The sequence below is a fragment of the Geodermatophilus africanus genome, from assembly GCF_900107105.1.
Classification (GTDB): Bacteria; Actinomycetota; Actinomycetes; order Mycobacteriales; family Geodermatophilaceae; genus Geodermatophilus; species Geodermatophilus africanus.
Genome location: NZ_FNOT01000004.1, coordinates 56,034 through 170,132, shown reverse-complemented (window position 1 = coordinate 170,132; position 114,099 = coordinate 56,034). Strand labels below are relative to the sequence as shown.

Genomic DNA, 114,099 nt, shown 5'->3' with positions numbered 1-114,099 from the left:
TGGCCCGGCTCGTTGGAACAACGCACGGACATGGCCGCGGCGGGTTCCCGCACAACGCCGCGACCCTTCTCGACATGACCAACGACGGCCTACCCGCCGATGCCAAAGAAATGTTTAACGAGGGCGAGTGGGAGCAGCTTGTGGAGGACACCGACGAGCAGCACGGCGTGTGGGCTATGGCCTATCTCGAGGCACTCCTTCGGGCGGCTGACGGCCGAGTCAGCGCGGCCGGCTCGTGACCGCCGAAGCGCAGACGGAACTTGCCCCGACCAAACATGACGTGCTGTTCACCCACGCGGTCCTGTGGGGCGCGGCTTCCATCGCGGCCACAGTCCACAAGGGAGTCCGGCTCGGATGGACCCGCGGACTATCGCCTACCGCCATTGTCTACGGCATTGCTCCGAATGAGCTTGCCGCAGCGGTTCGCCAACGGGCCTTGCGTTCGATCGAGCCGAGTCACTGGATCCAGACCGCACAGCCGCACGACCGGACCAGGGCCTTGTTCAGCCCGCGGATCAAGGCACTACCGGACGCCGCGGCGTGGACGGCGATGCGGCTGGTCCGTGAGGAGCAAGTCGACCGGCTGGCCGGGCAGCGGGCCACACTGGACCTGCGGCTACTTTCCGCGCTCGGGGAGCCGTCGTGGTGGCATCACAATCGCGGAAAGCCCCGACAGGACGATAGCGCCAGCCGTTTGGAGATGCAGCCCCGCAATCAGGGCAGCGAGTTCGTCGGCACCCTGCTGCGCAAACTCGCCGCTGCTGTTGCTGCCCGGTCCGAAGCAGAGGTGGCCGCTGGTTTGACCGGTGTGACGCGGACCGATGAGGCGGGCAAGGATGAGCCTGGCAGTCGTAGCGCCGGCAACCTACGGCCACCCGGCCCCACCGACAACGCGCTGGCTTGGGTGGCGATGTGGGGTCTAGCAAGCGTCCCTGTGGCCCACCAGATCCACACGCCGAGCCATACCGCGGCGTACCTAGCCTCATCAAGGAATACGCAGGTGCATGAGGATAGGAAGGCCGACCATGTCGTCGTCCCACTGTGGACCGATCGTTGGACGGTGGGCCGGCTCAGAGGTGTACTGGCCAGCCGGGCCCTGACCGGCAGGGGGCATGCAGCCCTGTTCGACAACGTTGGCTGCGCCAAGGCGCAGCATGATGAGGTGTGGCTGCTTCAACAGGGCGTCCGTGCGCTCGTTCTGTTGCCGGTCGGCACCTTCGGCTCTGGAAGCGCACCGGAACGGCGGGTCCTACCGGGCCGCGTCGCAAGGCTTGGGGTGACCCTGGGCCCGCCGTCGTCGTAGGTCCGCACAGGTAGTAGCGTGATGTACCTGCAGCTCCTTCTAAGGGACTGCCCTTCATTGAGGGCCGGGGTCGCCGGGGCGTTAGGTCGTGTTGATCCGACTATGGCCCTTGATTGGGCTGCCCTTGATCGAGGGATGGTGCAGCGCCTTAATGGCAATCTGGCGGGTCGACCCGCAGCCCTTCCGGGGGTCGCGCTTGATTGAGGCGGGTCGGCAATATCTCGCACCGTCATACCCGAGTCGGCACCGGCGGCTCGCTTCGAGCCGCCCTTCATTGAGGCTTGATGCGGTCTAGGAAATACGGATGATTGCGGAATCTGTAGACTTCCGCCGACCCGGCTCGGCCAAGGCTGTTCTTGGACGCAAGCTTCCTGCAACCCCGTCTGAGTCACCTTTGATTGAGGGCCGTAAACTGCCGAGTCGACGCCTCTGCGGGCAACTCTTGTAGCCCTTGTAGGGCTGCCCTTCATTGAGGACCGGTGACTAGAATGCAGCACCCACCGACGACCATGCTGTCTGCGTTCTACTCAGGCCGCTTTCATTAAGGAAGTTTAGCCCCTGTGCCAAATGTGCCTAGGAGTCGCTCCGTCAGGCCCTTCTCGGCCTCCTTCATTGAGGAAGTGTCTCGGATGGGGCTCATCAGCCTCCATCTGCGCATTCCCCGGAGGAACCATCACGGCGACGGCGGGGAAGTTACGTCGATTAGGTCCTGCAGTCCTCCAAGGCTGCTCTTCACGCGGGCATAACCGCATGCCGGAAAAGGGGCACTCGCTTCCGCGCAGTAGTCGCGATACGGCCCTTCATCGAGGTATGGGGATCCGATTGATCCAAACAACGCGGGTCACCCTGCGACCCCTCTCGGGATGCCCTTCGTTGAGTTTGGATGCGATCGAGGACATGTGGTTGACTGTGGGCGCCCGCAGTCCATGTGCCACCCTTCGTCGAGCTCCCTCCTAGGCTTCCGCAATGATTGATGCTTATTGAGGGATCACAGGGTTGGTGGAGTCGAAGGACATGATCGGCATTGCAGTCTCTTGGTCGCCCGTCACCCTGGGCTACCCTTCATTCAGGTATGAGATGGGCGATCGTGGCGATCGGATACATGAGCCCGCGGTGCTTACGGTACTGCCCTTCATTCAGGTCACGTGAAGTGAACAGTGTCGCCTGGGATTGCGACACTGCTCCTGTTCTCGTCGGAGTGCTTTATTGGGGAGATGTCGAACTTTAGTGAGATGTCCCCGTTGTCGACCTGTAGTCCATGACAACTGCCGTCTGCCTGTTAAGTAGTGACTGCAGTGCAGTGCGCCGAGGCGATTGCGGGCCTCCTGGAGCTTGCTGTTGTGGCCCGCCCTTCATTGAGGTCGCTCGATTGAATCTCGCTTCCCTCGCAGAAGTGGTGCTGCAGGCCCCTCGTGGGTCTACCCTTTATCAAGGATTGAACGCCGATCTACCCCAATATGGAGGCCCTTTCCCACGGCCTCCGATCCGGGGCCCACGTGGCCATCTCGAGGCACCGCAGGCACTCGCTGGCTGTCTGCATTGAGGAGTGTCGACCGCTGGCCCGCTACGCGACTCGACACGGACCGCTGCAGTTCACCTTGCGAGCTGCACTTCATTAAAGTCGCCTTGCCCGAGGTCCTGGTGGGGGGCGGCCGAACAGGCGCAAGCAGCGCCTGCAACAAATTGGCAAGAAAATGCGGCCTTATGTGGGCCCCGGCTCGGTGTGGTGTTGCAGAAATGGCACTGAGGCCTCCCGGCCTGTCTCGGCTCCTGGTGTTCGGCCTGCCTTCCGGGGTCGCCAGACTGTATTGCAGTGATGGGTGAATGGCGCCTCAAAAGTGCTCCTGGACAGGCGAGATCTACAGGATCTTGGCTGCCTCCGCCGCCTTGCGCTCGACCCGGCGGACGGCTGCGTGGTCGACTTCGGTGTCCGTGAGGATCAGTCATGGCACACCGTCGGGAAGGGGGACCCCTGCCGCACGATGCGCCCTTGTCTCTGTTCCAGCGCTGCGTGGTTGTCGGGCAGACCCAGGGACACGAGGATGCGGCAGAATTGAAGGTTCAGCCCTTGTTCCAGCACCGTGGACCCGATCAGCACACGTGTGTCGTGGCCGTCGCGGAACGCTGCGATGCTTTCCCCGCGTCCGCCTTGCTCGCTGGAACCGGTGATCTTCACGGTGGAGATCCCCATGTCGCCCAGGTACTGCTCCAGTGCGGCCAGCTCGTACAACGCCTCGCCGATGACGAGCACCTTGACCGTCGAGTCGTCCCGCAACCAGCCCCAGATGCGCCGAGCGGCCTCCTTTGCACCGGCCGAGTAGTGGACGTCGCCGCGGGCGATCTTCTCCTGCGCCTGGTGGCGGGCGATCGGGTCTTGGATGTGTTCGGTCGACTTCATCGCCCGCTGCCGCAGGGGCGACAGTGGCACGAAGGTGTACTCGACGAAGCACTGCGGCAGGTCGAGGTCGGCGAGGGCGTCCTCCCGGCGGAAGTAGTGCTGGCCCATGAACTCACTGAATTTCCCGACGGCCTCGGACCAGCCGTCCGCCTTGCGGGTCGTCCCGTACGTCCGGAACCGCACGTACCGGTCCTCGAAGGCCTGCCGGTCGGGGAGTCCGGGCAGGTGCAGGCAGGACACGATCAGGAACGTCTCGATCGGGTCGTTGGTGTACGGGGTCGCCGTGAACGCGTGCACTCGCGGGACGCCGGCGGCCAGTGCGTGGACGGTCCGCCAGGTGGCACCTCCACCCTTGAGGGCGGTCGCCTCATCCAGCACGAGGGCAAACCACGGGCGAGTCAGGTACTGACCGCGGCTGCGGACCTGGGCGTACGTCGTGACGAAGATGTGCGCCTCGGTGTCCGCCGCCGCCCGCCGGCGCTCGTCCGACTGTCCGGTCATCCGGGAGTCATTGGCAAGGTTGTGCACGATCAGCCCGGGAGGTAGCGGGCCAGATCAGCGGCGGTCTGCGCGGCCAGGTGGCGGCCCCGCGTGACGACCAAGGCCGGCCGGTCCCGCGGCAGGTTCCGCCAGTCGGCCAGGACGGCGAGGACGCCGCCTGCCTGCACCGTCTTCCCCGCGCCGGTCGGATCAGCACACAAGGTCTTCGGAGTGGTCGCCATGATGGCGATCCCCTCGGCCTGATGTGGCTTGAACCTTCCCCCGGCCAAGGTCCCGTAGTCGAAGGAGCGCAGGTTGTGGACGTCGAATTCTTGCACTGATGATTCCTTTGCTGGCGCGCCTTGTAGGGCGCGACTGATGAGGGCCGCCACGAGGCGGTCCCTGGCCGAAGGGAAGATTGCGACGGGCCCGAACCCGTCGGCTGCACGATGGATGTGCCCTGGCGAGCGCCGTCAGCGGGAGCCTGGGCCGAATGCGAAGTGGGGGCACGCCCTTGCGTGCCTCGCGATGGGTGGCCTGGGCTCCGTTGCCCGGGCCGACCAATGTCCTGGGCGGCTCTGTCGGCCGCCTGTGTTTCCATGTCTTCCCTGGTCTAAGCATGGTTGCCTTGGCCAGGGGTGACGTGTGTAGCCCCGCCCGGAAAGGGCGGGCTACTGGGGTGGATGGTTGGTAGTTAGTGGTTGGGTTGTTAAGGGGGTTCCAACCACCACCACCCCGGTTGGATCAGGCCCTCTCACCCAGGGTGAGCTTCCCATCCCTCCAGACAAGGCTTCCAGTGTTCTCCATGAACTTCGCCAGCTCCAATCCTTCCCCCGGCGTGGTGATTCGATGAACCTTTCCGATCAAGAACTTCCCTATGCCCCTTCGGGAATTGCCCTCCTGGGGCAAGGATCGAAGCGCGGCGAGCGCTTCCCGCTCCTGGGCGGCCCGGTCGGCACGTTTTTGATGTGGCTGCTTGGGCTTCTTCTCCTTCGGGGTCGAGACGATGGCCTCGCCGATCCCGACGACGCGCCCGTCCTGTCGCCAGACCGGATACACGGTCTTGGGCACGGTGTTGCCGTGGACGGTCATGGAATCCGCGGTCAGGGCGATGGCATGTCGGGCCTTGGCCAGGATCGAGTGGGCGCCGGCCGGGGTCTTTCCACCGTTCTTGGGCGTGTGGTGCACGAGCAGTACGGCGATGCCCCGGTCGATGAGGTGGTCCAGGCGGGAGAGGGCCACGCCGATCTCGGCGTTCTTGTTGACGTCCTTGCCGGGGGCGTAGGAGTACAGGTTGTCGAGGACGACCAGTCGCACACCCGAGCCCTCGCAGCGAGCGGCGAGATCCGCCCACTGTGCAGCGTCGTCCGGTCCCGGCGGGCGGGTGACGCCTACGGATTCGGTGTCCGTGTCGCCGAAGCGGCGGGCGTACTCCAAGACGTCTCCGGGGTCGGAGGCCAGGATCAACGCCCTGCCCGGGCCACCGTTGGTCCGGTGCCCCATCCAGTCTCGCCCCTGGGCCACCGCCGTGGTCAGGGAGACGACCAGGTAGCTCTTGCCAATCTCGCTCTCGCCGTACAACAGGGTCAGGCCGGAGTGCAGGATCCCGTCGATCAGGAACGGGTCGCGGTCGCCTTCCTCGGCCAGCACCTCGGCGGGCGTGCGGACGCCGTAGGCGGCCAGCGATGCCCAGGGCCGGTCGGCTGCTGCGGGCAGGGGGAGAATTGAGGTCACCACCGCGCCGCCTCCTGTGCCTGCGTCTCGAGCCAGGCATCCACGTCGGTCCGCCGATGGCGCAGGTGCTTGCCCACCCTGTAGCGCCTGGGGCCGAGTCCGCGAGTGGACCACGCATACAACGTCGCCTTGGGAACTCCGAGGTATTCCGCCACGTCGTTGACGGTGAGCATCTTGTCGTTCATCAATGCCATTCCAGAGTGGTGTTCATCTCGCCTTCGACTGGCCACGAATGGGACCGTACGGCACCGGAACGGCTACGGCCAGTGACCTCCCATGACTCTGACCGAGGGGCTCGTCGAGTTGCTGGGTATGCGGGCGGCGGGCTGTCGCTCGTGCTCAGAACGTGCGGAACGCGCTGCTCGCAAGGGGTATGAGGTGGCGATGAGGGCCGTCCGGGGCCGTGGATCGGCGGGCTGCGGAGACTGCACGGTAATTACCAAGAGTCGCCTGGTGGGCCTCCGATAGTCAGGGGCCCGGGAGGGGGTGTCAGGCCGCTCAGCAAATTTGGGTGCGGGTGGAATGGTGCCTCTCGGTCGCTATTGACGCAGACCAGCAAGGCGCTCAAGATTTCTTGTGACTTCGGTCATGGCTGGCTGCTTGCAGCATTCTCTGGAGTCAGCGAAGATCCGGTCCTGGCACGCGGCTGCCCCAGTCCGGGCGACGGGGCTCAGGTCCACCCCTCGCTCGACGCCACCAGATGCCTGGGCGCGGCACGGCGGTTCCGCTGTCCTGCATCCCGGCGGTGGGCTGCGTCTGGCGCCGCCCAATCTCTGTGGGCGGCTCGATGGGACCGGTGGCGCTGGGGGGAATCGCTTCGCAGAGGAGATGAGGGAGATGGCAAAGGTCTATCGGCGCGTCCGAGCTCGCGAGGGGAAGCCTGACCTGGTCACCTACGAGGCTCGGTGGCGTGAGCCCGACGGGCGTCAGCGGAAGAGGTCCTTCAAGAAGAAGTCCGACGCGGATCGGTACCTCACGTCCATCGAGTCGAGCCTGCTGACCGGCGGCTACGTCGACCCGTCCCGGTCGCGCGTCACGGTCGGCAGCTACTCAGAGCAGTGGATGGCCGGGCGGACCCGGCTCAAGCCGAAGACGTTGGTGTCCTACCGCTCGCTGCTTGACAACCGGGTGCTGCCGCGGTGGGCCGACGTCCGCCTCGACCGCATCACCTACGAGGACGTCGCGGCATGGGTGTCCGACATGGCCTCCACGGCCTCCCCGTCGACCACGCGGCAGGCGTACCACCTGCTCACGTCGATGCTGGACGAAGCGGTCAAGGGCCGGCGTCTGCCGTCCAACCCCGCGTCGGGGGTCGAGCTGCCTCGGCTGCCGCGGGTGCACAAGCGGTACCTGTCGCACGAGCAGGTCGGCCGCCTGACCGAGGAGTGCGGCGACGAGGGCGTCGTGGTCCTAATGCTGGCCTACACGGGAATCCGTTGGGGCGAGTTGGCCGCCATCCGGGTGGACCGGGTGGCGCCCGGTGCCCGGCGCGTACACATCGCCGAGGCCATGTCCGAGGTCAACGGCCGGGCCGTTTTCGGCCCGCCCAAGACGCACGCCGACCGCTGGGTCGCCGTCCCCCGGTTCCTGCAGGAGCGCATCGGAGCCCTGATGGCCAGCAAGAGCCCGAACGACCTGTTGTTCACCTCACCCCGCGGCGAGGTGCTGCGGGTGCACGGGTTCCGGCGGCGCAGCTTCGACCGCGCAGCTACAGCGGTGGGGCTCTCGGGGCTGGTGCCGCACGAGCTGCGGCACACCGCCGCCAGCCTGGCCATCGCCTCGGGTGCGAACGTCAAGGCCGTGCAGTCGATGCTCGGGCACGCCAGCGCAGCGATGACTCTCGACCGCTACTCGCACCTCTTCGACGACGCGCTGGACGCCGTTGCTGACCGCCTGGACGAGGCCCGTCAGCGGACAGTTGTGCCCCCCTCGTGCCCCCAGGACGTCGTGGTGCCCCTGGCTCGATGAGCCGCAGCCGTTTGACCTGCGGTCTCCTCGTGCCCCCGGCAGGATTCGAACCTGCGACACACGGTTTAGGAAACCGATGCTCTATCCCCTGAGCTACGGGGGCTCGTCGGCGCTCGGCCGACCGGGGCGTACCGGACGAGGTTAGCTGGCCGGTGCCGGGTGCCTGCCCACGGCGCCCTCGGGGAACTACCGTCACTCCATGGTGGTCCTGCTGGCCGAGCTGGTGGTCCTGCTGCTGCTCGCCGGCCTGCTGCTGTACGGACTGGGCGTCTGGTCGACCCGTCCGGCCGTCCCGCCGGGCGCCGCGCGGCGGGAGCTGGCCGGCCCGCACCAGGCCCGGCTCGCGCACGCGGTCGCCCGCGCCCGCTGGGCACCGGCGCACGACGAAGTGGACGGCGTGACGCGGGTGCTGCTGCGGCGCTCCTACGCCGGGCCCGACGGGCTCCCGGTCGTCCTCGAGGACCGCGTCTACACGACCTTCTCGTCGGCCGACCCGGCCTGGGAGGCGCGCTTCACCGAGGCGATGTCCGGCGCCCGGTTCCGCTGCTCGTACCTGAACGCGGAGGACTCCGCCGGTTGACCGGCGCGGCGGGCGGTGTCCTCGACCAGTCGCACGATCGTCCGCGGCCGATCCGACTGGGGCGCGTGCCCGGCCCACAGCAGCGGCTGGAACCGGGAGTGCGGCACCAGCGGCAGGTAGCGCACGGTCTGCCCGGAGGCGACCCAGTCGGCCACGCCCTGGACCAGGGTCACCGGGCAGTCGATGCGGTCCAGACCGCGCGGGACGTCGAGCAGCAGCCCCCACAGCAGGGTGCGCCAGAAGTCGCGGGAGTCGGCGAAGCCCTCGCGCGCCCCGATGGCCTCCTCGGGGGAGGTCGACCACGCGCGGGCCTTGAGCGGCGCGAGCAGCGTCGTCCGGCCCACCGCCGAGCGGGAGAGCGGCTCGATCAGCGGTGCCGCCGTCCGCAGAACGACCCGGGCCAGGCCCATGCCGGCGCCCTGGAACACCCGCTCCCGGGGCAGGTTGAGCCCCGACGGCGCGATGGCCACCACCGACCGGGCGCGGCCGCGGACGGCGAGCTCCAGCGCGACGCGAGCGCCGAGGGAGTTACCGAGCACGTGCACCTGTCCGACGCCGGCCGCGTCGAGGGTCGCCTCGACCGCGTCCGTGAGGACGGCGACCGTGGGTCGCGGCGCCAGCGCCGGGGACCGCCCCACGCCCGGCAGGTCGACGTCGAGGACGTCGAAGCGCTCGGCGAGCAGGTCCGCCATGGCGGTGAAGTCGCGCCGGGAGCTGCCCATGCCGTGCAGCAGGAGGAGCGGCTCGCCGGAGCCGGTGCGGGTGAGGGACAGCGACGGGGTCACTCATCCGTGGTACCCCGTGCGCGGACGCGGTGGCCGTGAGTTGCGCCACGCCCATCCTGGTCGAGGAGCGGCGGCCGGGTCCCCTCGCGACGTCCCTGTTGGGGCGACGGCAGGATGGGGGCCATGGGTCAGGTCGTCGCCACTGCCAAACGGGTCGTCCGGGCGCCGGTGGACCGCGTGCGGTCCGCTCTCGCCGACTACGAGGGCGTGCGCCCCCGCGTGCTGCCCGAGCAGTTCAGCGGCTACCGGGTCGAATCCGGCGGCCAGGGCGCGGGCACCCGCGTCGCCTGGCGCTTCGCGGCCACCTCCAAGCGGGTGCGCGACCAGCTGGTCGAGGTCGGCCAGCCCGACGCCGACACCCTCGTCGAGACCGACACCCGCTCGTCGATGGTGACCACGTGGACGCTGCACCCCGCCGACGCCGGGCTGACCACCGTCCGGGTGCGCACCACCTGGAACGGCGCCGGTGGCGTCGGCGGCTTCTTCGAGCGCACCTTCGCGCCCAAGGGTCTGCGCCGGGTGTACGAGGAGCTGCTGGGGCGGCTCGACCGCGAGGTCGCTCCCTCCTGAGGTCGCGGCACGGGTTGCCGGCGAGGGGGACCATGGCGGCGTGACCGCCGTCCCCACCGCCGTCGACCCGGCAGCCGCAGCCCCCGGCACCCTCGAGGACCTGGCCGCGCTCGTGGCGGACGGCGACGTCGTCGTGCTCTCGGGAGCCGGTCTGTCCACCGACTCTGGCATCCCCGACTACCGCGGGGCGACGGGGTCGCTGCGCCGGCACACGCCGATGACCTACCAGACCTTCCTGCGCGACCCGCGGGGCCGGCACCGCTACTGGGCGCGCAGCTTCGTCGGCTGGACGCAGATCCGCGAAGCCCGCCCCAACGCCGGGCACGCCGCGGTCGCCGACCTGCAGCGGGCCGGGCTCGTGGCCGGTGTCATCACGCAGAACGTCGACGGGCTGCACCAGGCGGCCGGTGCCCGGGACGTCGTCGAGCTGCACGGCGGGCTGGACCGCACCATCTGCCTGGCTTGCGGGGACGTCGCCGACCGCGGCGAGCTCCACGGGCGGCTGCGGGCGGCCAACCCGCATTTCGGGCCGCACGTCGACGAGGTCAACCCCGACGGCGACGCCGAGTTGCCCGACGAGCTGCTCGACGGGTTCGTCATGGTCGACTGCACGGCCTGCGGGCGCGGTCCGCTCAAGCCCGACGTCGTCTTCTTCGGGGAGTCGGTGCCGCGCGACCGGGTGGACACCTGCTTCGCGGTGGTCGAGCAGGCCGGCGCGCTGCTGATCCTGGGCTCCTCGCTCACGGTCATGAGCGGCTACCGGTTCGTGCTGCGCGCGGAGAAGCTCGGCATCCCCGTCGGGCTGGTCAACCTCGGCCCGACCCGGGGGGACGCGAAGGTCGACGTCCGGGTGGACGCCCCGCTCGGGACGGTGCTGCCCGACCTCGTCCGCACCGTCGCGGGGTGAGCCGCGAGAGCAAGGACCACCCTGCCCCCCAGCGCTCGCGAGCTCGCGCCGGCCCCCTGCAGGGAGGCCGCCCGGCGGGCAGCGACGACGGCCGCTGGCTGGTCGTCGACGGGCGGCGCTGGCGGGCGGCCGACCCCGCGCTGCCCGACGACGTCCGCGCCCGGCTGCTGCACCACCTGGGGGCGGCGCGCTCGGGGGTCCGCACCGCCGGGGACGACGCCGCGCGAGCCGCCGCCCGCGCGCGGGTGCAGCTGGCCAAGACCGGGCTGGGGGAGCGTGGCCTGGCCTGGTGGGACCAGGACGACGCCGCGCGCCGGGCCCGCTGGGAGTCCGCCCTCGCCGCCCTCGAGGACCCGGGCGGTTGACGCCGCGCCGGGACGGGCAGGAAGGCCGTCGATGCAGACCTTCCTGCCGGTGGCCGACTTCGAGGAGAGCGCCCGCCTCCTGGACTCGCCCCGCCTGGGCAAGCAGCGGGTCGAGACGCTGCAGGTGCTGCGCGCCCTGGAGCTCCCCGACTACGGCTGGACCTCGCACCCGGTGGTCCGCATGTGGCGCGGCCGCACCCCGGCGCTGGTCGCCTACGGGCTGGCCACGGTGCGGATCTGGCGGGAGCGCGGGTTCGCCGACACCACGCACACCCTGATCGCGGAGTTCGCCCCCGACGTGGTCGGCGTGCCGCAGGAGGAGCTCGTCCGCGCCGGGATGCTGCCCACCTGGGTCGGCGACGAGGCGGTGCACCTGTCGCACCGGTCGAATTTGCTGGCCAAGGAGCCGGACTTCTACCGGCCGCTGTTCCGGCCGCGCTTCGGCGCCGAGCCCGAGGACCTGCCCTACGTCTGGCCCGAGCCCGACGACGTCCCGCCGGCGCCGCCGCCCGAGGGGACGCGGGTCTGGGTGGTCCGCCCCCGCGCGCACAACGAGCTCGGCGCCTGCCTGGCCGCCGGCGTGGTGGGGCTGGGCACCCAGTCCGGCATCGACGTCGACGCCACCGGGCTGTCGCCAGTCGAGCTGCGCGCGCTGTCCAAGGAGATCTCCGGCCGCCGCCCCGCCAAGGACCTGCGCCAGCTCTCGGCCTTCCTCGACGAGATCCGCCCCGGCGACCCGGTCGCTCTGCCCATCGAGCACGGCGCCGGGCTGTTGGTCGGGGAGGTGCTCGGCGACTACCTGTTCGAGGGGCGCGAGCTGCTGCCGCACCGCCGTCCCGCCCGCTGGGACCGCGTGGTCCCCCGCGCGGCGGCCCGCCCGCCGGCCACGCTGCAGGACCCGCGCGCCTTGTTCTCCGTCGTCATCGGCCCCGATGTGCTGCCGCCGGCCCTCGCCGGCACGACCTACCGCGAGCCGGCCCTACCGCTCGCGTGAACCGCGCCCAGCGCGGCCGCCATCCGTTCGTCCGCGGCCGGCCGCAGCTCCGGGTGCCCGGCGGCGGCGGCCAGCGTCCACGCGGCGGCGTGCAGCCGGCGCAGCTCCAGCCACGGCGCCAGCTCGGCGTCGGAGGGGCCGCCGATCGCGTCCAGCGCGGCCCGACCGTCGAGCCGGGAGGTGCTGCGCAGGCAGGCGAGGTCCCAGGCACGCGGGCCGGCGCAGGTGTCCTCGAGGTCGGTCCACCGCCAGCCGTCGGGGGTGGCGAGCAGGTTGCCCGGGTGTGCGTCGCCGTGCAGCTGCACCACCTCACCGGACAGCCGCGGCCGCAGCTCCGCCAGCCGCCCCCCGAGACGGTCCAGCAGCGCCGGGGGAGCGCCCCACGCGCGGCCCAGCGCGGCGAAGCGGGCCAGGTCGTCGAGCGGGGTGTCCAGCGGCGCGCCGTCCACCGGCAGGCCGGCGAGGGAGCCGTGCAGCTCGACCAGCGCTCCGGCCGCCTCACCCGGCGACGGCACCGAGGGCAGCACCTCGACGTGCCGCCAGAAGGAGAGCTCGAGCCCGGCGTACCGGTGCGGCCCCGGCGGCAGCAGGTCGCTCGGCGGGACGACCGGCGCGCCCACCGCCGCCAGAGCACCCGCGACGGCGACCTCGCGGGCGAACGAGCGCAGCGGCGCGGGCCGCAGCAGGGGAGTCAACGTCGCCACCCGCGCGACGACCGGCGCCGGCGCGAGGTGGACGACGACGTTCACGCCGTCCTGCAGCACCCGCGGCTCCGCCGACCGGACCCCGTGCCCGGCCGCCACCGCCCGGGCCGCGAGCAGTGCCCGCGCCACCCGGCCGGGGGCCGTCACGCCCCGGGTCGGCGCACGTTCTGCAGCCGCACCTGACCGCGGGCGACGAGCTTGCCGTCGTCGGCGCGGGTGAGCAGGACCTGCCAGAGCTGCTGGGTGCGGCCCTGCTGCACCGGCTCGGCGACGACGTCGAGCCGCCCCTCGGTCATCGAGCGGATGAAGTCGGTGTTGTTGTTGACCCCGACGGCGAACTGCCCGCCCTCGGCCACCGCCACGCTGGCGCCGATGCTGGCGGCCGACTCGATGACGGCGCAGTAGAGCCCGCCGTGGACGACGCCCCACGGAGTGTGCTGCTCGGGTCCGACCTGGACCGTCCCGGTCACGCGGGTGCCGCTGACCTCGCCGACGTCGAACGCGGTGGCGGCGACGAACCGGCTGGCCGACGCGAGGTCGACCGCGGGCAGGTCGGCGCTCACGCGGCATCCCACACGAGGCAGAACGGGTGACCGGCCGGGTCGGCGTAGACGCGGAAGTCGCCGCCGCCGCCGGGCAGCTTCCGGGCGCCGAGCGCGAGCACCTCCGGCTCGGCCGCGTCGACGTCGGCCACCCGGACGTCGAGGTGGAACTGCTGGGGGCGCTCCGGGTCGGGCCAGTCCGGCGGCCGCAGGTCCGGTGCCTGCTGGAAGGCGAGCCGGTACCCCTGGCCGGTGACGACGACCCAGTCGTCGCCCGGCGAGCCCTTGCTGACCTCCATCCCGAGCAGGTCGGCGTAGAACCGGGCGAGGGCGTACGCGTCCGGCGCGTCGATGACGACGGAGTGCAACTGGCCGATCATGGGCCCATCCTGCGGGCCGGGCGGGCACCGGACCAGCGGGGATCCGGCCGCCCGCCGCGGTGATCCGGCCGCCACGGCAGGATCGTCGGCGTGGACGCCTCGACCGCCCCCCGGCTCGGCTCGCTGACCTGGACCCCCGCCACCGAGCGGCCCGAGCTGCTCGCCGCCCCGGTGGCCGCGGCGCTGGGCGTGCTGGCCGCGCCCGCCTGGGTGGCCGAGATCGACCCCGACCTCGCCGACACCGCCGCCTTCACCGAGGCCTACGGGGTGCCCCTGGAGGTCTCGGCCAACTGCGTGGTGGTCGCCGCCCGTCGTGCCGGGCAGACCGAGCTGGCCGCGTGCCTGGTCCCGGCGACCGCCCGCGCGGACGTCAACGGCCTGGTGCGCCGCCACCTCGGCGCGCGCAAGGTCTCCTTCGCGCCCCAGGACGTCGCCGTCGCCGAGAGCGGCATGGCGTACGGGGGCATCACGCCGCTCGGGCTGCCGCCGTCCTGGCCGGTGCTGGTGGACCCCGCCGTCGCGGCCGCCGAGCTGGTCGTCGTCGGGTCGGGCACCCGGGGGAGCAAGCTGGCCGTGCCGGGCGCCGCGCTGGCCGCGCTGCCGGCCGCGCAGGTCCTCGACGGGCTCGGGCAGCCGCAGGCGGAGCCGCCGCGACCCACGCCGGCCGCGCCCGCCGAGCGGGCCCCCGACGACCGGGACGTCGGCTGGGGCGAGCGCCCCGAGGAGCTGTCGGCCGCCGATCGGCGCCACCTCGAGGACCGGCCGCCGCACTGGGGCAGCGACTGAACGAGGACCCTCCTACCCCCACCGCTCGACGAGCGCCTTCATCGGCAGCACGACGAGGGAGTAGATGACGGCCGCGGTCATGACGAAGGTGACCAGCTGGCTGACGAACGCGCCCCAGGTGGACGCCTGCCCATCGACATCGACGGCGCCGCCGAGCCGGCCCCCGTCCGCCGACGACGTTGACCAGCGGGGTCAGGAACGACTCGGCGAACTGGTCGACGACGGCGGTGAACGCGGCACCGATGACGACGGCGACGGCGAGCTCGACGACGTTGCCGCTCAGCAGGAAGTCTTCGATGCCCTTGGGCGTCATCCACCCACACCGGTCGCCGCCGGTCCGGCACCGCCCGCCGAGCGTGGCGGGAGGCTGAGCGTCAGCGTCGCGGTGGTGGCCGCGGCGGCCAGCCGGGCCGCGGTGTCGGCGTCGACGGCGACCAGCAGCAGTCCGTCGTCCTCCCGCCCGGGGGCGGCCAGGACCGGGGCCCCGGCGGCGACCACCTCGGCCCGGGCGGCACCCGGCGGCGTGGCCAGGACGTCGACCCGGTCGCCGGGCCGCACCAGCGAGGTGACCGCGAGGTCGGAGGGCCGCACCGGCGCGGCGACCTGCCCGGCGCCGAGCCGGTCGGTCAGGCCGGCCCCGACCAGTCCGGCGTCGGTCAGCGGTACGCCCGGCCGGAGGCCGCCGGCGAGGACCCGGCCCACGACCGCGGCCGGGTCCTCGACCGTGCCGGCCGGGCGCAGCTCGGGAGGGTAGTGCGCGACGGCGACGTCCCCGGTGGTGAGGACGGCCCCCGGAGCGAGGTCGGCCGCGGCGACGACGACCGGCACGGTGGCCGGCACGGGGGAGGGTTCCGGCGCCGGGCGGAGAGCCAGGACGAGGGCGGTGGCGGCGAGCAGCGCGGCCAGGACCTGCCGGGCGGTGTGCAGCGGCCGGCGCGGCCGGCGGAGGCGGACCATGCCGACACGCTGGCCGCCCTCGGCCGCCGGCGGGGCGGCGGACGCCGGGTTGTGGAGCCGGCGGCCGCCTGTGGATCGCGGGTCAGCTGGCGGCGGCGCTGCTCGAGGTGGAGCCGGAGCCGCCCGACGAGGAGGAGCCCGAGGACGACGAGCTGCTGGCGGCGGGCGCGGCGTCCTTCTTGCCGTCGGACTTCTTGCCGTCGGACTTCTTGCCGTCGGACGTGGTGCCGTCGGACGACGAGCCCGACCCGTTCGACGACGCCGTGGAGCGGCTGTCGGTGCGGTAGAAGCCCGAGCCCTTGAAGACCACGCCGACCGACCCGTAGACCTTGCGCACCGTGCTGCCGCACTCGGGGCACTCGCTCACCGGGGCGTCGGTGAAGCTCTGCACCACTTCGAACTGGTGCTTCCCGTCGGGGTTGGTGCAGGCGTACTGGTACGTGGGCACGGTGGTGGTACTCCTCGTCGGACGGGCCGGGCTGGCACTCTCACCCGGCGACTGCCAATGATGCGCGCCGCGACGGCGCCCGTCCACGTGCGGGCGGGGAGTGTCCCGCTCCGCGGGGGATGGCTCGTCGCACGGACACGGGTCCGCCGGGGCCCGGCGTTGCACGGTGAGCGGGGGCCGTTCGCCGCCACACCGACCGTCGGGAGTCCACGCCCGTGAGGGTGCCCGAGGCCGACCCGGCAGGCGGTCGACGTCGGTGCTGCCGCGGCGTGGCGGGGTCGGCCCCGGAGGCTGACCGGACGACGGGTGACCCGTCGCCGGGCGGGGCAGGATCCGGCGGTCCCCGCACCCGAGGAGGCGGTCCCCGCACCCGAGGAGGAGAGCGCCGCCGTGACCGAGCCCCGTCCACCGTTGCCGCCGTTCGACCACGACAGCGCGCTCACCAAGGTGCAGGCCGCCGAGGACGCCTGGAACACCCGCGACCCGCACCGCGTGAGCCTCGCCTACACCGAGGACTCGGTCTGGCGGAACCGCGACGAGTTCCTCACCGGCCGGGCGGAGATCGTCGACTTCCTGGAACGCAAGTGGGCGCGCGAGCTCGACTACGTGCTCCGCAAGAGCCTGTGGGGCTTCACCGACGACCGCATCGCCGTCCGCTTCCAGTACGAGTGGCACGACGCCGAGGGCCGGTGGTTCCACAGCTACGGCAACGAGCTGTGGGAGTTCGACGAGCACGGGCTCATGCGCCGGCGCGAGGCCAGCATCAACGACGTCCCCATCGCCGAGGCCGACCGGCGGTGGCACGGTCCGCGGGAGGACGACGAGCGCGGCCCGGGGCACGACATCCCGCTGCGCTGAGCCTTCGCGACATCGACGCCGGCACCAGCGCGCTCGCCGCCACACTCGGTGGGCTGCAGGGCCTGCCGGCCGACGCGATCCTCGACCGCGTGCTGGACCCGGTGCGCTGCGACCGCGAGGACGACATCGCCGTCCTGGCGATCCGCGTCGAGGGATGACCTCCAGATGGGCCCGGCGTGTCGCGCGGACGTACCGTTCCGGGCGTGGCGCAGCGGTGGCTCGACGAGGAGCAGCAGCGGATCTGGCGGACGTGGCTGAGTGTCACCGAGCTGCTCCCGCGGGTGCTCGACGCCCAGCTCCAGCGTGACGCCGGCCTGAGCCACGCCGCCTACGTCGTGCTGGCCATGCTGTCGGAGGCGCCCGGGCGCAGCCGGCGGATGAGCGACCTGGCCCGCCGCGCCAACCAGTCGCAGAGCCGGCTCTCGCACACCGTCGCGCGGCTGGAGGAGCGCGGCTGGGTCCGCCGCGAGCGCTCCGCCGAGGACGGCCGGGGGAACCTCGCCGTCCTCACCGACGCCGGGTGGGAGGTCGTCCGGTCGGTCGCCCCCGGTCACGTCGAGGCGGTCCGCGCCGCGCTGTTCGACCCGCTCACCGACGAGCAGACCCGCGCCCTCGGCGAGGCGCTGCAGGCGGTGCTCGACCGGCTCGACCCCGACCACCGCCTCCGCCTCCAGGAGGGGGCCGAGCTGTCGCCGGCCGGTGACGACGCGGGCGTCGCGGCGGGCACCGCCCGACGGGCCGGCCGTGCGGCGCCGGCCGGGGTGTGACCGCCGGCTGACCGGGAGCCCTTCTCCCGCGCACGGCGTCACTGGCTCGCGACGGTCCGGGCCGCGGGTGTCCGGCAGCCGGCCGGCGTCCTGGCTTCCCACCGCGGGTCCTGGCTCGGCACCGGTGGCGAGCCAGGACCGGCGCGATCAGCTCACCTGCCCGTGAGGGGAGGGCCCCTCAGCGGCCGAGGTGGCGGTAGCGGTGCAGCCGCGTGCGGAACCGCTCGCCGTCGTCCCGCCCGAGCAGGTTGGCCAGCTCCTCGCCGAGCACGCGCCCCAGCCGCCGGCAGAACTCCACCGGCTCGTCCCCGGCGTCCGGCCGCTCGGGGACGACGCGGTCGACGATGCCGGCCCGCCACAGGTCGGTCGCCCGCACGCCCTGGTGCGCGGCCATCTCGTCGGCCCGGTCGACGGTGCGGTGCACGATCGCCGAGGCGCCCTCGGGCGGCAGCGGGCCCAGCCAGCCGTTGGCCGCGGCCAGCACCCGGTCGGCCGGCGCGAGCGCGAGCGCCCCGCCGCCGGTGCCCTGGCCGAGCAGCACCGCGAGCGTGGGGGCTCGCAGCACGACCATGTCCTCGAGGCAGCGGGCGATCTCCGCGGCCAGCCCGCCCTCCTCGGCCTCCTTGGACAGCGCCGCGCCGGGGGTGTCGATGAGGGTGACCAGCGGCAGCCGCAGCTCGCCGGCCAGCCGCATGCCGCGCCGGGCCTCGCGCAGCGCGGCCGGCCCGAGCGGCGCCGACAGGGACTGCCCGCGCCGGTCCTGACCCAGGACGACGCACGGCGCCCCGCCGAAGCGCGCCAGGGCGAGCAGCAGCCCGGGGTCCTTCTCCCCGGCGCCGGTGCCGGACAGGCCGACGACGTCGGTGGCCGCGGTGCGCAGCAGCCGCCGCACGCCGGGCCGGTCCGCGCGCCGGGAGGCGGTGACGACGTCCCAGGCGCTGCGGCCGTCCTCGGGATCGTCGGTGTCGGTGCCGTCCTCCGGCGTCGGCCGCTCGGCGTCGGCGACGTCCCGGTGCCAGGTCTGCCGGGCGGCGAGCACCCGCAGCGCCCGGTCGGCGACCTCGGCGATCTCCTCGTGCGGGACGACGGCGTCGATGAGCCCGTGCTCGGCGAGGTGCTCGGCGGTCTGCACGCCCTCGGGGAAGGGCTCGCCGTAGAGCGCCTGGTAGACCCGCGGGCCGAGGAAGCCGATCGAGGCGCCGGGCTCGGCGATCGTCACGTGCCCCAACGACCCCCACGAGGCCAGGACGCCGCCGAACGTGGGGTCCCGCAGGTAGACCAGGTACGGCAGCCCGGCCTCCTTGTGCCGCGCGATGGCCGCGGTGATCCCGATCATCTGCAGGAAGGCGACGGTGCCCTCCTGCATCCGGGTGCCGCCGGACACCGGCGCGGCCAGCAGCGGCAGTCCCTCCTCGGTGGCCCGCTCGACCGCGCTGATGAGCCGGTCGGCCGCGGCCACGCCGATCGAGCCGGCGAGGAAGCCGAACTCGCCGGCGATCACCGCGACCCGCCGTCCGCGCAGCTGCCCCTCGCCGGTGGTGACCGACTCGTCCTGCCGCGTCCGCTCGGCCGCCCGGGCCAGCTCGGCGGCGTAGGGCTCCGGGAGGTCCCCGACGGTGATGGGGGAGTCCCAGCTCTTGTAGGAGCCGGGGTCGAGGACCAGGTCCCGAAGTGCCCGGGCGTCCAGCGACGTCACGCACCCTCCTCGCCGGCGCTCCTCGGACGCGTGCCGTGCCGTGCTCTGCTCATCGCGAGCCCGCTCACCGGCTCAGCCAGGCGCGGATCGCCTCGTTCGACGAGCCCAGCACCGGTGGCGCAGCGTGGTCGCGACGGGTGGTCTCGGTCTCGCCGTCGGGACCGGGCGCGAAGAAGCGCAGCGGCGGCCCGGGCAGCTGCAGCCGGCCGAGCGTCTCGTGGTCGACGTCGACCAGCAGGCCCTGCGACAGCGTCTGGTCCCAGCCGTAGACCTCGTCGAGGGTGCGCACCTTGCCTGCCGGGACGCCGGCGCCCGCGAGGCGGGCGAGCAGTTCCTCGGGGGAGATGTCGGCGAAGGTCTGCTCCAGCAGCTCGATCACCCGGTCGCGATGGTCGACGCGCTCGCCGTTGGTGGCCAGGCCCGGGGCGTCGGCGTCCAGGCCGAACTCGGTGCACAGCCTCCGCCACAGCCCCTCCGACCCGCAGGAGAGTTGCACGCTGCCGTCCTTGCAGTGGAACAGGCCGTAGGGCGCGATCGAGGGGTGGTGGTTGCCCTGCGCGCGGCCGACCTCGCCGGCGACGGTCCACCGGGTGCCCTGGAAGGCGTGCACGCCGATGATCGCCGCGAGCAGCGAGGTGCGCACCACCTGGCCGCGGCCGGTGCGCTGCCGCTCCATGAGCGCGGCGAGCACCCCGTAGGCGCCGTACATGCCGGCCAGCAGGTCGGCGATCGGGACGCCGACCCGCTGCGGGTCGTCCGGGCCGGAGCCGGTCAGCGACATCAGTCCGCCCTCGCCCTGGGCGATCTGGTCGTAGCCGGCCCGCCCACCCTCGGGCCCGTCGTGGCCGAAGCCGCTGATCGAGAGGGTGACCAGCCGCGGGTTGAGCTGCTCCAGCACGTCGGTGCCGAAGCCGAGGCGCTCCAGCGTGCCGGGGCGGAAGTTCTCCAGCAGTACGTCGGCACGGCGGACCAGCTCGCGCAGCAGCTCCTTGTCGCCGTCGTCCTTGAGGTCGAGGGTGACCGACTCCTTGTTGCGGTTGGTCGACAGGAAGTACGTCGACTCCCGCTCGGCGCCCTCCGGGTGGAGGAAGGGCGGGCCCCAGCCGCGGGTGTCGTCCCCGCTGCCGGGGTTCTCCACCTTGATGACGCGGGCGCCGAGGTCGCCGAGCATCATCCCGGCGTGCGGCCCGGCGAGGGCGCGGGTCAGGTCGACGACGAGGACGCCGTCCAGCGGTCCGGACACGGGTGCCTCCCTCTCGGGTCTACAGCCAGCCGGGGACGACGAACACCAGCCAGGCCACCAGCGGCCCGACGGCGACGACGATCGCGGCGTAGCCGAGGATCTGCTTGTAGAAGCGGTCGCGGTCGACGTCCTGGGCGTTGGCCAGCACCAGCGCACCGTTCGTCGAGAACGGGCTCACGTCCACGATGGTGGAGGCGACCGACAGTGCCACCACCACGCCCACCGCGCTGATCGCCCCCGATTCCAGGAACGGCACCGCGAGCAGGATGGCGACGCCGATGATCGCCGTCGACGAGGCGAAGGCCGACACCACCCCGCCGATGTAGGCCAGCAGCAGCGCGATAAGCAGCGGCACCCCCAGCCCGATCACCGCGTCGCCGACGTAGTCGATGGTGCCGGCCTCCTCGAGCACGAACACGAAGGTCAGTACGCCGGCGATGAGCAGGATGGTCGACCAGCTGATCTGGGCCACGGCGCCCTTGTGCTGCTGGGCGGAGAACAGCGCGAGGACGACGGCGACGGTGATGGCGACGAAGCCGATGTCGAGGTCGAAGACGAGCGCCAGGACGGCGACCACGAGCAGCCCGACGAGGGTGAGGACCTGGTCCAGGGTGACCGGCTGCGGCCGGTCGGGGTGGACGTGCTCGTCGTCGTCGCCGCCCACGGCTGGCCCGGGAGCCGCACCGTGGCCGCGGACGAGGGTGCCGTGCGCGTGCTCGGCGTGCGGCACGCCCGCCGCGGCGACCTTGCGCCCGATGAGTTTTCGGCCGCCGAGGACGAAGAAGAGGACCAGCGCGATGGCGATGTTGAAGACCAGCGCTCCCAGGAAGACCGCCAGCGGGCTGCTCGGCAGGCCCGCGTCCTCGACGATCGTGTTGACCGTGACGCCGTAGACGCTGATGGGGGAGAAGCCGCCGCCCTGCGCGCCGTGGATGACCATCATGCCCATGAGCAGCGGGCTGATCCCGTGCCGCGCGGCGAAGGTGAGCGCGATCGGGGCGATGATCGCGACGGCGGCGGGGGAGAGCGCGCCGATCGCCGTGAGCACCGCGGTGACGAAGAACATGATCCAGGGGATGGCGGCGACGTGGCCGCCGACGAGCTTCACGGCGCCGCGGACCAGCAGGTCGACGGTTCCGTTGTTCTGGGCGATGGCGAACAGGTAGGTGACGCCGATCAGCGTGAGCACCAGCCCGGCGGGGAAGCCGCCCAGGATGTCGTCGGTGGTCAACCCGACCGACAGGGTGCCGACGACGAAGGCGGCCACGAAGGCCAGCGCTCCCATGTTGATGGGCAGGAACGTCGCGATCGCGAAGATCGCGACGAGCGCCAGGATCGTGATGATCTCCGGTGACACGAGGAGCTCCTACGGCGTCGGAGGACTGGTACACCCGGTGCAGTGGCTCAGTGGCTCGGCCACTGATCTTCATGCGCCGCGCCGACAGCATGCCGGGACGTGATCGATCCCGCCCCCCATGAGCCCCGCGGTGCCTCCCGATGGCCTTCACCCGCTCCGCCGGTCTCCGCGGCTGTGCGAGCAGGTCCGTCCAGCAGCTGGTGTCCTGGGCCGCCGACGGCCTCCGTCCGGGCCGTCGCTCGGCCGGTTGATCATTGAGATCGCCGGCCTGGTGCGGGAGAGCCGGATCGAGTCGCTGTCCCAGGGGGCCGGCCCCCGCGCAGCCTGGCCGGTCACCGCGCGATCGCCGAGGCGATCCGGGCGGGGGACGCGCCGGCGGCCGCGGCCGCCGTGACCGCGCACATCGACCTGGTGTCCGACGTCCCGCTGCTCGCCGACGAGGACCGAGCCCGGCTCAGGTCAGGTCGAGCCAGCCGCCCGAGGGGGTGACCACCGCGGTGACGCGCCGGTCGTGCGGCTCGACCGGCAGCGCGTCGACCAGCTCGTCGTCGAAGACCAGGGCCACCAGCCGCGCGCCGGGACGCACGTGCCGCAGTGCGCGGTCGTAGTAGCCGCCGCCGCGGCCCAGACGCACCCCGGTCCGGTCCACCGCGACCGCGGGGACGACGACGACCTCGGCGGCGCCGATCGCGGTCGGCCCCAGCCGCGGCCCGACCGGCTCGAGCAGCCCGAAGCGCCCCGGGGCCAGCCGGCCGGTGTCCACCGCCCAGGACAGCTCGCGGCCGTCGGGCGGGACCACCGGGAGCAGCACCCGCGAGCGCAGCTGGGTGAACGCCGCCGGCAGCCGGCCCGCACCGGGCTCGGTGGGGTCGGGGGCGAAGGCGGCCAGCGTCCGGGTGCCGGCCAGGCCGCGGAGCAGGGCGGTGGTCACCGCGGCACCGGCCACGGCGCGCTCCTCCGCGGAACGGGCCTCGCGGCGGGCCAGGAAGCGAGCGCGGAGCGCGACCTTGGCCTCGGTCACGTCGTCCGCGGAGGTCACCGCCGCAGGCTAGCCAGCGACGCTCGGAGCGCCCGCGCGACCGGCTGTCGCGCGGTAGCTGGGCGGCGTGTCGGCGCGTGTCGCCGACGACGGCCGCTCCGCCGGCCGGTGACGTTCCGCTCGCCGGGGCCGACCGCCGCCTGACAGCACCGCTCGGGGCGCGCCCGGGCCGGGTCACTAGGCTCCCGCGCATGCCGACTCCGAGCGCCCGCCCGACGCGGAAGGCCGTCATCCCCGTCGCCGGGATGGGGACCCGTTTCCTGCCGGCCACCAAGGCGGTGCCCAAGGAGCTCCTGCCGGTGGTCGACCGCCCGGCGCTGCAGTACATCGTGGAGGAGGCCGCCCGCGCGGGTCTCGGCGAGGTGCTCATGGTGACCGGCCGCAACAAGGCCGCGATCGAGGACTTCTTCGACCGGCACCCCGAGCTGGAGACCGCTCTCGAGAAGAAGGGCGACGCCGCCCGGCTGGCGGCGGTGCACGAGTCCACCGAGGTCGCCCAGGTGCACTTCGTCCGGCAGGGCGAGGCGCGCGGGCTGGGCCATGCGGTGCTGCAGGCCGCGGCCTTCGTCGGCGACGAGCCGTTCGCGGTGCTGCTCGGCGACGACATCATCGACGCCCGCGACCACCTGCTCGAGCAGATGCTGCAGGTCCAGGCCGAGCACGGCGGCTCCGTCGTGGCGCTGCTGGACGTCGGCCGGGAGAACATCGACAAGTACGGCGCGGTCGCCGTCGAGCCCGGCGGTACCGACGTCGTGTCGATCACCGGCCTGGTCGAGAAGCCGCCGGTCGACGAGGCGCCGAGCAGCCTGGCGATCATCGGCCGCTACGTGCTGGCCCCCGAGGTCTTCGACGCGCTGCGTGGGACCTCGCCCGGCCGCGGCGGGGAGATCCAGCTGACCGACGCCCTGGCCACCCTCGTCGAGCGCGGCGAGCCGGTGCACGGGGTCGTCTTCTCCGGCCGCCGGTACGACACCGGCGACCGGCTGGACTACCTCAAGGCCGTCGTCCAGCTGGCCAGCGAGCGCGACGACCTGGGGCCGGGCTTCCGTGCCTGGCTGGCCGAGTTCGTGGCCGACCTGCCCACCGCGGGCGCGTCGGAGGCCTGAGCGGAGGCCGTCAGGGGGCAGCATCGACTCCTGTGGTGAGCATGACCGAGGACGGCAGGGACGGGACGGTCCCGGGGTACCGGGACACCACGGCGCTGGACCTGCGCTCCGGCACCCCGGTGTGGGACGTGCCGGCGCCCTCGCCCGCCGCCGACGGCGCCGTCGGGACGCCCGTGCACGAGACGACGGCGATCGACCGCGGCGCCGTCCCGCCGCCGCCCGCGGCGGCCGAGCCGGCGCCCCCGCGCGGCGTCGAGCAGCACCTCGACGAGATCCTCTCCGCGGTGCCGCAACCCGACCCGATCGAGCTGGCCGTCCTCGACGCACAGGGGCTGCTCTGCGCCGAGGAGGTCGTCAGCCAGCGTGCGCTGCCCGCCTTCGACCAGGCCGCGCTCGACGGCTACGCCGCCCGCGCCCTGGACGTCGAGGGTGCCACCCCCGCGGAGCCGGCCCGCCTGTCGGTGGTGGGGGAGACCGTCGCCGGCCCCAGCGGCCCGGCGTCGATCGGCCCCGGGATGGCGCAGAAGGTGGCCGCCGGCGCGATGCTGCCGGCCGGCGCGGACGTCGTCGTCCCGGTGGTGTGGACCGACGGCGGCATGGCCACCGTCGCCGTGCACGCCGGCCCGCTCGCCGGCACCTACGTGCGCCGTGCGGGGGACGACGTCGCACCGGGCACCACCGCGGTGCAGGTCGGCACCCCGATCGGGCCCGCGCAGATCAGCCTGCTCGCCGCGGTGGGCCGCGACCGGGTGCAGGTGCGACCCCGGCCGCGGGTCGCCGTCCTCTCCGCGGGCGGCGAGCTCGTCGACATCAGCACGACCCCCGCGCCCGGCCAGGTCGTCGACGTCAACAGCTACGCGTTGGCCGCCGCGGCGCGCGACGCCGGCGCCGAGGCCTACCGGTGGGGCATCCTCCCGGCCGAGCCGCGCCGGCTCTCCGAGGTCCTCGAGAGCCAGCTGCTGCGCAGCGACCTGGTGCTCGTCGCGGGAACCCTCGCCAGCGAGGGCGACCCGGTGCAGGAGGCGCTCGCCGCGCTCGGCCCCATGCACTTCTCGCAGGTGACGATGCACCCCGGGCCCGTGCAGGCCTTCGGCCGGCTGGGCCGCGACGCCGTCCCCGTCATCTGCGTGCCCGGGGAGCCGGTCGCCGCGCTGGTCGCCTTCGAGGTGTTCGTGCGCCCGGCGATCCGCATGATGCTCGGCAAGCGCCAGCTGTTCCGCCGCACCGTGCAGGCGATCGCCGCCGAGCGGCTGCTCTCGCCGCTGGGCTACCGGCAGTACCTGCACGGCCAGGTCATGCGGCACCCCGACGGCGGCTACGTCGTCGAGCCCCTGGGGGACGGCGACGAGGCGATGCTCGCGCGGATGGCCCGGGCTAACTGCCTGATCGTCGTCGACGAGGACGTCACCGAGGTCGCCGCCGGCGGCCTGGTGACGGTCATGCCGCTGCTGCTCGGCGGCTGAGCGGCGCCGTGGTCGACCCCTCCCTGCGGCCCGGCTGGCCGGCCTCCCTGAGCTGGGGTCCGGTCGAGCTGCACCCGCCGCGCCGGCGGGACGCGGAGGAGTGGAGCCGGGTCCGGCTGGCCAACGAGGCCTGGCTGGCGCCGTGGGAGCCGACCGCGGTGGGGCCGTGGGCTGCGCGGCACACCCCCGGGGCCTACCGGGCGATGCGGCGGGCCGTGCTGCGCCGCGCCGCGATGGGGCTGTCGCTGCCGTTCGTCGTCCGGGTCGAGGGCCGGTTCGCCGGGCAGGTGACCATCGACAACGTCGTCCGGGGCGCGCTGCGCTCGGGCAACCTCGGCTACTGGATGGACCGTGCCGTCGCCGGGCGGGGGCTGGGCTCGCTGGCCGTGGCGCTGGTCTGCGACCACGCCTTCGGGCCCGCGCGGCTGCACCGCCTGCAGGCCGACATCCGCCCCGAGAACGCGCCGAGCCGCGGGCTGGTGCGCCGGCTAGGGTTCCGTCACGAGGGCCTGCTGCGCCGGTACCTCGACATCGACGGCGACTGGCGCGACCACGACACCTTCGCGCTGCTGGCCGAGGACGCGCCCGGCGGCGTGGTCGCCCGGTGGCGGTCCCGCGTACCACGCTGACCGCCGGGACGGCGGGTGTCGCCGTGTCGACACGCCGCGCCGGGTGCGGCGATGGGCACTCCCGTCACACGACACCCACGGACACGCCGCGCGCCTCCCTCGAACGGAGGAGTCCAGGCCGTAACTTCGCCCGGCAGGTGACGCATGTGACGGGTGGTGTTCAGGATGGGTTCGGGTGTGCTGCTGGCCGCTCTGGTCGTGCTGTGGTTCGTCGTGCTGGTGCCCATGGTGGTGACCCGCGGTGACTCCTCGGCGGACCGCTCCACGGGGGCCGACGCCGGCCGCACGCTGCAGCGGCGCCGGGCGGTCGACCCCGCGGTCTTCGCCGAGACCGAGCGGGTCTCGATCGACCGGACCGCCCTGGTGACCTCCGGCGAGCTGCGGGTCGACGTCCACGCCATCCGTCGCCGCACGCTGGCCGGCCTGGTCGCCCTGACGCTGCTCGCCCTGGTCGGCGCCCTGGTCTGGAGCCCGTGGCTGTGGATCGCCCAGGGTGTGCTCGACCTCGCGGTCGTCGCCTACCTCATGGTGCTGCGGGCCGCCGCGCGCCGGGAGCGGCTGGCCGCCCGCCGCGCCGCCCGGGCCGCTGCCCGCGCCACCCGTCGGCCGGCCGCCCGGCCCGCCGCGCGCCCGGTGCCGGCGCCCCGCCCGGCACCCGTCGAGGAGGAGCCGGCCGCGGCGGTGCACTCCACCGTCGGCCTCCCGCACCCGAGCCTGCCGCTGGCGCCGGTGCACCCGCTGCGCCCGGGTCGGGTCGTGGCCGCCCGCAGCGCCGCTCCGGCCGGGTGGCAGAACAGCGCCGTCGTGGGCCTGGACGACGACGACATCGGGTTCGCCGACATCGACGTGTACCAGCCGCGCCGGGTCGCCAACGGTTAAAGGACCCCTCTACCCCCCACCACTCGCAGGCTCGTGGCGGGGCCCTGCAGAGGGGGCCGTTCCAGCACCTCGCGGTTAGCCGCCCCCGGTCGCGGTGCCGGCGGGGGCGGGCGGTAAGCTCGTCCCCAGTCAGGGGCTGTAGCGCAGTCCGGTAGCGCACCTCGTTCGCATCGAGGGGGTCAGGGGTTCGAATCCCCTCAGCTCCACCCCGACACCCACAGAGCCCCGCCCGGTCCGTCCGGTGCGGGGCTCTCTGGCACCCGGGTGCGGGTCAGCTCCGCGCTCGGGCCACGGCGGCCACCGCGGCCCGCGAGGCCAGCGCACCCAGGTGGCGCAGCTCCTCGGCGCCGAGCACCGCGCGGTGCCGCGCCGACTCGGCCGCGGCGAGGACGAGCGGCGCGGCCGTGCGCCCGAGGTGCCGGAGCTCCTCCGCGGACCGCACCGCCCGGTGCCGGGTGGACTCGGCCGCGGCGAGGACGAGCGGCGCGGCCGTGCGCCCGAGGTGCCGGGTGCCCCGGGCCGTCCGTGCGGACAGGGCGCGGACCTGCCCGGCCACCACCTCGGCGCGGGAGGGCGGGCGGGGCGCCCACGGACGACGGGCCCACAGCCGCCGGGGCCACGGCTGTCGGACCGCTGCGTGCCGGGCCCGGGCCCGCACCACGCCCAGCCCCGCCACCGCGGCAAGGGCGCCCGCGGCGAGCACCGCGCCGCGACCGGTCGACCCCGAGGCGACCGCCGGGGCGGTGTCCGCCGGCGAGGTGGCCTCGTCCGGGGCGCCGGTTCCTGCGGCAGCGCCGGTCCCGGCCGCGGCAGCGCCGGTCCCGGCCGCGGCAGCCGGCAGCAGGGTCTCCGAGGCCGCGCTCGACACCTGGATGCCGTAGTGGCGGTAGAGGTCGGCCTCCTGCTCCGTGGACAGCTCCCGGCCGCCGCCCACCGACGGCGCGGCCGTCACCTGCGCCCGGGTCACCGCGACCGTCACCCGGCCACCCGAGCCGTCGGCGTCCAGGGCCGGGACGACGGCGCTCGCGCCCTCGACCTCGACGTACACCCACTCCGGCCGGCCGGTGGACTGGTCGGCGAGGACGGCGGCGACCGCGCCCAGCTCTGCTCCTTCGCGGTCGACACAGGTCCAGCCGACCCACTCCCTGGCCTCGTCGCGTGCTGGCAGGCCCATGGCCGCCTCCTCGTGCCGTAGTCGATCGTCCCAGTGGTGGCGACTCCGCCGGTCAGGCTCCCCGCAGCCTGGCCGCCCGCGAGATCCGTCCGCAACCCGGCCCGGCGCGCCGTGGAGCCGGTGCCCTCGGCCGACGGCAGTGCGCGATCGAGTGTCCCCACCCGATCGGGTGACCTGTCCCGCCGGGCTCCTCAGGGCTCGGACCGCGGTGTCGATGCCCTGGTGTCGAGGAACGCAGGTCGCTGCGTCCCGCCGCTGCCGAAGGAGTTGCCGTGCACCAGCGCGCCTCTCGAGCCCGTCGCACCGTGCTCCCCGTCGCGGTGCCCGTCGGCCTGGTGCTGAGCCTCGCCCTGACCTGGGGCTCGACCCACGCCGCTTTCTCGGCCAGCACCGGCAACGCCGGCAACTCCTGGCAGACCGGCAGCGTCGTCCTCGGCGACAGCGACAGCGGGGCGGCCCTCTTCACCACCGCCAGCGACGGCGCCCTCAAGCCCGGCTCGAGCCGGTCGCGCTGCATCCGGATCGACTACACCGGCGACCTGCCCGCGGACATCCGCATGCATGCAGCGACGCCACCCACCGGCGCCACCTCCCTCGACCCCTACCTCGTGATGAGCGTGGAGCGGGGCGCCGACGTCGCGGCGAACACCGCGGTGGCGGCCGACTGCACCGGCTTCACCCCCACGTCCACGCCGACGTTCCTGTACAACACCGCGCAGGCCAACGGCCCGGCCGACCAGACGCGGACCCTGACCCACCTCAAGGCCACCCACCGGGACTTCGGCAGCGGTCTGCTCGTCAGCGCCGGTACCACGCAGAACACGCACCTGACGCTGCGGATCACCTACGCCGTCAAGGACGACAACGGGGCGCAGAACACCCAGTCCAGCGCCACGTTCACCTGGGAAGCGCAGAACACCCCGTGACCGCGCCTCTCCTCGTCGGCGGCGCACCGCGGAACCGCGTGCCCGCGTCCCCCGGGCGGAGCCTCCGTCCGGCCGTCGTGCTCCGCGTGGTCGTCGCGGCCGTGCTGGTGGCGCTGGCCGGCCTGGTGGTCCTCGCCCTCGCGCCGCGACTGGCGGGCTTCCAGGGCCACGTGGTCGTCTCCGGCTCGATGGAGCCGCGGCTCTCGGCCGGCGACGTCGTGCTGACGCGTCCGGTGCCGCCGCAGGACCTGCAGCCGGGACAGGTGCTGCTGTTCCCGGACCCCGAGGGAGCCGACCGGCTGGTGCTGCACCGCCTCGTCGCCTTCGACGCGCGCGGGGATCTGGTCACGCGCGGCGACGCCAACCAGAGCGACGACACCACCCACGTGCCGGCCTCGAGCGTCATCGGCGAGGCGCAGCTGCGCGTCCCCTACGTCGGGCTCCCCGCGTACTGGCGGTTCGCCGGGCAGTGGGGTTCCCTGGCCGCGCTCGCCGCCCTGCTCGCGGCCGCGACCGTCGTCGTCACCGGCCGGCCCGCGGGCCCCCGCGGCCGCACCAGCGCCGACCGGCTCGCCGACTCCCCGGCTGCCGACCGCCTCGTCCGCCGCGCCGGGCTGCCGCCCGTGCCCCCCGCGGGCCAGCGCCCGGCCGGCGTGCGCGGCGGGACGCCGCAGGTGGCCGGTCCCGCCGGCGCGTGACCGCTGCCCTCCTGCTCAACATCCGCCGCGCCCGGCCGAAGACATGAGCGAGCGAGACCGGTCCCGACGGCCGGACGCGACCTCGACGAGGGAGGGGAGAGGTGTGCGTCCACCAGTCGCGCCCGCGTCCCCGCGCCTGCCGAGGAGCAGCCGGGGCGCCGCCTGGCTCGTCGGCGCCGCCCTGCTCGCCCACCTGGGCGCCGGGTGGGTCCCGCACCCGGTCGAGCCGGCCGCCGCGAGCACCAGTGCAGTCAGCCTGGTCGACGACCGCGGTGGCGCGGCGCTGTTCACCTCCACCGGCCTGCGCCCGGGGCACACCGAGACCGCGTGCGTGGCGCTGGCGGTGACCGGGTCGGCCCAGTCGTTCAGCGAGGTGACGCTGAGCGCCGACGTCGCCGAGGACGACCTCGCGCCCTACCTGTCCCTGGCCGTCGAGCGGGGCACGCTCGGCGACCCGAGCCGGTGTGCGTCCTTCACCGGCGTGCCCGCCTGGAGCGGGACGCTGGACCAGCTGCCCCGGACCGCCGCCGCGGGGATCCCGACCGGCTGGCGGCCCGGGAGCGTGCCGTCGACGGTCTACCGGGTCACCGTGACGGTCCTCGACGACCCCCGGGCGCAGGGCCTGCGGGCCGCGGCCACCTTCGTCTGGGCGCTCGACGTCGAGCCCGTCCTCGAGCCGACGCCCGAGCCGGCCCCGGTCCCGGTGCCCGCACCGGAGGCCCCGGCGCCGGCTCCCGAGCCCACGCCCGCACCCGTCGCGACGCCGAGCGCCGTCCCGACCCCGACCCCGACCCCGAGCGCCGTGCCGACGTCCACGCCGAGCGCCGTCCCGACGCCCGAGCCCACGCCGGTCCCCTCCGAGACCCCGGGCGCCACCCCGGTGCCGCCGGTGACCGATCCCGGCGGGGACCCGCCACGGGGCACCGGCGACGTCGTCCAGGCGCCGCCGCTGGAGGCGTCCCCCACGACGGTCGCGGAGGTGGCCGCCGCGGTGGGGGAGACGGCGCTCGCGGTCGTGGAGGACGGCCAGTTCCCGCTCGCGCTGGTCGCCCTCGTGGCGGGGTTCCTCGCCGTGCAGGGCCGGCTCGACCGGCGGGACCCGAAGCTGGCGCTGGCCCGCGTCCACCAGGAACTGAACGACTTCCGAGACTTCCCCGAGCTGCCGAGGACGGCACCCACATGAGCCAGACACCTGCGTCCCCACAGGGCTCCCTGGACAACCTGCCCCTGGCCGACCGCCTCCGGTGGCTGCTCGCCGTCCGCATCGGCGTGGTCGTCGTCCTGCCGGTCGTGGCGTGGGTGGCCACGCGGACGGCGGAGACACCCCCGGTGGAGACCCTCGCCGTCCCCGGGGCCGTCCTGCTGGCCGTCGGACTCGTGCTGCAGAAGCTGTCGGCGCTCGGCCGCCGTTGGGCGGTGGCGGCGATCACGGTGCCGGTCATCCTCGACGCGGTCCACCTGGGGTGGGCGCTCTACGTCGCCGGGGGCATCTCCGGGCCGGTGGTGTACGTGATCGTCCTGCACGTCATCTGCGTCACGCTGCTCGGCTCGTTCCGCACCGGACTGAAGCTCGCGCTGTGGCACTCCCTCGTGGTCATGTCTGTCCTCAAGGCGGTCGACACGGCCCTGCTGCCCGCACACGGCACCGTCCAGGGCTTCGACTCCCTGCCCTACGGAGTGTTCCTCGTCGCCGTCTGGGTGACCGCGGTGATGACCTCGGGCCTCGGCGCGGTGAACGAGCGCGAGCTGCGTCGCCGGCGCTACGACGAGGAGGCGCTGCGCCGGCTGGCGGGCGCCCTGCACGAGGCGGACACCGGCGCCAAGGTCGCCGAGGCGCTGCTCGACTTCACCGTCGACGCCGCCGACTCGCCCCTGGCCGCGGTGCACTGCCACGTACCCGAGGGCAGCGCGGTGCCGGCGGTCGACCTGGCCGTCCGCAAGCACCGGGACCGGGACGCCGAGCCCCTGCGGCCGGTCGGCGTTCCGCTCCCGGGGTCGCTGCTCGCCGCAGCGGTCGACCGGGGCAGCACGGTCCTGGCGGCCATGAAGGGCCCCGACCCGTGGGTCGACGAGGTGCTCGAGGGCGCGCGGCGGGTGGTCGCCGTCCCGTTCGGGCTGGACGGCTCCGGCAGCGGTGTCCTGACCTTCCAGGACGACGCGCGCAGCGGCTCGCGCATCGAGCGACGCCGGGTCGGTGTCGCCGAGCAGGCGGTGGCGCACGCCGCGACGGCGTTCGCCCGCGTCGCGTTGCTGGAGCACCTGCAGGCCAGCGCGCTCACCGACGGCCTCACCGGGGTGGCCAACCGCCGGGCCTTCGACGCCGCGTTCGATCGGGAGCTGGCGGTCGCCGCCCGCAGCGGTGCGCCGGTGTCGGTCCTGATCATCGACCTCGACCACTTCAAGAAGCTCAACGACACCTACGGGCACCAGGCCGGCGACGACGTCCTGCGGGGGGTCGGCGCAGCGCTGCGGGCCTGCGTGCGGCCCGGCGACGTCGCCGCGCGCTACGGCGGTGAGGAGTTCGCGCTGGTCCTGCCCGGCGCCACGGCGGACGACGCCGTCGCGGTCGCCCGCCGGTTGCGCACGGTGCTCCGCGAGGTGGAGGCGCCGCGGCCGATCACGGCGAGCCTGGGCATCGCCTGCCAGCACGGCGCCGGCCTCTCCGCCGCGGAACTCCTCGCCACGGCCGACACGGCGCTGTACGCCGCCAAGGCCGGCGGGCGGGACCAGGCCCGCATGGCGGGTGCGGAGGGCCCGGTCAGCGGCGTCGCCGTCGACGAGGCGACCGTCACGCGGATCCCCCTCCCGCCGGTGCCCACCCCTCGGGCGCACGCGGCCCTCTGATCGGGGGGCGTGGCGCTCCTCCCTCCTCCGGAGTGGGGTGCGGTGGCCGGCCGTGGAGAGCTCAAGCCCCGGCGGACCGGTGCCGATGCCTGGACCGAGGATCCAGGCGCGCGAGACCGGACGGGAGGGGGTGACGATGGACAGGCCGCACCGGCGTGCCCGCCGGGCTCCCGGAGCCCGCCTGGCCGGTCTGGTCGCTGCGCTCGCGCTGCTCGTCGCCGCGCTGGCGCTCCCGTCGGTGCACGCGGCGTTCTCGGCCACGACGGGTACCCCGACCAACTCCCTGGCCGCCGACCGGCTCCAGCCGCCGTCCGGCCTGGTCGCCTCGCGGAACTGCACGTACGCACCCATCGTCCTGCGGGGGGCCCTCGCCTCGACGGAGCTCTCGCCGCTCACGCTCATCCCCCCGCCCGGGACCGCGGCGGGCGACGTGCTGGTCGCGCAGGTGGCCTACTACGGCACCTCGCCGCTCACGGCACCCGGCGACTGGACCCGGATCACCCTGCCGGACACGAGCGGGGGCGTCATGACCTCCGCCGTCTACTGGAAGGTCGCCGCGGGGACCGAGCCGGCTGCGGACTTCGCCCGCCCCGCCTCGGAGACCGGCGACATGGTGGGGGGGATCGTGGCCTACCGGGGGGTCAGCGGGAGCGCCCCCGTCGCCGTCGCCGGTGGGTCCACGGGCTCCGGCGAGACCGCGACCACGCCGGCGCTGACGACGACGGCGACGGGTGCGGTGGTCGTCCACCTCCTGACCAGGAGCGGTGGGCAACCCCCCACCCCGACGGGCACCAACGCGCTCTGGACGCACAGCTCGGACAGCGAGACCGTCACCGCGGCCGACGAGGCGTTCGCGGGGCCGGGCGCCGTCCCGCAGCGCACCTCGACGACGTCCGGCTCCACGACCGCGTGGATCGCCCAGACGGTCGTCCTGCGTCCTGCCCTCCAGCAGGTCGGCGCGTCCCTGTCCTGGACGGCGACCCCCAGCGCCTGGGCCGACGGCTACCGGGGCGAGCGCGTCGTGGGGGGGACGGTCCAGGCGACGAGCAGCGCGCCGATGGGGACGACGACCGTCACCGACACGGGCCTGGTGAACGGCACGACCTACACCTACCGCGTCTGGGCCAACCGCGGCACGTGGGCGTCGTCCGTCGTGACCACCACGCTGACCCCGAACTGCTGACCGGCGTCGCGGAGCGCTCAGCAGTCGCGGAGCGTTCAGCGGGCGGCGCGGAAGTCCGGCCGGCGCTTCTCGACGAAGGCCCGCACACCCTCCCGGCCCTCCGGGTCGGCGGCCGACTCGGCGATCAGCCGCGCCTCGTCGTCCAGCTGCTCGTCGAGCGTGCGGACGGCGGCGCCGCGGACCAGCGCACGGGTGCGCACCATCGCCCGCACCGGCCCGGCGGCGAGCGCGTGGGCGAGCTCGGTGGCGGCCGTGCGCAGCTCGTCGTCGGGCACCAGCCGGGCGACCAGGCCGCACGCGTGGGCCGCCGCCGCGTCCAGCGTGCCGTCGGTCAGCGTGAGGTCCAGGGCGCGCGCCGGGCCGAGGGCGTGCGCGAGGGTCCAGGACGTGCCGCCGTCCGGGGACAAGCCGATCGCGCCGTAGGCGGGCCGGATCCGCGTCGAGCGGGCGCAGACGACGACGTCGCAGGCGCCGAGCAGCCCGACCCCCGCTCCGGCGACCGCGCCGTGCACCCCGGCGACCACCGGCACCGGGCTGGCCAGCAGTGCCCGCACCACCTCGTGCCAGTCGGCGGCCAACCGGCCCACCTCGGTGCCCGGGTCGTCGGCGGCCGCGAAGCCGCGCACGTCGCCGCCGACGCAGAAGCGCTCGCCCTCGGCCAGCAGCAGCACCGCCCGGGTCTCCGGCGGCCGGGTGCGCAGCGCCTCGCCGAGCGCCGCGGCCATCGCCGGGTCGACGGCGTTGCCGGTCCCCGGCGAGTCCAGCGTCACCCGCCAGACGTCGCCGTCCACCTCCGTGCGCACCGGCTGGTCGGTCATCGTCGGCCTCCCTCGGTCAGAACCACGACGGGAACCACATCCGGTCCAGCCACTCCGCCCGCGACAGCGGCTCGCCGGTGAGCACGGGCAGGAAGTACACGAAGGTCGCCGCCACCACGCCGACGTAGAGCGCGACGACGCCCAGGCCGACCTGCCGGCGCAGCCGCGGGGCGCCGGGCCGGCCCAGCACGTCCTGCAGCACCAGGACGACGGCCAGCACGAAGAACGGCAGGACCGGGGCGGTGTAGAACGCGAACATCGTGCGCTCGGGGTTGAGGAACCAGGTGCCCCAGCCGGCGGCGACCGCGACGGCGACCACGATCGCGGCCGGGTCCCGCCGCGCGACCAGCCGCCAGGCCAGCCAGACCAGCGCCGGCGCGAAGGCCAACCAGAGGGTCGGCGTCCCCAGCATGAGGATGTAGCGGATCACCGGCTCGCCGGCCGCGTCGGTGAGCCCCTGCGGGTTCCACAGCAGGATCGGCCGGCCGTTGACCAGCCAGCTCCACGGCCCGGACTCCCACGGGTGCGGCGTGGACAGGCCGTTGTGGAAGGTCAGCCACTCGGCGTGCTGGTGCCACAGCGACCGCAGCGCGTCGGGGACCCACGGGAACGCCGTCTCCGGGTGCTGCTGCGCCCACGCCTTGCCCTGCGAGGTCTCCCCGAGGAACCACCCCGTGAAGCTGGCGAGGTAGCTCAGCACCGGGACGGCGGCCAGCGCCCACAGCGCACCGGGCAGGCCGCGGCGCGCGGCGGTGACCGTCGGCCGCGGAACGCCGGCCTCGCGCCAGGCGGCGCGGTCCCAGAACAGGCTCAGCACGGCGAAGGCGGCCAGGAAGTAGATCCCGCTCCACTTCACCGCGCAGGCACAGCCGAACAGGGACCCGGCCGCCAGCCGCCAGCCGCGGGGGCCCAGCGCGAAACCGGTCGCCGTCGCCGTCGCCGTCCCTGCCCGGATCCGGGCCCGGACCCGGTCGCGGTCGACGACCAGGCAGGCCACCGCCGAGACCACGAAGACCTGCAGGAAGACGTCGAGCAGGCCGATCCGCGACAGGGTGAAGGCGAGGCCGTCCAGCGCGAGCAGCAGGCCGGCGACCAGGCCGAGCAGCGTCGAGCCGGTCAGCCGGCGGGTCAGCCGGGCAAGCACGACGACGGCGATGCTGCCGGCGACCGCCGACGGGAACCGCCAGCCGAAGGAGTCGTAGCCGAACAGCCCGATGCCGCCGGCGATCAGCCACTTGCCCAGCGGCGGGTGCACGGTGAACGTGTAGCCGCGGTTGTACTCGTGGCCCCACTCGAGCAGCTCCTGGGCCTGCGGCGGGTAGTAGGCCTCGTCGAAGAGCAGGTCGCCCGGGTAGCCGATCTCCCACAGCCGGATCGCGAGGGCGCCCAGCCCGAGCAGCGCGGTCAGCACCCAGGCGAGGACCCGGTCCGACGGCAGCGGCGGGGTGGTATCGCGGCGCGGCCGGGGCAGCCGACCGCGGCGCGACCGGGCCGGGCGGAGCTCCCCGGGCTCCCGGTCCGTGCGATCCGGAGCCAGCACCGCCATGCGGCCAGGGTAGTGAAAGGACCCGCCTGCCCCCCGGAGCTCGTGAAACACCCCCTGCCCCCCGCCACTCGCAAGCTCGCGGCGGGACCCTGCAGGGGGCGACCCCTGCAGGCGGGCCTACGGCCGTCGTCGTGACAGGCTCGGCGCATGGTCGGACGGCTGGTGCTCGGTGGCGCTCCGCTCGGGCAGCCCGGCGACGTCGGCCCACGGCTGCGCTCGGCCATGGCGACCGCGGACGTGCTCGCCGTCGAGGACACCCGGCGCCTGCACCGCCTGGCCGCCGACCTCGAGGTGCAGCTGTCGGGCCGGGTGGTGACCTTCCACGAGTCGGTCGAGCGCTCCCGGCTGCCCGGGTTGCTGGCCGCGCTGGCCGAGGGCCGCACCGTCCTGCTGCTCACCGACGCCGGGATGCCCTCGGTCTCCGACCCCGGGTACACGCTCGTGCGCGCCGCGATCGACGCCGGCGTCGAGGTCACCTCGGTGCCCGGGCCGTCGGCGGTGACGACGGCACTCGCGGTGTCGGGCCTGCCGGTCGACCGGTTCTGCTTCGAGGGTTTCCTGCCGCGCAAGGCGGGGGAGCGGCGGTCGCGGCTGGCCGGGCTGGCCGACGAGCGCCGCACGATGGTCTTCTTCGAGTCGCCGCACCGGCTGGTCGACGCGCTCACCGACGCCGCGGCCGCGTTCGGGGACTCCCGCCCGGCCGCCGTCTGCCGGGAGCTGACCAAGACCCACGAGGAGGTCCGCCGGGGGGCCCTCGCCGAGCTGGCCGTGTGGGCTGCCGACGGCGTGCGCGGCGAGATCACGCTGGTCGTGGGCGGCGCGCCCGCGGCGCCGGCGTCGCTGTCGCCGTCCGAGGTCGCCGCGGAGGTCGCCGCGGAGGAGGCCGCGGGCGCCACCCGCAAGGACGCCATCCGCGCCGTCGTCGTCCGCACCGGGCTGCCCCGCCGCACCGTGTACGACGCCGTCGTGGCCGCCAAGTCCGACTAGCTCGGTCTCGGTGTGCACGTCCCGTGGTCTCGCGCCAGCCGGAGACGACCATCGGTGCACAACGGCGCGGCTGTGGACGACGGCCGGGGACCCTGCCGCCCGGTCCGGCACGGTGCGCCGGTGCCCGTGCCGCCCTCCGTACCCGACGTCCTCCGCAGCCGGGTCTTTCGGGCCTCGGTGGTGATCTCGAGGGGCCTGCTCACGCGCAACCAGCTGCGGGGCCCGACCTGGCGGCGGGTCTGGCCGGGCCTCTACGCGCACCGCGACGTCGAGGTCACCCACGCGCTCCGGGCCCGGACGGCGGCGTCGCTCCTCGTACCCGGGTCCGTGGTGACGGGGTGCAGTGCGGCGGTCCTGTGGGGCGTCGACCTCGTGGCGGCCGAGGCCGACGTCGAGCTGACCGTCCCGCCCGGCCACCACCCGGTGCGCGTCCCGGGCCTGCGCGTGCGCCGGAGCCGGCTGCCAGACGGGTGGGTGTGCCGGCGTCGCGGCGTGGCCGTGACGACGCCGGAGGCGACGGCTGTCCGGGTCGCCGCCGCGCTGGCGGATGACGACGCGGTCGTCGCGGTGGACCGGCTCGTCGCATCCGGAGTCGCCGGCATCGGGCCGGTGCGCAGCCTCGCCGCGGCGGCCCGGGGTCCGGGTTCGGCACGTGCGCGCGACGCCTGCCGGCTGGCCGACGGGCTGGCGGAGTCACCGCAGGAGACCCGGGTGCGGCTCCTCGTGCACCGAGGCGGCCTGCCGGCGCCCGTGGCCCAGTACGTCGTCCGCGACGCGCGTGGCTTCGTGGCGAGGGTCGACCTCGCCTGGCCGGAGCACCGGGTCGCAGTGGAGTACGACGGCCTCTGGCACGCCGAGCCGGGCCAGTTCGCACGCGACCGGCAGCGGCTCAACCGGCTGCAGGCGGCCGGCTGGCGGGTCGTGTTCGTGATGGCCGCCGACCTGCGCCGGCCTGACGAGTTGGTGGCCCGCATCGCCGCGGCCCTGACGCCTGTGCGCTGAGTGTGGTGTCCGGCTGCGACGAGGCCACAGTGGGCGCACAGGCGCGGGCCGCTACAGCCAGCCGTTGCGCTTGAAGCCGCGGTAGAGCAGCAGGCAGGTGCCGATGATCACCACCAGCACCACGAAGTAGCCGTAGCGCCACCGCAGCTCGGGCATGTACTCGAAGTTCATCCCGTAGATGCCGGCGATCGCGGTGGGGACGGCGATGATCCCGGCCCAGGCGCTGATCTTGCGCATGTCCTCGTTGTCGGTCATCGACGTGCGGGCCAGCGACGCCTGCAGGATCGAGGTGAGCAGCTCGTCGAGGGCGGCGACCTGGTCGCGCACCCGGATGGCGTGGTCCTCGACGTCGCGGAAGTAGGACCGCATCGCCGCCGGGACGACGTCGATCTGCTTCTCGGCCAGCTTCTGCAGCGGGACCTCCAGCGGGGAGACCGCCCGGCGCAGCGACAGCAGCTCCCGCTTGAGCTGGTACAGCCGGCCGATGTCGTCGGTGCGCTCCGGGCTGAACACCGAGGCCTCGAGCTCGTCGACGTCCTCCTCGACCGCGGCCGCGACGTCCACGAAGGCGTCCACCACGTGGTCGGCCACCGAGTAGAGCACCGAGGAGGGTCCCAGGCACAGCAGGTCGGGCTGTGACTCCAGGCTGCGGCGCAGGTCGGCCAGGCCGCCGTGCTCGCCGTGCCGCACGGTGATGACGTAGTTCGGGCCGACGAACACCATCACCTCGCCGGTGTCGACGACCTCGCTGGTCGCGGTCAGCCGGTCGTGCTCCACGTACCGGGCGGTGGTCAGCACCATGAACAGGACGTCGTCGTAGCGCTCGAGCTTGGGCCGCTGGTGGGCGTACACCGCGTCCTCGACCGCCAGCGGGTGCAGCCCGTAGTGGCCGGCGATGGTGCCGAGCTCCTCCTCGGTCGGCGCGTAGAGCCCGAGCCAGACGAAGCCGCCGCGGTCCACCGCCGCCCGCAGCGCCTCGTGCGGCTCGACCGGGGGCTCGCGGCGTCCGTCGACGTAGACGGCGCAGTCGACCACCGGGCCGGCACCGTCCGGTCGGGACGGCGTCGTGCGCGGCCGGCCCTCGGGCCGCGGGCGGGTCGACGGCAGCTCCGTCGGCAGCGCGCCGGGCGTCTCGCGGGGGACCTCCGTGCCGGGCATCCGCACTCCTCTCCGCACCGGGTCGATGCAGGCAGCGTAGGCATGCGGTCCGGCCCGTCCCGTGCCACGCTGCCGGGGTCCGACCGTGCCGTGGGGAGGGGACGTCGTGGCCACCAACGCCCGCCGGGTGAAGTCCGTCGAGGACTCGATCCGCGACACCGACGAGCCGGAGCACCGGCTCAAGAAGAACCTGTCGGGCCTGGACCTCACCGTCTTCGGCGTCGGCGTGATCATCGGCACCGGCATCTTCGTGCTCACCGGCATCGTCGCCCGGGACCAGGCCGGCCCCGCCGTGGCGATCTCGTTCGTCATCGCCGGCGTGGTGTGCGGGCTGGCCGCGCTCTGCTACGCCGAGTTCGCCTCGACGGTGCCGGTCGCCGGGTCGGCGTACACGTTCTCCTACGCCACGTTCGGCGAGTTCATCGCCTGGATCATCGGCTGGGACCTCGTCCTCGAGCTCGCGCTCGGCGCCGCGACGGTGTCCGTCGGCTGGTCCGGCTACCTCAACCAGCTGCTCGACGACATCGGCACGCCGTTGCCGACGTCGATCGCGGGGGAGACGGCGACGGTCAACATCCCGGCGATCCTCATCACCCTGGTGATGACCGGCGTGCTGATCCTCGGGATCAAGCTCTCGTCACGGGTCACCGCCATCATCGTCGCGATCAAGCTGGTCGTCGTCCTGCTGGTAATCGTGGTCGGGTTCTTCTACACCCGGGCCGAGAACTACTCGCCGTTCGTCCCGCCGGCGGAGCCCGCGGCCGCAGGGGAGGAGGGCTGGCTGCACACGCCGCTGATCTCGGTGCTCACCGGGTTCAGCCCCGGCACCTTCGGCTGGGGCGGCGTGCTCGCCGGCGCCGCGATCGTGTTCTTCGCCTTCATCGGCTTCGACATCGTGGCCACCGCCGCGGAGGAGACCCGCGACCCCAAGCGGGACATGCCGCGCGGGATCCTCGGCTCGCTGGCGATCTGCACCGCGCTCTACGTGGCGGTCTCGCTGGTCGTCGTCGGCATGCAGAACTACACCGAGCTGAGCGCGACCGCGCCGCTGGCGGGGGCGTTCTCGGCCAACGGGATGCCGGTCTTCTCCAGCATCATCTCGCTGGGCGCGCTGGCGGGGCTGACCTCGGTGGTGATGATCCTGATGCTGGGTCAGTCCCGGGTCCTGTTCGCGATGAGCCGGGACCACCTGCTGCCGCCGGGGCTGGCGAAGGTCCACCCGCGGTACGGCACCCCCTACCGCATCACCATCGCCACCGGGATCGTGGTCGCGCTGCTCGCCGGGTTCGTCCCGCTCACCGCGCTCGCCGAGCTGGTGAACATCGGCACGCTCTTCGCGTTCTTCCTCGTGTCGATCGGGGTGTGGTGGCTGCGGCGCACCCGTCCGGACCTGCACCGCTCCTTCAAGGTCCCGCTCATCAACGTGCTGCCGTGGGTCTCTGCGGCCGCCTCCCTGTGGCTGATGTCCAACCTGCCGGCCGACACCTGGCTGCGCTTCCTCGTCTGGATGGCCCTCGGTATCGGCATGTACTACGTGTACGGCCGCAGCCACAGCCGGATGGCCACCGGGGTGCGGATGTCGGCTGCCGACAACATCGCCCGCCGCTGAGCCCCTCGGAGGGGTGAGGCCGCCCGCGCACGCCCTCCAGTCGCCCGCTCCGGGCGCCGACCCGACCGGTGACCGACGTCCCCGGCCAGGGAGAGCACACCCGTGGCGAGCACCGTCCTCGACGCCCGCGCGACCCCCCGCGTGCCGTCGTCCACCGACCGGCGCCGGCCGCCGGCCGCCGTTCTGGCGGCCGCCGCCGTCGGCGTGGCGGAGGCGGTCGCGCTGCTGGCCGGTGGGCTGACCGGGCTGGACGGCCTGCTGCTGTCCCCGCTGCGGCCGGCGGGCCCGGTCGTCGCCGTCGTGCTGCTCCTGCTCGCCGGGTGGGTGGTGCTGTGCGGCGGTGGCGGGGTGCTGCTGCTCGACGGGTCGGGCCGGTGGCTCTACACCGCCGTCGCCACCACCGAGATCGCGCTGGTGGGGGCACTGCTGGCGCTCGCGCTGCTCACCCCGCTGTTCGATCCGCTGCCGGTCGGCCTGCCGCTGCCGGCACTGGCGCTGCTGGTCCTGGGCGTGCCGGTCGGCAAGCTGCTGCTCGCCGGCGCGCCTTCGCTGGCGGCGTGGGTCGCGGAGGGACCGCGTGCCCCGGTCCGCCGTCCCGAGCCCGCCGCCGCCGGCCCGCGGACCCGGCTGGCCACCCTCGCCGTCATCGGCCTGGCGCTGTTCGCCGTCGCGCTCACCACCCCGGTGCCCGCCGCGGTCCCCGACGCCCCGGCGACCGCGGGCACCGGCCAGCACTGAACCCGGTGGACGCCGCCGCCTAGGCTCGTGCCGTGAGTGATCGGCACATCCTGACCGCCGTGGCCTGGCCCTACGCCAACGGCCCGCGGCACATCGGCCACGTCTCCGGCTTCGGCGTCCCCTCCGACGTCTTCAGCCGCTACCACCGGATGGCGGGCGACCGGGTGCTGATGGTCAGCGGCACCGACGAGCACGGGACGCCGATCACGGTCGCCGCCGACGCCGAGGGCGTGACCCCCCGGGAGATCGCCGACCGCAACAACCGGGTCATCGTCGGCGACCTCCAGTCGCTCGGGCTGTCCTACGACCTGTTCACCCGGACGACGACGGCCAACCACGCGGCGATCAGCCAGGAAATCTTCCTGGGGTTGCTGAAGAACGGCTACGTCTTCCCGAGGACGACGCTCGGCGCGATCAGCCCGTCGACCGGGCGCACCCTGCCCGACCGCTACATCGAGGGCACCTGCCCGATCTGCGGTTACGACGGCGCCCGCGGCGACCAGTGCGACAACTGCGGCAACCAGCTCGACCCGGTCGACCTGATCAACCCCAGGAGCCGGATCAACGGCGAGACGCCGAAGTTCGTCGAGGAGGAGCACTACTTCCTCGACCTGCCGGCCTTCACCCGCTCGCTCGGCGACTGGCTCGACAGCCGCAAGGGGTGGCGGCCCAACGTCCTCAACTTCGCGAAGAACCTGCTCACCGACCTCAAGCCGCGCAGCTACACCCGCGACATCGACTGGGGCGTGCCGGTGCCGCTCGACGGTTGGCGGGACCGCCCCGACAAGCGGATCTACGTGTGGTTCGACGCCGTCGTCGGCTACCTGTCGGCCTCCATCGAGTGGGCGCGCCGCTCCGGGGACGACGACGCGTGGCGCCAGTGGTGGCAGACGCCGGACGCCGACGCCTACTACTTCATGGGCAAGGACAACATCGTCTTCCACGCCGAGATCTGGCCCGCCCAGTTGCTCGGCTACAACGGCGAGGGCGACAAGGGCGGGACGGCGGGCTCGCTGGGCCGGCTCAACCTGCCGACCGAGGTGGTCTCCAGCGAGTTCCTGACCATGGAGGGGCGCAAGTTCTCCTCGTCCCGCCAGGTCGTCATCTACGTGCGCGACTTCCTGGCCCGCTACGACGCCGACGCGCTGCGCTACTTCATCGCCGCGGCCGGGCCGGAGAGCCAGGACACCGACTTCACCTGGGCGGAGTTCCTGCGGCGCAACAACGACGAGCTGGTCGCCGGCTGGGGCAACCTCGTCAACCGCACGGTCTCGATGGCCGCGAAGAACGTCGGCGCCGTCCCGACGCCGGGCGAGCTGACCGACGCCGACCGCGCGCTGCTGTCGGCCACGCAGGGCGCGTTCGGCCCGGTCGGTGAGCTGCTGTCGCGCAACCGGCAGAAGGCCGCGGCCACGGAGGCGATGCGGGTGGTCGGCGAGGCCAACAAGTACCTGTCCGACCAGGCGCCGTGGAAGCTCAAGGAGGACCCGGCCCGCCGGGACACCGTGCTGCACACCGCGCTCCAGGCGGTCAGCGACTGCAACACGCTGCTCACCCCGTTCCTCCCGCACTCCGCGCAGAAGGTGCACGAGCTGCTCGGCGGCACCGGCGTGTGGTCGCCGGCGCCGCGGATCGAGGAGGTCACCGACCTCGACGACGGCTCGCCCTACCCGATCATCACCGGCGACCACGGCGACGGGCAGGCCGTCTGGGCCTCCCGGCCGCTGCCGCCGGGGACACCGCTGTCGCCACCCACCCCGGTGTTCAAGAAGCTCGACGAGTCGATCGTCGAGGAGGAGCTGCGCCGGCTGGAAGGGGACCAGTGAGCGAGCTCGCGAGCTCACCGATGGACAGAGCGGCCCGGCGAGAGTTGAGCCTGGGCGCCAGCGAGGGCCTGGTGTGAGCCGGTCGGCCGCCTCGCGGGCGAACCGGCGGGGCGAGCCGCCGCCGTCCCCCGAGCCACTGCCCGGATCGGCGGTCGACAGCCACACCCACCTCGACATCGTGCTCGACGGCTTCCGCCCCGAGGGCGGGCAGCCGCCGGCCCCCGAGGACGTCGACGCCGAGATCGCGGCCGCCGCCGCCGTGGGCGTCCCGCGGCTGGTGCAGGTCGGGGTGGACGTCGGGTCGTCCCGCTGGTCGGCCGAGCTCGCCGCCCGGCACCCCCACGTGCTGGCCGCCGTGGCCCTGCACCCGAACGAGGCGGGGCAGGGCGCGGCGACCGACGACGCGCTGGCCGAGATCGACCGGCTGGCGGCGCTGCCGCGGGTGCGGGCGGTGGGGGAGACCGGCCTGGACCGCTACCGCACCGGGCCCGAGGGCTGGGCGGCGCAGGAGGCGTCCTTCCGGGCGCACGTCCGGATCGCCAAGGAGCACGGCGTGGCGCTGGTCGTCCACGACCGCGACGCCCACGAGGAGATCCTCCGGGTGGTCGACGACGAGGGCGCGCCGGAGCACGTCGTCATGCACTGCTTCTCGGGCGACGCCGCGTTCGCGAAGGCGTGCGTCCAGCGGGGCTTCGTGCTCTCCTTCGCCGGCACGCTCACCTTCGCCAACGCCGGCTACCTGCGGGAGGCCGCCGCGCTCACACCAGTCGAGCAGCTGCTCGTGGAGACCGACTCGCCGTTCCTCACCCCGGTGCCCTTCCGCGGCCGGCCCAACGCCTCCCGGCTGGTACCGCACACCGTGCGCGCGCTGGCCGAGGTCACCGGTGTCGAGCTCGGGGAGCTCTGCGTCCACCTCACCGCGACCGCCGAACGCGTCTTCGGGGCGTGGTAGTTAAAGGACCCCGCTGCCCCCACGCCTCGCTGGCGCTCGCCGCGGGACCCTGCAGCGAGGCCACCGACGGCCCGGATCGCAGTGTCATGGCAGCGACACGTCACGTGGCGCCGTTCGGGGGGACACTGGCGACGTGGGCCGCCTCATCGCCGTCGTCCTCTTCATCGCCGTGCTGGTCCCCGGTGTCCTGCTCGCCCGCGCCTGGGCCCTGGCCGCCGGCCGCCGGGCCGTCGCCGCCGCGGCGGTCGGCTTCACCACGCCCACGCCGGAGGGGCTCGCCACCCTGGCACGTCAGGCCCAGCACGGACGCCGCGTGCGCCGGCTGGGCTTCCTGCTCGGGCTGGCCGGCATCGGCGTCAGCATCGCGCTGTTCGCCGAGGCCTCGGTCTTCCTCTGGCTGCCGGCGCTCGTCCTCGGACTGTTGCTGGGGGTCGTCCTCGCCGAGGGGACCCGCCCCCGGCCGCGCTGGCGGGCCGGGTCCCCGCCGCGCCGGCCGCGCCAGTCCGAGCTGATCTCGATGGTGCTGGTCTGGTCGATGCGCGCGGTCGCCCTCGCCGAGCTGGTCGCGGCCGTCCTCATGTGGCGGCGCGGCGAGCTGCCCGACAGCGTCGGCTGGGTCGCCGTCGTCGTCCCGCTGGCCGCCTGGGTGCTCGCCGAGGTCGCGCTGCTCCGGGCGCAGCTGCGGCCGCTGCCCGCCGAGGGAGCCGATGTGCCGCTCGACGAGGCGCTGCGCACCTGGACGGCGCACCTGGTCACCGCGGCCGTCAGCGTGCTGGCCCTGCTGCCGCTGGGGACGCTGCTCCTGGCGGCGGGCATCGACCTCGGCGACCGCGTGACCCGGGGCTTCGACCTGCTGCCCGTCGCACTCGTCGCCGGCGGCTTCGCCGGGCTGGCCGCGGGCCTCGCGCTGGCCGTCTTCCTGGTCACCTGGCTGCGGCCGGTGCGGGTCGACGACCGGGCACTGACCGTGTGATCGATGACCTCGCGGTCCTCTGGACCGCACCGCGGCCAGGTGCCGTTCCCGACCTGTGTTGAGCCCTGCCCGGCGCTCGATCGCGGGAGGGTCCCGCCCCCACTCCTCGCGCGATGACCTCGCGGTCCTCCGGACCGCACCGCGGCCAGGTGTCGTCCCCGACCTGCGTTGAGCCCTGCCGGCCGCTCGATCGCGGGAGCCTCCGGCCCCCACTCCTCGCGCGATGACCTCGCGGTCCTCCGGACCGCACCGCGGCCAGGTGCCGTCCCCGACCTGCGTTGAGCCCTGCCCGGCGCTCGATCGCGGGAGCCTCCGGCCCCCACTCCTCGCGCGATGACCTCGCGGTCCTCCGGACCGCACCGCGGCCAGGTGCCGTCCCCGACCTGCGTTGAGCCCTGCCCGGCGCTCGATCGCGGGAGCCTCCGGCCCCCACTCCTCGCGCCGCCTCGCGGGCGGCCCTCGTTGGCATAGTTCCCAGGCCCTGTGCCGTCGGCGTGATCGTGCTCTGGGCTCGATCACCTTGCTGACCTCACCCTGCGCAGTCGTCACACCCGTCCCACCCGGCGCGCCCGTCACCGACCGTGTCGGCGCGTCCCCGAGTCGACATCTCGCCTCGCTGGTTCACTCATCACGCACCGAAGTCAGACGCATCGCCTCCGTTATCGTGTCGTGACCAGCCGGGGTGGGGACCCACCCGGAGGGCACCGCGACCGGGAGCTCAGCCTCCCGGTCGTCCGCCGTCCGGGCCGGGACGCGCTCGGTACCCGCCAGCCGGCGTGGTGCCCGTGCGCCCCTCAACCCGGGTCTCCTGAGCCCCTGGAAGAGTCGTGCCCCGATCGCTGAAGTCCGTCCTCTTCGCCCTGGTCCTGCTGGGACTCGTGGGCGGTTCCGTGGCCTACGTCGCCGCGCAGAAGTCCCTGACGCTCACCGTCGACGGGCAGCCGCGGGAGGTGCGCACCTACGCCGGCACCGTCGGCGAGGTGCTCGAGGAGGAGGGGCTCGAGACGCAGTCGCACGACGTCGTCCTGCCCGACCCCGCGGCCGGCGTCGCGGACGGCGACACGGTGGTGCTCAACCGCGCCCGCCCGCTCACCCTCACCGTGGACGGCGTGCAGAGCGAGGTCTACGTGACCGCGCTGTCGGTCGACGAGGCGCTGGCCCAGCTCGGCTACCGCGCCGAGGACCTCGTCGTCTCCGCCAGCCGCAACGAGCGCCTCCCGCTCGACGGCATGGCGCTCTCGATCACCACGCCCAAGGCCGTGACCCTCGTCGTCGACGGCCAGGAGCGGATGGTCACCACCACCGCGGCCACCGCCGGCGACCTGCTCGCCGAGCAGGGCGTGGCGCTCGGCGCGACCGACCGGACCAGCCTGTACCCGGAGCAGGCGCTGCTGGCGCACATGCGGCTGCAGGTCTTCCGCGTGCAGGTCGGCGAGATCGCCGTCCCCACGCCGATCGACTACCGGACCGTCGAGACCGAGGACGCCAACGCGTTCGTGGGCGACGAGACGGTCACGCAGGAGGGCGTCGAGGGCGAGCAGGTGACCACCTTCCGGGTCACCGTCACCGACGGCTTCGAGACCGCCCGCGAGCAGCTGGCCACCACGGTCACCCGCGAGCCGGTCGACGAGCTGGTCACCGTCGGCACCAAGCCCCGCCCGGGCAACAAGCCCAGCGCGGACGGCCTGGACTGGGCCGCCCTGGCGGCGTGCGAGTCCGGCGGGCGCCCGAGCGCGGTGAGCGGCACCGGCAAATACCGGGGCATGTACCAGTTCTCGCAGGCGACGTGGAACGCTGTCGGGGGCAGCGGCGACCCGGCCGCCGCCTCGGCCGACGAGCAGACCTACCGTGCGCAGCTGCTCTACCAGCGCTCCGGCGCCGGCCAGTGGCCGCACTGCGGCTCGCGCCTCTTCAACTGATCGGATCCTGCTGAGCACGCCACCCGAGCACACGGACGGGCTGCTGGGACCGGCCGCCATCCGCGACCTGGCCCAGCAGCTCGAGCTGCGTCCGACCAAGACCCTCGGGCAGAACTTCCTGCACGACGCGAACACCATCCGGCGGATCGTGCGCACCGCCGAGCTCACCCCGCAGGACGTCGTGCTCGAGGTCGGCCCGGGGCTCGGCTCGCTGACCCTCGGGCTGCTCCCCGTCGCCGCGCACGTCACCGCGGTCGAGATCGACCCGCGGCTGGCCGCGCTGCTGCCGCGCACCGCCGCCGAGCGTGCTCCGACGCTGGCCGGCCGGCTGACCGTCGTCGAGGCCGACGCGCTGCGCGTCCAGGGGCTCCCCGACCCCGCCCCGACGGCGCTGGTCGCCAATCTGCCGTACAACGTGGCGGTGCCCGTCCTGCTGCACCTGCTGGAGCTGCTGCCCACGCTGCGGCGCGCGCTGGTGCTCGTCCAGGCCGAGGTCGCCGAGCGGCTCGCCGCGGCCCCGGGCTCGACGGCCTACGGCGTGCCGTCGGCGAAGGCCGCCTGGTACGGCGACGTGCGGCGGGCCGGCAACGTCGGACGCCGGGTCTTCTGGCCCGAGCCCAACGTCGACTCCGGCCTGGTCGCCCTGGACCGCCGTCCGCCGCCACCCGGGGACCGCGCCGCGACCTTCGCCGTCGTCGACGCCGCCTTCGCCACCCGCCGCAAGGGGCTCCGGGCGGCACTGGCCCGCTGGGCCGGCAGCCCGGCCGCCGCCGAGGCCCGGCTGCGCGCCGCGGGCATCGACCCGACCACCCGCGGCGAGCAGCTGTCGATCGCGGACTTCGCCCGACTGGCCGCGACGCAGGTCCCGGCATGAGCTGGTCCTCACCCGGGGGACCCGGCCGGCTGGCCGGCGACGGTGGCGTCGTCGCCCGGGCGCCGGCCAAGGTCAACGTGCACCTCGCGGTCGGGCCGCTGCGCCCGGACGGCTTCCACGAGCTGCGCACCGTCTACCTGGCCGTCTCGCTGTTCGACACGGTGACCGTGCGGCCCGGCGCTGGGCTCTCCCTCAGCGTCACCGGCGAGGGGACCACGGGCACCGGCCCCGACGCCGTCCCGACCGACCGCCGCAACCTGGTCTGGCGGGCCGCCGAGCTGCTCGCCGAGCGCGCCGGGGTGCCCGCCGACGCCGCCATCACCATCGACAAGTCGATCCCGGCCGCCGCTGGGCTGGCCGGCGGCAGCGCGGACGCCGCCGCGGCCCTGGTCGCCCTCGACGCGCTGTGGGGCACGCACGCCACCCGCGGAGAGCTGACCGCGCTCGCCGCCCGGCTCGGCAGCGACGTCCCGTTCAGCCTGCTCGGCGGGGTGGCCCTGGGCTCCGGCCGGGGCGAGCAGCTGTCGCCGGTGCTGGCCCGCCGCCGCTGGGACTGGGTGCTCGGCATCGCCGGCGAGGGACTGTCCACGCCGGCGGTCTACGCCGAGCTCGACCGGCTGCGGGCCGAGGGCCGGGTGCCCGGCGGCGAGGAGCTCGCCTCGCCGGACCCGGTCATCGCGGCGCTGCGCAGCGGGCCGGTCCCGGCGCTGGCCGCCGCGCTCGGCAACGACCTGCAGCCCCCGGCGCTGACGCTCCGACCGGACCTGCGGCGCGCGCTGCGGGCGGCGACCTCGGCCGGCGCCGCAGCGGCGCTGGTCAGCGGCTCGGGCCCGACGGTGGCCGCGCTCGCCCAGGACGAGGACTCCGCCGTCCGGCTGACCGCGGCGTTGGCCGGGGAGGGCGTGTACCGCACCGTCCGGGCCGTCCACGGCCCCGTGCCCGGCGCCCGACTGGTCGGCTGAAGAAGGGCCCGCGCCGCCTGTCCCCGTCCAGGGTCGGCCCCGTCCAGGGCACCGCCCTGAGCTCGCGAAGGGCGGGGAGGACGGGGTCCTTCAACCTGTGAGGGGGCCACTGGCCGGGCGCCGCCCCGCCGACGGCTGGAGGTGGCCCAGGCCGCCGTAGGCGAGGTCGACCAGGTGCGCGGCCACCTCCTCCTTGCCCGGGGAGCGCCGCGCCAGCCACCACTGGCCCGCCAGGGCCACCATCCCGACCAGGGCCTGGCTGTAGAGCCCGGCCGGGGCCGGGTCGTGGCCCCGGGCGTCGAGCTGGGCGCCCATGACGTGCTCGACCCGGTGCGCTACCTCGCCGATCAGCGACGCGTGGCCGTCGGCGGAGCCGGCGACGGGGGAGTCCCGGGAGAGCACCCGGAAGCCGTCGGTGTCCTCCTCGATGTAGTCCAGCAGCACCAGCGCGGCCCGCTCCAGCAGCCGGCGCGGCGAGCCGCCGGCGGCGAGCGCGGCGGTGAAGCGGTCCAGCAACCGCTGCATCTCCCGGTCGACGACGACGGCGTAGAGCTCCTCCTTGCCGCCGCTGAAGTGCTCGTAGACCACCGGCTTGCTGACCTCGGCGCGCGCGGCCAGCTCCTCGATGGAGGTGCCGTCGTAGCCGCGCCGGGCGAAGACCTCCCGGCCGACGTCGAGCAGCTGCTGGCGCCGCTGGGTACCGGTCATGCGCACCCGGGGCCGCGCCGCGCCGCCGGCCACGGCGCCCGACGCGCTCCGGCCCCGTCCAGAGGCTCGCTCTGAGCCTGCGAAGGGTGAGGGGGACGGGGTGTTCTTCAGGACGCGGCCGTCGCGGGCGTGCGGCGCTTGGCCGCCAGCCGGACCGGGTCGGGCCACTTGACCGCGTGCGCCCAGCCGAGCTTCTCGAACAGCCAGATCACCCGGGCGCTGATGTCGACCTGCCCGCGCAGCACGCCGTGCCGGGCGCAGGTCGGGTCGGCGTGGTGCAGGTTGTGCCAGGACTCCCCAGCGCTGAGGATCGCCAGCGGCCAGAAGTTGGTGGCGCGGTCCCGCGAGACGAACGGCCGGTCCCCGACGACGTGGCAGACCGAGTTGATCGACCAGGTCACGTGGTGCAGCAGCGCCACCCGCACCAGCCCGGCCCAGAAGAACGCCGTCCAGGCGCCGGTCCAGCTCGCCGTGACCAGGCCGCCGATGACGGCCGGCAGCGCCAGGCTGAGGAACGCCCACACGACGAACAGCCGGCTGGTCCGGCGTAGCCCGGTGTCCTTGATCAGGTCGGGGGCATAGCGCTCGGCGTTGGTCTGCCGCCGGTCGAACAGCCAGCCCAGGTGCGCGTGCCACATGCCCTTGAGCAGCGCGCGGGCGTCGGTGCCGTAGCGCCACGGCGAGTGGGGGTCACCCTCGCGGTCGGAGAAGGCGTGGTGACGGCGGTGGTCGGCCACCCACTGCACGACCGGCCCCTGGATCGCCATGCAGCCGACGACGGCCAGCGCGATCCGCAGCGGCCGGGTGGCCTTGAACGAGCCGTGGGTGAAGTGCCGGTGGTAGCCGACCGTGATACCCAGCAGCGTGAGGGCGTAGAAGCCGACCGCCAGACCCACGTCGAGCCAGGACAGTCCCCAGCCCCACGCGGCGGGGACGACGGCGGCCAGGGCGAGGAACGGCACGACCACGAACACGTAGAGGGTGACCTGCTCCAGCGCCCCCTTCTCCTTGCCCAGGGCGTTCGCCGGGAGGCCGGCGTCGGGGTCGGCAGGCCGGCGGACCGGGGCCGTGGGCCGGGTGCTGGCAGGAGCGGACAAGCGGCCTCCAGGTCGCGTCGTGCGGTCCGGCGAGGCCGCCGTACCGGTACGGGACCGTAAGCTACGTCACCGTAGGGAGCCCCGCCCGCCGAGCCCGGGCGCGGTACCCGATGGCCCGAGCGGCGGACGCCTAGGCTCTCGTCGGACGCCGGTCCGGCGTCCGCGCCCGCGATGGGGGATGGGGTAATCGGCAGCCCGCCGGCCTTTGGAGCCGGGAAGTCTCGGTTCGAGTCCGAGTCCCCCAGCAGACGTCGACGTCCAGGCCGAGGAGACCCGTGTCCGAACCGCTGCCGCCCGGTGCCGCTCCCGAGGGCGGGATCGCCGCCGTCGTCGTCCTCGCCGCCGGGCAGGGCACCCGGATGAGGTCCGCGACGCCGAAGGTGCTGCACGCCCTCGGCGGGCGCAGCATGCTCGGTCACGTCCTGGCCGCGGCCGCGCCGCTGGTCGCCCGGCACACCCTCGTGGTGGTCGGCGCCGGCCGGGAGGCCGTGGAGGAGCACCTGGCGCAGGTCGCCCCGGGCGCGCGGCCGGTGCTGCAGGAGGAACAGCGCGGGTCGGGGCACGCGGCGGCGGTCGCGCTGGCCGCCGTCCCCGACCTCGAGGGGCCGGTGCTGCTGGTCAACGGCGACGCCCCGCTGCTGCGCCCGGAGACGGTGACGGCGCTGGTCGAGGCGCACCGCGCCGCGGGCGCCGTGCTCACCGTGCTCACCGCCGAGGTCGACGACCCGACCGGCCTGGGCCGGATCGTGCGGGACGGCGACGGCGCTGTGCGGGCCATCGTCGAGCAGCGCGACGCCACCCCCGAGCAGCGGGCCATCCGCGAGATCAACGCCGGCGTCTACGTCGGCGAGGCGGCCGCGCTGCGCCGGGCGCTGGGCTCGCTGCGCGAGGACAACGACCAGGGCGAGCAGTACCTCACCGACGTCCTCGGGCTGCTCGTCGCCGAGGGCGCCCCGGTCGCCGGCGTCCCCGCCGAGGACCCCGTCGACGTGCTCGGCTGCAACGACCGCCGGGAGCTCGCCGCCCGCCGCCGCACCCTCAACGACCGCGTGCTCGACGACCTGATGCGCTCCGGCGTCACCGTCGTCGACCCCGCCACCACGTGGGTCGACGTGACCGTCACCGTCGCGGCGGACGCCCTGCTCGAGCCCGGCGTCCACCTGCGGGGGACGACGTCGGTCGCCACCGGCGCGGTCGTCGGCCCGGACACCACCCTCGTCGACACCACCGTCGAGGAGGGCGCGAGCGTGGTGCGCTCGCACGTGCTGGGCGCGGTCGTCGGCCCGCGCGCCACCGTCGGCCCGTTCAGCTACCTGCGCCCGGGCACCCGGCTGGCGGCCGCGTCGAAGGTCGGCGCCTTCGTCGAGACCAAGAACGTGCAGGTCGGCGAGGACTCCAAGGTGCCCCACCTGTCCTACGTCGGGGACGCCACGATCGGGCGGGGCTCGAACGTCGGCGCGGCGACGGTGTTCGTGAACTACGACGGCGTCGCCAAGCACCACACCCGGGTCGGCGACCACGTGCGCATCGGCTCGGACACCATGCTCGTGGCGCCGGTCACCGTGGGGGACGGCGCCTACACCGCGGCCGGCTCGGTGATCACCAACGACGTCCCCCCGGGGGCGATGGGCGTCGCGCGGGCCCGCCAGCGCAATGTGGCAGGCTGGGTGCGACGGCGCCGTCCCGGGACGGCCGCCGCGCAGGCCGCCGAGGCGGCCGTGGATGCAGGGGCCGAGGCGGCGGCCCACACTCGCGCGGAGGCGTCCGAGTAGGGCCCGCCGGCCGCCCGACCGACGCGACGAGCAGGGGTGGACGAGCCGATGAGCGCGATCCGGCAGACGACCAGCAAGAGCCTGATGCTGTTCTCCGGTCGGGCCCACCCCGAGCTGGCCGACGAGATCGCCGGGCACCTCGGCGTGACGCCGACGCCCACCGCGTCCTACGAGTTCGCCAACGGCGAGCTCTTCGTCCGCTTCGAGGAGTCCGTCCGCGGCTGCGACGCGTTCATCGTCCAGAGCCACACCGCGCCGATCAACACCTGGCTCATGGAACAGCTGCTCATGGTGGACGCCGCCAAGCGCGCGTCGGCCAAGCGGATCACCGTCGTCGCCCCGTTCTTCCCCTACGCCCGGCAGGACAAGAAGCACCGCGGCCGCGAGCCCATCTCCGCCCGCCTGGTCGCCGACATGTTCAAGATCGCCGGCGCCGACCGGCTGATGACCGTCGACCTGCACACCGCGCAGATCCAGGGCTTCTTCGACGGCCCGGTCGACCACCTCTTCGCCCTCGACCTGCTCGTCGAGAACGTCAAGGAGCGCTGGGGCGACCGGGAGATCACCGTGGTCTCGCCGGACTCCGGGCGGGTGCGCGTCTCGGAGCGGTGGAGCGACAGGCTCGGCGGCGTCCCACTGGCCTTCATCCACAAGACCCGCGACCCGATGAAGCCCAACGAGGTCGTCGCCAACCGCGTCGTCGGTGAGGTGGAGGGCCGGGTCTGCATCCTGGTCGACGACATGATCGACACCGGCGGCACGATCGTGAAGGCCGCCGAGACGCTGTTCGACGCCGGTGCCGCCGACGTCATCGTCTGCGCCACCCACGGCGTCCTGTCCGGCGCGGCGGTCGACCGGCTGAAGAACAGCCGGGTCAGCGAGGTCATCGTGACCAACACGCTGCCCATCGAGCCGGCTCGCCAGTTCGACAAGCTCACGGTCCTCTCGATCGCCCCGCTGCTCGCGCGCGCGATCAAGGAGGTCTTCGAGGACGGCTCCGTGACCAGCCTCTTCGGCGGGGCGAGTTGATCTGTCGCCCTACCGGACGACGACCGCAGCCACGTGCCGTCCCCGGCCTGCGCTGAGCTGTTCCCACGTCCTTCCTCGGGGACCCTCCGGGCCCCGCTCGGCAGGCCGGCCTCGCAGGGCGGCTCCTGTCCCAGCGTCTGCGTCCCCCGTCCCGTCCGTCCTCGGGGGACCCTGCGGGCCCCCGCTCCGACGGACCGCTGCGCGTCTGCCGCGGCTCCCCGGGTACGCTGACCAGGTTGCCCGGCGAGGGAGCGGTCCTTCCGACTCCGTGATCGACGTGCGTGTGCCCTCGAGGGCGTGCCGCGCCGTGTGCCGGCCACCGACCCGGATCCACCTCCCCGAGGAGCACACCACCGTGGCTGACTTCCGCCTCGTCGCCGAGGCCCGCACCGAGTTCGGCAAGGGCGGCGCCCGCCGCACCCGCCGGGCCGGCCGCGTCCCCGCCGTCCTCTACGGGCACGGCCAGGACGTCGTCCACCTGTCCCTGCCGGCCCGCGAGTTCGCCGCGGCGCTGCGCAACGGCGGCAGCAACGCCCTGCTCACCGTCGTCCTGGACGGCAAGGAGCAGCTGGCGCTCACCAAGTCCGTGCAGCGCGACCCGCTGACCCGCGTCCACGAGCACGTCGACCTGCTCCTCGTGCGCCGCGGGGAGAAGACCGTCGTGGACGTCCCGATCGTCGTGGTGGGCGAACCCGGTGTGGACGCGATCCCGAACCACCAGCTCAACACCATCTCGATCGAGGCCGAGGCGACCCACCTCCCCGAGACCATCGAGGTCGACGTCACCGGTCGAACCGCCGGGCAGAACATCACCGCGGGCGACATCGTGCTGCCCGCCGGCGCCACGCTGGTCACCGACGCCGAGGCGCTCGTCATCGGCTTCCTCGGTGCGCCCACCGCCGAGGCCCTCGAGGCCGAGCTCGCCGAGGCCGAGGCCGAGGCCGGCATCGAGCGCGAGGAGTCCGCGCCCGCCGAGGAGGGCGTCGGCGAGGGCGACGTCGTCTCCGAGCCCCAGGACCAGGGCAGCGGCGAGTCGATGGAGTCCGCCGAGAAGGGCTGAGCGTCCTGACCGAGAGCTCGACCCGCAGGGGCGCCGGCGATGCCGGCGCCCCTGTGGCCGTGTCCGAGGGCCCCTTCCTCGTCGTCGGGCTGGGCAACCCCGGGCCCTCCTACGCCGCCAACCGGCACAACGTCGGCGCGATGGTTCTCGACGAGCTGGCCGCCCGCGCCGGGGTGAAGCTGTCCCCCGGCAAGGGGAAGCGGGCGCGGACGCTGATCGGCGAGGGGCGGCTGGCCGGCCGCCGCGTCGTGCTGGCCCGGCCGACGTCCTACATGAACGAGTCCGGCGGCCCGGTCCGCGGCCTGCTGGACTACCACTCCATCCCGGCCACCGACCTCGTGGTGCTGCACGACGAGCTCGACATCCCCTTCGCCAGCGTGCGGCTCAAGCGTGGCGGCGGCGAGGGCGGGCACAACGGGCTGCGCGCGATCACCCGGTCGACCGGCACCAAGGAGTACCTGCGGGTGCGCGTCGGCATCGGCCGCCCGCCCGGCCGGCAGGACCCGGCCGACTTCGTCCTCAAGGACTTCTCCGCCACCGAGCGCAAGGAGCTCGACCTCCTGGTCGCGGAGGCCGCCGACGCGGCCGAGGAACTCCTCGCGCAGGGCCTCGAGGCCGCGCAGAACGTCGTCCACCCCCGCACCTGACCGCGCCCCCGGGTGGGTGAGCCGCCGTCCCCAACGAGTGAACGGGCCCGGCTCGCATTGACCCCCTCGTGACTGACTGTGATGGTCGGTCCGATGTCGGGCACCGTGCCCGGGCAAACTCCCTGGTGACAGTCGGGTCGTTGCCCTCGCACGGGTGATGCCGACTACACGTTGTGACGCGTGTCCGGGGGGAACCGTGCTGCTCGACCAATCCACCATCCGACTCGGGACGGCATCCCGCGCCGCCTTGGCGCCGCCGTCCTCGTCCCGCCGTGCCCGGCTCCGGCGGGGCGGAGCCGTCTGGGCCGGCCGGTACTCGCGCGCCCTGACCGGCTTCGAGGTCGCGGCCGCCGCGGTCGCCGCCAGCACCGTCCTGGGCGCCCACCCGCAGGCCTCGTCCACGAGCGCGCTGTTCTGGGCCAGCCTCGGCCTCGTCGTCGTCTGGCCGGTGCTGCTGCACGCCACCGGCGCGCACGCCGAGCGGGTCTTCGGCACCGGCAGCGACGAGTACCGCGCCGTCGGCACGGCCGGTTTCGCGCTGCTGGCCGTCGCCGGCTTCGTCTCCTACGCCGCGGACCTCGACCTCAGCCGGGCCCTGGTCGTCGTCGCCGTCCCCGCGCTCACCCTGGTCACCCTGCTCGGCCGGTTCGCCGCCCGCTGCGCGCTGCGCGGCCTGCGCGCGCAGGGGCGCTGCACCAAGCGGGTCGTGGTCGTGGGCCGCGGCACCGCCGCTCTCGAGCTGGTCGACCGGCTGCGCCGCGAGCACTTCGCCGGGCTGGAGGTCGTCGCCGCCTGCGTGACCCCGGACGACCGCGACCGGGTGGCCCGCACCGCCGGCGTCCCCGTCGGCGGGCTGGACGACGTCGTGACGCTCGCCGGGCAGCTCGGCGCGGACACCATCGCCGTCACCTCCGCCAGCGAGACCGCCTCGCACTACCTGCGCTCGCTGTCCTGGCAGCTGGAGGGCACCGGGATCGAGCTGCTCGTCGCGCCGGGCCTCATCGAGGTCGCCGGCCCCCGGCTGCACATCCGCCCGTTCGAGGGGCTGCCGCTGCTGTCGGTGGAGCAGCCCCGCTTCGAGGGCTGGCAGCGGGTGGTGAAGGGCGGGCTGGACCGCGCGGTCGCCGCCCTGGCGCTGGTGCTGCTCGCCCCCGCACTGCTGACCATCGGGGTGGCCGTCAAGGTCACGAGCCCCGGCCCCGTGCTCTACCGCCAGGAGCGGGTGGGCGTGAACGGGCAGGCCTTCACGATGCTGAAGTTCCGCAGCATGGTCGTCGACGCCGACCGTCAGGTCGACGCGCTGAAGGCGCAGAACATCTCCGACGGCCTGCTGTTCAAGATGCGCGTGGACCCGCGGGTCACCCCGGTCGGCCGCGTGCTGCGCCGGCTGTCGCTGGACGAGCTGCCGCAGCTGCTCAACGTCCTCGGCGGCTCGATGTCGCTGGTCGGTCCGCGCCCGCCGCTGCCCGGCGAGGTCGCCCGCTACGACACCTCGGTCAGCCGCCGGCTTCTGGTCAAGCCCGGGCTCACCGGCCTGTGGCAGATCTCCGGCCGCTCCGACCTGCCGTGGGAGGAATCGGTGCGGCTGGACCTCCGGTACGTCGAGAACTGGTCGCTCGCCATGGACCTGCTGATCCTCGTGAAGACCGTGCGCGCCGTCGTCAGCAGCTCCGGCGCGTACTGAAGAAGGACTTCCCTGCCCCCTTGAAGGACCCCCTCGCCCCCCGCCACTCGCAGGCTCGCAGCGGGCCCCTGCGAGGGGGCCATCAGGGCTCCCGCGGGGCCTTGCAGGGAGGCCGACCTGCACCCCCACGGGGTGCCCCCTGGGGGTGAGGGCACCCGCCGCAGGCCTCCCCACCGGCGCGGAGTCCGTCAATGCTCACCGAGGGCGACGGGATCCGTGCGCCCTGCACGAGACGTCGTCCGCACAGCTCGGACGCGAGACGGAGGTTCCCCTTGAACCGCTTCAGCATCGCCATGGTCGGCACGCGCGGCGTGCCGGCCCGGTACGGCGGGTTCGAGACCGCCGTGGAGGAGATCGGCCGCCGGCTGGCCGACGGCGGGCACCGGGTGGTCGTCTACTGCCGCACCGTCCCCGGGGCGGAGGAGCCGCCGCCGGCCGAGCACCTCGGCATGGAGCTGGTGCACCTGCCGGCCGCCCGCCGCCGCTCCCTGGAGACCCTCAGCCACACCGCCCTGTCGGTCCGCCACCTGATCGCCCACCCCACCGACGCGGCCATCGTCTTCAACGCCGCCAACTCGCCGCTGCTGCCGGCGCTGCGCGCCGCCGACATCCCGGTCGCCACGCACGTGGACGGGCTGGAGTGGAAGCGCGCCAAGTGGGGCGGCGCCGGACGCCGGTATTACCGGGCCGCCGAGGCGCTCGCCGTCCGCTGGTCCGACGCGCTCATCGCCGACGCGCAGGGCATCGCCGACTACTACCGCGACGCCTTCGCCGCGCCGACCACGCTGCTGACCTACGGCGCGCCGCTCATCGAGCCCGGTGCGGACCGGCTGGCCGAGCTCGGCCTGGAGCCCCGCGGTTACCACCTGGTCGTCGCCCGGTTCGAGCCGGAGAACCACGTCGACGTCATCGTCGAGGGCTACGCCGCGAGCGCGGCCACCAAGCCGCTCGTCGTCGTCGGCTCGGCGCCCTACGCCGACGAGTACACCGCGCGGGTGCACGCGCTGGCCGACGACCGGGTGCGCTTCCTCGGCGGCGTCTGGGACCAGGAGCTGCTCGACCAGCTGTACGCCCACTGCGCCACCTACCTGCACGGGCACTCCGTCGGCGGCACCAACCCCTCGCTGCTGCGCGCGATCGGCGCGGGCGCGGCCGTCACCGCCTTCGACGTCGACTTCAACCGCGAGGTCGTCGCCGACGCGGGGCGGTACTTCCGCACCCCGGCCGATGTGGTCCGCGAGGTCGAAGCGGTGGAGGCCGACCCCGAGTGGGTCACCCACTCGGGACGGCGCGCCCGCGAGCTGGCCGGCGGCTACGACTGGGACCAGGTCGCCGCCGGCTACGAGGAGCTCGCCCGGGCGCTGGCAGAGCGCCGGTTCCCGGTCCGCCGTCCCTCGGGGCGCCGCCGGCCGACAGTGGCCGACGCGCCGGTGGCCCCGCGCCCGGTGCGGCCGGCCGCGGACGTCGTCCCGCTGCCCGCGCCCGCCCCCGCGGTCGAGGACCTCCCGGCGGTGCGGCCGTGACCGCCGCCGTCGGGACCCGCCCTGCCGAGGACCTGCGGACGACGGTCCGCCGGCTCGCCGCGGCGCAGAAGGGGGCGACCGGCGCCCCGGCCTACTCGCGCTTCGTCAACCGGCCGCTGGGCCGGCTGTTCGCCGCGCTGGCCTTCCACGCCGGGCTCACGCCCAACGCGGTCACCGCAGTCAGTGCCGCGTCCACCGCCACCGGCGTCGCGCTGCTCGCCCTGGCTCCGCCCTCGGTGCCGATGGGCCTGGCGGTCGCCGCGTGCCTGGTGCTCGGGTACGCGCTCGACGCCGCCGACGGCCAGCTGGCGCGACTGCGCGGCGGCGGCTCGCCGGCGGGGGAGTGGCTCGACCACATGGTCGACGCCGCCAAGGCCTCCAGCCTGCACCTGGCCGTGCTGATCGGCTGGTACCGCGCCGACGTCGTCGACGGGGCCTGGCTGCTGGTGCCGCTGGGCTACTGCGTCGTCGACGCCGTCACCTACTTCGGCACGATGCTCAACGAGGCGCTGCGCGCCCAGCACGGGGTCGCCACCCGCGCGCAGCGCACCGCCCAGCGGGTCGGCGTGGGCCGCTCGCTGCTGACGCTGCCGACCGACTACGGCCTGCTGGCCTGCGTCTTCGTCCTGTTCGGGGCGCCCGCGCTGTTCGTCCCGACCTACACCCTCCTCTTCCTGGCGGCGGCGGCCTTCCTCGCCCTTGCCTCGGTCAAGTGGTTCCGCGAGATGGGCAGGCTGCCGCGATGAGCACCGACACCGGGACGCCCGCGTCCCCTCCGACCCCCGCCCGGCGCCGCCGGCTGCTGCTCGCCGCAGCCGCTGCCGCGGTACTGGCCGTCCTCGTCACCCTCGGGGTGGTCCTCGGCGGCGACGAGGAGGCGACGAGCGCACCGCCGGACGCAACAGCGACACCCACGGAGGCCCCCGCAGCCACTCCGGAACCGGCCGTCGTGCCGCAGCTGCCGACGCCGGAGCCCACCGGCCCCACCGAGGACGTCGACGAGCCGCCGCCGTCGCTGCCGGAGGTGCCGCTGGACGCCGAGGGCGCGGTCGGGGACGGCGTCGTCGTCACGCTGCCGGCCATCGAGGCGATCGAGGGCACCGGTGTCGGCCCGGGCAACATCGCCGGCCCGGCCCTGCGGGTCACCGTGCGCATCAAGAACGGCACGGCCGAGCCGGTCGCGCTCGGCGGGGTCGCCGTGAACCTCGCCCACGGCCCCGACCGGACGCCGGCCTCGCCGCTGGACGACCCCTCGCGGCGCCCGTTCGCCACGATGGTCGAGCCCGGGCAGTCGGCCGAGGGCGTCTACGTCTTCACCGTCCCCGCCGACGCCCGCGACCAGGTGACGATCGAGGTCGGCTACGAGGCCGGCGCCCCGCTGCTGCAGTTCACCGGCCCGGTGGCCTGACCCGGTGACCGTCCCCGCCCCCCGCCGGCCCCCGGAGCCCGTCCCCGCCGCCCGGCCGCCGCTGCTCGTCGTCCACCCGGGTGCCGAGCTCTACGGCGCCGACCGGGTGCTGCTGGAGTCGGCCACCGCGCTCGCCGCCCGGTTCACCGTGACGGTCGCCGTCCCCGGACCCGGGCCACTGGTCGGCGAGCTGGCGGCCCGCGGGGTGCGGGTGGAGACCTGCCCGATGCCGGTGCTGCGCAACGCCGCGCTGCGGCCCCGCGGGGCGCTGCGGCTGCTCGCCGACGCCGTGCGCGGCACGCTGCCCGCGCTGCGGCTGCTGCGCCGGCACGGGGTCGCCGGCGTCTACGTCAACACCCTCACCCTCCCGTCGTGGCCGCTGCTCGCGCGGCTGGCCGGCCGCCGGTCGGTGTGCCACGTGCACGAGGCCGAGCAGTCCGCGCCACGGCTGCTGCGGCTCGGGATGGCGCTGTGCCCGGCGCTGGCCGACCGGGTCGTGGCCAACAGTCGGTTCACCCTCGAGGTGCTCGCCGAGGTCGCACCGCGGCTGCGCCGGCGCAGCACCGTCGTGCCCAACGCCGTCCGCGGCCCGGCGGACCCGGAGCCGGCGCGCGCCGAGCTGACCGGCCCGCTGCGGCTGCTCTACGTCGGCCGGCTGTCCCCGCGGAAGGGTCCGCAGGTCGCCGTCGCGACGCTGCAGGAGCTGCGGTCCCGCGGAGTCGACGCCCGGCTGACCCTCGTCGGCTCGGTCTTCGAGGGCTACGAGTGGTTCGCCGACGAGCTGCGCAGCACGGTCGCCGACGCCGGGCTGGGCGACCGGGTCGAGTTCGCCGGGTTCACCGCCGACGTCTGGCCACACCTGGCCGCCGCCGACGTCGCGCTGGTGCCCTCGATCGGCGACGAGTCGTTCGGCAACACCGCCGTCGAGGCGGTGCTCGCCGCCCGGCCGCTCGTGGTCAGCGCGCACAGCGGGCTGCGCGAGGCCGCGGCCGGTTACGCCGCCGCGCAGGCGGTGGACGCGGGTCGGCCCGAGGAGTGGGCCGACGCCGTCCAGCGGCTGACCGCCGACTGGCCGGCGACGCGGACGGCGGCACTCGCCGACGCCGCCGAGGCCCGCCGCCGGCACGCGCCCGAGCGCTACCGGGACGAGCTGGTCGCCGCGGTGGCCGGCCCGGACGCCGTCCCGGCTCCCCCGCACGCCGTCCTCTCGCGGTGACCGAACGTCACCAGACGTCGGGGCTGCGGTGCTGGTCACGGCCCCGAACGGGTGGCGGAACCCCATCGGGTGATGACGGTCGGTCACCGCGGCTGATGGACTCCCCGGTGCACCAATCGTCCACGGGGGGAATCCAGACGTGCCAGTGATCGGCTATGCGCCCGGTGCCTACGACCTGTTCCACATCGGGCACCTGAACATCCTCAAGCACGCGGCGGAGCACTGCGACCGGCTGGTCGCCGGCGTGGTGGCCGACGAGGTGCTGCTGCAGACCAAGGGCCGGCTGCCGCTCGTCCCGCTCGCGGAGCGGATGGAGATCGTCCGCAGCATCCGCTGCGTGGACGACGTGCACGCCGAGGTGGTCCCGGACAAGCTCGACACCTGGCGCGAGGTCCGCTTCGACGTCCTCTTCAAGGGCGACGACTGGCGGGGCACCCCCAAGGGGCTCGCGCTCGAGCGCGACTTCGCCGCGGTCGGCGTGGAGGTCCGCTACTTCCCGTACACGATGCACACGTCGAGCACCGCGCTGCGCCGTGCGCTGGCGGCCCTCGAGGCCCCCGCGTCGGCCGGGGCCGGAGCCGCCCGGTGAGCGTCGCGACCGCCGCCCGGGTGCGGCTGCCCCTCCCGCCGGTGCTGATGTACCACTCGATCAGCCCGTCGCGCGAGCCCGACCCGCACCGGCTGCGCGTGCACCCCGACCGGCTCGACCGGCACCTGCGGCTGCTGCGCCGGCTGGGGCTGCGGGGCGTCTCGCTCACCGAGCTGGTGCGCGCCGCCGACCGCGGCGCGGCCGCGGGGCTGGTCGGGCTCACCTTCGACGACGGCTACACCGACTTTTGCGACTCCGCCGTCCCGGTGCTGCAGCGGCACGGGATGACGGGCACCGTGTACGTCGTCGCCGGCCGCATGGGCGGGCAGAACGAGTGGGACACCGGCCCGCGCTTCGACATCATGACGGCCGACCAGGTGCGCGCCGTCGCCGCGGCCGGCCAGGAGGTCGGCAGCCACACGATGACGCACGCCCGGCTGGCCGGCGCCGACCCGGCCGTCCTCGCCGCCGAGGTGGGGGAGAGCCGCCGGGTGCTGGAGGACGTGCTGCAGGCCGAGGTGGCGAGCTTCTGCTACCCCTACGGCTCCTACGACCAGGCCGCGGCCGACGCCGTCCGGGCCGCCGGCTACGACAACGCCTGCGTCACCGGCGACTACCGGCCCGGCGACCGGGTCACGCTCCCGCGCTGCTACGTCAGCCCGCGCGACACCCGGGCGCACGTCGTGGCCCGGCTCGCCCGGCACGCGGTGCGGCTGCGGCACGCCTCGTCCCGGGACTGAGCCGGCGGTGAGGGGGAGGCTGGCGCGCCTGCTGAGCCGCCGCGCGACCGCGGCGGTGCTCGGGCAGGGCACCCAGGCGCTGGCCGGGCTGGCGCTGCAGGTGGCCGCCGCGCGGCTGCTGGGTGCCGGCGGCCTGGCCGTCTTCGCCCTCGCGTACGGGGCGCTGGTCCTGGGGACGGCGGTCTGCAGCGGCCTGGTCGGCGACTCGCTGACCGTGCTGGACCGCGCCGACCGGGGCACCCGGGCCGGCCTGCACGTGTGGACGGCGCTGGTCGCCACCGCCGTGGGGCTGGCCGGCGCGGCCGCGGCGCTGCTCAGCGGGCTGGTGCCGGTGTGGGCCGGGCTGCTGCTCGGGCCGGCCTGCGCGGCGTTCGTCGTCGAGGACACGCTGCGCCGGCTGCTCATGGCGACCGGCCGGTACCGCGCGCTGCCGCTGGTCGACCTCACCAGCCTCGCCGGGGCTCTCGCGGCACTGGGCGTCGCGGGGCTGACCGGTGGGGTCAGCCTCGCGTCCTTCGTGGTGGCGCTGCTCCTGGGCCAGGTCGCGGCCGCGGCCGTGGCGTGGTGGCGCGTGCCAGCGGGCGAGCGGCCGCGCGGCCCGTGGCGCCGTCCCGACCTGCGCGGCGTGGCCGCCTTCGGCACCTGGCGGGCAGCCGCGCAGACGGTCCGGCCCGGCTCGCTCACCCTGCTGCGGGTGCTGGTCGTGGCGGCGGTCGGGGCCGCGGCGTACGGGCCGCTGGAGGCCGCCCGCGTCTACACCGCCCCGACGCTGACCCTGGTCGCCGGCATCGGCTCGTTCCTGCTGCCGCACTTCGTCGGGCTGCGTGTCCGGCCGATGGTGGAGAGCCTGCGCGTGGCCGACCGCGCGGCGACGGGCCTGGCCGCGGGCGTCGGTGCGGTCGGGGTCGCCGGGCTGCTCGTGCTGCCGTGGCTGGGCCCGGTGCTCACCGGCGGGGACTACGCGGTGCCCGCCGCCGCCGTCGCGGGCTGGTCGGTCTACGCCGTCGCCGGCGCGGTGCTGCTGCCGTACTCCTCGCTGGCGTCGGTGCACGGCGGCCAGCGCCGGGTGCTGGCGCTGCGCGCGCTGGAGCTCGGCGCGCTGGGTGCGGTCGCCGCCCTGGTCCTCCTGGCGCCCGGTGCGGTGGCCTGGACGCCGCTGGCCCTGGCGCTCGGCCCGGCGTTGGCCGCGCTCGCCGTCCGGCAGCTCGTGGTGGTGCCGCTGACGCGGGCCACCGCCGCGGCCCCAGCGTTCGCCCCTGCCTGACCGAGCTCGTCGGGGCGTCGCGGTCGGCCGCGGGCAGCCTTGCCGGCGTTCCTCGCGCTCTGCCGGTCCTGCAGCACCCGCAGTGCACGAGATCGGCCGGCAATGGGTCTGCCGCCTGCTGAATGAGTGCCTGCCGGCCCGCACCCGTTGTGTTGCGGCGGAGCCTGTGGGGCCACCGCACGCTCAGGGCCCCGCAACACCCACCGAACTCGGCGACCTGGACCACACCATCAGCGGGGACGTCACCCGATTCCGAGATTTATCGTCTACCCAAGGGTGTATCTGGAGGCTTGCTCGCGGTCTCCTACGGGAGTTAGCTATTCGCTCTCTGGGCCACCTCACCCTTGAGCGTCGAGGTGACCGCGACGACGCGCCGGCAAAGGGGCGAGGTCGATGGCCTCGGTGTTCGTCAGCCACAGCAGCCGGGACCGAGCCGAAACCGAGCAGGTCGTGGCACGGCTACAGGCCGCGGGGTTTGCCGCGTTGTTCGTCGACTTCGACCCCGAGCGGGGCATCCCCGCGGGCCGCAACTGGGAGCGCGAGCTGTACGCGCAGCTGCGCCGCAGCGACGCGGTGGTGTTCCTGGCCAGCGAGGCCTCGGTCGCCTCCCGGTGGTGTTCGATCGAGATCGGCCTGGCCCGGTCACTGGGTCGTCCGGTGTTTCCACTGCGGCTGCAGCCGGGGGTGGCGATGCCGCTGCTGACCGACGTGCAGTGGACCGACCTGGACCACGCCGAGGCGGGGCTGGCTCGGCTGCTGGCCGGGCTGCGCTCCGCCGGGCTGGATCCGGCCGACTCCTTCGCCTGGGATCCGGACCGGTCGCCGTATCCGGGCCTGGTGCCCTTCGCACCGGAGGACGCCGCGGTCTTCTTCGGTCGCCAATCCGAGACCCACCGGCTGGTGGAGCTGCTGACCCCCACGCTGCAGCGCGGTCCGGGACGCATGGTGGCCGTGGTGGGGCCGTCAGGCAGCGGCAAGTCCTCGCTGGTGCACGCCGGGTTGCTCCCGCGGCTGGCCCGGCAGCCGGAGCGGTGGCTGGTGGTGCCACCGCTGCGGCCGGGCCGGCGGCCCACCACCAACCTCGCCGACAGCCTGGCCCGCGCCTTCACCGACCGCGGCCGCCCACGCCCGGCCGACGAGCTGGCCGCCGCGCTCGGACGCGGCTCGGCCGGACTGGTCGAGCTGGCCGGAGAGCTGGCCGACCTCGCCGTGAACGGGGCCGGGCGGCCCGGCGTGCTGGTCGTCGTAGATCAGGCCGAGGAGCTGCTGACCCGCACCGGCGCCCGCGAGCAGCAGGCCTTCCTGCAGCTGCTGAGCGGGGCGCTGCACGAGGACAGCCCCGTCTGGGCGGTGGCCACCCTGCGCTCGGAGTTCCTCAGCACCGCTCCCGAACGGGCCGGGCTGGCCGAGGCGGTCGACGATCCGCTGGTCATCGAGCCGCTGAGCCGGAGCCGGCTGGCCGAGGTGATCGCCCGCCCGGCGCAGCGGGCCGGCCTGGAGCTGGAGCCCGGGCTGGTGGAGCGGATGGTGGAGGACACCGCCGGCGGCGACGCCCTGCCGCTGCTCGGCTACACCCTGCACCAGCTCTACCAACGAGCCAGAAGTGAACGGCACATCACCGCGGCCGACTACGACGCCGTCGGCGGCGTCGTCGGTGCGCTGCGGCACCGCGCCGACCGCGTGACCGACGAGCTGCGTCGCAGTGGCCCGGGTGAGTTGGTGGTGCGCACGCTGACCCGGCTGGCCACCGTCACCGGCGAGGAGCAACCGACCCGCCGACGGGTGCGCCGCAGCTCCTTCAGCACCGAGGAACTGGTGGTGGTCGACGCCTTCATCGACGCCGCCCTGCTGGTGGGCGACCAGGACCCCGCCGACCCCGCCGCTGAGGCCGTGGTCGAGGTCGCGCACGAGGCACTGCTGCGCCAATGGCCCCCACTGTACGACGCGATCGAGGCCGACCGGAGCCTGCTGCGGCTGCGCTCGGAGCTGGAACGGCTGGCCGCCGACTGGCAGCACGGCCGGCGCGACGACTCCTACCTGCTGCGCGGCGGCCGGCTCACTGCGGTCGACCACTGGGCCCGCGAGCATCCCGGAGAGCTCGGCTCGCTGGAAAACCAGTTCCTCGAGGCCAGCCGAGGGCTGGCGACCCAGGAGCTGGCGGCCACCCGCCGGTCCAACCGACGGCTGCGTGTGCTGGCCGGTGGCCTGGCGGTCCTGTTGGTCGCTGCTCTCGTAGCTGGCGGGCTCGCCGTGAACGCGAGCCAGAGAGCCCAGCAACAGACCGAGACCGCTCAGGCGCAGACCCGCCTGGCGCTGTCCCGACAGCTGGCTGGTGAGGCAGGACAACTGGCCGACCGCCGGCCGGACACCGCGATCCTGGCCGGCCTCCAGAGCATGAGCCTGGCCCGCGGCCACTCACCGCAGCCCTCGACCGGACTCATCACCGCCCTGGGGCGGGTCACCCACGCTTCACGCCCGCTCACCGGCCACACCGATGCGGTGTGGGGAGTGGCGTTCAGCCCGGACGGGCGGCTGCTGGCCACCGCCAGCGGAGACGGCACGGCGTGGCTGTGGGACGTGGCCACCGGCCAGCCGACCGGGCAGCCGCTCACCGGCCACACCGGCGCGGTGATCCAGGTGGCGTTCAGCCCGGACGGGCGGCTGCTGGCCACCGCCAGCGACGATGGCACCGCCCGGCTGTGGGACGTGGCCACCGGCCAGCCGCATGGGCAGTTGGTGAGCGGAGACAACGACCAGGTGTGGGACGTGGCCTTCAGCCCGGACGGTCGGCTGCTGGCCACCGCCAGCCAGGACGGCGCCACGTGGCTGTGGGACGTAGCCACCGGCCGACTGCATGGTGACCGACTGCCTCAACCAAGCGCCAACGCGGTGAACGGGGTGGCGTTCAGCCCCGACGGGCAGCTGCTGGCCACCGCCAACGGGGACTACACAGTCCAATTGTGGGACGTGGGCACCGGCCAGCCGCACGGTGACCTGCTGACCGGTCACACCGACTGGGTGGATGGCGTGGCGTTCAGCCCCGACGGGCGGCTGCTGGCCAGCACGGGGCCAGATCAGACGGTGCGGCTGTGGGCCGTGGCCACCGGCCAGCCGCACGGGCAGCCGCTGACCGGCCACACCGACAGGGTGTGGGGGGTGGCGTTCAGCCCGGACGGGCAACTGCTGGCCACTACCGGCGCGGATGGCACCGCGCGGCTGTGGGACCCGTTCTTCCAGTCCTGGCTGCCGGTCGGCTGCGAGTTAGTGAACCGCAACCTGTCCATGAGCGAATGGGAGCAACTCCTGCCAGGAATTCCATACGAGCGCACCTGCCCCGAACTACCCGCCGGGCACGATGCCCCGCCCGATGCTCCAGCGGCTCAGTACTCCGACTAGCTGTACTGCCCGGAGACGTTGGTCGAGGGCGTGTGACCACACGATCTGACTGATCTTGTTCGGGGAGGACCTCCGGACGTGGAGTGAAGCTGCTGAAGGCACCCACCCACGGCTCGGAGGTCCTCGTGTCCCACGCTAACGCTGCCCTGACCCCACGCCACCGACTGCGCCTGGCCCGGGCGATGGTCGAGGACGGCTGGACGATCAGCTACGCCGCGGCGGTGTTCAACGTGTCCTGGCCGACAGCCAAGCGGTGGGCCGACCGCTATCGGGAAGCCGGCGAGGCGGGCATGACCGACCGCAGCTCACGGCCGCACTCCTGCCCGCGGCGCACCCCGCGGCCGGTGGTGGGCAAGATCGTGCACCTGCGCTGGAAGAAGCGGCTGGGCCCGGTCGCCATCGCCGACCGGCTCGGGCTGGCCGCCTCCACGGTGCACGCGGTGCTGGTGCGCTGCCGACTCAACCGGCTGTCCCACGTCGACCGCGCCACCGGCGAGCCGATCCGCCGCTACGAACGCGATGCCCCGGCGACCTGCTGCACGTCGATGTGAAGAAGCTGGGCAACATCCCGACGGCGGCGGACATCGCTACGTCGGCCGCGCCCAGGGCCACCGCAACCGGGCCGCCACCCCGGGCAAGCCGCGCAACGCCCACTACAACCCCAAGCTGGGCACCGCGTTCGTGCACACCGTGGTCGACGACCACAGCCGGGTCGCCTACGCCGAGATCCACGACGACGAGACCGCCGCCACCGCCATCGGCGTGCTCCGCCGGGCGGTGGCCCGGTTCACCGCCCGCGGCGTCACCGTCCAGCGCGTCCTGAGCGACAACGGCTCGGCCTACCGCTCCCACGCCTGGCGCGAAGCCTGTGCCGAGCTGGGCATCACGCCCAAGCGCACCCGGCCTTACCGCCCGCAGACCAACGGCAAGATCGAACGCTTCCACCGCACACTCGCCGAGGGCTGGGCCTTCGGGCGCATGTATCTGAGCGAGTCAGCGCGCCGCAAGGCCCTGCCGGCCTGGCTGCACGAGTACAACCATCACCGGCCCCACACCGCGATCGGCAAGCGACCCCCGATCACACGCTTGACCAATCTGTCCGGGCAGTACAACTAGCCATCACGAGGATCTCCAGCGTCCCGGCGGCAACATCGCCCGAAGCCTCGCCTCGGTCGCGACTCCGGTCAACGGCTGGATCGGCACCGCTGGGTCATCGATTGCACCCCCGGCTGTGTGCCTTCCTGGCAGTGTCCGACGCATCGCCGTGATCGCAGCGCCGCGACCATCACCGCGCTGGCCTGGCTGGCCGTCACCCTAATCTGCGCCCGCCGCCTACAACTCAGTAGCGGGCAGCCCAGCCATCCCGCCGGCTCGACACATGCCTCCTTGGTCACCCGTCTCTGCCCAACCGCCGGTGCGCCGCGATCTCGGCGCAGGAGCGGGTGGTCAAAGGTGAGGAGGTCTTCGAGTTCCGCCTGCCGCTGTCGCACGTCGAGTCGGGCACGAGTCCAGCCCGCTCCGGATCACCAGCTCCGCGGGGACGCGGGGGCCAGCGTTTCGGCCTCGGCGGCCAGTCGGTCCGCCGACCCTCGTTCGGCGAGCGCGGAGAGCGCGGCGAGCAGCAGGAAGGCCGGCGTCGCGTCGAACATCCCGCTCTCCACGGTGCTGCGGCCGACCACGAAGACCAGCAGGCCGAGGAACAGCACCCGCACCGGCCGGGGCGTCCGGGCCGCGCCGCGCAGCGCCCACAGCGCCCAGCCGAGGCCGACCGCCAGGCCCAGGACGCCGGCCTGCACGAGCAGCGAGACCCAGCTGCTGTCCAGCGGCTGCTCGTCCCACCACTGCCCCTTGATCGGGATGACCTTGAGCGCCATGCCGCCGCCGAAGACCTCCTGCCAGGCCGACCGCGGCAGATCCAGCGCGGCCCGCCAGGCGATGAAGCGCGACTCCAGCGTGCCCACGCCGTCCCCGTCGCGGGTGACGACGGCGGTGACGACGCCCGTCGTGGCCGCCCCGACCACCGCGAGCCCGCCCAGCAGCAGCCCGCCGACCACCAGCCCGACCGGCGGGCGGCGCAGGTACAGGGCCATGACCGCGAGGGCGACGAGCAGCATCAGCAGGCCGGTGCGCGATCCGGTGGCCCAGATGACGCCGAGGAAGGCCGCGCCCGCGAGGGCATCGGCCCAGCCCGCCCGCTCGAGCACGGTGCGCCAGGCGAGGACGAGGACGACGACGCCGGCCAGCAGCGAGAGCTCGTTGGGGCTCAGCGCGGGCAGGCCGCCGGCCAGCCGGCCCTCGGCGAGGGTGGGCAGCCCGGTGACGGCGGCGACGGCGGCAACCAGGCCGCAGGCGACCGCCAGGGCGGTGACGACCTGCAGGCCGGGCGCGGCACGCAGCAGCAGGTGCACCGTCGCGCCCAGCACCGCCACCCGGACGGCCACGGTGCCACCGGCGGCCAGGTCGCCGCTGGCCAGCGCGCCGAAGACCGAGCAGCCGAGGACGACCCCCAGCCACCACAGCCACGCCGTCCCGAGCCGCAGCCGCGGACCCGACGCCGCGAGCAGGAAGGCCCCGGCGAGCGCCAGCGCGCTCAGCCCCGCCTTGGCGAGGACGACGGGGTCCAGCGAGCCGGTGAAGTACTCGCCGCGCCGCCACCCGACCGTGACGACGACGAGCAGCAGCGCGACCGCCAGGACGCCGGGGCGGCGGGCGCCGTCCGTCGGCGCGTCGGGAGCCGGGCCGGATGCGACGCGGGCAGGGGCGGTCACCGGGCTCAGCGCGGCGCCGGCACCGAGGCGGCCGGGCGGGCCGGCGTCCCCTCGAGCCGGGCGACCGGCTGCGGGTCGGCGCCGCCGCGGCGCAGGCGCGTGACGACCAGCGCGAGCGGCCGGATCCCGGCGCCGGACAGGATCGTGCCCAGCTCGGCGAGGTCGACCCGCTGCGCCCGGCCGCGGGCGACGGCGACGACGACGTGGGCGGTATCGGCCAGGCGGCGCCAGTCGTGCGGCGCGAGCAGCGGGGAGACGACCGACAGCCGGACCCGGGCCGGCCCGTCGTTGGCGGCGTCCCCGCCGAGGTCGGCCACCGTCGTCGGGAGCCCGGCGGCGCGCAGCCGCAGCGCGAGGTCCCCGGCCAGCGACCACGGCGCCCGGTCGGCAGAGGGGGAGACCAGCGCGACCGACACCGGCCGGTCCTCGGCCAGTGCCTCCACCCGCCGGGCCAGGACGGCGACCGGATCGCCGGCCAGCGCGCTTCGCCGGGCCCGGCCGGTGGGGCGGGCCAGCACCGGGACGTCGTCCGCCCCGTGCCAGGCGGCGCGGACGTCCTCGGCCGAGTGCAGCCGGCCGTCCAGGCGGGAGCGGACGACGGCGGCCGCGGCGCCCAGCGCCAGCCCGGCGACCAGCCCGAGGGCGAGCAGCAGACCGGTCTGCGGCGCGGCCGGGGTCGTCGGCACGGTGGCGGGGTTGGTCACGGTGAGGTCGACCGGCGCGACGCCGCCGGCGGGGCGCTCGAGCTGCTCGACGACGGTGCCGAACTCCTCGGCGACGGCGTCGGCCACCCGGGCGGCCTCGGCGGCGTCCCGGCCGGTGACGGCGATGTCGATCTGCGAGGTCTCCAGCGGGTTGGTGGCCTCGACGCGGGCGCGTAGGTCGGCGAAGGACTCGTCCAGGCCGAGGTCGTCGATCACCGGGTCGAGGACGGCGCGGCTCCGGGCCACCTCGGGGTAGCTGGGAACGCGCTGGTTGACGAACTGGGCGCCGCTGGTCCCCTCGCCGGTGCTGGCGACGAAGACCTGGGCGGTGGCCCGGTAGGTGATCGGGGTGGCCAGCACCACGACGACCGCGGCGAGCAGGCAGGCCAGTGCCACGCCCACGCCGGTCCGCCAGTGGCGGCGCAGCGCCGTCCCGTAGTCCCGCAGTTCCATGCCCTCTGTCCCCCGCCTTCCGCCCGGACGTCCGCAGCGCACGGTAGGGCCGCGGCGGCCCGGGGACCCGGGTCCGGTGGGTCCGGTCACCCCATCGGGGGGCGGCCGTACGGCGGCGGCGGGACGGTCGCGACGGGACTAACCTGGAGGTCCGGCCCCCCGCGCACCCGGCGCGCCGTGCGTGGCCCCCCGACCTCAGGAGACCTCTTCGTGACCCTCCGCGGCGTGCTCGACGTCGTCCTCACCGACCCCGGGGTGGCCCGCGTCGTGGCCGCCGCCGGGAACGCCGAGCTGGCGGTCACCGCGCCGCCGTCCGTGCAGCCGCTGGTGGCCGCCGCCCTCGCGGCGCAGCACGGCGGCGCGGGCGTGCCCGTCCTCGTCGTCACGGCGGGGGAGCGGGACGCCGATCAGGTCGCCGACCAACTGCGCTGCTTCCTGCCAGACCGGCGCACCGAGGTCTTCCCGGCCTGGGAGACGCTGCCGCACGAGCGGCTCTCGCCGCGCGCGGACACCGTCGGCCGGCGGCTCGCGGTGCTGCGCGACCTGACCCACCCCGGCGTCAACGGGCCGATCGACGTCCTGGTCGCGCCGGTGCGCAGCGTGCTGCAGCCCCTCGCCCCCGGTCTGGGCGACCTGGTGCCGGTCGAGCTGGCGCCGGGGGACACCACCGAGCTCGACGACGTCGCCCGCGCGCTGACCGACGCCGCCTACACCCGCGTGGAACTGGTGGAGAAGCGCGGTGAGTTCGCCGTCCGCGGTGGCCTGCTCGACGTGTTCCCGCCGACCGAGCCGCACCCGGTCCGGGTGGAGTTCTGGGGCGACGAGGTCGACGAGCTGCGCTACTTCTCCGCCGCCGACCAGCGCTCGCTCGACGAGCGCCCGGAGCGGCTGTGGGCGCCGCCGTGCCGCGAGCTGCTGCTCACCGACGAGGTGCGCGCCCGCGCCGCCGAGCTGGCTCACCTGCACCCCGGCCTGCTGGAGATCCTCGGCAAGCTGGCCGAGGGCATCGCCGTCGAGGGCATGGAGTCGTTGACGCCGGCCCTCATCGAGGGCGACCTCCAGCTCCTCACCGACCTCGTGCCGGTGGGCACCCACGTGCTGGTCTGCGATCCCGAGCGGGTGCGCAGCCGCGCCGCGGACCTGGTGCGCACCGCCGAGGAGTTCCTCGCCGCGTCCTGGGCGACCGCCGCCGAGGCCGGCGAGGCGCCGCTGGACCTCGGGGGGACCTCCTATCGCGACCTCGCCGACGTCGAGGCCGCCGCCCGCGGCCGCGGGGTGCCGTGGTGGAGCACCGGCGCCTTCACGCTGCAGACGGAGGACGACGACACCCACGTCACCCTCGACGCGACGACCGTCGAGCGGTTCGCCGGGGACGTCCCGCGCGCGGTCGACCAGCTGCGGGCCTGGTCGCGCGACGGCTGGCGGGTCGTGGTCACCTTCGCCGGTCCCGGCCCGGCGCAGCGCGCCGCCGACCAGTTCACCGAGGCCGACCTGGGTGCGAGGTTGGTGCCGGACATCGCGACGGCACCCGAGCCGCAGCTGACCCACGTCACCCAGGGCAGCCTGGAGGCCGGCTTCGCCTTCCCCGGCATCGGCCTGGCGCTGCTCACCGAGCACGACCTCACCGGGCAGCGCGGCACCTCGATGCGCGACGCGGTGAAGATGCCCGCGCGCCGGCGCAACGCCGTGGACCTGGTGCAGCTGCAGCCCGGCGACCTCGTCGTCCACGAGCACCACGGCATCGGCCGCTACATCGAGATGGTCAGCCGCACCATCAACGGCGGGCAGCGCGACTACCTCATCGTCGAGTACGCGCCGTCCAAGCGGAACCAGCCGCCGGACCGGCTGTTCGTCCCCACCGACGCCCTCGACCAGCTCACCCGGTACGTCGGCGGCGAGTCCCCGGCGCTGTCCAAGCTCGGCGGCGCGGACTGGCAGAAGACCAAGGGCCAGGCGCGCCGGGCGGTCAAGCAGATCGCCGCGGAGCTGATCCGGCTGTACTCGGCGCGGATGGCGACGAAGGGGCACGCGTACGGCCCGGACACCGTCTGGCAGCGCGAGCTCGAGGACGCCTTCCCGTTCCACGAGACCCCCGACCAGCTGGCCGCGATCGACGAGGTCAAGGCCGACATGCAGCACCCGGTCCCGATGGACCGGATCATCTGCGGCGACGTCGGCTACGGGAAGACCGAGATTGCCGTCCGCGCGGCGTTCAAGGCGGTGCAGGACGGCAAGCAGGTCGCCGTCCTCGTGCCGACGACGCTGCTGGCCAACCAGCACCACAAGACCTTCTCGGAGCGGGTCGCCCAGTTCCCGGTCAAGGTGCGGGTGCTGTCGCGATTCCAGTCCGACGCCGAGACGACGCAGATCCTGCGGGAGCTGGCCGCGGGCGAGGTCGACATCCTCGTGGGCACGCACCGGCTGCTGCAGCCGACCACCCGGTTCAAGGACCTTGGCCTGGTCATCGTCGACGAGGAGCAGCGCTTCGGCGTCGAGCACAAGGAGTACCTGAAGACCATGCGGACGGCGGTCGACGTGCTGTCGATGTCGGCCACCCCGATCCCGCGCACCCTGGAGATGTCGCTGACCGGCATCCGCGAGATGTCCACGATCCTCACCCCGCCCGAGGAGCGACACCCGGTGCTGACCTACGTCGGCGCCTGGGACGACAAGCAGATGGCGGCGGCGATCCGCCGCGAGCTGCTGCGCGACGGGCAGGTCTTCGTGATCCACAACCGGGTGCAGTCGATCGACAAGGCGGCGGCGAAGATCCGCCAGCTCGTGCCCGAGGCCCGGGTCGCCGTCGGCCACGGGCAGATGAGGGAGCACGAGCTCGAGCGGATCATGGTCGGCTTCTGGGAGAAGGAGTACGACGTCCTGGTCGCGACGACGATCGTCGAGTCCGGCCTGGACATCCCGAACGCCAACACGCTGATCGTCGACCGGGCCGACACCTTCGGGCTCTCGCAGCTGCACCAGATCCGGGGCCGGGTCGGCCGCGGCCGCGAGCGGGCGTACGCCTACTTCACCTACGACCCGAGCCGGCCGCTGACCGAGACCTCGGTCGACCGGCTGACCACCATCGCGCACAACACCGACCTCGGGGCCGGCATGGCCGTGGCGATGAAGGACCTGGAGATCCGCGGCTCGGGCAACCTGCTCGGCGGCGAGCAGTCCGGGCACATCGCCGGGGTCGGGTTCGACCTGTACGTGCGGCTGGTCGGCGAGGCGGTCACCGACTACCGGGCGCAGCTGGCCGGCGAGGAGCCGCCGGCCGAGCCGGCCGACGTCCGGGTGGACCTGCCGGTCGACGCGCACCTGCCGCACGACTACGTGCCCGGCGAGCGGCTCCGGATGGAGGCCTATCGCAAGGTGGCCTCGGTGCAGTCCGACGAGCAGGCGCAGGCGGTCCTCGACGAGCTCACCGACCGCTACGGCACCCCACCGGCGCCGGTGCTCAACCTGCTGGCCGTGGCGCGCTTCCGCGCCGCCGTCCGGCAGTGGGGGATCACGGAGGTGTCGATGCAGGGCCGGGCGATCCGGATCAGCCCCGTCCCGCTGCCGGAGTCCAAGCAGCTGCGGCTGGCGCGGCTGGCCGACGGCGCGACCTACAAGTCCGCCGTCGACACCATCTCGCTCAAGGTGCCGGTCGGCCCCGACCGGCGGACCCCGCTTCGGGACGTCGCCCTGCTGGAGCACCTGCACTCGCTGCTGGCCGCCGTCCTGGAGCAGCCCGTCGCGAAGGCCAGCTGAGGAGGATCCCGCCCTCCCCGCCTCTCGCAGGCTCGGGGCGTGCCCCGCCCGGAGGCTCGCCGCGAGCTCGCCGTGGTGAAGGGGCGGGGTCCTCTCTGTGGCACGCTCACGAACCGTGCAGACGCGTCGCCTGACCGCATCGCTGGCCGTGGGCCTGGTCGCGCTGGCCGGGGTGGCCGGCTGCCGCAGCGACCCGAGCGTGGCCGCCTACGTCGACGACGAGCAGGTGACCGTCGACGAGCTGCAGACGGCGGTGGACACCCGCCTGGAGGACCCGGCCCTGGCGGAGGCCGCCACGGGCCGGGAGGACGAGTTCACCCGGCTGGTCCTCACCCGGCTGGTCACCGAGGAGCTCTACGAGCGGGTCGCGCAGCGCTACGGCGTCACGGTGGACGACGGCGACGTGCGGTCGCGCCTGGACGAGCTGCTCGCCGGCGAGGACCCGGAGGCGGTCTACGCGCAGGCCGCCGCGCAGGGCGTCGCCCGGGCGGACGTCTTCGAGACCGTCCGCCAGCAGGTGGTGCGGCAGCGGATCGCGGAGTCCGAGGGCCTGGTCGGCGGGCTGGGCGAGGCGGAGCTGCGCGCGGCGTACGCGCAGCAGGCGCCCTCGCTCGCGCAGGTCCGACTCGGCTACGTCAACGTCCCCGACCAGGCCGCCGCCGACGCCGCCGTCGCCGCGCTGCAGGCCGACCCGGGCGCCTACCCCGCGATCGCCGCGCAGTTCCCCGGTGAGGCCACGCTGCCCGAGGTCGCGACGCGCGCGCCCGGGGACGTGCCGGCCCCGCTGGCCGACGTGGTGACCGACGCGGCGCCGAACTCGGCCACCTCGCTCACCGTGCCGGACCTGCCCGGGGTCCTCGTGGTCTTCGTCGGCGAGCCCGCCGTGCCGAGCTTCGAGGAGGTCCGGCCCGACCTGGAGGAATCCGTCCGGGCCGATGCCGACGCCGCCGCCCAGGACCTGGTCGCCGACGTCCGCGCCGGGATCGACGTCACGGTGAACCCGCGCTACGGCGTGCTCGAGGAGGGCGCGATCGTCCCGTCCGACGATGGGGTCGTCGACCTCCTGGAGGCGGGCGGGGACGCCGCCGGGACCGCGCCCGCCGAGTGAGGGCCGCCAGTGCACCTCGCCGTCCGGCTGGTCGACCCGGAGCTGGACGGGAGACCGTCCTGAGGCCCCGCGCGCGCAGCACCCGGGACGGGCTGCGCGGGTGCGCGGCGTCCCCCGGCTCCTGCCGGCTCCCCGGCTCTCCCGGAGACTGACCAGGTGCCCGTCGCGCTCGCCGTCGTCGTCCACCCCACCCTCCCGGGCCTGCTCGGCCCCGCCGCGTGGAGGGCGGTGGCGAGCGGCCGGCCGGTCGTCGCGCTGCCCGGTGCCGCCGCGACCGCCGCCGCGCTGCGCGACGGGGGCTGGGCGGTGGACGACGTCGACGACGCCACGGCCGCCGCCGCCCGCCCCGACAGCGTCGTCGCCCTCGTCCCGGCCGGGGTCGAGGTGGACGCCGGGGAGGTGGTCGAGGCGCCGCCGCTGCCGGGCAGCCGGCTGCTCGACGTCGTCCGGGTGATGGACGTCCTGCGCTCGCCCGGCGGGTGCCCGTGGGACGCCGAGCAGACGCACGCCTCGCTGCGCGGCTACCTGCTCGAGGAGGCGCACGAGGCCTACGACGCGATCGTCGACGACGACCCGGCCGCGATGCGCGAGGAGCTCGGCGACGTGCTGCTGCAGGTCGTCTTCCACGCGCGGGTCGCGGCAGAGGCGGCTCCCGGCCGGCGCTTCGACGTGGACGACGTCGCCGGCGACCTGGTCGACAAGCTGGTCCGGCGGCACCCGCACGTGTTCGGCGACGCCGGCCCGCGCGACGTGGCCCAGGTGGAGGCCGGCTGGGAGGAGATCAAGAGGGCCGAGAAGCAGCGGCGCTCGCCGACCGAGGGCGTCTCCCGGTCGCAGCCCGCGGCCTCGTGGGGTGCGGCGCTCGTGCGCCGGGCGACCCGCGCCGGCCTGGCCACGCCCGAGCCCGCGGAGCTGGCCTCGGCCAGCCCGGAGGAGCTGGGGGAGCGGCTGCTGGCCGTCGTCGCCGCCGCCGAGCAGCGTGGCTGGGACGTCGAGGACGCGCTGCGCGAGGCGGTCCGCCGCTACGCCGGGGAACTCGACGCCCAGGCGGAGGCGCGCCCGGTCGGGTGACCCGAGCCGCTCCCGGTCCGGGGGTGGACCGTCCGTCCACACCCACCTGACTGCTCCACAGCCTCGTCCTCGCTGGTCAGGGCGTCGCCGAGCCACTGTGATCGAACACGGGTTCGAGGATGTGTCGGCTGCGGAACGAGGCGGTGTCTCGTCGGTCGAGCGCGGCCTGGCCGCGGTCGGGGAGCGGCCGGCGACTGGGGCAGGCTCGTGTGTCGTCGACACGGTGCACCCGGCGCTGCTCTGGGCCCGGGACTGGGAGGTGGAGCCCGCGGCGTCGAGCGCCACCGAGTTGGACCGGCTGCTGTCCGCGGGTGCCCGGCCGTTGGCACGGGCCGCAGCAGCGGCGCGCGAGATCGCCCGGCTGTCTGCGGTGATGGCGGCCTCGCTGGCGGAGTTCGCCCGCTGCCGTCCCGCGACGTCGTTCGACCGGCAGCCCGGCGAGCGTGGCGCGATGTCGGCGGCCACCCGGGCGGCGCCCGGCTGGCGCTTCGAGGAGTCCGGTGACGGCGGCCTGGCCGTCACGATGCCCGACGGTGAGGTCCGGGTCAGCCACCCACCCCGCTTCGGCGCCGACCTCGACATCGCGCCCTACTGAGGGAGATGGGAAGGCACACCGCCGGGTCCCACCTACCGCCAGTGCCGGATGCCGTGGTCGCCGATGCGACCTCGTGCAGGTCAGGACGTGGATTGCGCCGTGGAGGACCTCGTCGCGGGTGACATCGAGGGTGGTGACGCCGGCCTGTTCGCGGAGCTCCATCAGGTCGAGGTGGACCGACTGCACGTGGCGGCCGACGGGGTGGGAGCCGGCGTAGCGGACGAGGATGGTGAGGTGGTCCTCGTCGGTCACGAGCGTCCCAACAGGTCGGTGTCGAGGCGGACTCCTCCGCCGAGCAGGTCCTGCTCGACGGAGAGGCGCAGGTCCTGGGCGGTCCAGTCCTGCCCGGCATCTCCCTCGGGGTCGCGGGCGGCTGGCGGCACCCGTCGTCCAGGCCCGCCGGGCTGCCCGTGCCGAGACACCACGGAACCGAGCGGTGCACGCCTTCGGAGCGCCGCGGGCTGGCTAGGCTGCTCCCGTGCCCAGCATCGACGCCGTAGGCGCGCGGGAGATCCTCGACTCGCGCGGAAACCCCACCGTGGAGGTCGAGGTCGCCCTCGACGACGGGACGATCACGCGGGCCGCCGTGCCCAGCGGCGCCTCCACCGGCGCCTTCGAGGCGGTGGAGCTCCGCGACGGCGGTGAGCGCTACGCCGGCAAGGGGGTGACCAAGGCCGTCGACAACGTGCTCGACGTCATCGGTCCCGAGCTGGTCGGCTACGACGCCAGTGAGCAGCGGATGGTCGACCAGCGGCTGCTCGACCTCGACGGGACGCCGAACAAGGAGCGCCTGGGTGCCAACGCGATCCTCGGCGTGAGCCTCGCGGTGGCCAAGGCCGCCGCGGAGTCCGCCGGGCTGCCGCTGTTCCGCTACGTCGGCGGGCCGTCGAGCCACCTGCTGCCGGTCCCGATGATGAACATCCTCAACGGTGGCGCCCACGCCGACAGCAACGTCGACGTGCAGGAGTTCATGATCGCCCCCATCGGCGCGCCGACCTTCGCCGAGGCGCTGGCGATGGGCACCGAGACCTACCACGCGCTGAAGTCGGTGCTGAAGGGCCGCGGCCTGGCGACCGGCCTGGGCGACGAGGGCGGCTTCGCCCCCTCGCTGCCGAGCAACCGCGACGCCCTCGACCTCATCGCCGAGGCCGTCGAGAAGGCCGGCTACACCCTCGGCCGCGAGATCGCCTTCGCCCTCGACGTCGCCGCGACCGAGTTCCACACCGACGGCGGGTACGACTTCGAGGGCCAGACCCGGTCGGCGGAGTACCTCACCGACTACTACCGCGGACTGGTCGACGCCTACCCGATCGCCTCCATCGAGGACCCGCTGTCCGAGGAGGACTGGGACGGCTGGATCGCGCTGACCGCCGCACTCGGCGACCGGGTGCAGATCGTCGGCGACGACCTGTTCGTCACCAACCCCACCCGGCTGGCCGACGGGATCGAGCGGGAGGCCGCGAACGCGCTGCTGGTGAAGGTCAACCAGATCGGCACGCTCACCGAGACGCTCGACGCGGTCAACCTGGCGCACCGCAACGGCTACCGCTGCATGATGAGCCACCGCTCCGGCGAGACCGAGGACACCACGATCGCCGACCTCGCCGTCGCCACCGACTGCGGCCAGATCAAGACCGGTGCGCCGGCGCGCAGCGAGCGCGTCGCCAAGTACAACCAGCTGCTGCGCATCGAGGAGGAGCTGGACGACGCCGCCCGCTACGCCGGCGCGGCGGCCTTCCCGCGGCTGGGCGCGGCGGCCGGCGAGTGACCGGTCGCGCCCGCCCGTGAGCGCGGCGCGCGGCCGCCGCGGCGGGTCGGGCGCGGCGCCCTCCGGACGACGACGCGCCACCGGGCGGCCACTGTCGGGTGCGGCGTCCCGCCCGGTGCCGGCCGGCTCCCGATCGGGAGCGGGCATCCGGCCGGAGTCGAGGCGGGCCGCCCGCCGCACGCCGCGGACGGCGCCGGGGTCCGGTGCGCCGCGGCGTCCGCTGGTCACCGGCCGGGCGGTGCTGCTGACCGGGCTGGTCCTCGTGCTGCTGCTGACCCTGGCCGGCCCGCTGCGCCAGTTCCTGGCCGGCCGCGCCGAGCTGACCCGGCTGGCCGCCGAGGGCACCGCCCTCGACCAGCGCGTCGAGCAGCTCGAGGCGCAGCTGGAACGGCAGTCCGACCCGGACTACCGGACGCGGCAGGCCCGCGAGCGGCTGGCCTACGTGCTGCCCGGTGACCGGCTGGTGGTCGTGGTGGACGGCGACGCCGTCGAGGGGGACGCCGGCACGGTGCCCGAGCCCGCGGACGGCGACCTGCCCTGGTACGAGGCGCTGGTGCAGTCGGTCGCGGTGGCCGACGGCGACGAGGAGCCCGACGAGTGACGGGATCGATCACGCCCGAGGAGCGGGAGGTCGTGGCCCGCCAGCTCGGCCGGCCGCCGCGTGCCCTGCACGCGGTCGCGCACCGCTGCCCGTGCGGCCAGCCCGACGTCGTGCAGACCTCCCCGTGGCTGGAGGACGGCACGCCGTTCCCGACGCTCTACTACCTGACCTGCCCGCGGGCCGGCGCCGCCGCCAGCCGGCTGGAGTCCACCGGCCGGATGCGGGAGTGGCAGGCCGCCCTGGGCACCGACCCGGAGCTGGCCGCGGGCTACCGCGCCGCCCACGAGGCCTACCTCGCCGAGCGCGACGCCCTCGGGGAGCTGCTTACCCGCAACACCGCCGGCGGCATGCCCGACCGGGTGAAGTGCCTGCACGCCCTGGCCGCGCACGCGCTGGCCGCCGGCCCGGGCGTGAACCCGGTCGGGGACCGCGCGGTGGCCGAGATGGGGGAGTGGTGGGCGAACGGCCCCTGCGCGCTCCCCGAGGGGGACCGTCCATGACCCGCGTCGCGGCCATCGACTGCGGCACCAACTCCATCCGCCTGCTGGTGGCCGACGTACCCCCCGAGGGGCCGCACCGCGACCTGCTGCGCCGGATGGAGGTCGTCCGGCTCGGCCAGGGCGTCGACGCCACCGGCCGGCTCGCACCCGAGGCCATCGAGCGCACCCGCGTGGTGCTGGCGGAGTACGCCGCGCAGGCGCGCGACCTGGGCGCGACGGCGGTGCGCATGGTCGCGACCAGCGCCAGCCGGGACGCCGCCAACCGCGCCGACTTCGAGGGCATGGTGCTGGACACCCTCGGCCAGCTGCCCGACGTCGTCGCCGGCGACGAGGAGGCGCGGCTGTCCTTCCTCGGTGCCACCGCCTCGCTGGACGCCGCGGTCGCCGCACACGGCCAGGAGCGGCCCCGGCCGCCGTACCTGGTCGTCGACATCGGCGGCGGCTCCACCGAGTTCGTGCTCGGCGACGCGGCCGGGGTGCGGGCGGCCCGCTCGGTCGACGTCGGCTGCGTGCGACTGACCGAGCGGCACCTGCACGGCGACCCGCCTCCGGCCGACGAGATCCAGCGCGCCGAGGCCGACATCCGCGCCGCGCTGGCCGACGTCGCCGCCGCCGTCCCGGTGGGCGAGGCCGCTACCCTGGTCGGCCTGGCCGGCTCGGTCACCACCGTCGCGGCCCTCGCGCTGGGCCTGCCCGCCTACGACCCGGTGGCCATCCACGGCTCGCGCATCCCGGTGTCCGCCGTCCGCGCGGTGACCGCCGGGCTGCTCACCGCCACCCGCGAGCGGCGCGCCGCGTACCCGGTCATGCACCCGGGCCGGGTCGACGTCATCGGCGCCGGCTCCTTGATCCTGCGGGTGCTCATGGACGCCTTCGCGCTCGACGACGTCGTGGTCAGCGAGCACGACATCCTCGACGGCATCGCGCTGCAGCTGGCCCGCGGAGCGGTCAGGGACCCTCGTTGACCCCGGGCGGCAGCTTGCCGGTCAGCGACTGGTAGGCCGCCGCCGCGCCGCGCGCGGCGACCAGCCGGCCGGCCGCCACGGCGACCCCCGACACCGCCGCCCACGCCAGGGCCTCGCCCCAGCCGACGCCCGGCGCGGCCGGGTTCTTCGGCGGAGGAGTGCCCCGCACGGCGTACCAGGCGGCGTCGCTGAGCTTCCGGACGGCGATCCCTGCGGGGACCGCCGTGCCGGTGCCCAGAAGCTTCCAGGTCAGCGGTGCCTTCTGCTTCTTCGTCCGGGCCACCCCGCGATCATGCCGCCCCGTGGCGTCCCCGCGCTCGGCCGGGTGGTCTGCTTCTCCCATGAAGGACCCCGCTGCCCCCCGTGAAGGACCCCCCTGCCCCCACGGCCTCCCTGCAGGGGCCCGGCGCGAGCTTGCGAGCGGTGGGGGGCAGGGAGGTCCTTCTGCTGCAGGGGGGCCGATCGAGGCTCGCGGTGGGCCCCTGCGGCAGAGCCGCCCCGGCGACGCAGTCGGCTTCCCCGTCACCCGCAGCCCCGCCGGGGTCGTCCGCTCGGCGCGGGGTGCCCGCGACCTCGCCGTCCTCGACGCCCGGGTCTCCGGCTGCCGTGCCTGCCCCCGCCTGGTGGCCTGGCGCGAGGAGGTCGCCCGCGTGAAGCGCGCCTCCTTCCGCGACGAGGAGTACTGGGGCCGGCCGGTGCCGGGGCTGGGCCCGGCCGACGCCCGGATCGCCGTCGTCGGGCTGGCGCCGGCCGCGCACGGCGGCAACCGCACCGGGCGGGTCTTCACCGGGGACCGCAGCGGGGACTGGATCTTCGCGGCGCTGTGGCGGGCGGGCCTGGCCAGTCAGCCGACGTCCACCCACGTCGGGGACGGGCTGGAGCTCACCGATGTGCGGGTCGCCGCCGCCGTCCGCTGCGCGCCGCCGGCGAACGCGCCGACCCCCGAGGAGCGGGACACCTGTTCCCCGTGGCTGGCGCGCGAGCTGGCGCTGCTGCCGCGGCTGCGCGTCGCCGTCGTCCTCGGCGGCTTCGGCTGGACGGCGCTGTGGCCGGTGCTGGCCGGGGCCGGCTACGCGCTGCCCCGGCCCCGCCCGGTGTTCGGGCACGGCGTCGAGGTGTCGCTGGAGGGTCCGCGCGGGCCGCTGACCCTGCTGGGCAGCTACCACGTCAGCCAGCAGAACACGTTCACCGGCAGGCTCACCGAGCCCATGCTCGACGCCGTCCTCTCCCGCGCGAGGGAGCTGGCCGCGACCGTGCCGGAAGCGGCTCCCCGGCCCTAGGCTCGGCCCATGGCACAGCGACCCGTGGTCCTGGTCGTCGGCGGCGGTTACGTCGGCCTCTACACCGCCCTGCGGCTGCAGAAGCGGCTGTCGCGGGGGCGGGCGGAGGTCGTCGTCGTCGACCCGCAGCCGCACATGACCTACCAGCCGTTCCTCCCCGAGGCGGCGGCCGGCTCGGTGGAGCCGCGTCACGTGGTGGTCCCGCTGCGGCGGACGCTGCCGCGCTGCCGGGTGGTCACCGGGGCGGTGACCGGGCTCAGCCACGCCGAGCGGCGGGCCCGGATCGCGCCGATCGAGGGCGAGACGTACGAGCTCTCCTACGACGTGCTGGTCATGGCCGCGGGCTCGGTGGCCCGCACGCTGCCCATCCCCGGGCTGGCCGAGCACGGCGTCGGCTTCAAGAACGTCGGCGAGGCCATCTACCTGCGCAACCACGTGCTGGGCCGGCTGGACGCGGCCAGCTCGACCGACGACCCCGGGGTCCGCCGCCGCGCGCTGACCTTCACCTTCGTCGGCGGCGGCTACGCGGGCGTCGAGGCGTTCGCCGAGCTCGAGGACATGGCCCGATACGCCATCACCCACTACTACCCGCGGCTCTCGACGGCGGACATGCGCTGGGTGCTGGTGGAGGCGATGGGCCGGATCCTGCCCGAGGTCGACCTGGACATGGCCGCCTGGACGGTCAAGCAGCTGACCGCGCGCGGGATGGACGTCCGGCTCAACACCCGGCTGGAGTCCGTCACCGACTGCCACGTCCGGCTCAGCGACGGCGACGAGTTCGACAGCGACACCCTGGTGTGGACGGCGGGCACCAAGCCCAACCCGATGCTGCGTGAGACCGACCTGCCCGTGGACGAGCGCGGGCGGGTGGTCTGCGAGCCCACCCTCCAGGTGCGCGGAATGCCCGACGCGTGGTCGGCGGGGGACCTCGCCGCCGTCCCGGACCTCACCAAGGAGACCCCCGGCGCCACCACCGCGCCCAACGCGCAGCACGCCGTCCGGCAGGCCAAGCGGCTGGCCGATAACGTCGTGGCGTCGATCGAGGGCCGCGAGCCCCAGCCCTACCGGCACTCCTACGCCGGCTCCGTGGCGAGCCTGGGCCTGCACAAGGGCGTGGCGCAGGTCTACGGCGTGAAGCTCAAGGGCTGGCCGGCCTGGTTCATGCACCGCACCTACCACGTCAGCCGGGTGCCGACCTTCAACCGCAAGGCGCGGGTGGTCGCCGACTGGACGCTGGCCGCGGTGTTCCGCCGCGAGGTCATCTCGCTGGGCCAGCTGCAGGACCCGCGTCGCGAGTTCGTCCAGGCGGCCAACACCGGCCGGACCGGGTCGCTGCCCCCGCCCTCGGCGGAGGACAAGGCCCAGTCGGGCACCCTCCGGGCGAGCTGACCGCCGGCCGGCGTGCTCGGCGGCCCCCGTAGCCCAACTGGCAGAGGCAGGCCCCTTAAAAGGGTCCCAGTGTCGGTTCGAACCCGACCGGGGGCACCAATACCTCGCCTGCTGCAGATCAAGGCGTGACGAGTCACCGTCCCACCACGCAGAGTCACAGGTGTTCACGGAGGGTGCGCTCAGCGTCGAGTCACCCGCGAGCAGAGGGGGAGCCCAGCATGACCCGAACCACCTCCCACCGGGTGCGCGCCGTCGCGCTCGGCGCCGCCGGCGCGATGGCGCTGGCGGGCACCGTCGCGCTGGCCGGCCCGGCCGCCGCCGCACCGGGCGGCAGCAAGGCGTGTGAGAAGAAGCAGGTGAACGACACCGTCGCGGAGCTGACGGAGTGCGTGACCCTGAACGGGGTCATGGAGCACCTCGAGGCGTTCCAGGCCATCGCGGACGCCCCGGAGAACGCCGGCACCCGGGCGTCCGGGACACCCGGCTTCACGGCCTCGGCCGACTACGTGGAGAAGCGGCTCCGGAGGGCCGGCTGGGAGGTCTCCCGCCAGCAGTTCGACTTCCCGTTCTTCCAGCTGCGGAGCAGCTCGTTCAGCCGCGTCGCGCCCACGGCGACGACGTACCAGGTGGGCACCGACTACGTGCCCATGACCTACACCGCCAGCGGCACGGTCGACGACCGCGCCGTCACCCCGGTCGACATCGACTCCACGACCAGCGGCTGCGAGACCGAGGACTTCACCGGCTTCGCCGCCGGGACGGTGGCCCTCGTCCAGCGGGGCACCTGCCCCTTCGGCCTCAAAGCGGGCAACGCCGCGGCTGCCGGCGCCTCCGCGGTCGTCGTCTTCAACAACGCGGAGGGGCCGCTCAACGGCACGCTGGGTGCCCCGGGTGTCACGATCCCGGTCGTCGGCGTCCCGACGACCCTCGGGCGGGACCTCGCCACCGCGGGCACGACGATCGACCTCGCGGTCGACTCGACCAGCGAGATCCGCCAGACCGAGAACGTCGTCGCCGAGCTGCCCGGCAGCACCTCGGACAACGTGGTGATGGCCGGCGCCCACCTCGACTCGGTCCCCGAGGGCCCGGGGATCAACGACAACGGCAGCGGCAGCGCCGCCCTCATCGAGGTCGCCGAGAACATGGCGAAGGTGGACCTGCCCAACACCGTGCGCTTCGCGTGGTGGGGTGCCGAGGAGCTCGGCCTGCTCGGGTCGAACCACTACGTGGCGTCGCTGACCCCCGAGCAGCGCGAGGACATCGGGCTGTACCTGAACTTCGACATGGTCGGCTCGCCGAACTTCGCCCGGCTCATCTACGACGGCGACCTGTCGGCCTTCCCGGCTCCCCCGGGCGTGCCGGTGCCGGAGGGCTCGGACCAGATCGAGTACGTGTTCGAGGACTTCTACGAGGAGCAGCAGCTCTTCTATGAGGGCACCGAGTTCAGCGGCCGCAGCGACTACCAGGCCTTCATCCTGGCCGGCATCCCGTCCGGTGGTCTGTTCACCGGCGCCGAGGACATCAAGCAGCCCTACCAGGCGGAGGCCTACGGCGGGGAGGCGGGCGTCGCGTACGACCCGAACTACCACCAGGTCGGTGACGACATCACCAACCTCGACCCCGAGGCGCTGGACCAGAACTCCGACGCCATCGCCTACGCGGTGCTGACGCTGGGCTACGACAGCCAGCGGGTCAACGGCGTGGTCGGCAAGCCCGTGCCGGGCGGCACGTTCGAGGGCGACCCCGCAGCCCGTGAGTACCGGCTCTCGGCAGCGCAGCCCAACGGTGGCGGCGGGCTGCACGCCGGCCACGACCACGAGCACGGCGAGCAGGTCTGACCCGAGGACCCACGGGGCCGGCGGCGGTGCGCCACCGGCCCCGTGGCGTCCCCCACACCCCTCGTCCGGGTGTCCGGACGGCGTCCAGGAACGCGCAAGGCACTCCAGGCGTTGACCTGACCGAGTGGGGTGCAGGACCGTGGGCCCCACGACAGCCAGGTCACCTCGAGGAGATGACGATGCCCAGCTCCAACCCGGTCTTCGGCCGGGGACTCCAGAACGCCGGCCCCGGCTACGGCCAGCAGACCGGCCCGTGGGGCGGCGCTCCGCAGTACGGAGCCCCGCAGTACGGCTACGGGACGCAGGACCCCTACGCCGCGTCGCCGTACGCGCAGTCGCCGTACGCGCCGCCGACCACCCGCTACATGACGATGGACGACGTCGTCCAGAAGACGGGCCTGTCCTTCCTGGTCACCGTCCTCTCGGCCGCCGTCACCTGGGCGCTGCTCCCGCAGGAGCTGGCGTTCGGGCTGGCCCTGCCCGCGGTCCTCGTGGCCCTGGTGCTCGGCCTGGTCATCGCGTTCAAGCAGATCGCCAACCCGGTCGCCACGCTGTCCTACGGCGCCCTGTACGGCATCGCGCTCGGCGCCATCAGCGAGGCCTTCAACCAGGTCTACCCCGGCATCGTGATGCAGGCGCTGGTGGGCACCTTCGGTGTCTTCGCCGGCATGCTGGTGGTCTACAAGACCGGCGCCATCCGGGTCACCCCCAAGCTGACCCGCTGGATCGTCGGCGCGATGTTCGGTGTGCTGGCGCTGGTCCTGGTCAACCTGGTGGTCGGCTTCTTCGTCCCCGGGGGCCTGGGCCTGCGTGACGGCGGCACCCTGTCGATCGTCTTCAGCCTGGTCGTGATCGGTGTGGCGGCGTTCTCGCTGCTGCTCGACTTCGACATGGCCGACGAGGCGATCCGCCGCGGCGCCCCGGCGAAGTTCGCCTGGTACATCGCCTTCGGCCTGCTCATCACGGTCGTCTGGCTGTACCTGGAGATCCTGCGGCTGCTGTCCTACCTGCAGAGCAGCGACTGAGCGACACCGCACCACACACCAGTGGCCCGGTCCCCGCGAGGGGGCCGGGCCACTGGCCGTTGTGGGGCGCCTGCTTCGGCGAGATCGGCGATCCCGCACGGTTCCGCGGTGGGAAGCGTGCGAGATCGGCGATCTCGCTCCGTCAGCGGCTCAGGACAGCCGCTCCAGGACCATCGCCATGCCCATGCCGCCGCCGACGCACATCGTCTCCAGGCCGAAGGTGGCGTCCCGGGTCTGCAGGCCGTTGATCAGCGTGCCGGTGATCCGGGCGCCGGTCATGCCGAACGGGTGGCCGACGGCGATGGCCCCGCCGTGCACGTTGAGCCGGTCGATGTCGATGCCCAGGTCGCGGTAGCTCGGGATGACCTGCGCGGCGAACGCCTCGTTGATCTCGACCAGGTCGATGTCACCCATGCTCATCCCGGCCCGCTGCAGGGCCAGCTTGGAGGCGTCGACCGGGCCGTAGCCCATGATCTCCGGCGACAGGCCCGTGACCGCGGTGGAGACGATGCGGGCCAGCGGGGTCAGCCCGAGGTCGCGGGCCTTGGTGTCGCTCATGACCACGACCGCGGCGGCGCCGTCGTTGAGCGGGCAGGCGTTGCCGGCGGTCACCCGGCCGTCGGGGCGGAAGACCGGCTGGAGGCCGGCGATGCCCTCCAGCGTGGTGCCGGCGCGCGGGCTGTCGTCCTTGCTGACCACGGTGCCGTCGGGCGTGGTGATCGGGGTAATCTCCCGCTCCCAGAAACCCTCGGCGAGCGCCTGCTCCGCCAGGTTCTGGCTGCGGACGGCGAACTCGTCCATTTCCTGCCGGGAGACGTCCTTGAGCAGCGCCAGATTCTCCGCGGTCTGCCCCATCGCGACGTAGATGTCCGGGACGTCGCCGTTGTCGCGCGGGTCGGCCCAGGAGTCCGCGCCGCTCTCGGCGACCTTGGCGACCCGGGCCTGGGCGTCGGCGAACGCCGGGTTCTGGGTGTCGGGCAGCGAGTCGCTGTTGCCCTTCACGAAGCGGGACACCATCTCGACGCCCGCGGAGATGAACACGTCGCCCTCGCCGGCCTTGATCGCGTGCATCGCCATGCGGGTGGTCTGCAGCGACGAGGAGCAGTAGCGGGTGATCGTCGTCCCCGGCAGGTGATCCATGCCGAGCAGGACGCTGACGACGCGGCCCATGTTGTGGCCCTGCTCCCCGCCGGGAAGGCCGCAGCCGAGGATCAGGTCGTCGATGTCGGTGGGGTCCAGCGCGGGCACCCGGTCGAGGGCCGCACGCACGATGGTGGCGGTGAGGTCGTCGGGCCGCAGGTCCTTGAGCGAGCCCTTGAACGCGCGGCCGATGGGCGAACGCGCGGTCGCGACGATGACGGCTTCGGGCATGGGTCCTCCACGATGAGGGGCTCCGACGACGGGTCGCCGGACGTCGGGTCGACCCCGAACCTACTCCCCGGTAAGGCCCGTCCCGCGCTCAGCCGAGCGGCGTGGCCTCCGCGGCGCGCTCGGCCTGCTCCGGCGTGGGCAGGTCCGGCGGACGGCGCCGCCGCAGCCGGGCCCACGGACCCCGCGGTCCGGTGTCCGAGCCCCGGACGGCGGTCGCCTGGACCTCGGTGCCGGTCCGGCCGGCGGCCCGGGCAGCGGCCCGGGCGACCGGACGGACGGTGTCGCGGCGCAGGTTGCGCAGCCCGCGGTCCGCCGCGGCCGGCCAGACCCCGAGCGCGTCGGCGATCGAGGGCAGCAGGACGGCGGCCGCCGCGGCGTAGCCGGCCGCGCTCGGGTGGAACTCGTCGACGCTGAACAGGCCCTGGTCCTCGGCGAACGACGGTCCGAGCACCGAGCCCAGCGACACGGTGCGCCCGCCGGCCTCGACGACGGCGATGGTCTGCGCGGCGGCCAGCTGCCGGCTCCACCGGCGGGCCAGCCAGCGCAGCGGCTGGCCGATGGGGCGCACGGTGCCCAGGTCCGGGCAGGTGCCGACGACGACCTCCGTGCCGGCCTCGGTGAGCCGCCGGACGGCGTCGCGCAGGTGCCGCACGGAAACCTCGAGCGCGGTGCGGCTGGTGACGTCGTTGGCGCCGATCATGATTAGGGCGACGGTCGGGTGCTCGAGGAGCGCCTTGTCGACCTGCTCGTCGAGCTGCCACGACCGGGCGCCGGAGACGGCGAGCCGCACCAGCCGGACGGGGCGCTCGGCGAGCTCCGCGAGCGCCGCGGCGAGCAGCACGCCCGGGGTCTGCGCGGCCCGCGGCACGCCCAGTCCGACGGCGCTGGAGTCGCCGAACACGGCGAAGACGATCGGCCGGCCGCGGCCGCGCCCGTAGACGCCCTCGCCGGAGGGCGGGCCACCGCGCAGGTCGTTGGCCTGCACCCGGCGCCGGGCCGAGCGGGCCTGCTGCCGGAGGACGGCCAGCATCCCGGCGCCGACCAGGCCCAGCCCCCCGCCGCCGTAGGCGGCACCCGTGGCCAGCCGCCAGGCCGTGGTCGCTCGCGTCACCGCCGCTCCGTCCCTCGGAAGGAGAACCCCTGTCACTGCAGGCTAACCGCCGCCTACCGTCCTCCCGTGGCCGAATCCCTCGCACGGGTCACCCACGGTGACCGCTCGCAGCAGATCGTCGACGTGCTCGTCGACGCCTTCTCCGAGCTGATGACCGCCGACGCCGATGCCTTCCGCACCAAGTTCCGCAAGATGGCGGCCGACCCGTTCGCCTTCTACCGGGGCACCGCCTGTCTCTTCTACGCCGACATGGCGGAGCTGACCGACCCCTGGTGCGACGAGCGCACCGGCCGGGTGTGGATCCAGGGTGACCTGCACGCGGAGAACTTCGGCACGTACATGGACGGCGCCGGGCGGATCGTCTTCGACGTCAACGACTTCGACGAGGCCTACGTCGGGCACGTCAGCTGGGACCTGCGCCGGTTCGGCGCCAGCTTCGCGCTCCTGGCCTGGCGCAAGGCCTTCGGCGACGAGGTCATCACCGACCTGCTGCAGGCCTACCTGACCGCGTACCTCGACCAGGTGCGCGCCTTCACCCGGCTCGACGACGACAAGTCCTTCGCCCTGGTCAAGGAGAACACCGAGGGCGCGGTGCACGACGCGATCCTGGAGACCAGCGCCCGCAGCCGGTCGGCGCTGCTGGACCGGCTGACCGTCGTCGAGGACTTCCAGCGGCGCTTCGCCGACGGCCCGCGCAGCCGCCGGCTCGACGGCGCCGAGCGCGACCGGGTGCTCGCCGCCCTCGACCGGTACCGGGAGACGGTGTTCCCGCCGCGGCGGCGCCGCGACGTGGCCTACGACGTGAAGGACGTCGTCGCCACCGGCGGGTTCGGCATCGGCAGCGCCGGACTGCCCGCCTACACCGTGCTGCTCGAGGGCTACGACCAGGCGCTGGAGAACGACGTCGTCCTCTCGCTCAAGCAGGGCAACGTGCCGGCACCGAGCCGCGTCGTCCGCGACCCGCAGATCCGGTCGGCCTTCGAGCACGAGGGGCACCGGACGGCGGTGTCCCAGCGCGCGCTGCAGGCCAACGCCTCGCAGTTCCTCGGCCACACCGAGATCGGCGGGGTCGGCTTCGTCGTCCAGGAGCTCTCGCCCTACGAGGTCGACCTGGACTGGGAGGACCTCACCGAGCCCGAGGAGATCGCGCCCGTGATGGTCCAGCTCGGCCGGGCGACGGCGAAGGTGCACTGCGTCGGGGACGTCGACAGCGACCACACGCTGGTGCCCTTCCAGACCGAGGAGGCGATCACCGAGCTGGTCGGGGACCGGCAGGACGAGTTCGTCGCCGACCTCGTCGGGTTCGCGCACGACTACGCCCGCCGCACCCAGGACGACTTCCGGTTGTTCGTCGACGCCTTCCGGGCCGGCCGGATTCCGGGGATCAGCTCGAGCGGCTCGCTCACGGTCCGCTGACGGGGAGGTACGCGGCGAGGCGGTCGGCGAGGTCGGCCGGCTCCCAGTGGTGGCCGCTGCCCGGCACCTCGGCGCGCTCGGCGCGGGGGAGCGACCGGAGCAGCGACTCGGCGGCGTCCACCATGAACGGGAAGGGCGACGAGCCGAGCAGGACGACGGCGGGTGCGGTCACCGACGCCCACAGCTGCGCACGCGGTGCCGATTGCGTCCAGGCCAGCGCCTCGGCGTCGGCCTCGAGGGTCGGGGCCATCCGCTCGTACAGCGGCCACTGCGGGCCGCTGCGGACGGCGTCGAACCAGCCCGGGATGTCCTCCGTGAACGCCCGGAGGGCTCCCTCCCGGTCGCCGGCCGCCAGCAGCCGCCGGATCGCGCCGAGGAACTCCGCGCCATCGGTGCCCCCCTCCTCGCCCAGCGGCACCTCCCACAGCAGCAGCCGCTCCACCCCCGGGATCCCGGCGGCCGCGGCGAGGGCGATCGCGCCGCCCGAGGAGCTGCCGTAGAGCCACGCCCGCCCGCCGATGACGTCCAGCAGGGCCCGGACGGCCGCCACCTCCCCGGCGAGCGAGAACTGTGGTCCACCCCCGCTGTCGCCGCGGCCGGGGCGGTCGTGGTGGACGACGTCGAAGCCCCGGCAGGCCAGCTCGCCGGTCAGCTCGCGGGTGTCGGGGTCGACCGCGCGGAACTGGCCGGCGCCGTCGACCAGGACCAGCGGCTGGCCGCTGCCCGCACGGTCGTAGGCGATCGGCACGCCGTCCTCGGTTCGCACGTACTCGGTCATGCGGTACCGACTGCCCGGAGCCGCCGGACTCAGCGCTGCGGCAGCTCGACCAGCATGCCGACGTGCGGGCCGACCCCCGGCTTGTCGTAGGGGCCGGCGACCACGGTGAATCCCGCACGCTCGTAGAAGCCCGCCGCCGTGGTGCGGGCGTCGCACCACACCAGGTCCCCGCCCCGCGCCCCGACCAGCTCGAGCGAGGCGTCGAGCAGCAGCCGGCCCACCCCCGTGCCGCGGGCCACCGGGTCGGTGGCCATCCCGCGCAGCTGCCACGGGGCGCGGGCCTCCCGCCAGGGGCACGGGGCGGGGGAGAGGCGCACGACGCCCGCGACCTCGCCGTCCGCGGTGCGCACGGCGAGGTGCACGGTCGCCGGGTCGTCGTCCCCCGGCATGCCGGCGGGCCCACCGCCGCGCAGGACGGCGCTGCGCAGCGGCAGGACGATGTCGAGCGGCACCTCCTCGACGGTCAGCGCGGGGGTCACGTGCCCACTCTCCCGGCGAGATCGGCGATCTCGCACGCCCCGAGGCGCGGAACCGCGCGAGATCGGCGATCTCGCCGCGTTCAGCGCGCCCGACGGCCCCGGCGGGTGCGCAGGTAGTCGGCCACGACGTACTCGCCGAGCCGTTCGCTGTCCGGGGTGAACACCCGGCCGCCGGCCCGCTGGGTAATGTCGTGGACGAAGTGCACCAGCCCGGGCTCCGGGTCGAGGGCGAAGACGTTCATCGTCGCTCCCGAGCGGGCCACCCGCTCCACCTCGGCGACGGTGCGGGCGATCGTCTCGGGCATCGGCGGCCAGCAGAAGAACGGCGTTCCGTCGTCCTCCAGGTGGGCGGTCGGCTCGCCGTCGGTGACGACCAGCACCACCGGCTCGGCGTCCCGGTGGTGCGCGAGGAACCGGCGGGCCAGGATCAGCCCGTGCTGCAGGTTGGTGCCCTGCAAGGTGTCCACCGACAGCTCGGCGAGGGTCTCCGGCCGCAGCACCTGCGCGGTGGAGGAGAAGCCGATGATTTGGATCGCGTCCTGCGGGAAGCGCGTGGTCACCAGCGAGTGCAGCGCCATCGCCGTCGACTTCGCCGCCCCCCACGTGCCGCGCAGCGCCATCGAGTAGGAGAGGTCGACCAGCAGCGCGACCGCGGCACCGGTGCGCCGCTCGGTCTCCACGACCTCGAAGTCCTCGACGGCGATCCGCACCCGCCGGTCGTCGTCGGCACGCGGCTCGTGCGCCGTGCGCAGGACGGCGTTGCGCACCGTCCGGACGACGTCGAGCGGCTGCTCGTCCCCGAACCGCCACTCCCGTGAGCTGCCGGTCAGCTCCCCGGCCGCGCCGGCGTCGGCGACGTCGTGCTCGCCGCGGCCGGTGGCGTCGAGCTGCGCGAACACCCGGCGCAGCGCGGTCGCACCCAGCCGGCGCACCGCCTTGGGGGAGAGTTCCAGCCTGCCGTCGGAGCGGTTGAGGTAGCCCTGCCGCTCCAGCTCGCGCTCCAACCGGCGCAGCGCCGAGAGGTCGTCGACGGCGGGCCGGCCCAGCGCCCGCTCCAGGAGCTCCTCGTCGACGTCGGCCATCGACGCGCCGGCGTAGCCCTGCGACAGCTGGTTGGACAGCGCCTCGAGGTCGGCCAGCTCGGCGACGGCGCTGGTGGCGTCGCCCATGCCGAGGGACTGCTCGCCGTCGGGCACCTGCCCGCGCTGCCCCCAGGGCAGGTCCGGCCGGGCCTGGCGCAGGGCGTCCTGGAGGTGCGCCATCTCGCTGGCCAGGCCCATGTCCTGCATCGTCTGGGCCATCAGGTCGGCCAGCTCGGCCCGCTGCTCGGGCGACAGGCCGGCCATCATCCGCTCCTGCGCGGCCGCCCGGCGGGCGAGCTGGTCGATCAGCTCCTCGACCGACTGCGGGTCGTCGGGGAAGAACTGCCCGTGCTTGTCCATGAACTGCTGGAACTGCTCGTCGGTGTCCTCGCCGCGGTTGTGCGCGTCGATGAGCTGCGACAGGTCCGCGACCATGTCCTTGACCGCCTGGACGTCGCCCTCGGTGGCGTTCTCCAGCGCCTGCTTCATCGAGGCGAAGGAGCTGTCGAGCACCTCGCGGCGCAGCAGGTCCTGGATCTGCTCGTACGCCTGCCGGGCCTCCGCCGAGCGCCAGTCGTACTCCTTGAGCGCCCGGACCGCGCCCGCGGTGTCGTCGGGCAGCGCGTCGAGCTCGGCCTCCTTGAGCCGCGCCATGTCGTCCGGGTCGGGGAACAGCTCCCGACGCTCGGCCTCGACGGCGCGGTCGAGCAGCTCGCGCACCTCCTGCAGCGTGCCGTCCATCCGGCCCACGTTGCGCGCCTGCCGCAGCCGCTCGCGGACCGACCGGCGCAGCTCGTCCAGCCCGCGCCGGCCGTCCATCCCGCGGCGCAGCAGCTCGCGCAGCGCCTCGCGCACGCCGCTGCCGCCGAGCACCGAGTCGCCGATCTCGTCGACCGCGCTGCCCAGGTCGTAGGGCGGGGCGAGCGGGTCGGGCCCGCCCCGCCAGCGCCCGTACCGGTAGCCCTTCCCCGGCCGCCTCACCACTGCTCCTCCTCGCTGGCGCTCGTCGGAGCAGTGGTGCAGCACGCTGTGCTCATGCGTGAGCTCGCACGCTTGCTCACGTCAGGCCCCGTAGACCGTGCGCGGGCCGTCGGTGTCCTTGGCCAGCCGGCGGGTGAGGTAGAGGCCCTCGAGGGCGAACTCCACCGCGGCGGCGGCCTGCTCGGCCGACTGCTCGCCCTCCGGCACGCCCAGGCGCCCCAGCAGCTCGGCCAGTCTCGGGATGGTGCCGAGCTGCCCGAGCAGGGCCGCGGCCGGCACCAGCTCGCCGGACTCGACGGTCTCCCCGCCGGTGAAGTGCTCCTGCAGGCCGGTGAGGTCCAGCCCGGCGCAGCGGGCCCGGAACGTCTGCGCGGTCGCCTGCCGCAGCAGGTGCTCGAGCACCTCGATCTCCCGCTCGTCGTCCGGGTCGGAGCCGGAGTCGGCGAACTCGACCTTGCCCCGGCTGGCCGGCACGATGCTCGGCAGGTCGACGACGCGGGCGACCGGCCGCGTCTCCCCGGCGACCGCGGCCCGGCGGACGGCGGAGGCGGCCACGGTCTCCAGTCCGGCGATGGCGAAGCGGGCGCTGACGCCGGAGCGCTGGTCGACGTGGTTGGAGTCGCGGACCAGCCGGGTGAAGCGGGCGACGATCTCCGCCAGGTGCTCCGGGACCAGGGGCGTGTCCAGACCGCCGTCGCCCAGCCCGGACACCCGCGCCTCCTGGTGCAGGAGGCGCACCTCGTCGGCCAGCTCGATCGGGTAGTGGGTGCGCACCTCGGCGCCGAACCGGTCCTTGAGCGGGGTGATGATCCGGCCCCGGTTGGTGTAGTCCTCGGGGTTGGCGCTGGCGACCAGCAGCAGGTCCAGCGGGAGCCGCACCCGGTAACCGCGGATCTGGATGTCGCGTTCCTCGAGCACATTGAGCAGCGCGACCTGGATGCGCTCGGCGAGGTCAGGCAGCTCGTTGACGCTGAAGATGCCGCGGTTGGTGCGGGGGACCAGGCCGTAGTGCACCGTCTCGGGGTCGCCCAGCGTGCGGCCCTCGGCCACCTTGATCGGGTCGACGTCGCCGATGAGGTCGCCGACGCTGGTGTCGGGGGTGGCCAGCTTCTCGCCGAAGCGCTCGCTGCGGTGCAGCCAGCCGACGGGGGTGGCGTCGCCGTGCTCGGCGACCTGCCGGTGCGCCCACACGCTGATCGGGGCCAGCGGGTGCTCGTTGAGCTCGCTGCCGGTGAGCACCGGGGTCCACTCGTCCAGCAGGCCGATCAGCGTGCGGATCAGGCGGGTCTTGCCCTGGCCGCGCTCACCCAGGAGCACCAGGTCGTGGCCGGCGATGAGGGCGCGCTCGACCTCCGGGACGACGGTGTCCTCGAAGCCGACGATGCCCGGCAGGGACGGCTCGCCGGCGGCCAGGCGGGCGAGCAGGTTGGCGCGGATCTCGGCCTTGACCGGCCGGCAGGTGGCCCCGCTGTCGCGGAGCTCGCCCAGGGTCGTGGGAGCGGGGGGAGCGGAGGCGGGGGAGCCAGGGTCCGTCACCCCCGCCACGGTACGACGCGAGCGGCGGCGCGGGCACCCGTCGCTCGCTGCCGATCCGGCCCCGGGCCTGCGATGATCACCGCATGACACGAGCCGACGTCTCGCTGGTCGGCGGGGCGGACGTCGCGGCCGCGGCGGCGCTGCTGGAGGGGGTCGTCCGGCACACGCCCCTGGAGCACTCGCGCGCGCTGGCCGAGCGGGTCGGCGGGCCGGTCTGGCTCAAGTGCGAGAACCTGCAGCGCACCGGCTCGTTCAAGATCCGCGGCGCCTACACCCGGCTGGCGCGGCTCTCGCCCGAGGAGCGGGCGCGAGGCGTCGTCGCGGCCAGCGCCGGCAACCACGCGCAGGGCGTCGCCCTGGCCGCGCAGCTGCTCGGCATCCGGGCCACGGTCTTCATGCCCGAGAGCGCGCCCCTGCCCAAGGTGGCGGCCACCCGCGGGTACGGCGCCGAGGCCCGGCTGGGCGGCGCGTCGCTGACCGAGGCCCTGGCGGCGGCCGCCGAGCACGCGCAGCGCACCGGCGCGGTGTTCATCCACCCGTTCGACCACCCCGACGTGATCGCCGGGCAGGGCACGGTCGGCCTGGAGGTGCTCGACCAGTGCCCCGACGTCGCCACCGTCGTCGTCTGCACCGGCGGCGGGGGCCTGGTCTCCGGCATCGCGGCCGCCGTGCGGTCCCGCCGTCCCGACGTCCGGGTCGTCGGCGTCCAGGCGGCCGCGGCCGCCGCCTTCCCGGGGTCGCTGGCCGCCGGCCGGCCGGTGGCGCTGGCGGGCATGACGACGATGGCCGACGGCATCGCCGTCGGCTCGCCGGGGGAGCTGACGTTCGCGCACGTCCGCGACCTTGTCGACGAGGTGCGCACGGTGGGCGAGGAGGACCTCTCGCAGGCGCTGCTGTTCTGCCTGGAGCGGGCGAAGCTCGTCGTCGAACCGGCCGGCGTGGCCGCGGTCGCCGCCGTGCTCGCTGACCCGGCCGCCTTCCCGCCGCCGGTGGTGGCGATCGTCTCCGGCGGCAACATCGACCCGGTGCTGCTGCTCAAGGTCGTGCAGCACGGCATGGCCGCCGCCGGCCGCTACCAGTCGCTGCGGCTGCGGGTGCCCGACCGGCCGGGGTCGCTGGCGGCGGTGCTCGGCGAGCTGGCCGAGGTCGGCGCCAACGTGCTGGAGGTCGAGCACGAGCGGACGGCGACCCGGCTGGGGCTGGGCGAGGTCGAGGTGTTCGTCGTCCTGGAGACCCGCGGGCCCGAGCACGCCGAGGAGGTGCTCGCCCGGCTCCACCGGGCCGGCTACACGGTGACCACCGGCTGAAGGACCCTCCTGCCCCCCACCGCTCGCAGGCTCGCGATGGGCCCCTGCAGGAGGGCCGGAGGAGTGGTCGGGAAGTGTCGGCGCCGTCACCTGGTTCCCCGGTCATGACCGACGCGATAGTCGTCGAGGGCCTGGTGAAGCGCTTCGGCGCGACCACGGCCCTCGACGCGGTGGACCTGACCGTGGCCGAGGGGTCGGTGCTCGGCCTGCTCGGCCCGAACGGCGCGGGGAAGACGACGGTGGTGCGGATCCTCACCACCCTGCTGCGGGCCGACGCGGGGCGAGTGCGCGTGGCCGGCCTCGATGTGGTGGACGACGCCGACGCGGTGCGCGCCACGATCGGGCTGACCGGCCAGTACGCCGCCGTCGACGAGTACCTCACCGGGCTGGAGAACCTCGAGATGGTCGGCCGGCTGTACCGGCTGAGCCGGCGCGAGGCGCGGGCGCGGGCCGGTGAGCTGCTGGAGCGGTTCGACCTCACGGGGGCGGCCGACCGACCGGCCAAGACCTACTCCGGCGGCATGCGCCGGCGGCTCGACATCGCCGCGTCGCTGATCGCCCGGCCGCGCATCCTCTTCCTCGACGAGCCGACGACGGGGCTGGACCCACGCAGCCGGCTGGGCATGTGGGAGTTCATCGCCGACCTCGCCGACGGCGGGACGACGATCCTGCTGACCACGCAGTACCTGGAGGAGGCCGACCGGCTGGCCGACCGGATGGTCGTCATCGACCGGGGGCGGGTCATCGCCCGCGGCACCGCTGACGAGCTGAAGGCGCAGGTCGGCGGTCAGCGGCTGGAGTTCACCGTGACGACGGCGGCCGTGCTGCCCGACATCCTGGCCCGGCTGCGCGGGCTGGCCGTCGACGAGCCGCACGTGGACGAGCAGGCGCGCCGGTTGAGCCTGCCGGTCAGCGGCGGCGCCGAGGTCCTGGCCGAGGCCCTGCAGCGGCTCGACGGCTTCATCGCCGACATCTTCGACGTGGGCCTGCGCCGGCCGGACCTCGACGACGTCTTCCTCGCCCTGACCGGCCACGCGACCGAGGAGGTCGCCACCGACGACGACCAGGCGGCCCTTCCTGCCGCGACCGGGGGGATGGCATGAGCAGCCTCGCGACGACGCTGTCCGACAGCGTCGTCATCACCAAGCGCAACCTGATCAAGGTCAAGCGGGTGCCGGACCTGATCGTCTTCGCGACGCTGTCGCCGATCATGTTCGTGGTGCTGTTCCGCTACGTGTTCGGCGGCGCGATCGGCGGGTTGCCGCCGGGCATCAGCTACGCGGAGTTCCTGCTGCCGGGAATCTTCGCGCAGACGGTGGTCTTCGGGTCGACGACCACCGGGGCCAGCATCGCCGAGGACCTGCAGAAGGGGCTCATCGACCGGTTCCGCTCGCTGCCCATGTCCCGCTCGGCCGTGCTGGTCGGGCGGACGGTCGCCGACTCCGGGCTCAACGTCATCTCGATCGCCGTCATGGCGCTGACCGGCCTGGCCGTCGGCTGGCGGGTCAACTCCTCGCTCGGGGAAGCACTGGCCGGGTTCCTCGTGCTGCTGGTCTTCGCCTACGCGATCTCGTGGCTGATGGCGGTCGTCGGGCTGCTGGTCCGGACGCCGGAGGTGGTCAACAACGCCAGCTTCATCGTCATCTTCCCGCTGACGTTCATCGCCAACACGTTCGTGCCGCTGGAGACCTTTCCGTCGGTGCTGAGGGTCTTCGCCGAGTGGAACCCGGTCTCGACGGTCACCCTGGCGTCACGGGAGCTGTTCGGGAACGTGCCTCCAGGCACCCCGGTGCCCGACGCCTGGTCGCTGCAGAACCCGGTGCTCTACACGCTGCTCTGGACGGCGGTCATCCTCGCGGTCTTCGTGCCGCTCTCGGTGCGGCTCTACCAGCGCACCGCGACGCGGTGACGATGACATCGCGGTCCTACCGGACCGCACCGCGGCCGGGAGCCGTCCCCGACCGGCGCTGAGCCGCTGCCCGCGTCCCGGTCGGGGACCCTCCGGGCCCCGCGACCGGACCGCACCGCGGCCGGGAGCCGTCCCCGACCGGCGCTGAGCCGCTGCCCAGGCGCCCGTGCGCGCCGAGCGGTCCGCGCGCGCAGGATGGACCTCGTGCCCGACTCCGCCCTCCCGTCCACCGATAACCCGCTGCTCGAGCCCTCCCCGCTGCCGCTGCAGCTGCCGCCCTTCGCCGACGTCACCCTCGAGCACTGCCGGGAGGCGGTGCTGGCCGGGATGGCCGAGCAGCGCGCCGAGGTCGCCGCCATCGTCGGGTGCCCCGAGCCACCCTCGTTCCAGAACACCGTCGTCGCGCTGGAGCGGTCGGGCCGGCTGTACCGCCGCGCCGGCGCGGTCTTCCACAACCTCGCCTCCTCGGTCGCGACCGACCGGCTGCGTGAGATCGAGCGCGAGCTGGCCCCGCTGGAGTCCGCGCACGCCGACGCGCTGCGGCTGGACCCCGAGCTGTTCGCCCGCATCGACGCCGTCCACGCCCAGCGACACGACACCGGTCTCGACGCCGAGGCGGTCCGGCTGGTGGAGCGGTACCACCTCGACTTCGTGCTCGCCGGTGCGCGGCTCGACGAGTCCGGCCGGGCGCGGCTGACCGAGCTCAACCGCGAGCTGTCGGAGCTGTCGACGACGTTCGGCCAGAACCTGCAGCTGGCCACCGAGGCCGCCGCCGTCGTGGTGGGCGACGCCGCCGAGCTCGACGGGCTGGGGCCGGAGGAGGTCGCGGCGGCAGCCCGCGCCGCCGCCGACCGCGGGGTCGAGGGCCACCTCATCCCGCTGCTGCTGCCCACCGGCCAGCCGGTGCTGGCCAAGCTGCGCGACCGCGAGCTGCGCCGCCGGGTGTACGAGGCCTCGGTGGGGCGGGCGTCGGGCGGCGAGCACGACAACGGGCCGGTCGCCGTCCGGATCGCCCGGGTGCGCGCCGAGCGCGCCCGGCTGCTCGGTTTCGCCACTCACGCCGACCTGGTCCTGGCCGACCAGACCGCGGGCAGCACCGAGGCGGTCGACGCGATGCTCGGCCGGATGGTGGGCCCGTCGCTGGCGAATGCGCGGGCGGAGGCCGCCGCGCTCGCCGAGGTGGCCGCCCGCGACGGCGTGACCGACCTCGCGCCCTGGGACTGGGCCTTCTACAGCGAGCGGGTGCGCGCCGAGCGGTACTCGGTCGACACCACGGCGCTGCGGCCCTGGTTCGAGCTGGACCGCGTGCTCGTCGACGGCGTCTTCGCCGCCGCGGAGCGGCTCTACGGCTACCGGTTCACGCCGCGGCCGGACCTCGCCGGCTACCACCCCGACGTCCGGGTCTGGGAGGTCACCGACGCGGACGGCCGGACGATCGGCCTCTACCTCGGCGACTTCCACGCCCGCGAGGGCAAGCGCGGCGGGGCCTGGATGAGCTCGTTCGTCACCCAGTCACGGCTGCTGGACACCCGGCCGGTCGTCGTGAACAACCTCAACGTGACCCGCGGCGCCGACGGACAGCCCACCCTGCTCACCCTCGACGAGGTCAACACGCTGTTCCACGAGTTCGGGCACACGCTGCACGGACTGAGCTCCGCCGTCACCTACCCGCGGTTCTCCGGCACGAGCGTGCCCCGGGACTTCGTCGAGTTCCCGAGCCAGGTCAACGAGATGTGGGCACTGTGGCCCGAGGTGCTGGCCGGCTACGCCCGGCACGTCCAGACCGGCGAGCCCCTGCCGGCCAGCGTCGTCGAGGCGATCGAGGCCGCCCAGCTGTGGGGCGAGGGCTTCGCGACGCTGGAGTACCTGGCGGCCACGCTGCTCGATCAGGCCTGGCACCGGATCACGCCGGAGACCGAGGTCGGCGACCCGCAGGAGTTCGAGCGGACCGCGCTCGAGGCGGCCGGCGTCGCCTACGCCCTGGTGCCGCCGCGCTACCGGACGACGTACTTCCAGCACGTCTTCGCCGGGGGCTACGCGGCCGGCTACTACTCCTACATCTGGTCGGAGGTGCTCGACGCCGACACCGTGGAGTGGTTCAAGGAGAACGGCGGCCTGCGGCGCGAGAACGGGGAGGTCTTCCGCTCACGGCTGCTGTCCGTCGGCGGGTCGGTGGACCCGATGGAGGCCTTCCGCGCCGTCCGCGGCCGGGACGCCGACCCGACGCCGCTGCTCCGCCGCCGCGGGTTGCTGCCGGCTGCGCCGTGATCATCGGCGGGTGGCTGCCCGACACGCCGAGTGCGGCAGCCACCCGCCGATGATCAGCGCGGCAGCGGCGGGTTCATAACCAGGGCAGGGACAGGACGACGTCGAGGTCGTCGGGGGCCTCGCCCTCGCGGACCAGCCGGTTGGGCTGGCGGTGCCCGCACGCCGTGCAGCGGTGGACCACCTGCCAGCCCTTGCCCGACTTCTCCACCAGGCCGACCGGTTCCATCGGCGCCCGGCACGAGCTCGCCCGGTCGCCGGGGAGGTCGTCGACGTGCAGCGACCACAGGCACACCGGGCAGTGGTTCCGGTAGTGCCCGTCGGTGTTGGCCGGCACCGCCGATCCGCACTGCACGCAGGCGAACCCGGTGTTCTCCGCCCGCCGGGAGCGCACGGGGCTCACGGCCGGGCCCCGGTCAGGGGACGAAGGGCTCGACGGCGACGACGTCGACGGTGATGTCGCGGCCGTTGGGCGCCTGGTAGGTCACCGTCGTCCCCGGCTTCGCGCCGAGGATGGCCGAGCCGAGCGCCGACTCGGGGGAGTAGACCTGCAGTCCCGTCGTCCCGACGATCTCGCGCGAGCCGAGAAGGAACTTCTCGGTCTCGTCATCGCCCTGGAAGCGGATGGTGATCACGGTGCCGGTGGCGGCGTGCGTCGCCGTCGTGGGCGCGTTGCCGACGCGGGCCCTGCGCAGCAGGTCCTCGAGCTGGCGGATGCGGGCCTCCTGCTTGCCCTGCTCGTCCTTGGCGGCGTGGTAGCCGCCGTTCTCGCGGAGGTCGCCCTCCTCGCGACGAGCGTTGATCTCGGCGGCCATGGCCGGACGGCCCGCCACCAGCTGGTCGAGCTCGGCCCTCAGCCGGTCGTGGGCCTCCTGGGTCAGCCAGACGCCCTGGTTCTGCTCGTCAGTGCTGGTGGACACGACAGTGCTCCTGAAATGTCGGTGGCCGCTCCCCGTCCGGGGAGCGGCCGCGTTCAGAACGGTCAACGTAACACCGCCGACCGGGACGGTGTTCCGCTCGTCCCTGCCGCGGGGAAGCGGAACGCCAGCGTATCGAACCGTGACGCGCGCCACGAACACCCGATCGGGGCCCTGGCGGCGGCGGGACGTCGTACGGGCGGTGGATGATGGGCCGGTGACCGAAGCGGACCCGTTGCGCCTGCTCGCCGTGCACGCCCACCCCGACGACGAGTCGAGCAAGGGCGCCGCGACCATGGCCAAGTACGTGGCGGAGGGCGTCCGCGTCATGGTGGCGACCTGCACCGGGGGTGAGCGCGGTTCGGTGCTCAACCCGGCGCTGGACCGGCCCGACGTCTGGGAGCGCCTGCCCGAGATCCGCCGCGACGAGATGGACCGGGCGCGCGAGATTCTCGGCGTCGAGCAGGAGTTCCTCGGCTTCGTGGACTCCGGCCTGCCCGAGGGCGACCCGCTGCCGCCGCTGCCCGAGGGCTGCTTCGCGCTGGTGCCCACCGAGGAGGCAGCCGCGCCGCTGGTCGAGCTGATCCGCCGGTTCAAGCCGCACGTCATCACGACCTACGACGAGCGCGGCGGCTACCCGCACCCGGACCACATCAAGACCCACGAGGTCTCGGTGCACGCCTTCGACGCCGCCGGCGACCCCGACCGCTACCCCGGGCTCGGGGAGCCGTGGCAGCCGCTCAAGCTCTACTACCACATGGGCTTCACGCTGCCCCGGACGCGGGCGCTGCACGAGGCGATCCTCGCCTCGGGCCACGAGTCGCCCTACGCCGAGTGGCTGGAGAACTGGGACCCCGAGCACGACATGTCACACCGGGTGACCACCAAGGTGCCCTGCGCCGAGTACTTCGCCGTCCGGGACGCCGCACTCATCGCGCACGCCACCCAGATCGACCCGGACGGCCGCTGGTTCGCCTGCCCGCTGGAGGTCCAGCAGCGGGTCTGGCCCACCGAGGACTACGAGCTGGCCCGGTCGGTGGTCGACTCGCCGGCACCCGAGGACGACCTGTTCACCGGCGTGCGCAGCGAGGTGGCTGTGCGATGACCCGGTCCCTGCTCCTGGCGGCTGAGCAGCAGCTCCCCGAGGACGTCGGCAAGTCCGGCCCGATCGGCGCGCTGCTCACCGTGCTGCTCTTCATCGCCATCCTGCTGCTGGTCAAGTCGATGACCACCCACCTCAAGCGGGTGCCGCGCAATTTCGCCCCCGAGGACGACGGCCCCCGGGTCGTCGTCCCGGACACCCCGGCCGAGCTGGTCGACCCGGCACCTGCGCCGGGGCAGGACCTGCTCGACACGCTGCGGCAGGCTCCCCGGGCGATCGAGGGCCCACGCCGGGACGACGGCCGGCCGGACGCCACGCAGGGCTGACCGGCCGGCCGTCGCCGGTCGCCGCTACCAGCGGTGGGCGACGTCGATGACCAGCCGGTCGACGCCGGCGGACGAGCCCTCGAGGACGAACGCGCGGAACGGCAGCCGGGCGCGGGTGCCGATGCCGAGGCCCGTGTGGCCCTCGAACGAGCCGAGCCACGCCACCTGCCGCAGCGTGCGGTAGCCACCCACGTCGACGACCTCGCGCCGGTCCGCCGGGGTGTAGGTCGGGTGGCCCCGGTCGTCGTGGGCGACCGCACCGAGGGTGACCTGCAGGTCGGCGCCGCCGCGCAGCGGCACCACCGTCCCGCTGCCGTCCTCGCGCACCGAGGTCACGTACCGGACCGACCAGGAGTCGAAGCCGGACACCTCCGCGACGTCGACGACGATCCGGTCGAAGCACTCGTGCCGTCCGGCGCGGACGTCCTGGACCAGGTCGTCCCCGGGGTCGGCGCGGCCGGCCACCTCCGGCTGGGAGCCCCAGGTGATGCCGCAGTAGGGAGCCGCACTCGCCGAGGCGGGTGCGGCCACCCCGAGCGCGGCGAGGGCGGAGACGGCGAGGGTGAGGAACCGGGATCGGTTCATGGCGGGCCTCCTGGAGGGTGTCGGTGTCGACGGCAGGATCTGCCGGACGCGACCGCCCGCACCATGGGCGTCGACATGTCGACTCGACGAACCTGCTATTGGTTCGCCAGCAACAGCTGACGAACGGGGCGGGTGTGCGTCCTCGGCGGTCCCGGCAGCTCGTGCTATGGACCCGTCCGGGTGAGGTGGCGTCCACGCGCAGTGGCCACACGCCGACCGACGGGACGAGGATGCGCGGATGGCCCAGCGACGGCACGACCCCGAGCAGCGCTTTCCCCCACCGGGCTTCGGGCGCGTCGGCACCCGGGTGCTCGAGGTCCTCGAGAACGTCGTCTACGCCGGCATCGCGCTGCTGCTCGTCCTGGCCGCGCTGGCGCTCCTGGTGCTAGCCGGGCGGACGGCGTGGTCGCTGACCGGTGACCTGTCGCAGGCGCCGATGCTCGAGCTGCTCGACGTCCTGCTGCTCGTGTTCATCGTCGTGGAGCTGCTGTTCGCCGTCCGGACGACGGTCGAGAAGCGTGAGCTGGTCGCCGAACCGTTCCTGGTCATCGGGGTGATCGCCTCGATCAAGGAGATCGTCGTCCTGTCGGTCGAGGCGGCGGGGGTCGTCGGGGAGGGCGCGGGGTTCCGCGACCGGATGACCGAGATCGCCGTCCTCGGCGTGCTCGTGCTGCTGCTCGGCGCCACCTCGTGGCTGCTGCGCCGCAAGGAGCGGGAGCCGGACGAGGGCGAGGGCGGCGAGCAGGGGGTGGCTCCCGGGCGTGCCGCGGAGGCGCGGGGGTAACTCCCTGGCGTGCCCAACCGACTCGCGACGGCGACCAGCCCCTACCTGCTGCAGCACGCCGGCAACCCGGTCGACTGGTGGGAGTGGGGCGAGGAGGCCTTCGCCGAGGCGCGCCGCCGGGACGTGCCCGTGCTGCTCAGCGTCGGCTACGCGGCCTGCCACTGGTGCCATGTCATGGCGCACGAGTCCTTCGAGGACGAGGTGACGGCGGCGCAGATGAACGCCGGCTTCGTGTGCGTGAAGGTCGACCGCGAGGAGCGGCCGGACGTCGACAGCGTCTACATGGCCGCCACCCAGGCGCTGACCGGTCAGGGCGGCTGGCCGATGACGGTCTTCACCACGCCCGACGGCCGGCCGTTCTACTGCGGCACCTACTTCCCGCCCCGCCCGGCGCACGGCATGCCGTCGTTCCGGCAGCTGCTCACCGCGGTCACCGACGCCTGGCGGACGCGGCGCGAGGACCTGGAGGCGGCCGGCTCGCGCATCGCCGAGGGGATCTCCGCCCGGCTGGATCTGGGCGCCCCTTCCCCGCTGACGCCCGAGGTGCTCGACCGCGCCGTCGCCGCGGTGGCCGCGGACTATGACGAGCGCTGGGGCGGCTTCGGCGGCGCCCCGAAGTTCCCGCCGTCCATGCTGCTGGAGTTCCTGCTGCGGCACGCCGCCCGCACCGGGGACGACCGGGCGCTGCGCACGGCACGCCGGACGCTCGAGGCGATGGCCCGCGGCGGCATCCACGACCAGCTGGCCGGCGGGTTCGCCCGCTACTCCGTCGACGCGCGGTGGGTCGTGCCGCACTTCGAGAAGATGCTGTACGACAACGCCCTGCTGCTGCGCGTGTACCTGCACCTGTGGCGGACGACCGGGGAGGCGTGGGCCCGCCGGGTCGCCGACGCCACGGCCGCCTTCCTGGTTCGCGACCTCGGCACGCGCGAGGGTGGCTTCGCCTCCGCGCTGGACGCCGACACCGAGGGGGTCGAGGGGCTCACCTACGTCTGGACGCCGGAGCAGCTGGTCGAGGTGCTCGGCGAGGACGACGGCCGGTGGGCCGCCGCGGTGTTCGAGGTGACCGACGCCGGCACCTTCGAGCACGGCGCCTCCACGCTGCAGCTGCTGCGCGACCCCGACGACGAGGAGCGGCTGGCCTCGGCGCGGGCGCGGCTCCTGGCGGCGCGGGCACGGCGGCCGCAACCGGCGCGCGACGACAAGGTCGTGACCGCCTGGAACGGGCTGGCGATCGCCGCGCTGGCCGAGCACGGCGTCCTGACGGGGGCGCCGTCCTCGGTCGCGGCCGCCCGCCGGGCGGCCGAGCTGCTCGCCGACGTCCACTGGGTCGGCGGGCGGCTGCGCCGCGCCTCGCGGGACGGCGTCACCGGGGCCCCGGCCGGGGTGCTCGAGGACCACGGCGACCTCGCCGAGGGGCTGCTCGCGCTGCACCAGGCCACCGGCGAGGGCCGCTGGCTGGACCTGGCCGGCGACCTGCTGGACGTCGTCGCCGAACAGTTCGTGGACGCCGACGGATGGCACGACACCGCCGCCGACGCCGAGGCGCTCGTGCACCGGCCGTTCGACCCGGCCGACGGCCCGGCGCCGTCCGGCATCGCCGCCGTCGCGGGAGCCGCCGTCTCGTACGCCGCCCTCGCCGGCGCGCCGCGACACCGGGAGCTGGGCGAGGCGGCCGTGGGGCAGCTGGCGCGACTGGCGGAGCGGGCGCCGCGCGCGGTCGGGTGGGCGCTCGCGGTGGGCGAGGCGCTGCTGGCCGGTCCGCTCGAGGTCGCCGTGAGCGGGCCGGCCGGGCCCGAGCGCGACGCCTTGGCGACCGCCGCCCGTGCCTCGACCAGCCCGGGTGCGGTGGTTGTGGTCGGCGAGCCGGACGCGTCCGGCGTCCCGCTGCTGGCCGGCCGGCCCACGGTGGCCGGGCAGGCGGCCGCGTACGTGTGCCGCGGCTTCGTCTGCGCCGCGCCGGTGACCGACGTGTCCGCTCTGGGCGCAGCGATGGCCCCTTCCTGAGCGCGACGTGACGGCTTACCGTGTAAGTGTGTAATCACCCGACATGGGAGGCCGTCGTGCACGGACACCACCACCGTTTCTCCGACAACCCCTTCGCGGGCATGCGCGGCGGGTTCCGCGGCCCGCGCGGTCGCGGCCCCGGCGGCCGCGGCCGGGGCCCGGACGCCCCGCCACCCGTCGAGCGCGGCGAGGTCGCCGGCTGGTTCGCCGGGCGGCTGCCCGACGACTGGTTCACCGGGCCGGTCGAGCTGACCGTCGACCGCGACGAGATCACCGTCGTCGGCACCCTCGCCGAACCCGAGGTAGGCGAGGGGGACGCCGCGGCCGCGCGGGCCGGCCGGATCGCCCGCTTCCGCGAGGAGACCCGCGAGCAGCGCATGGCCGTCGCCGACGCCGCGCAGGCCCGCTACGGCCGGTCGGTCGCCTGGGGCGCGGCCTGCGGCGACGTCCGGGAGGTGTTCACCAACCTCTCGGTGCCGGTGATGACCCGGCTGCGGCAGCCCGAGCGGCTGGTGCTCGACACGCTCGTGGACGCCGGGGTCGCCCGGTCCCGGTCCGAGGCGCTGGCCTGGGCGGTCCGGCTGGTCGCCCAGCACGCCGACGAGTGGCTCGGCGAGCTGCGCGCCGCCATGGCCTCGGTCGAGGAGGTCCGGGCCCGCGGCCCGCAGGTCGACTGACCCTCCTGCCCCCATCCCTCGTTAAGGACCCCGTCCCCCTCACCGCTCGCGAGCTCGCGGCGAGCCTCTGGACGGGGCCAGCGGGACCCGGCAGACGGGCCGCCTCCGTCAGGCTGCCCGGGGAGCCCTCGCCGACCGAGCTGCTCCAGGCCGCCTGCGGGTCGCTGTCCGCGCCGGTGACCGACCCCCGGCCGGAGGAGGTCTGGCGCCGGCCCCTCGCAGGGGCCCGCCACGAGCTCGCGAGTGGCGGGGGCAGGGGGGTCCTGGCACTGGGACACTCGATGTCGTGCCAGCCAGCGCCGTCCCTACCGACACCGACGTCCTCGTGGTGGGAGCCGGTCCGGCGGGTGCGGCGGCCGCCGCCTGGGCCGCGCGGGCCGGTCACGACGTCGTCCTCGCCGACGCGGCCGTCTTCCCCCGGGACAAGACCTGCGGCGACGGGCTGACCCCGCGGGCGATGGCCGAGCTCGACCTCCTGGGCCTGGGGAACTGGGCCCGCTCGCGGGCCCGCAACCGCGGCCTGCGGGCCGCCGGCTTCGGCCGCACGTGGGAGCTGCCCTGGCCCGGCGGCGCCTTCCCCGACCACGGCAGCGCGGTGCCCCGCACCGAGCTCGACGCCCGGATCCGCGCGGTGGCGCTCGCCGCCGGCGCCGTCCCGGCGGAGGGGGTCCGCGCCGTCGACGTCGAGCGGGACGGCAACCGGGTGACCGGCGTGGTGTTCGAGACGGCGGACGACGAGACGGTCACCGTCGGCTGCCGGCGGCTGGTGGTCGCCGACGGTGTCCGCTCGCCGCTGGGCCGGGTGCTGGGCCGGGAGTGGCACCGGGACACCGCGTACGGCGTGGCCGCCCGCGGTTACGTGCGCTCGGGCCGGGCGGACGACGAGTGGATCTCCTCGCACCTGGAGCTGCGCGGCGCCGAGGGCGAGCTGCTCTCCGGCTACGGCTGGGTGTTCCCGCTGGGTGCGGAGGCCGGGCAGGTGAACCTCGGCGTCGGCACGCTGGCGACCGCCCGCCGTCCCGCGGGGGTGCAGCTCAAGGCGCTGATGGAGGTCTACGCCGACGCCCGCCGGGACGAGTGGCGGCTCGACGGGCCGGTGGAGGCGCCGGCGTCGGCGCTGCTGCCGATGGGCGGCGCGGTCTCCGGTGTGGCCGGGCGCAACTGGGCGCTGGTGGGCGACGCCGCCGGGTGCGTCAACCCGCTCAACGGCGAGGGCATCGATTACGGCCTGGAGACCGGCCGCGACGTGGTCGGGTTGTTCGGAGAGGACGACTGGACCGCCGCCTGGCCGGCCGAGCTGCGGCGCCACTACGGCGAGGCGTTCTCCATCGCCCGGCGCCTGGCCGCCCTGCTGACCGTGCCCCGGTTCCTGCCGGCGGCCGGCCCGGTCGGCATGCGCTCGCGGCCGCTGATGACCGTCGCGCTGCGGGTCATGGGCAACCTGGTCACCGACGCCGACCGCGACGTCGTCGCCCGCCTGTGGCGCACCGCCGGCCGGCTGTCGACCCGGATGGACGAGCGCAAGCCCTTCACCTGAGCCGACCGGCGACCGGTCGCGCCGAGTGATGCCCGGAGGGGCTCCGCGCAGGCGGGACGCAGCGGCTCAGCGCAGGTCGGGGACGGCACCTGGCCGCGGTGCGGTCCGGAGGACCGCGGTGTCATCGTCAGACGAAGGGTGATGAGTACATCGCGAAGTAGACGGCGATGTAGTGGCAGATCGCGGCCACGACGGTCATCGCGTGGAAGACCTCGTGGTAGCCGAAGACGCCGGGCCAGGGGTTCGGCCGCTTGATCGCGTAGGCCACCCCGCCGAGCGTATAGAGCACGCCGCCGACGGCCAGCAGCACCAGCGAGGTCACGCCGGCGATGTGCAGGATGTCGGTGAGGATGAAGACGGCGACCCAGCCGAGGCCGATGTACAGCGGCACGCCGACCCAGCGCGGCGCGGTCGGCCAGGTGAGCTTGAGCGAGACCCCCGCGAGCGCCCCGGCCCAGACACCGGCGAGCACCCAGTAACCGGTGGGCTGGTCGACGGCGAGCAGGGCGAACGGGGTGTACGTGCCCGCGATGAACAGGAAGATCATCGAGTGGTCGAGCCGCTTCATGCGCTTCCAGCCGCGCGGTGACCAGCGGCGCCGGTGGTAGAGCGCGCTGACCCCGAACAGGCCGCAGATGGTGGCGCAGTAGACGGTGACCGACCAGCCGGCGCGGGCGCCGAGCACCGACCCCAGCGGGATGAGCACGGCGCCGGCGACGATTGCGCCGAAGAACGAGAACAGATGCAGCCAGCCGCGCATCCGCGGCCGGGTGTCGGGGTGGTCCCAGTCCCGGTCGCCGAAGTCCGCGGCGGTCCAGGTGTGCTGGACCTGCTCGCCCTCGGAGAGGACGGTGGCCACGGCCGGGCCGGACGGCGCTTCGATCTGGGCACCGTCGGCCTCCACGCGGACGACCTCGCCCTCGCTGCGGGGGACGCTCATGCGCCGAGGTTACGCACCCGTAGGGAGGGGGGCGACGCGACCGCGCTGTGAGGTCCGTGGCAGTCCGGCGGGGCCTTCGTGCAGGTCCGGGCGCGGGTGCGCGCGACGCCGCGGAGTGGGCCTAGTGTGACCCACCGTGGGGGTGCGGCAGTGGGCTCGCGACGTCCTCACCCAGGTGTACGAGCGCCGGCTCGCCCGGGCACTGGAGGGTGCGGCCCTCCCGCGGCACGTCGGGGTGATCGTCGACGGCAACCGGCGGTGGGCGCGGGCGATCGGCCTGGAGGACCCCAACGCCGGCCACCGCCGCGGCGCGGACAAGATCGCCGGGTTCCTCGGCTGGTGCGACGAGGCCGGCGTCGAGGTGGTCACCCTCTTCCTGCTGTCCACCGACAACCTGTCCCGCCCCGAACCCGAGCTGGTGCCGCTGCTGCGGATCATCGAGGGCGTCGCCGAGGACCTCGCGGCGCCGGACCGGCGGTGGCAGCTGCGGCCGGTGGGTGCACTCGAGCTGCTGCCCGCCGAGACGGTCGCCGTCCTCAAGCAGGCCGCCGAGGACACCCGCGACCGGCCGGGCGCGACGGTCAACCTGGCCGTCGGCTACGGCGGGCGGCGGGAGATCGCCGACGCCGTCCGCTCGCTGCTGGCCGAGCACGCCGAGCGGGGGACGACGCTGGACGAGCTGATCGGCGTCCTCGACGTCGAGCACATCGCCGAGCACCTCTACACCCGCGGCCAGCCCGACCCCGACCTGGTCATCCGCACCAGCGGCGAACAGCGGCTCTCGGGCTTCCTGCTCTGGCAGACCGCCCACTCGGAGTTCCACTTCACCGACGTCTACTGGCCCGACTTCCGCCGCGTCGACTTCCTCCGGGCGCTGCGCGCCTACGCCGCCCGACACCGGCGCTTCGGCGGCTGAGAAACTGCTGGCCATGGCCCCCGCGCTCGACGTCCCCCTGGAGTACGTGCGGCTCGGGCTGCGCTTCGACCGGCTGGAGTCCGGCTTCGTCGACGCCTACACCGGCGACGGGCGGGTCCGCGCCGCCGTCGAGGACGAGCCGGCGCCGACCCCGCAGGGGCTGCGCGACCAGGCCCGCGCGCTGCAGGTCGAGCTGGCGTCGGCCGACCTGCCCGCCGACCGCGCCGGGTTCCTCCGCGGACAGCTGACCGGCCTGGAGTGCACCGCCCGGAGGATGGCCGGCGAGCCGGTGGCCTTCCTCGACGAGGTCAGCAGCTACTTCCAGGTCGACCTCACCCTCGGGGACCCGGCCGCCTACGCCGCCGCGCACGCCGAGCTCGACGTCCTGCTGCCCGGCAGCGGGCCGCTGGCCGACCGCTACGCCGCGCACCGGCGGCGCGAGGAGTGCCCGCCCGCGCGGCTGGCCGAGGCGGTGCACGCCCTGTCCAGCGCGCTGCGCGACCGGGTGCGCGCCGAGTACGGGCTGCCCGAGGTCGAGACGGTCCGCTACGAGGTGGTCACCGACAAGCCGTGGTCGGGCTTCAACTACTACGAGGGCGACTACCGTTCCCGCGTCGCGATCAACGCCGACCTGCCGCACCGGCTCGGCCAGCTGCCGCACCTGGTGGCCCACGAGGCCTACCCCGGTCACCACACCGAGCACTGCCGCAAGGAGCTGGGGCTCGTCGAGCGCGGCTCCCGGCTCGAGCACACCGTCTTCCTGGTCAACACCCCCGAGTGCCTCATGGCCGAGGGGCTGGCCGACCTCGGCATGCAGGCCGCCATCGGGCCCGGCTGGGGTCCGTGGGCGGCGGAGGTGCTCGCCGACCTCGGGCTGCACTTCGACGGGCACCTCGTCGAGCGCATCGCCGCGGCGGCCGCGCCGCTGAACCGGGTGCGCCAGGACGCCGCCGTCCTGCTGCACGACCGCGGCGCGCCCGCCGACGAGGTGGCCGCCTACATCCAGCGCTGGTCGCTGGTCAGCGGCGATCGCGCCCGCCAGCAGCTGCGCTTCCTCACCCACCCGCTGTGGCGGGCCTACACCACCACCTACGTCGAGGGCTTCGACCTGCTGTCGCGGTGGCTGGACGCCCGTCCCGCCGGCCAGCCGGTCGCCGACCGCTTCGTCCGGCTGCTCGACGAGCCCCTCACCCCGGCCGCCGTCGCCGGCGAGCTGCGGGCCGGGTGAGCAGGCGGGTGGGATGAGGTGGCGGGAGGTGACATGGCGCGGCACAGCCCGGAGGAGGCCCGGGACCTGGGCCTGTGGACGGCGGGGTGGCTGGCCGTGCTGCTGGTCGGCGGGCTGTGGTGGCTGGGTGACCTGAGGCTCCAGTGGCCGGTCCTGCTGGTGCCGCTGGCGTGGGTGCTGGTCGCCCTCCGGCCGCGCCGTCGCTGAGACGGCTGGTGCCGGAGGTGCCCCGAAGGGGGGACACGCCCCCTCTCCGACATGTTCCTGTCACCTCACGGGCCTAACGTCCGCGGTGGAGGGCGAGCTCACCTCGCCGTCCACGGGAGGCCCGGTTGGTGCTGACGAACTCGTCGACCAGGGGGGCCGGCACCCGGCCCCTCGGCCGGGGCCCGGCCACCTTCGAGCCGGGGCGCGTGCCGCGCCCCAACGGGAGTCGACCGTGACCACTCGCCGCACGTACGTCCTCGACACCTCCGTCCTGCTCTCCGACCCCGGTGCGCTGCTGCGCATGGGTGCCCACGACGTGGTCCTCCCGCTCGTCGTGATCGGGGAACTCGAGGACAAGCGCAACCACCCGGAGCTGGGCTGGTTCGCCCGGCAGGCCCTGCGGCTACTCGACGACCTGCGGGTCCGGCACGGCCGGCTCGACGCCCCCGTGCCGATCGGCGAGGACGGCGGCACGCTGCACGTCGAGCTGAACCACAGCGACCCGGCGGTGCTGCCGGCCGGCTTCCGCAACGACAGCAACGACAGCCGGATCATGGTCGTCGCGCTCAACCTGCGTGCCGAGGGCGCCGACGTCTGCCTGATCACCAAGGACGTGCCGCTGCGGGTCAAGGCCGCGGCCGTGGGGCTGGACACCGACGAGTACCGGGCGCTGGACGCCGTCGACGCCGGCTGGACCGGGATGACCGAGCTCTCCCTCGACGACGCCGAGCTCGCCGGCCTGTACGACCAGGGCGAGGTGTACGTGCCGGCCGCCGCCGAGCTGCCGGCGCACACCGGACTGGTGCTGCTGTCCTCACGCGGGTCGGCGCTCGGGCGGGTGACGCCGGACAAGCAGGTGCGGCTGGTGCGCGGCGACCGCGAGGCATTCGGCCTGCACGGCCGCTCCGCGGAGCAGCGGATCGCGCTGGACCTGCTGCTCGACCCCGCGATCGGCATCGTCTCGCTGGGCGGGCGGGCGGGGACCGGCAAGTCGGCGCTGGCGCTGTGCGCGGGCCTGGAGTCGGTGATGGAGCGGCGGGCGCACGCGAAGGTCGTCGTCTTCCGGCCGCTCTACGCCGTCGGTGGCCAGGAGCTCGGCTACCTGCCGGGCAGCGAGGGCGAGAAGATGTCGCCCTGGGCGCAGGCGGTCTACGACACCCTGGGCGCGCTGGTCTCGAAGGACGTGCTCGACGAGATCGCCGCGCGCGACCTCATCGAGGTGCTGCCGCTGACCCACATCCGCGGGCGGTCGCTGCACGACTCGTTCGTAATCGTGGACGAGGCGCAGTCGCTCGAGCGCGGGGTGCTGCTGACCGTGCTGTCGCGGCTGGGGTCGGGCTCGCGGGTGGTGCTCACCCACGACGTCGCCCAGCGGGACAACCTGCGGGTCGGCCGGCACGACGGCATCGCCGCGGTGGTCGAGCAGCTCAAGGGGCACCCGCTGTTCGCCCACGTGACCCTGACCCGCTCCGAGCGCTCGCCGATCGCCGCGCTCGTCACCGAGATGCTGGAGGACCTCCCGCGCTGAGTCCGTGGGATCCCACTCTCGCGCGGTTCCGC

General features: G+C 74.5%; 104 protein-coding genes, 4 tRNA genes and 4 pseudogenes (1 of these 112 cut by a window edge). 76 read left to right on the top strand and 36 right to left on the bottom strand.

Annotated elements, in window-relative coordinates; all coding sequences use genetic code 11:
- Both cas3g and BLW63_RS08585 read left to right on the top strand, forming a co-directional pair.
- Positions 1 to 239, top strand: partial view of a type I-G CRISPR-associated helicase/endonuclease Cas3g gene (gene cas3g / locus BLW63_RS08590; RefSeq protein WP_091153746.1) — the 3' end only. The gene continues 2,605 nt to the left of window position 1, outside the view; only the last 239 of its 2,844 coding nucleotides appear in the window; its start codon lies off the left edge, out of view; the stop codon is at positions 237 to 239.
- On the top strand, positions 236 to 1,303 hold the full coding sequence (locus tag BLW63_RS08585) for a hypothetical protein (RefSeq protein WP_091153743.1): 1,068 nt from the start codon (positions 236 to 238) through the stop codon (positions 1,301 to 1,303). The genes cas3g and BLW63_RS08585 overlap by 4 nt, the downstream gene beginning before the upstream one ends.
- A gap of 1,939 nt (positions 1,304 to 3,242) precedes the next feature.
- Here the strand turns inward: BLW63_RS08585 and BLW63_RS08580 are convergent.
- From BLW63_RS08580 to BLW63_RS08565, 4 genes are all read right to left on the bottom strand, one after another.
- Positions 3,243 to 4,202, bottom strand: coding sequence for a helicase-related protein (locus BLW63_RS08580; RefSeq protein ID WP_091153740.1), 960 nt, complete (start codon positions 4,200 to 4,202; stop codon positions 3,243 to 3,245).
- Between the two features lie 29 nt (positions 4,203 to 4,231).
- Positions 4,232 to 4,519, bottom strand: coding sequence for a DEAD/DEAH box helicase family protein (locus tag BLW63_RS08575; RefSeq protein WP_091153736.1), 288 nt, complete (start codon positions 4,517 to 4,519; stop codon positions 4,232 to 4,234).
- A 406-nt stretch (positions 4,520 to 4,925) separates the two neighbouring features.
- Positions 4,926 to 5,915, bottom strand: a complete 990-nt coding sequence (locus BLW63_RS08570; RefSeq protein WP_170856704.1) for an AAA family ATPase — start codon at positions 5,913 to 5,915, stop codon at positions 4,926 to 4,928.
- Positions 5,912 to 6,100: a helix-turn-helix transcriptional regulator gene (locus BLW63_RS08565; protein WP_091154788.1), complete on the bottom strand. Its 189-nt coding sequence runs from the start codon at positions 6,098 to 6,100 to the stop codon at positions 5,912 to 5,914. Before BLW63_RS08565 ends, BLW63_RS08570 begins: the two co-directional genes overlap by 4 nt.
- A gap of 652 nt (positions 6,101 to 6,752) precedes the next feature.
- Here BLW63_RS08565 and BLW63_RS08560 point away from each other — a divergent pair.
- Positions 6,753 to 7,883, top strand: a complete 1,131-nt coding sequence (locus BLW63_RS08560; protein WP_170856703.1) for a tyrosine-type recombinase/integrase — start codon at positions 6,753 to 6,755, stop codon at positions 7,881 to 7,883.
- A gap of 30 nt (positions 7,884 to 7,913) precedes the next feature.
- On the opposite strand, the gene BLW63_RS08555 is transcribed toward BLW63_RS08560, so the two are convergent.
- Positions 7,914 to 7,986 (bottom strand) — tRNA-Arg (locus tag BLW63_RS08555).
- Positions 7,987 to 8,082: 96 nt separating this feature from the next.
- Between BLW63_RS08555 and BLW63_RS08550 the strand changes: the two genes are divergently transcribed.
- Complete coding sequence (locus BLW63_RS08550; protein ID WP_091153724.1) at positions 8,083 to 8,463, top strand: hypothetical protein; 381 nt, start codon at positions 8,083 to 8,085, stop codon at positions 8,461 to 8,463.
- Here BLW63_RS08550 and BLW63_RS08545 read toward each other — a convergent pair.
- Positions 8,352 to 9,248 carry an alpha/beta fold hydrolase gene (locus BLW63_RS08545; protein WP_211517053.1) on the bottom strand — a complete coding sequence of 299 codons (897 nt, stop codon included), beginning with the start codon at positions 9,246 to 9,248 and terminating at the stop codon, positions 8,352 to 8,354. The two genes, BLW63_RS08550 and BLW63_RS08545, sit on opposite strands and share 112 nt — an antisense overlap.
- Positions 9,249 to 9,371: 123 nt before the next feature.
- Between BLW63_RS08545 and BLW63_RS08540 the strand changes: the two genes are divergently transcribed.
- From BLW63_RS08540 to BLW63_RS08525, 4 genes are read left to right on the top strand one after another with little or no spacing between them, the layout of a single operon-like run.
- A complete protein-coding gene (locus BLW63_RS08540) occupies positions 9,372 to 9,818 on the top strand; it encodes an SRPBCC family protein (RefSeq protein ID WP_091153721.1) in 447 nt (148 codons plus the stop codon).
- Positions 9,819 to 9,858: 40 nt separating this feature from the next.
- Positions 9,859 to 10,725, top strand: coding sequence for an NAD-dependent protein deacetylase (locus BLW63_RS08535; RefSeq protein WP_091153717.1), 867 nt, complete (start codon positions 9,859 to 9,861; stop codon positions 10,723 to 10,725).
- On the top strand, positions 10,722 to 11,090 hold the full coding sequence (locus tag BLW63_RS08530; protein WP_244522447.1) for a biopolymer transporter Tol: 369 nt from the start codon (positions 10,722 to 10,724) through the stop codon (positions 11,088 to 11,090). Before BLW63_RS08535 ends, BLW63_RS08530 begins: the two co-directional genes overlap by 4 nt.
- A 31-nt stretch (positions 11,091 to 11,121) precedes the next feature.
- Positions 11,122 to 12,084 carry an MSMEG_6728 family protein gene (locus BLW63_RS08525; RefSeq protein WP_091153710.1) on the top strand — a complete coding sequence of 321 codons (963 nt, stop codon included), beginning with the start codon at positions 11,122 to 11,124 and terminating at the stop codon, positions 12,082 to 12,084.
- Here BLW63_RS08525 and BLW63_RS08520 read toward each other — a convergent pair.
- The 3 genes from BLW63_RS08520 to BLW63_RS08510 are packed head-to-tail and all read right to left on the bottom strand — an operon-like array spanning position 12,054 to position 13,710.
- Complete coding sequence (locus tag BLW63_RS08520) at positions 12,054 to 12,935, bottom strand: phosphotransferase family protein (protein WP_091153705.1); 882 nt, start codon at positions 12,933 to 12,935, stop codon at positions 12,054 to 12,056. The genes BLW63_RS08525 and BLW63_RS08520 overlap by 31 nt on opposite strands.
- Positions 12,932 to 13,351, bottom strand: a complete 420-nt coding sequence (locus BLW63_RS08515) for a PaaI family thioesterase (RefSeq protein WP_091153702.1) — start codon at positions 13,349 to 13,351, stop codon at positions 12,932 to 12,934. Before BLW63_RS08515 ends, BLW63_RS08520 begins: the two co-directional genes overlap by 4 nt.
- Positions 13,348 to 13,710 carry a VOC family protein gene (locus BLW63_RS08510; RefSeq protein WP_091153698.1) on the bottom strand — a complete coding sequence of 121 codons (363 nt, stop codon included), beginning with the start codon at positions 13,708 to 13,710 and terminating at the stop codon, positions 13,348 to 13,350. The genes BLW63_RS08515 and BLW63_RS08510 overlap by 4 nt, the downstream gene beginning before the upstream one ends.
- Before the next feature lie 90 nt (positions 13,711 to 13,800).
- Here BLW63_RS08510 and BLW63_RS08505 point away from each other — a divergent pair, with 90 nt between their 5' ends.
- Positions 13,801 to 14,496 (top strand): YbaK/EbsC family protein, encoded by a 696-nt coding sequence (locus BLW63_RS08505; RefSeq protein WP_091153695.1) that lies wholly within the window; start codon positions 13,801 to 13,803, stop codon positions 14,494 to 14,496.
- A 226-nt stretch (positions 14,497 to 14,722) separates the two neighbouring features.
- Here the strand turns inward: BLW63_RS08505 and BLW63_RS28920 are convergent.
- The 3 genes and pseudogenes from BLW63_RS28920 to BLW63_RS08490 form a co-directional block, all read right to left on the bottom strand.
- Positions 14,723 to 14,809: pseudogene (locus BLW63_RS28920) on the bottom strand (MscL family protein); the annotation flags it as partial.
- Positions 14,806 to 15,453 carry a Flp pilus assembly protein CpaB gene (cpaB, locus tag BLW63_RS08495; RefSeq protein WP_091153693.1) on the bottom strand — a complete coding sequence of 216 codons (648 nt, stop codon included), beginning with the start codon at positions 15,451 to 15,453 and terminating at the stop codon, positions 14,806 to 14,808. The gene cpaB and the pseudogene BLW63_RS28920, both read right to left, overlap by 4 nt.
- Before the next feature lie 82 nt (positions 15,454 to 15,535).
- Positions 15,536 to 15,901 (bottom strand): FmdB family zinc ribbon protein, encoded by a 366-nt coding sequence (locus BLW63_RS08490; RefSeq protein WP_091153692.1) that lies wholly within the window; start codon positions 15,899 to 15,901, stop codon positions 15,536 to 15,538.
- Between the two features lie 390 nt (positions 15,902 to 16,291).
- Here BLW63_RS08490 and BLW63_RS08485 point away from each other — a divergent pair, with 390 nt between their 5' ends.
- Both BLW63_RS08485 and BLW63_RS08475 read left to right on the top strand, forming a co-directional pair.
- Positions 16,292 to 16,759, top strand: coding sequence for a nuclear transport factor 2 family protein (locus tag BLW63_RS08485; RefSeq protein WP_091154778.1), 468 nt, complete (start codon positions 16,292 to 16,294; stop codon positions 16,757 to 16,759).
- Between the two features lie 203 nt (positions 16,760 to 16,962).
- Positions 16,963 to 17,526 carry a MarR family winged helix-turn-helix transcriptional regulator gene (locus BLW63_RS08475; RefSeq protein ID WP_244522446.1) on the top strand — a complete coding sequence of 188 codons (564 nt, stop codon included), beginning with the start codon at positions 16,963 to 16,965 and terminating at the stop codon, positions 17,524 to 17,526.
- 178 nt (positions 17,527 to 17,704) lie between these two features.
- Here the strand turns inward: BLW63_RS08475 and BLW63_RS08470 are convergent, their stop codons facing one another.
- The 3 genes from BLW63_RS08470 to BLW63_RS08460 all read right to left on the bottom strand — a co-directional run bounded on the left by BLW63_RS08470 (position 17,705) and on the right by BLW63_RS08460 (position 21,822).
- Positions 17,705 to 19,222 carry a carboxyl transferase domain-containing protein gene (locus BLW63_RS08470; RefSeq protein WP_091153683.1) on the bottom strand — a complete coding sequence of 506 codons (1,518 nt, stop codon included), beginning with the start codon at positions 19,220 to 19,222 and terminating at the stop codon, positions 17,705 to 17,707.
- 64 nt (positions 19,223 to 19,286) lie between these two features.
- Positions 19,287 to 20,465, bottom strand: a complete 1,179-nt coding sequence (locus BLW63_RS08465) for a CaiB/BaiF CoA transferase family protein (protein WP_091153679.1) — start codon at positions 20,463 to 20,465, stop codon at positions 19,287 to 19,289.
- A 19-nt stretch (positions 20,466 to 20,484) separates the two neighbouring features.
- The gene (locus tag BLW63_RS08460) at positions 20,485 to 21,822 is read right to left on the bottom strand and encodes an SLC13 family permease (protein WP_091153675.1); all 1,338 of its coding nucleotides are present in this window, start codon (positions 21,820 to 21,822) and stop codon (positions 20,485 to 20,487) included.
- A gap of 312 nt (positions 21,823 to 22,134) precedes the next feature.
- On the opposite strand from BLW63_RS08460, the pseudogene BLW63_RS28915 reads away from it, so the two are divergent.
- Positions 22,135 to 22,311, top strand: a pseudogene (locus BLW63_RS28915) (FCD domain-containing protein); the annotation flags it as partial.
- On the opposite strand, the gene BLW63_RS08450 reads toward BLW63_RS28915, so the two are convergent.
- Positions 22,277 to 22,861: a 5-formyltetrahydrofolate cyclo-ligase gene (locus tag BLW63_RS08450; RefSeq protein ID WP_091153672.1), complete on the bottom strand. Its 585-nt coding sequence runs from the start codon at positions 22,859 to 22,861 to the stop codon at positions 22,277 to 22,279. The pseudogene BLW63_RS28915 and the gene BLW63_RS08450 overlap by 35 nt on opposite strands.
- Before the next feature lie 191 nt (positions 22,862 to 23,052).
- Here BLW63_RS08450 and galU point away from each other — a divergent pair, with 191 nt between their 5' ends.
- From galU to BLW63_RS08425, 5 genes are all read left to right on the top strand, one after another.
- Entirely contained in the window at positions 23,053 to 23,967 is a 915-nt protein-coding gene (gene galU / locus BLW63_RS08445) for a UTP--glucose-1-phosphate uridylyltransferase GalU (protein WP_091153668.1), read from the top strand.
- A gap of 41 nt (positions 23,968 to 24,008) precedes the next feature.
- Complete coding sequence (glp, locus tag BLW63_RS08440) at positions 24,009 to 25,430, top strand: molybdotransferase-like divisome protein Glp (RefSeq protein ID WP_244522482.1); 1,422 nt, start codon at positions 24,009 to 24,011, stop codon at positions 25,428 to 25,430.
- Between the two features lie 8 nt (positions 25,431 to 25,438).
- Positions 25,439 to 26,059: a GNAT family N-acetyltransferase gene (locus tag BLW63_RS08435; protein ID WP_091153664.1), complete on the top strand. Its 621-nt coding sequence runs from the start codon at positions 25,439 to 25,441 to the stop codon at positions 26,057 to 26,059.
- A gap of 177 nt (positions 26,060 to 26,236) precedes the next feature.
- Entirely contained in the window at positions 26,237 to 26,938 is a 702-nt protein-coding gene (gene sepX / locus BLW63_RS08430; RefSeq protein ID WP_244522445.1) for a divisome protein SepX/GlpR, read from the top strand.
- Positions 26,939 to 27,070: 132 nt separating this feature from the next.
- A tRNA-Ala gene (locus BLW63_RS08425) sits at positions 27,071 to 27,144 on the top strand.
- A gap of 65 nt (positions 27,145 to 27,209) precedes the next feature.
- Here BLW63_RS08425 and BLW63_RS08420 read toward each other — a convergent pair.
- The gene (locus BLW63_RS08420) at positions 27,210 to 28,112 is read right to left on the bottom strand and encodes a hypothetical protein (RefSeq protein WP_091153658.1); all 903 of its coding nucleotides are present in this window, start codon (positions 28,110 to 28,112) and stop codon (positions 27,210 to 27,212) included.
- Between the two features lie 272 nt (positions 28,113 to 28,384).
- On the opposite strand from BLW63_RS08420, the gene BLW63_RS26740 reads away from it, so the two are divergent.
- The 5 genes from BLW63_RS26740 (at position 28,385) to BLW63_RS08400 (ending at position 33,763) form a co-directional block, all read left to right on the top strand.
- Positions 28,385 to 29,038: a hypothetical protein gene (locus tag BLW63_RS26740; protein ID WP_170856701.1), complete on the top strand. Its 654-nt coding sequence runs from the start codon at positions 28,385 to 28,387 to the stop codon at positions 29,036 to 29,038.
- On the top strand, positions 29,035 to 29,736 hold the full coding sequence (locus tag BLW63_RS28520) for a signal peptidase I (protein ID WP_170856700.1): 702 nt from the start codon (positions 29,035 to 29,037) through the stop codon (positions 29,734 to 29,736). The genes BLW63_RS26740 and BLW63_RS28520 overlap by 4 nt, the downstream gene beginning before the upstream one ends.
- Before the next feature lie 103 nt (positions 29,737 to 29,839).
- Complete coding sequence (locus BLW63_RS08410; RefSeq protein WP_091153654.1) at positions 29,840 to 30,919, top strand: hypothetical protein; 1,080 nt, start codon at positions 29,840 to 29,842, stop codon at positions 30,917 to 30,919.
- Positions 30,916 to 32,580 carry a GGDEF domain-containing protein gene (locus BLW63_RS28515; RefSeq protein ID WP_091153651.1) on the top strand — a complete coding sequence of 555 codons (1,665 nt, stop codon included), beginning with the start codon at positions 30,916 to 30,918 and terminating at the stop codon, positions 32,578 to 32,580. The genes BLW63_RS08410 and BLW63_RS28515 overlap by 4 nt, the downstream gene beginning before the upstream one ends.
- Positions 32,581 to 32,716: 136 nt before the next feature.
- Complete coding sequence (locus BLW63_RS08400) at positions 32,717 to 33,763, top strand: fibronectin type III domain-containing protein (protein WP_139263505.1); 1,047 nt, start codon at positions 32,717 to 32,719, stop codon at positions 33,761 to 33,763.
- A gap of 35 nt (positions 33,764 to 33,798) precedes the next feature.
- Here BLW63_RS08400 and BLW63_RS08395 read toward each other — a convergent pair whose 3' ends face one another.
- Both BLW63_RS08395 and BLW63_RS08390 read right to left on the bottom strand, forming a co-directional pair.
- Positions 33,799 to 34,581: an enoyl-CoA hydratase/isomerase family protein gene (locus tag BLW63_RS08395; protein WP_091153640.1), complete on the bottom strand. Its 783-nt coding sequence runs from the start codon at positions 34,579 to 34,581 to the stop codon at positions 33,799 to 33,801.
- Between the two features lie 16 nt (positions 34,582 to 34,597).
- The gene (locus BLW63_RS08390; protein WP_091153637.1) at positions 34,598 to 36,127 is read right to left on the bottom strand and encodes a dolichyl-phosphate-mannose--protein mannosyltransferase; all 1,530 of its coding nucleotides are present in this window, start codon (positions 36,125 to 36,127) and stop codon (positions 34,598 to 34,600) included.
- A 147-nt stretch (positions 36,128 to 36,274) separates the two neighbouring features.
- Between BLW63_RS08390 and rsmI the strand changes: the two genes are divergently transcribed.
- Together rsmI and BLW63_RS08380 are read left to right on the top strand one after the other, a co-directional pair.
- Complete coding sequence (gene rsmI, locus BLW63_RS08385) at positions 36,275 to 37,114, top strand: 16S rRNA (cytidine(1402)-2'-O)-methyltransferase (protein ID WP_091153634.1); 840 nt, start codon at positions 36,275 to 36,277, stop codon at positions 37,112 to 37,114.
- 120 nt (positions 37,115 to 37,234) lie between these two features.
- Positions 37,235 to 38,116, top strand: coding sequence for a DUF559 domain-containing protein (locus BLW63_RS08380; RefSeq protein ID WP_244522444.1), 882 nt, complete (start codon positions 37,235 to 37,237; stop codon positions 38,114 to 38,116).
- 51 nt (positions 38,117 to 38,167) lie between these two features.
- On the opposite strand, the gene corA is transcribed toward BLW63_RS08380, so the two are convergent.
- Entirely contained in the window at positions 38,168 to 39,274 is a 1,107-nt protein-coding gene (corA, locus tag BLW63_RS08375; protein WP_091153630.1) for a magnesium/cobalt transporter CorA, read from the bottom strand.
- A 106-nt stretch (positions 39,275 to 39,380) separates the two neighbouring features.
- On the opposite strand from corA, the gene BLW63_RS08370 reads away from it, so the two are divergent.
- The 8 genes from BLW63_RS08370 to BLW63_RS08335 all read left to right on the top strand — a co-directional run bounded on the left by BLW63_RS08370 (position 39,381) and on the right by BLW63_RS08335 (position 49,127).
- Positions 39,381 to 40,883 carry an amino acid permease gene (locus BLW63_RS08370; RefSeq protein WP_091153626.1) on the top strand — a complete coding sequence of 501 codons (1,503 nt, stop codon included), beginning with the start codon at positions 39,381 to 39,383 and terminating at the stop codon, positions 40,881 to 40,883.
- A 102-nt stretch (positions 40,884 to 40,985) separates the two neighbouring features.
- A complete protein-coding gene (locus BLW63_RS08365) occupies positions 40,986 to 41,621 on the top strand; it encodes a hypothetical protein (RefSeq protein WP_091153623.1) in 636 nt (211 codons plus the stop codon).
- Between the two features lie 32 nt (positions 41,622 to 41,653).
- A complete protein-coding gene (metG, locus tag BLW63_RS08360; RefSeq protein ID WP_091153619.1) occupies positions 41,654 to 43,447 on the top strand; it encodes a methionine--tRNA ligase in 1,794 nt (597 codons plus the stop codon).
- Positions 43,448 to 43,520: 73 nt separating this feature from the next.
- Positions 43,521 to 44,399 carry a TatD family hydrolase gene (locus BLW63_RS08355; protein WP_091153614.1) on the top strand — a complete coding sequence of 293 codons (879 nt, stop codon included), beginning with the start codon at positions 43,521 to 43,523 and terminating at the stop codon, positions 44,397 to 44,399.
- Between the two features lie 133 nt (positions 44,400 to 44,532).
- A complete protein-coding gene (locus BLW63_RS08350; RefSeq protein WP_091153610.1) occupies positions 44,533 to 45,372 on the top strand; it encodes a hypothetical protein in 840 nt (279 codons plus the stop codon).
- Between the two features lie 827 nt (positions 45,373 to 46,199).
- Positions 46,200 to 47,291 carry a resuscitation-promoting factor gene (locus BLW63_RS08345; protein WP_091153607.1) on the top strand — a complete coding sequence of 364 codons (1,092 nt, stop codon included), beginning with the start codon at positions 46,200 to 46,202 and terminating at the stop codon, positions 47,289 to 47,291.
- Entirely contained in the window at positions 47,221 to 48,165 is a 945-nt protein-coding gene (rsmA, locus tag BLW63_RS08340; RefSeq protein WP_244522443.1) for a 16S rRNA (adenine(1518)-N(6)/adenine(1519)-N(6))-dimethyltransferase RsmA, read from the top strand. Before BLW63_RS08345 ends, rsmA begins: the two co-directional genes overlap by 71 nt.
- On the top strand, positions 48,162 to 49,127 hold the full coding sequence (locus tag BLW63_RS08335) for a 4-(cytidine 5'-diphospho)-2-C-methyl-D-erythritol kinase (RefSeq protein WP_091153604.1): 966 nt from the start codon (positions 48,162 to 48,164) through the stop codon (positions 49,125 to 49,127). The genes rsmA and BLW63_RS08335 overlap by 4 nt, the downstream gene beginning before the upstream one ends.
- Positions 49,128 to 49,217: 90 nt before the next feature.
- Here BLW63_RS08335 and BLW63_RS08330 read toward each other — a convergent pair whose 3' ends face one another.
- Positions 49,218 to 49,835, bottom strand: a complete 618-nt coding sequence (locus BLW63_RS08330; protein WP_091154760.1) for a TetR/AcrR family transcriptional regulator — start codon at positions 49,833 to 49,835, stop codon at positions 49,218 to 49,220.
- A gap of 107 nt (positions 49,836 to 49,942) precedes the next feature.
- Positions 49,943 to 50,932, bottom strand: coding sequence for an acyl-CoA desaturase (locus BLW63_RS08325; protein WP_091153601.1), 990 nt, complete (start codon positions 50,930 to 50,932; stop codon positions 49,943 to 49,945).
- Positions 50,933 to 51,104: 172 nt separating this feature from the next.
- Here BLW63_RS08325 and BLW63_RS08320 point away from each other — a divergent pair.
- The 16 genes and pseudogenes from BLW63_RS08320 to BLW63_RS27820 form a co-directional block, all read left to right on the top strand.
- A tRNA-Gln gene (locus tag BLW63_RS08320) sits at positions 51,105 to 51,177 on the top strand.
- 30 nt (positions 51,178 to 51,207) lie between these two features.
- Positions 51,208 to 52,704: a bifunctional UDP-N-acetylglucosamine diphosphorylase/glucosamine-1-phosphate N-acetyltransferase GlmU gene (gene glmU, locus BLW63_RS08315; protein WP_091153597.1), complete on the top strand. Its 1,497-nt coding sequence runs from the start codon at positions 51,208 to 51,210 to the stop codon at positions 52,702 to 52,704.
- A 48-nt stretch (positions 52,705 to 52,752) separates the two neighbouring features.
- Positions 52,753 to 53,733, top strand: coding sequence for a ribose-phosphate diphosphokinase (locus tag BLW63_RS08310; RefSeq protein WP_091154757.1), 981 nt, complete (start codon positions 52,753 to 52,755; stop codon positions 53,731 to 53,733).
- Positions 53,734 to 54,088: 355 nt separating this feature from the next.
- Positions 54,089 to 54,793 carry a 50S ribosomal protein L25/general stress protein Ctc gene (locus BLW63_RS08305; RefSeq protein ID WP_091154754.1) on the top strand — a complete coding sequence of 235 codons (705 nt, stop codon included), beginning with the start codon at positions 54,089 to 54,091 and terminating at the stop codon, positions 54,791 to 54,793.
- 59 nt (positions 54,794 to 54,852) lie between these two features.
- The gene (pth, locus tag BLW63_RS08300; protein ID WP_091154752.1) at positions 54,853 to 55,440 is read left to right on the top strand and encodes an aminoacyl-tRNA hydrolase; all 588 of its coding nucleotides are present in this window, start codon (positions 54,853 to 54,855) and stop codon (positions 55,438 to 55,440) included.
- A gap of 196 nt (positions 55,441 to 55,636) precedes the next feature.
- On the top strand, positions 55,637 to 57,124 hold the full coding sequence (locus BLW63_RS08295) for a sugar transferase (RefSeq protein WP_244522442.1): 1,488 nt from the start codon (positions 55,637 to 55,639) through the stop codon (positions 57,122 to 57,124).
- 272 nt (positions 57,125 to 57,396) lie between these two features.
- The gene (locus tag BLW63_RS08290) at positions 57,397 to 58,647 is read left to right on the top strand and encodes a DUF1972 domain-containing protein (RefSeq protein WP_244522441.1); all 1,251 of its coding nucleotides are present in this window, start codon (positions 57,397 to 57,399) and stop codon (positions 58,645 to 58,647) included.
- Complete coding sequence (locus BLW63_RS08285) at positions 58,644 to 59,393, top strand: CDP-alcohol phosphatidyltransferase family protein (protein ID WP_091153594.1); 750 nt, start codon at positions 58,644 to 58,646, stop codon at positions 59,391 to 59,393. Before BLW63_RS08290 ends, BLW63_RS08285 begins: the two co-directional genes overlap by 4 nt.
- Positions 59,390 to 60,055, top strand: a complete 666-nt coding sequence (locus BLW63_RS08280; RefSeq protein WP_091153590.1) for a hypothetical protein — start codon at positions 59,390 to 59,392, stop codon at positions 60,053 to 60,055. The genes BLW63_RS08285 and BLW63_RS08280 overlap by 4 nt, the downstream gene beginning before the upstream one ends.
- Before the next feature lie 4 nt (positions 60,056 to 60,059).
- Positions 60,060 to 61,271 carry a glycosyltransferase gene (locus tag BLW63_RS08275; RefSeq protein WP_091153587.1) on the top strand — a complete coding sequence of 404 codons (1,212 nt, stop codon included), beginning with the start codon at positions 60,060 to 60,062 and terminating at the stop codon, positions 61,269 to 61,271.
- 139 nt (positions 61,272 to 61,410) lie between these two features.
- Entirely contained in the window at positions 61,411 to 61,860 is a 450-nt protein-coding gene (locus BLW63_RS08270; RefSeq protein ID WP_091153583.1) for an FAD synthase family protein, read from the top strand.
- The gene (locus BLW63_RS08265) at positions 61,857 to 62,600 is read left to right on the top strand and encodes a polysaccharide deacetylase family protein (protein ID WP_091153580.1); all 744 of its coding nucleotides are present in this window, start codon (positions 61,857 to 61,859) and stop codon (positions 62,598 to 62,600) included. Before BLW63_RS08270 ends, BLW63_RS08265 begins: the two co-directional genes overlap by 4 nt.
- Positions 62,601 to 62,607: 7 nt before the next feature.
- Entirely contained in the window at positions 62,608 to 63,864 is a 1,257-nt protein-coding gene (locus BLW63_RS08260) for an oligosaccharide flippase family protein (RefSeq protein WP_091153577.1), read from the top strand.
- A gap of 393 nt (positions 63,865 to 64,257) precedes the next feature.
- Positions 64,258 to 67,260 (top strand): nSTAND1 domain-containing NTPase, encoded by a 3,003-nt coding sequence (locus BLW63_RS08255; protein WP_091153573.1) that lies wholly within the window; start codon positions 64,258 to 64,260, stop codon positions 67,258 to 67,260.
- A 125-nt stretch (positions 67,261 to 67,385) separates the two neighbouring features.
- Positions 67,386 to 68,376, top strand: a pseudogene (locus BLW63_RS08250) (IS481 family transposase).
- Between the two features lie 48 nt (positions 68,377 to 68,424).
- Positions 68,425 to 68,595 (top strand): annotated as a pseudogene (locus BLW63_RS27820) (IS5/IS1182 family transposase); the annotation flags it as partial.
- 188 nt (positions 68,596 to 68,783) lie between these two features.
- Here the strand turns inward: BLW63_RS27820 and BLW63_RS08245 are convergent.
- Entirely contained in the window at positions 68,784 to 70,028 is a 1,245-nt protein-coding gene (locus BLW63_RS08245; RefSeq protein ID WP_091153569.1) for a hypothetical protein, read from the bottom strand.
- 5 nt (positions 70,029 to 70,033) lie between these two features.
- Entirely contained in the window at positions 70,034 to 71,185 is a 1,152-nt protein-coding gene (locus BLW63_RS08240) for a YveK family protein (protein WP_091153565.1), read from the bottom strand.
- Positions 71,186 to 71,395: 210 nt separating this feature from the next.
- On the opposite strand from BLW63_RS08240, the gene mfd reads away from it, so the two are divergent.
- The 4 genes from mfd (at position 71,396) to BLW63_RS08220 (ending at position 77,712) form a co-directional block, all read left to right on the top strand.
- Complete coding sequence (gene mfd / locus BLW63_RS08235; RefSeq protein WP_091153562.1) at positions 71,396 to 74,938, top strand: transcription-repair coupling factor; 3,543 nt, start codon at positions 71,396 to 71,398, stop codon at positions 74,936 to 74,938.
- A 115-nt stretch (positions 74,939 to 75,053) separates the two neighbouring features.
- The gene (locus BLW63_RS08230; RefSeq protein WP_211517051.1) at positions 75,054 to 76,046 is read left to right on the top strand and encodes a SurA N-terminal domain-containing protein; all 993 of its coding nucleotides are present in this window, start codon (positions 75,054 to 75,056) and stop codon (positions 76,044 to 76,046) included.
- 156 nt (positions 76,047 to 76,202) lie between these two features.
- Entirely contained in the window at positions 76,203 to 77,117 is a 915-nt protein-coding gene (locus BLW63_RS08225) for a nucleoside triphosphate pyrophosphohydrolase (protein WP_091153554.1), read from the top strand.
- Between the two features lie 223 nt (positions 77,118 to 77,340).
- Positions 77,341 to 77,712 (top strand): hypothetical protein, encoded by a 372-nt coding sequence (locus BLW63_RS08220; RefSeq protein ID WP_139263504.1) that lies wholly within the window; start codon positions 77,341 to 77,343, stop codon positions 77,710 to 77,712.
- Positions 77,713 to 77,960: 248 nt separating this feature from the next.
- On the opposite strand, the gene BLW63_RS28510 is transcribed toward BLW63_RS08220, so the two are convergent.
- Entirely contained in the window at positions 77,961 to 78,095 is a 135-nt protein-coding gene (locus BLW63_RS28510) for a hypothetical protein (protein WP_280140501.1), read from the bottom strand.
- Between the two features lie 95 nt (positions 78,096 to 78,190).
- On the opposite strand from BLW63_RS28510, the gene eno reads away from it, so the two are divergent.
- Genes eno through BLW63_RS08200 form a run of 4 tightly spaced genes read left to right on the top strand, consistent with a single transcriptional unit; the run spans position 78,191 to position 81,546 of the window.
- On the top strand, positions 78,191 to 79,480 hold the full coding sequence (eno, locus tag BLW63_RS08215; protein WP_091153545.1) for a phosphopyruvate hydratase: 1,290 nt from the start codon (positions 78,191 to 78,193) through the stop codon (positions 79,478 to 79,480).
- A 16-nt stretch (positions 79,481 to 79,496) separates the two neighbouring features.
- On the top strand, positions 79,497 to 80,081 hold the full coding sequence (locus BLW63_RS08210; RefSeq protein WP_091153541.1) for a septum formation initiator family protein: 585 nt from the start codon (positions 79,497 to 79,499) through the stop codon (positions 80,079 to 80,081).
- Entirely contained in the window at positions 80,078 to 80,581 is a 504-nt protein-coding gene (locus BLW63_RS08205) for a DUF501 domain-containing protein (protein ID WP_091153537.1), read from the top strand. Before BLW63_RS08210 ends, BLW63_RS08205 begins: the two co-directional genes overlap by 4 nt.
- A complete protein-coding gene (locus BLW63_RS08200; RefSeq protein ID WP_091153534.1) occupies positions 80,578 to 81,546 on the top strand; it encodes a Ppx/GppA phosphatase family protein in 969 nt (322 codons plus the stop codon). The genes BLW63_RS08205 and BLW63_RS08200 overlap by 4 nt, the downstream gene beginning before the upstream one ends.
- On the opposite strand, the gene BLW63_RS08195 is transcribed toward BLW63_RS08200, so the two are convergent.
- Positions 81,530 to 81,829, bottom strand: a complete 300-nt coding sequence (locus BLW63_RS08195; RefSeq protein WP_091153532.1) for a DUF4235 domain-containing protein — start codon at positions 81,827 to 81,829, stop codon at positions 81,530 to 81,532. The genes BLW63_RS08200 and BLW63_RS08195 overlap by 17 nt on opposite strands.
- A 367-nt stretch (positions 81,830 to 82,196) precedes the next feature.
- On the opposite strand from BLW63_RS08195, the gene BLW63_RS08190 reads away from it, so the two are divergent.
- The 5 genes from BLW63_RS08190 to BLW63_RS08170 all read left to right on the top strand — a co-directional run bounded on the left by BLW63_RS08190 (position 82,197) and on the right by BLW63_RS08170 (position 87,078).
- The gene (locus BLW63_RS08190; protein ID WP_280140500.1) at positions 82,197 to 82,826 is read left to right on the top strand and encodes a uracil-DNA glycosylase; all 630 of its coding nucleotides are present in this window, start codon (positions 82,197 to 82,199) and stop codon (positions 82,824 to 82,826) included.
- Between the two features lie 9 nt (positions 82,827 to 82,835).
- Positions 82,836 to 84,215, top strand: a complete 1,380-nt coding sequence (locus tag BLW63_RS08185; protein ID WP_091153528.1) for an NAD(P)/FAD-dependent oxidoreductase — start codon at positions 82,836 to 82,838, stop codon at positions 84,213 to 84,215.
- A gap of 22 nt (positions 84,216 to 84,237) precedes the next feature.
- Positions 84,238 to 84,314: transfer RNA gene (locus tag BLW63_RS08180), tRNA-Leu, on the top strand.
- A 119-nt stretch (positions 84,315 to 84,433) separates the two neighbouring features.
- Positions 84,434 to 86,053: a M28 family metallopeptidase gene (locus BLW63_RS08175; protein ID WP_091153525.1), complete on the top strand. Its 1,620-nt coding sequence runs from the start codon at positions 84,434 to 84,436 to the stop codon at positions 86,051 to 86,053.
- A 179-nt stretch (positions 86,054 to 86,232) separates the two neighbouring features.
- Complete coding sequence (locus BLW63_RS08170; RefSeq protein ID WP_091153521.1) at positions 86,233 to 87,078, top strand: Bax inhibitor-1/YccA family protein; 846 nt, start codon at positions 86,233 to 86,235, stop codon at positions 87,076 to 87,078.
- 150 nt (positions 87,079 to 87,228) lie between these two features.
- Here BLW63_RS08170 and BLW63_RS08165 read toward each other — a convergent pair whose 3' ends face one another.
- Together BLW63_RS08165 and BLW63_RS08160 are read right to left on the bottom strand one after the other, a co-directional pair.
- Positions 87,229 to 88,449, bottom strand: a complete 1,221-nt coding sequence (locus BLW63_RS08165) for an acetyl-CoA C-acetyltransferase (protein ID WP_091153517.1) — start codon at positions 88,447 to 88,449, stop codon at positions 87,229 to 87,231.
- A gap of 88 nt (positions 88,450 to 88,537) precedes the next feature.
- Positions 88,538 to 89,560: an SGNH/GDSL hydrolase family protein gene (locus tag BLW63_RS08160; protein WP_091153514.1), complete on the bottom strand. Its 1,023-nt coding sequence runs from the start codon at positions 89,558 to 89,560 to the stop codon at positions 88,538 to 88,540.
- Between the two features lie 66 nt (positions 89,561 to 89,626).
- Between BLW63_RS08160 and BLW63_RS08155 the strand changes: the two genes are divergently transcribed.
- Positions 89,627 to 90,976, top strand: coding sequence for a DUF2252 domain-containing protein (locus BLW63_RS08155; RefSeq protein WP_211517050.1), 1,350 nt, complete (start codon positions 89,627 to 89,629; stop codon positions 90,974 to 90,976).
- On the opposite strand, the gene BLW63_RS08150 is transcribed toward BLW63_RS08155, so the two are convergent.
- The 4 genes from BLW63_RS08150 to BLW63_RS08135 form a co-directional block, all read right to left on the bottom strand.
- The gene (locus BLW63_RS08150; RefSeq protein ID WP_091153510.1) at positions 90,963 to 91,754 is read right to left on the bottom strand and encodes an alpha/beta fold hydrolase; all 792 of its coding nucleotides are present in this window, start codon (positions 91,752 to 91,754) and stop codon (positions 90,963 to 90,965) included. The two genes, BLW63_RS08155 and BLW63_RS08150, sit on opposite strands and share 14 nt — an antisense overlap.
- 29 nt (positions 91,755 to 91,783) lie before the next feature.
- Complete coding sequence (locus tag BLW63_RS08145) at positions 91,784 to 92,233, bottom strand: GNAT family N-acetyltransferase (RefSeq protein WP_244522439.1); 450 nt, start codon at positions 92,231 to 92,233, stop codon at positions 91,784 to 91,786.
- 80 nt (positions 92,234 to 92,313) lie between these two features.
- Positions 92,314 to 94,296, bottom strand: a complete 1,983-nt coding sequence (locus tag BLW63_RS08140) for a VWA domain-containing protein (RefSeq protein WP_244522438.1) — start codon at positions 94,294 to 94,296, stop codon at positions 92,314 to 92,316.
- 81 nt (positions 94,297 to 94,377) lie between these two features.
- The gene (locus BLW63_RS08135) at positions 94,378 to 95,832 is read right to left on the bottom strand and encodes a sigma 54-interacting transcriptional regulator (protein ID WP_244522437.1); all 1,455 of its coding nucleotides are present in this window, start codon (positions 95,830 to 95,832) and stop codon (positions 94,378 to 94,380) included.
- Between the two features lie 83 nt (positions 95,833 to 95,915).
- Here BLW63_RS08135 and ilvA point away from each other — a divergent pair, with 83 nt between their 5' ends.
- The 4 genes from ilvA (at position 95,916) to BLW63_RS08115 (ending at position 101,316) form a co-directional block, all read left to right on the top strand.
- Positions 95,916 to 97,139, top strand: coding sequence for a threonine ammonia-lyase (gene ilvA / locus BLW63_RS08130; protein WP_091153494.1), 1,224 nt, complete (start codon positions 95,916 to 95,918; stop codon positions 97,137 to 97,139).
- Positions 97,140 to 97,243: 104 nt separating this feature from the next.
- A complete protein-coding gene (locus tag BLW63_RS08125) occupies positions 97,244 to 98,242 on the top strand; it encodes an ATP-binding cassette domain-containing protein (RefSeq protein ID WP_091153492.1) in 999 nt (332 codons plus the stop codon).
- Complete coding sequence (locus tag BLW63_RS08120) at positions 98,239 to 99,048, top strand: ABC transporter permease (protein ID WP_091153489.1); 810 nt, start codon at positions 98,239 to 98,241, stop codon at positions 99,046 to 99,048. Before BLW63_RS08125 ends, BLW63_RS08120 begins: the two co-directional genes overlap by 4 nt.
- A 204-nt stretch (positions 99,049 to 99,252) precedes the next feature.
- Positions 99,253 to 101,316 (top strand): M3 family metallopeptidase, encoded by a 2,064-nt coding sequence (locus BLW63_RS08115; RefSeq protein ID WP_244522436.1) that lies wholly within the window; start codon positions 99,253 to 99,255, stop codon positions 101,314 to 101,316.
- Between the two features lie 73 nt (positions 101,317 to 101,389).
- Here the strand turns inward: BLW63_RS08115 and BLW63_RS08110 are convergent, their stop codons facing one another.
- Entirely contained in the window at positions 101,390 to 101,716 is a 327-nt protein-coding gene (locus BLW63_RS08110) for an RNHCP domain-containing protein (protein WP_244522435.1), read from the bottom strand.
- A 13-nt stretch (positions 101,717 to 101,729) separates the two neighbouring features.
- On the bottom strand, positions 101,730 to 102,233 hold the full coding sequence (gene greA, locus BLW63_RS08105; protein ID WP_091153477.1) for a transcription elongation factor GreA: 504 nt from the start codon (positions 102,231 to 102,233) through the stop codon (positions 101,730 to 101,732).
- Positions 102,234 to 102,447: 214 nt separating this feature from the next.
- Here greA and mca point away from each other — a divergent pair, with 214 nt between their 5' ends.
- Positions 102,448 to 103,335, top strand: coding sequence for a mycothiol conjugate amidase Mca (mca, locus tag BLW63_RS08100; RefSeq protein WP_091153475.1), 888 nt, complete (start codon positions 102,448 to 102,450; stop codon positions 103,333 to 103,335).
- Entirely contained in the window at positions 103,332 to 103,658 is a 327-nt protein-coding gene (locus BLW63_RS08095; protein ID WP_091153472.1) for a hypothetical protein, read from the top strand. The genes mca and BLW63_RS08095 overlap by 4 nt, the downstream gene beginning before the upstream one ends.
- Positions 103,659 to 103,682: 24 nt before the next feature.
- Here the strand turns inward: BLW63_RS08095 and BLW63_RS08090 are convergent, their stop codons facing one another.
- Complete coding sequence (locus BLW63_RS08090; protein ID WP_091153469.1) at positions 103,683 to 104,243, bottom strand: AMIN-like domain-containing (lipo)protein; 561 nt, start codon at positions 104,241 to 104,243, stop codon at positions 103,683 to 103,685.
- A 238-nt stretch (positions 104,244 to 104,481) separates the two neighbouring features.
- On the opposite strand from BLW63_RS08090, the gene BLW63_RS08085 reads away from it, so the two are divergent.
- From BLW63_RS08085 to BLW63_RS08070, 4 genes are all read left to right on the top strand, one after another.
- A complete protein-coding gene (locus tag BLW63_RS08085; RefSeq protein WP_091153466.1) occupies positions 104,482 to 105,027 on the top strand; it encodes a phosphate-starvation-inducible PsiE family protein in 546 nt (181 codons plus the stop codon).
- A gap of 9 nt (positions 105,028 to 105,036) precedes the next feature.
- Positions 105,037 to 107,034, top strand: coding sequence for a thioredoxin domain-containing protein (locus tag BLW63_RS08080; protein ID WP_091153462.1), 1,998 nt, complete (start codon positions 105,037 to 105,039; stop codon positions 107,032 to 107,034).
- Positions 107,035 to 107,090: 56 nt separating this feature from the next.
- Complete coding sequence (locus tag BLW63_RS08075) at positions 107,091 to 107,711, top strand: hypothetical protein (protein WP_091153458.1); 621 nt, start codon at positions 107,091 to 107,093, stop codon at positions 107,709 to 107,711.
- Positions 107,712 to 107,997: 286 nt separating this feature from the next.
- Positions 107,998 to 109,248 (top strand): geranylgeranyl reductase family protein, encoded by a 1,251-nt coding sequence (locus tag BLW63_RS08070; RefSeq protein ID WP_091153455.1) that lies wholly within the window; start codon positions 107,998 to 108,000, stop codon positions 109,246 to 109,248.
- Positions 109,249 to 109,375: 127 nt separating this feature from the next.
- Here BLW63_RS08070 and trhA read toward each other — a convergent pair whose 3' ends face one another.
- Positions 109,376 to 110,188: a PAQR family membrane homeostasis protein TrhA gene (gene trhA, locus BLW63_RS08065; protein WP_170856699.1), complete on the bottom strand. Its 813-nt coding sequence runs from the start codon at positions 110,186 to 110,188 to the stop codon at positions 109,376 to 109,378.
- A 136-nt stretch (positions 110,189 to 110,324) separates the two neighbouring features.
- Between trhA and BLW63_RS08060 the strand changes: the two genes are divergently transcribed.
- The 4 genes from BLW63_RS08060 to phoH2 all read left to right on the top strand — a co-directional run bounded on the left by BLW63_RS08060 (position 110,325) and on the right by phoH2 (position 114,067).
- Positions 110,325 to 111,104, top strand: coding sequence for an isoprenyl transferase (locus BLW63_RS08060; RefSeq protein ID WP_091153451.1), 780 nt, complete (start codon positions 110,325 to 110,327; stop codon positions 111,102 to 111,104).
- A gap of 13 nt (positions 111,105 to 111,117) precedes the next feature.
- Positions 111,118 to 112,332 (top strand): DUF885 domain-containing protein, encoded by a 1,215-nt coding sequence (locus BLW63_RS08055; RefSeq protein WP_091153448.1) that lies wholly within the window; start codon positions 111,118 to 111,120, stop codon positions 112,330 to 112,332.
- Positions 112,333 to 112,365: 33 nt separating this feature from the next.
- Positions 112,366 to 112,539, top strand: coding sequence for a hypothetical protein (locus BLW63_RS26730; RefSeq protein ID WP_170856698.1), 174 nt, complete (start codon positions 112,366 to 112,368; stop codon positions 112,537 to 112,539).
- A gap of 232 nt (positions 112,540 to 112,771) precedes the next feature.
- On the top strand, positions 112,772 to 114,067 hold the full coding sequence (gene phoH2 / locus BLW63_RS08050) for an RNA 5'-3' helicase PhoH2 (protein WP_091153445.1): 1,296 nt from the start codon (positions 112,772 to 112,774) through the stop codon (positions 114,065 to 114,067).
- Positions 114,068 to 114,099: the final 32 nt, after the last annotated feature.

Excerpts from the sequence above, each read along its gene's own strand:
- BLW63_RS08580 (WP_091153740.1), bottom strand. The coding sequence starts at position 4,202 with ATGACCGGACAGTCGGACGAGCGCCGGCGGGCGGCGGCGGACACCGAG.
- BLW63_RS08565 (WP_091154788.1), bottom strand. The coding sequence starts at position 6,100 with ATGAACGACAAGATGCTCACCGTCAACGACGTGGCGGAATACCTCGGA.
- BLW63_RS08560 (WP_170856703.1), top strand. The coding sequence starts at position 6,753 with ATGGCAAAGGTCTATCGGCGCGTCCGAGCTCGCGAGGGGAAGCCTGAC.
- BLW63_RS08550 (WP_091153724.1), top strand. The coding sequence starts at position 8,083 with ATGGTGGTCCTGCTGGCCGAGCTGGTGGTCCTGCTGCTGCTCGCCGGC.
- BLW63_RS08540 (WP_091153721.1), top strand. The coding sequence starts at position 9,372 with ATGGGTCAGGTCGTCGCCACTGCCAAACGGGTCGTCCGGGCGCCGGTG.
- BLW63_RS08525 (WP_091153710.1), top strand. The coding sequence starts at position 11,122 with ATGCAGACCTTCCTGCCGGTGGCCGACTTCGAGGAGAGCGCCCGCCTC.
- BLW63_RS08510 (WP_091153698.1), bottom strand. The coding sequence starts at position 13,710 with ATGATCGGCCAGTTGCACTCCGTCGTCATCGACGCGCCGGACGCGTAC.
- cpaB (WP_091153693.1), bottom strand. The coding sequence starts at position 15,453 with ATGGTCCGCCTCCGCCGGCCGCGCCGGCCGCTGCACACCGCCCGGCAG.
- galU (WP_091153668.1), top strand. The coding sequence starts at position 23,053 with ATGCCGACTCCGAGCGCCCGCCCGACGCGGAAGGCCGTCATCCCCGTC.
- glp (WP_244522482.1), top strand. The coding sequence starts at position 24,009 with ATGACCGAGGACGGCAGGGACGGGACGGTCCCGGGGTACCGGGACACC.
- BLW63_RS08420 (WP_091153658.1), bottom strand. The coding sequence starts at position 28,112 with ATGGGCCTGCCAGCACGCGACGAGGCCAGGGAGTGGGTCGGCTGGACC.
- BLW63_RS28515 (WP_091153651.1), top strand. The coding sequence starts at position 30,916 with ATGAGCCAGACACCTGCGTCCCCACAGGGCTCCCTGGACAACCTGCCC.
- BLW63_RS08400 (WP_139263505.1), top strand. The coding sequence starts at position 32,717 with ATGGACAGGCCGCACCGGCGTGCCCGCCGGGCTCCCGGAGCCCGCCTG.
- BLW63_RS08395 (WP_091153640.1), bottom strand. The coding sequence starts at position 34,581 with ATGACCGACCAGCCGGTGCGCACGGAGGTGGACGGCGACGTCTGGCGG.
- BLW63_RS08390 (WP_091153637.1), bottom strand. The coding sequence starts at position 36,127 with ATGGCGGTGCTGGCTCCGGATCGCACGGACCGGGAGCCCGGGGAGCTC.
- rsmI (WP_091153634.1), top strand. The coding sequence starts at position 36,275 with ATGGTCGGACGGCTGGTGCTCGGTGGCGCTCCGCTCGGGCAGCCCGGC.
- corA (WP_091153630.1), bottom strand. The coding sequence starts at position 39,274 with ATGCCCGGCACGGAGGTCCCCCGCGAGACGCCCGGCGCGCTGCCGACG.
- BLW63_RS08335 (WP_091153604.1), top strand. The coding sequence starts at position 48,162 with ATGAGCTGGTCCTCACCCGGGGGACCCGGCCGGCTGGCCGGCGACGGT.
- BLW63_RS08330 (WP_091154760.1), bottom strand. The coding sequence starts at position 49,835 with ATGACCGGTACCCAGCGGCGCCAGCAGCTGCTCGACGTCGGCCGGGAG.
- BLW63_RS08310 (WP_091154757.1), top strand. The coding sequence starts at position 52,753 with ATGAGCGCGATCCGGCAGACGACCAGCAAGAGCCTGATGCTGTTCTCC.
- BLW63_RS08280 (WP_091153590.1), top strand. The coding sequence starts at position 59,390 with ATGAGCACCGACACCGGGACGCCCGCGTCCCCTCCGACCCCCGCCCGG.
- BLW63_RS08255 (WP_091153573.1), top strand. The coding sequence starts at position 64,258 with ATGGCCTCGGTGTTCGTCAGCCACAGCAGCCGGGACCGAGCCGAAACC.
- BLW63_RS08240 (WP_091153565.1), bottom strand. The coding sequence starts at position 71,185 with ATGGAACTGCGGGACTACGGGACGGCGCTGCGCCGCCACTGGCGGACC.
- BLW63_RS08200 (WP_091153534.1), top strand. The coding sequence starts at position 80,578 with ATGACCCGCGTCGCGGCCATCGACTGCGGCACCAACTCCATCCGCCTG.
- BLW63_RS08185 (WP_091153528.1), top strand. The coding sequence starts at position 82,836 with ATGGCACAGCGACCCGTGGTCCTGGTCGTCGGCGGCGGTTACGTCGGC.
- BLW63_RS08175 (WP_091153525.1), top strand. The coding sequence starts at position 84,434 with ATGACCCGAACCACCTCCCACCGGGTGCGCGCCGTCGCGCTCGGCGCC.
- BLW63_RS08170 (WP_091153521.1), top strand. The coding sequence starts at position 86,233 with ATGCCCAGCTCCAACCCGGTCTTCGGCCGGGGACTCCAGAACGCCGGC.
- BLW63_RS08165 (WP_091153517.1), bottom strand. The coding sequence starts at position 88,449 with ATGCCCGAAGCCGTCATCGTCGCGACCGCGCGTTCGCCCATCGGCCGC.
- BLW63_RS08150 (WP_091153510.1), bottom strand. The coding sequence starts at position 91,754 with ATGACCGAGTACGTGCGAACCGAGGACGGCGTGCCGATCGCCTACGAC.
- ilvA (WP_091153494.1), top strand. The coding sequence starts at position 95,916 with ATGACACGAGCCGACGTCTCGCTGGTCGGCGGGGCGGACGTCGCGGCC.
- BLW63_RS08125 (WP_091153492.1), top strand. The coding sequence starts at position 97,244 with ATGACCGACGCGATAGTCGTCGAGGGCCTGGTGAAGCGCTTCGGCGCG.
- BLW63_RS08120 (WP_091153489.1), top strand. The coding sequence starts at position 98,239 with ATGAGCAGCCTCGCGACGACGCTGTCCGACAGCGTCGTCATCACCAAG.
- BLW63_RS08095 (WP_091153472.1), top strand. The coding sequence starts at position 103,332 with ATGACCCGGTCCCTGCTCCTGGCGGCTGAGCAGCAGCTCCCCGAGGAC.
- BLW63_RS08090 (WP_091153469.1), bottom strand. The coding sequence starts at position 104,243 with ATGAACCGATCCCGGTTCCTCACCCTCGCCGTCTCCGCCCTCGCCGCG.
- BLW63_RS08085 (WP_091153466.1), top strand. The coding sequence starts at position 104,482 with ATGGCCCAGCGACGGCACGACCCCGAGCAGCGCTTTCCCCCACCGGGC.
- trhA (WP_170856699.1), bottom strand. The coding sequence starts at position 110,188 with ATGAGCGTCCCCCGCAGCGAGGGCGAGGTCGTCCGCGTGGAGGCCGAC.
- BLW63_RS08055 (WP_091153448.1), top strand. The coding sequence starts at position 111,118 with ATGGCCCCCGCGCTCGACGTCCCCCTGGAGTACGTGCGGCTCGGGCTG.
- BLW63_RS26730 (WP_170856698.1), top strand. The coding sequence starts at position 112,366 with ATGGCGCGGCACAGCCCGGAGGAGGCCCGGGACCTGGGCCTGTGGACG.